Annotated in this window: 96 protein-coding genes and 3 pseudogenes (2 of these 99 cut by a window edge); 73 read left to right on the top strand and 26 right to left on the bottom strand. The window is 72.1% G+C overall.

Going from position 1 to position 115,343, the window contains the following annotated elements:
* Positions 1 to 530 carry the 3' portion of an ABC transporter ATP-binding protein gene (locus ACQP2P_RS36185; protein ID WP_433608676.1) on the top strand. 469 nt of this gene lie to the left of the window's left edge, so 530 of the gene's 999 nt are visible here — the last part of the coding sequence; its start codon lies beyond the left edge, outside the window; its stop codon occupies positions 528 to 530.
* A complete protein-coding gene (locus tag ACQP2P_RS36180) occupies positions 527 to 1,372 on the top strand; it encodes an ABC transporter ATP-binding protein (RefSeq protein ID WP_433608674.1) in 846 nt (281 codons plus the stop codon). The genes ACQP2P_RS36185 and ACQP2P_RS36180 overlap by 4 nt, the downstream gene beginning before the upstream one ends.
* 431 nt (positions 1,373 to 1,803) lie before the next feature.
* Here the strand turns inward: ACQP2P_RS36180 and ACQP2P_RS36175 are convergent, their stop codons facing one another.
* A complete protein-coding gene (locus tag ACQP2P_RS36175) occupies positions 1,804 to 3,066 on the bottom strand; it encodes an ABC transporter substrate-binding protein (RefSeq protein ID WP_433608672.1) in 1,263 nt (420 codons plus the stop codon).
* Positions 3,067 to 3,375: 309 nt separating this feature from the next.
* Here ACQP2P_RS36175 and polA point away from each other — a divergent pair, with 309 nt between their 5' ends.
* On the top strand, positions 3,376 to 6,069 hold the full coding sequence (gene polA / locus ACQP2P_RS36170) for a DNA polymerase I (protein WP_433608670.1): 2,694 nt from the start codon (positions 3,376 to 3,378) through the stop codon (positions 6,067 to 6,069).
* A 793-nt stretch (positions 6,070 to 6,862) separates the two neighbouring features.
* Here polA and ACQP2P_RS36165 read toward each other — a convergent pair.
* Complete coding sequence (locus ACQP2P_RS36165; protein WP_433608668.1) at positions 6,863 to 7,678, bottom strand: class I SAM-dependent methyltransferase; 816 nt, start codon at positions 7,676 to 7,678, stop codon at positions 6,863 to 6,865.
* 260 nt (positions 7,679 to 7,938) lie between these two features.
* Here ACQP2P_RS36165 and rpsA point away from each other — a divergent pair, with 260 nt between their 5' ends.
* Positions 7,939 to 9,435, top strand: a complete 1,497-nt coding sequence (gene rpsA / locus ACQP2P_RS36160; protein WP_433608666.1) for a 30S ribosomal protein S1 — start codon at positions 7,939 to 7,941, stop codon at positions 9,433 to 9,435.
* A gap of 1,631 nt (positions 9,436 to 11,066) precedes the next feature.
* Here rpsA and uvrB read toward each other — a convergent pair.
* Together uvrB and coaE are read right to left on the bottom strand one after the other, a co-directional pair.
* Positions 11,067 to 13,232 (bottom strand): excinuclease ABC subunit UvrB, encoded by a 2,166-nt coding sequence (gene uvrB / locus ACQP2P_RS36155; RefSeq protein WP_433608664.1) that lies wholly within the window; start codon positions 13,230 to 13,232, stop codon positions 11,067 to 11,069.
* A 400-nt stretch (positions 13,233 to 13,632) separates the two neighbouring features.
* Positions 13,633 to 14,214, bottom strand: a pseudogene (coaE, locus tag ACQP2P_RS36150) (dephospho-CoA kinase); the annotation flags it as partial.
* 123 nt (positions 14,215 to 14,337) lie between these two features.
* On the opposite strand from coaE, the gene ACQP2P_RS36145 reads away from it, so the two are divergent.
* Together ACQP2P_RS36145 and ACQP2P_RS36140 are read left to right on the top strand one after the other, a co-directional pair.
* The gene (locus tag ACQP2P_RS36145) at positions 14,338 to 14,601 is read left to right on the top strand and encodes a hypothetical protein (RefSeq protein ID WP_433608662.1); all 264 of its coding nucleotides are present in this window, start codon (positions 14,338 to 14,340) and stop codon (positions 14,599 to 14,601) included.
* 92 nt (positions 14,602 to 14,693) lie between these two features.
* Positions 14,694 to 15,617: a hypothetical protein gene (locus ACQP2P_RS36140; RefSeq protein WP_433608660.1), complete on the top strand. Its 924-nt coding sequence runs from the start codon at positions 14,694 to 14,696 to the stop codon at positions 15,615 to 15,617.
* Between the two features lie 3 nt (positions 15,618 to 15,620).
* On the opposite strand, the gene ACQP2P_RS36135 is transcribed toward ACQP2P_RS36140, so the two are convergent.
* Positions 15,621 to 15,914: an antibiotic biosynthesis monooxygenase family protein gene (locus ACQP2P_RS36135; protein ID WP_433608658.1), complete on the bottom strand. Its 294-nt coding sequence runs from the start codon at positions 15,912 to 15,914 to the stop codon at positions 15,621 to 15,623.
* Between the two features lie 16 nt (positions 15,915 to 15,930).
* Between ACQP2P_RS36135 and pnuC the strand changes: the two genes are divergently transcribed.
* The 8 genes from pnuC to ACQP2P_RS36095 are packed head-to-tail and all read left to right on the top strand — an operon-like array spanning position 15,931 to position 22,882.
* Entirely contained in the window at positions 15,931 to 16,560 is a 630-nt protein-coding gene (gene pnuC, locus ACQP2P_RS36130; protein WP_433608656.1) for a nicotinamide riboside transporter PnuC, read from the top strand.
* On the top strand, positions 16,545 to 17,639 hold the full coding sequence (locus ACQP2P_RS36125; RefSeq protein WP_433608654.1) for an AAA family ATPase: 1,095 nt from the start codon (positions 16,545 to 16,547) through the stop codon (positions 17,637 to 17,639). Before pnuC ends, ACQP2P_RS36125 begins: the two co-directional genes overlap by 16 nt.
* A gap of 10 nt (positions 17,640 to 17,649) precedes the next feature.
* The gene (locus ACQP2P_RS36120; RefSeq protein ID WP_433608652.1) at positions 17,650 to 18,573 is read left to right on the top strand and encodes an STM4015 family protein; all 924 of its coding nucleotides are present in this window, start codon (positions 17,650 to 17,652) and stop codon (positions 18,571 to 18,573) included.
* A complete protein-coding gene (locus tag ACQP2P_RS36115) occupies positions 18,570 to 19,604 on the top strand; it encodes an STM4014 family protein (RefSeq protein ID WP_433608650.1) in 1,035 nt (344 codons plus the stop codon). Before ACQP2P_RS36120 ends, ACQP2P_RS36115 begins: the two co-directional genes overlap by 4 nt.
* A complete protein-coding gene (locus tag ACQP2P_RS36110; protein WP_433608648.1) occupies positions 19,601 to 20,395 on the top strand; it encodes an STM4013/SEN3800 family hydrolase in 795 nt (264 codons plus the stop codon). The genes ACQP2P_RS36115 and ACQP2P_RS36110 overlap by 4 nt, the downstream gene beginning before the upstream one ends.
* Entirely contained in the window at positions 20,389 to 21,687 is a 1,299-nt protein-coding gene (locus ACQP2P_RS36105; RefSeq protein WP_433608646.1) for an STM4012 family radical SAM protein, read from the top strand. Before ACQP2P_RS36110 ends, ACQP2P_RS36105 begins: the two co-directional genes overlap by 7 nt.
* On the top strand, positions 21,684 to 22,529 hold the full coding sequence (locus ACQP2P_RS36100) for an STM4011 family radical SAM protein (protein WP_433608644.1): 846 nt from the start codon (positions 21,684 to 21,686) through the stop codon (positions 22,527 to 22,529). Before ACQP2P_RS36105 ends, ACQP2P_RS36100 begins: the two co-directional genes overlap by 4 nt.
* Positions 22,530 to 22,546: 17 nt before the next feature.
* Positions 22,547 to 22,882 (top strand): hypothetical protein, encoded by a 336-nt coding sequence (locus ACQP2P_RS36095; protein ID WP_433608642.1) that lies wholly within the window; start codon positions 22,547 to 22,549, stop codon positions 22,880 to 22,882.
* Between the two features lies 1 nt (position 22,883).
* On the opposite strand, the gene ACQP2P_RS36090 is transcribed toward ACQP2P_RS36095, so the two are convergent.
* Positions 22,884 to 23,753, bottom strand: a complete 870-nt coding sequence (locus tag ACQP2P_RS36090) for a transglycosylase SLT domain-containing protein (protein WP_433608640.1) — start codon at positions 23,751 to 23,753, stop codon at positions 22,884 to 22,886.
* A gap of 100 nt (positions 23,754 to 23,853) precedes the next feature.
* Here ACQP2P_RS36090 and typA point away from each other — a divergent pair, with 100 nt between their 5' ends.
* Positions 23,854 to 25,719 (top strand): translational GTPase TypA, encoded by a 1,866-nt coding sequence (gene typA / locus ACQP2P_RS36085; RefSeq protein ID WP_433608638.1) that lies wholly within the window; start codon positions 23,854 to 23,856, stop codon positions 25,717 to 25,719.
* Positions 25,720 to 25,817: 98 nt separating this feature from the next.
* Here typA and ACQP2P_RS36080 read toward each other — a convergent pair whose 3' ends face one another.
* Complete coding sequence (locus ACQP2P_RS36080) at positions 25,818 to 26,810, bottom strand: terpene synthase family protein (RefSeq protein WP_433608636.1); 993 nt, start codon at positions 26,808 to 26,810, stop codon at positions 25,818 to 25,820.
* Positions 26,811 to 26,892: 82 nt separating this feature from the next.
* The gene (locus ACQP2P_RS36075; RefSeq protein WP_433608634.1) at positions 26,893 to 27,909 is read right to left on the bottom strand and encodes a TerC family protein; all 1,017 of its coding nucleotides are present in this window, start codon (positions 27,907 to 27,909) and stop codon (positions 26,893 to 26,895) included.
* A 376-nt stretch (positions 27,910 to 28,285) separates the two neighbouring features.
* Here ACQP2P_RS36075 and ACQP2P_RS36070 point away from each other — a divergent pair, with 376 nt between their 5' ends.
* Both ACQP2P_RS36070 and ACQP2P_RS36065 read left to right on the top strand, forming a co-directional pair.
* Positions 28,286 to 28,588, top strand: a complete 303-nt coding sequence (locus ACQP2P_RS36070) for a hypothetical protein (protein ID WP_433608632.1) — start codon at positions 28,286 to 28,288, stop codon at positions 28,586 to 28,588.
* A gap of 52 nt (positions 28,589 to 28,640) precedes the next feature.
* The gene (locus ACQP2P_RS36065) at positions 28,641 to 30,083 is read left to right on the top strand and encodes a DUF6745 domain-containing protein (RefSeq protein WP_433608630.1); all 1,443 of its coding nucleotides are present in this window, start codon (positions 28,641 to 28,643) and stop codon (positions 30,081 to 30,083) included.
* Positions 30,084 to 30,225: 142 nt separating this feature from the next.
* Here ACQP2P_RS36065 and ACQP2P_RS36060 read toward each other — a convergent pair whose 3' ends face one another.
* Positions 30,226 to 32,145, bottom strand: a complete 1,920-nt coding sequence (locus tag ACQP2P_RS36060; protein ID WP_433608628.1) for a CocE/NonD family hydrolase — start codon at positions 32,143 to 32,145, stop codon at positions 30,226 to 30,228.
* A 236-nt stretch (positions 32,146 to 32,381) separates the two neighbouring features.
* On the opposite strand from ACQP2P_RS36060, the gene ACQP2P_RS36055 reads away from it, so the two are divergent.
* The gene (locus ACQP2P_RS36055; protein ID WP_433608626.1) at positions 32,382 to 32,564 is read left to right on the top strand and encodes a hypothetical protein; all 183 of its coding nucleotides are present in this window, start codon (positions 32,382 to 32,384) and stop codon (positions 32,562 to 32,564) included.
* Positions 32,565 to 32,584: 20 nt separating this feature from the next.
* Here ACQP2P_RS36055 and ACQP2P_RS36050 read toward each other — a convergent pair whose 3' ends face one another.
* Positions 32,585 to 32,788 carry a hypothetical protein gene (locus ACQP2P_RS36050; RefSeq protein ID WP_433608624.1) on the bottom strand — a complete coding sequence of 68 codons (204 nt, stop codon included), beginning with the start codon at positions 32,786 to 32,788 and terminating at the stop codon, positions 32,585 to 32,587.
* An 86-nt stretch (positions 32,789 to 32,874) separates the two neighbouring features.
* Here ACQP2P_RS36050 and ACQP2P_RS36045 point away from each other — a divergent pair, with 86 nt between their 5' ends.
* Positions 32,875 to 33,735, top strand: coding sequence for an MHYT domain-containing protein (locus tag ACQP2P_RS36045; RefSeq protein WP_433608622.1), 861 nt, complete (start codon positions 32,875 to 32,877; stop codon positions 33,733 to 33,735).
* A 3-nt stretch (positions 33,736 to 33,738) separates the two neighbouring features.
* Here ACQP2P_RS36045 and ACQP2P_RS36040 read toward each other — a convergent pair whose 3' ends face one another.
* A complete protein-coding gene (locus tag ACQP2P_RS36040) occupies positions 33,739 to 34,779 on the bottom strand; it encodes a LolA family protein (RefSeq protein WP_433608620.1) in 1,041 nt (346 codons plus the stop codon).
* 176 nt (positions 34,780 to 34,955) lie between these two features.
* Between ACQP2P_RS36040 and ACQP2P_RS36035 the strand changes: the two genes are divergently transcribed.
* Both ACQP2P_RS36035 and ACQP2P_RS36030 read left to right on the top strand, forming a co-directional pair.
* A complete protein-coding gene (locus tag ACQP2P_RS36035; protein ID WP_433608618.1) occupies positions 34,956 to 35,612 on the top strand; it encodes a response regulator transcription factor in 657 nt (218 codons plus the stop codon).
* Entirely contained in the window at positions 35,609 to 36,958 is a 1,350-nt protein-coding gene (locus tag ACQP2P_RS36030) for a sensor histidine kinase (protein ID WP_433608616.1), read from the top strand. Before ACQP2P_RS36035 ends, ACQP2P_RS36030 begins: the two co-directional genes overlap by 4 nt.
* 886 nt (positions 36,959 to 37,844) lie before the next feature.
* Here ACQP2P_RS36030 and ACQP2P_RS36025 read toward each other — a convergent pair.
* Positions 37,845 to 38,399 carry a cysteine hydrolase family protein gene (locus tag ACQP2P_RS36025; RefSeq protein ID WP_433608614.1) on the bottom strand — a complete coding sequence of 185 codons (555 nt, stop codon included), beginning with the start codon at positions 38,397 to 38,399 and terminating at the stop codon, positions 37,845 to 37,847.
* Between the two features lie 60 nt (positions 38,400 to 38,459).
* Here ACQP2P_RS36025 and ACQP2P_RS36020 point away from each other — a divergent pair, with 60 nt between their 5' ends.
* The 4 genes from ACQP2P_RS36020 to ACQP2P_RS36005 all read left to right on the top strand — a co-directional run bounded on the left by ACQP2P_RS36020 (position 38,460) and on the right by ACQP2P_RS36005 (position 44,456).
* Positions 38,460 to 39,524: a MerR family transcriptional regulator gene (locus ACQP2P_RS36020; RefSeq protein WP_433608612.1), complete on the top strand. Its 1,065-nt coding sequence runs from the start codon at positions 38,460 to 38,462 to the stop codon at positions 39,522 to 39,524.
* On the top strand, positions 39,521 to 41,938 hold the full coding sequence (locus tag ACQP2P_RS36015) for a VIT domain-containing protein (RefSeq protein WP_433608610.1): 2,418 nt from the start codon (positions 39,521 to 39,523) through the stop codon (positions 41,936 to 41,938). The genes ACQP2P_RS36020 and ACQP2P_RS36015 overlap by 4 nt, the downstream gene beginning before the upstream one ends.
* Before the next feature lie 817 nt (positions 41,939 to 42,755).
* Complete coding sequence (locus ACQP2P_RS36010) at positions 42,756 to 43,013, top strand: hypothetical protein (RefSeq protein WP_433608608.1); 258 nt, start codon at positions 42,756 to 42,758, stop codon at positions 43,011 to 43,013.
* A gap of 78 nt (positions 43,014 to 43,091) precedes the next feature.
* The gene (locus tag ACQP2P_RS36005) at positions 43,092 to 44,456 is read left to right on the top strand and encodes a glutamine synthetase (RefSeq protein WP_433608606.1); all 1,365 of its coding nucleotides are present in this window, start codon (positions 43,092 to 43,094) and stop codon (positions 44,454 to 44,456) included.
* Between the two features lie 296 nt (positions 44,457 to 44,752).
* Here ACQP2P_RS36005 and ACQP2P_RS36000 read toward each other — a convergent pair whose 3' ends face one another.
* The 3 genes and pseudogenes from ACQP2P_RS36000 to ACQP2P_RS35990 form a co-directional block, all read right to left on the bottom strand.
* Positions 44,753 to 45,226 (bottom strand): HIT family protein, encoded by a 474-nt coding sequence (locus ACQP2P_RS36000; protein ID WP_433619410.1) that lies wholly within the window; start codon positions 45,224 to 45,226, stop codon positions 44,753 to 44,755.
* A 197-nt stretch (positions 45,227 to 45,423) separates the two neighbouring features.
* A pseudogene (gene thrS / locus ACQP2P_RS35995) lies at positions 45,424 to 47,421 on the bottom strand (threonine--tRNA ligase); the annotation flags it as partial.
* 63 nt (positions 47,422 to 47,484) lie between these two features.
* Positions 47,485 to 48,066, bottom strand: coding sequence for a phosphoesterase PA-phosphatase (locus tag ACQP2P_RS35990; protein ID WP_433608604.1), 582 nt, complete (start codon positions 48,064 to 48,066; stop codon positions 47,485 to 47,487).
* A 127-nt stretch (positions 48,067 to 48,193) separates the two neighbouring features.
* Here ACQP2P_RS35990 and ACQP2P_RS35985 point away from each other — a divergent pair, with 127 nt between their 5' ends.
* Positions 48,194 to 50,275, top strand: coding sequence for an acyltransferase family protein (locus tag ACQP2P_RS35985; protein ID WP_433608602.1), 2,082 nt, complete (start codon positions 48,194 to 48,196; stop codon positions 50,273 to 50,275).
* Between the two features lie 9 nt (positions 50,276 to 50,284).
* Here ACQP2P_RS35985 and ACQP2P_RS35980 read toward each other — a convergent pair whose 3' ends face one another.
* Positions 50,285 to 51,319 carry a DUF695 domain-containing protein gene (locus tag ACQP2P_RS35980; protein WP_433608600.1) on the bottom strand — a complete coding sequence of 345 codons (1,035 nt, stop codon included), beginning with the start codon at positions 51,317 to 51,319 and terminating at the stop codon, positions 50,285 to 50,287.
* A gap of 53 nt (positions 51,320 to 51,372) precedes the next feature.
* Positions 51,373 to 53,535 carry an elongation factor G-like protein EF-G2 gene (locus ACQP2P_RS35975; protein ID WP_433608598.1) on the bottom strand — a complete coding sequence of 721 codons (2,163 nt, stop codon included), beginning with the start codon at positions 53,533 to 53,535 and terminating at the stop codon, positions 51,373 to 51,375.
* A 191-nt stretch (positions 53,536 to 53,726) separates the two neighbouring features.
* Between ACQP2P_RS35975 and pgsA the strand changes: the two genes are divergently transcribed.
* The 7 genes from pgsA to ACQP2P_RS35940 all read left to right on the top strand — a co-directional run bounded on the left by pgsA (position 53,727) and on the right by ACQP2P_RS35940 (position 59,304).
* Positions 53,727 to 54,356 carry a phosphatidylinositol phosphate synthase gene (gene pgsA / locus ACQP2P_RS35970; protein ID WP_433608596.1) on the top strand — a complete coding sequence of 210 codons (630 nt, stop codon included), beginning with the start codon at positions 53,727 to 53,729 and terminating at the stop codon, positions 54,354 to 54,356.
* Positions 54,353 to 55,273 (top strand): phosphatidylinositol mannoside acyltransferase, encoded by a 921-nt coding sequence (locus tag ACQP2P_RS35965; protein ID WP_433608594.1) that lies wholly within the window; start codon positions 54,353 to 54,355, stop codon positions 55,271 to 55,273. The genes pgsA and ACQP2P_RS35965 overlap by 4 nt, the downstream gene beginning before the upstream one ends.
* 10 nt (positions 55,274 to 55,283) lie before the next feature.
* The gene (locus ACQP2P_RS35960; protein WP_433608592.1) at positions 55,284 to 56,453 is read left to right on the top strand and encodes a glycosyltransferase family 4 protein; all 1,170 of its coding nucleotides are present in this window, start codon (positions 55,284 to 55,286) and stop codon (positions 56,451 to 56,453) included.
* A 10-nt stretch (positions 56,454 to 56,463) separates the two neighbouring features.
* Positions 56,464 to 56,928, top strand: a complete 465-nt coding sequence (locus ACQP2P_RS35955; RefSeq protein ID WP_350612666.1) for a hypothetical protein — start codon at positions 56,464 to 56,466, stop codon at positions 56,926 to 56,928.
* 149 nt (positions 56,929 to 57,077) lie between these two features.
* Complete coding sequence (gene pdxS / locus ACQP2P_RS35950) at positions 57,078 to 57,926, top strand: pyridoxal 5'-phosphate synthase lyase subunit PdxS (RefSeq protein WP_433090263.1); 849 nt, start codon at positions 57,078 to 57,080, stop codon at positions 57,924 to 57,926.
* On the top strand, positions 57,923 to 58,546 hold the full coding sequence (gene pdxT / locus ACQP2P_RS35945) for a pyridoxal 5'-phosphate synthase glutaminase subunit PdxT (protein WP_433608590.1): 624 nt from the start codon (positions 57,923 to 57,925) through the stop codon (positions 58,544 to 58,546). The genes pdxS and pdxT overlap by 4 nt, the downstream gene beginning before the upstream one ends.
* 2 nt (positions 58,547 to 58,548) lie before the next feature.
* Positions 58,549 to 59,304 carry a YebC/PmpR family DNA-binding transcriptional regulator gene (locus ACQP2P_RS35940; RefSeq protein ID WP_350612661.1) on the top strand — a complete coding sequence of 252 codons (756 nt, stop codon included), beginning with the start codon at positions 58,549 to 58,551 and terminating at the stop codon, positions 59,302 to 59,304.
* A gap of 73 nt (positions 59,305 to 59,377) precedes the next feature.
* Here ACQP2P_RS35940 and ACQP2P_RS35935 read toward each other — a convergent pair whose 3' ends face one another.
* The 5 genes from ACQP2P_RS35935 to ACQP2P_RS35915 all read right to left on the bottom strand — a co-directional run bounded on the left by ACQP2P_RS35935 (position 59,378) and on the right by ACQP2P_RS35915 (position 65,137).
* Positions 59,378 to 59,596 (bottom strand): DivIVA domain-containing protein, encoded by a 219-nt coding sequence (locus tag ACQP2P_RS35935; protein WP_433608587.1) that lies wholly within the window; start codon positions 59,594 to 59,596, stop codon positions 59,378 to 59,380.
* Positions 59,597 to 60,837: 1,241 nt separating this feature from the next.
* On the bottom strand, positions 60,838 to 62,052 hold the full coding sequence (locus ACQP2P_RS35930; RefSeq protein WP_433608585.1) for a cytochrome P450: 1,215 nt from the start codon (positions 62,050 to 62,052) through the stop codon (positions 60,838 to 60,840).
* A gap of 28 nt (positions 62,053 to 62,080) precedes the next feature.
* The gene (locus ACQP2P_RS35925) at positions 62,081 to 63,634 is read right to left on the bottom strand and encodes an FAD-dependent oxidoreductase (RefSeq protein WP_433608583.1); all 1,554 of its coding nucleotides are present in this window, start codon (positions 63,632 to 63,634) and stop codon (positions 62,081 to 62,083) included.
* Between the two features lie 34 nt (positions 63,635 to 63,668).
* On the bottom strand, positions 63,669 to 64,493 hold the full coding sequence (locus tag ACQP2P_RS35920) for a sensor histidine kinase (protein WP_433608581.1): 825 nt from the start codon (positions 64,491 to 64,493) through the stop codon (positions 63,669 to 63,671).
* Positions 64,490 to 65,137, bottom strand: coding sequence for a response regulator (locus tag ACQP2P_RS35915; RefSeq protein WP_433608579.1), 648 nt, complete (start codon positions 65,135 to 65,137; stop codon positions 64,490 to 64,492). The genes ACQP2P_RS35920 and ACQP2P_RS35915 overlap by 4 nt, the downstream gene beginning before the upstream one ends.
* Positions 65,138 to 65,262: 125 nt before the next feature.
* Between ACQP2P_RS35915 and ACQP2P_RS35910 the strand changes: the two are divergent.
* From ACQP2P_RS35910 to ACQP2P_RS35815, 20 genes and pseudogenes are all read left to right on the top strand, one after another.
* Positions 65,263 to 65,571: pseudogene (locus ACQP2P_RS35910) on the top strand (GtrA family protein); the annotation flags it as partial.
* An 85-nt stretch (positions 65,572 to 65,656) separates the two neighbouring features.
* A complete protein-coding gene (locus tag ACQP2P_RS35905) occupies positions 65,657 to 66,934 on the top strand; it encodes a glycosyltransferase (RefSeq protein ID WP_433608577.1) in 1,278 nt (425 codons plus the stop codon).
* Positions 66,924 to 68,531, top strand: coding sequence for an ArnT family glycosyltransferase (locus tag ACQP2P_RS35900; RefSeq protein ID WP_433608575.1), 1,608 nt, complete (start codon positions 66,924 to 66,926; stop codon positions 68,529 to 68,531). Before ACQP2P_RS35905 ends, ACQP2P_RS35900 begins: the two co-directional genes overlap by 11 nt.
* A gap of 13 nt (positions 68,532 to 68,544) precedes the next feature.
* Complete coding sequence (locus ACQP2P_RS35895; protein ID WP_433608573.1) at positions 68,545 to 70,002, top strand: hypothetical protein; 1,458 nt, start codon at positions 68,545 to 68,547, stop codon at positions 70,000 to 70,002.
* Between the two features lie 5 nt (positions 70,003 to 70,007).
* Positions 70,008 to 71,027, top strand: a complete 1,020-nt coding sequence (locus ACQP2P_RS35890) for an ATP-binding protein (RefSeq protein WP_433608571.1) — start codon at positions 70,008 to 70,010, stop codon at positions 71,025 to 71,027.
* On the top strand, positions 71,024 to 71,695 hold the full coding sequence (locus ACQP2P_RS35885; RefSeq protein WP_433078274.1) for a response regulator: 672 nt from the start codon (positions 71,024 to 71,026) through the stop codon (positions 71,693 to 71,695). Before ACQP2P_RS35890 ends, ACQP2P_RS35885 begins: the two co-directional genes overlap by 4 nt.
* 171 nt (positions 71,696 to 71,866) lie before the next feature.
* A complete protein-coding gene (locus ACQP2P_RS35880) occupies positions 71,867 to 73,096 on the top strand; it encodes a glycoside hydrolase family 5 protein (protein ID WP_433608569.1) in 1,230 nt (409 codons plus the stop codon).
* 55 nt (positions 73,097 to 73,151) lie between these two features.
* The gene (locus ACQP2P_RS35875; protein WP_433608567.1) at positions 73,152 to 74,075 is read left to right on the top strand and encodes an alpha/beta hydrolase family protein; all 924 of its coding nucleotides are present in this window, start codon (positions 73,152 to 73,154) and stop codon (positions 74,073 to 74,075) included.
* A 148-nt stretch (positions 74,076 to 74,223) separates the two neighbouring features.
* Positions 74,224 to 75,405 (top strand): substrate-binding domain-containing protein, encoded by a 1,182-nt coding sequence (locus ACQP2P_RS35870; protein ID WP_433619409.1) that lies wholly within the window; start codon positions 74,224 to 74,226, stop codon positions 75,403 to 75,405.
* A gap of 64 nt (positions 75,406 to 75,469) precedes the next feature.
* On the top strand, positions 75,470 to 76,213 hold the full coding sequence (locus ACQP2P_RS35865; protein WP_433619407.1) for an ABC transporter ATP-binding protein: 744 nt from the start codon (positions 75,470 to 75,472) through the stop codon (positions 76,211 to 76,213).
* Positions 76,210 to 76,929, top strand: a complete 720-nt coding sequence (locus tag ACQP2P_RS35860; protein WP_433608565.1) for an ABC transporter ATP-binding protein — start codon at positions 76,210 to 76,212, stop codon at positions 76,927 to 76,929. The genes ACQP2P_RS35865 and ACQP2P_RS35860 overlap by 4 nt, the downstream gene beginning before the upstream one ends.
* A 263-nt stretch (positions 76,930 to 77,192) precedes the next feature.
* Entirely contained in the window at positions 77,193 to 78,080 is an 888-nt protein-coding gene (locus ACQP2P_RS35855; protein ID WP_433078266.1) for a branched-chain amino acid ABC transporter permease, read from the top strand.
* A complete protein-coding gene (locus ACQP2P_RS35850) occupies positions 78,077 to 79,180 on the top strand; it encodes a branched-chain amino acid ABC transporter permease (RefSeq protein WP_433608562.1) in 1,104 nt (367 codons plus the stop codon). The genes ACQP2P_RS35855 and ACQP2P_RS35850 overlap by 4 nt, the downstream gene beginning before the upstream one ends.
* Positions 79,181 to 79,283: 103 nt before the next feature.
* The gene (locus tag ACQP2P_RS35845; RefSeq protein ID WP_433608560.1) at positions 79,284 to 80,042 is read left to right on the top strand and encodes an ABC transporter ATP-binding protein; all 759 of its coding nucleotides are present in this window, start codon (positions 79,284 to 79,286) and stop codon (positions 80,040 to 80,042) included.
* A complete protein-coding gene (locus ACQP2P_RS35840) occupies positions 80,029 to 80,721 on the top strand; it encodes an ABC transporter ATP-binding protein (protein WP_433608558.1) in 693 nt (230 codons plus the stop codon). The genes ACQP2P_RS35845 and ACQP2P_RS35840 overlap by 14 nt, the downstream gene beginning before the upstream one ends.
* A gap of 14 nt (positions 80,722 to 80,735) precedes the next feature.
* Complete coding sequence (locus ACQP2P_RS35835) at positions 80,736 to 81,977, top strand: ABC transporter substrate-binding protein (protein ID WP_433608556.1); 1,242 nt, start codon at positions 80,736 to 80,738, stop codon at positions 81,975 to 81,977.
* Between the two features lie 6 nt (positions 81,978 to 81,983).
* A complete protein-coding gene (locus tag ACQP2P_RS35830) occupies positions 81,984 to 82,856 on the top strand; it encodes a branched-chain amino acid ABC transporter permease (protein ID WP_433608554.1) in 873 nt (290 codons plus the stop codon).
* The gene (locus ACQP2P_RS35825) at positions 82,853 to 83,785 is read left to right on the top strand and encodes a branched-chain amino acid ABC transporter permease (RefSeq protein WP_433608552.1); all 933 of its coding nucleotides are present in this window, start codon (positions 82,853 to 82,855) and stop codon (positions 83,783 to 83,785) included. Before ACQP2P_RS35830 ends, ACQP2P_RS35825 begins: the two co-directional genes overlap by 4 nt.
* Before the next feature lie 148 nt (positions 83,786 to 83,933).
* Positions 83,934 to 85,520: an MFS transporter gene (locus ACQP2P_RS35820; RefSeq protein WP_433619405.1), complete on the top strand. Its 1,587-nt coding sequence runs from the start codon at positions 83,934 to 83,936 to the stop codon at positions 85,518 to 85,520.
* A 58-nt stretch (positions 85,521 to 85,578) separates the two neighbouring features.
* The gene (locus ACQP2P_RS35815; protein ID WP_433608550.1) at positions 85,579 to 86,214 is read left to right on the top strand and encodes a TetR/AcrR family transcriptional regulator; all 636 of its coding nucleotides are present in this window, start codon (positions 85,579 to 85,581) and stop codon (positions 86,212 to 86,214) included.
* Positions 86,215 to 86,284: 70 nt separating this feature from the next.
* Here ACQP2P_RS35815 and ACQP2P_RS35810 read toward each other — a convergent pair whose 3' ends face one another.
* Together ACQP2P_RS35810 and ACQP2P_RS35805 are read right to left on the bottom strand one after the other, a co-directional pair.
* Entirely contained in the window at positions 86,285 to 88,177 is a 1,893-nt protein-coding gene (locus tag ACQP2P_RS35810) for a helix-turn-helix domain-containing protein (RefSeq protein WP_433619403.1), read from the bottom strand.
* 10 nt (positions 88,178 to 88,187) lie between these two features.
* Entirely contained in the window at positions 88,188 to 88,955 is a 768-nt protein-coding gene (locus tag ACQP2P_RS35805; protein ID WP_433608548.1) for a 3-hydroxybutyrate dehydrogenase, read from the bottom strand.
* Between the two features lie 141 nt (positions 88,956 to 89,096).
* Here ACQP2P_RS35805 and ruvC point away from each other — a divergent pair, with 141 nt between their 5' ends.
* The 8 genes from ruvC to ACQP2P_RS35765 all read left to right on the top strand — a co-directional run bounded on the left by ruvC (position 89,097) and on the right by ACQP2P_RS35765 (position 98,136).
* On the top strand, positions 89,097 to 89,609 hold the full coding sequence (gene ruvC / locus ACQP2P_RS35800) for a crossover junction endodeoxyribonuclease RuvC (protein ID WP_433608546.1): 513 nt from the start codon (positions 89,097 to 89,099) through the stop codon (positions 89,607 to 89,609).
* Entirely contained in the window at positions 89,606 to 90,208 is a 603-nt protein-coding gene (gene ruvA / locus ACQP2P_RS35795; protein WP_433608544.1) for a Holliday junction branch migration protein RuvA, read from the top strand. The genes ruvC and ruvA overlap by 4 nt, the downstream gene beginning before the upstream one ends.
* Positions 90,209 to 90,287: 79 nt before the next feature.
* Positions 90,288 to 91,346 carry a Holliday junction branch migration DNA helicase RuvB gene (gene ruvB, locus ACQP2P_RS35790; RefSeq protein ID WP_433608542.1) on the top strand — a complete coding sequence of 353 codons (1,059 nt, stop codon included), beginning with the start codon at positions 90,288 to 90,290 and terminating at the stop codon, positions 91,344 to 91,346.
* Positions 91,347 to 91,452: 106 nt separating this feature from the next.
* Positions 91,453 to 91,800 carry a preprotein translocase subunit YajC gene (yajC, locus tag ACQP2P_RS35785; RefSeq protein WP_433608540.1) on the top strand — a complete coding sequence of 116 codons (348 nt, stop codon included), beginning with the start codon at positions 91,453 to 91,455 and terminating at the stop codon, positions 91,798 to 91,800.
* A gap of 80 nt (positions 91,801 to 91,880) precedes the next feature.
* The gene (gene secD / locus ACQP2P_RS35780) at positions 91,881 to 93,731 is read left to right on the top strand and encodes a protein translocase subunit SecD (RefSeq protein WP_433608538.1); all 1,851 of its coding nucleotides are present in this window, start codon (positions 91,881 to 91,883) and stop codon (positions 93,729 to 93,731) included.
* Between the two features lie 2 nt (positions 93,732 to 93,733).
* Positions 93,734 to 94,900: a protein translocase subunit SecF gene (secF, locus tag ACQP2P_RS35775; protein ID WP_433608536.1), complete on the top strand. Its 1,167-nt coding sequence runs from the start codon at positions 93,734 to 93,736 to the stop codon at positions 94,898 to 94,900.
* Positions 94,901 to 94,962: 62 nt separating this feature from the next.
* The gene (locus tag ACQP2P_RS35770) at positions 94,963 to 95,499 is read left to right on the top strand and encodes an adenine phosphoribosyltransferase (RefSeq protein WP_433608534.1); all 537 of its coding nucleotides are present in this window, start codon (positions 94,963 to 94,965) and stop codon (positions 95,497 to 95,499) included.
* Between the two features lie 159 nt (positions 95,500 to 95,658).
* Positions 95,659 to 98,136: a RelA/SpoT family protein gene (locus ACQP2P_RS35765; protein ID WP_433608532.1), complete on the top strand. Its 2,478-nt coding sequence runs from the start codon at positions 95,659 to 95,661 to the stop codon at positions 98,134 to 98,136.
* 64 nt (positions 98,137 to 98,200) lie between these two features.
* On the opposite strand, the gene ACQP2P_RS35760 is transcribed toward ACQP2P_RS35765, so the two are convergent.
* Positions 98,201 to 99,082 carry a peptidylprolyl isomerase gene (locus tag ACQP2P_RS35760; protein WP_433608530.1) on the bottom strand — a complete coding sequence of 294 codons (882 nt, stop codon included), beginning with the start codon at positions 99,080 to 99,082 and terminating at the stop codon, positions 98,201 to 98,203.
* A gap of 44 nt (positions 99,083 to 99,126) precedes the next feature.
* Positions 99,127 to 100,032 (bottom strand): peptidylprolyl isomerase, encoded by a 906-nt coding sequence (locus ACQP2P_RS35755; RefSeq protein ID WP_433608528.1) that lies wholly within the window; start codon positions 100,030 to 100,032, stop codon positions 99,127 to 99,129.
* 169 nt (positions 100,033 to 100,201) lie between these two features.
* Here ACQP2P_RS35755 and ACQP2P_RS35750 point away from each other — a divergent pair, with 169 nt between their 5' ends.
* The 12 genes from ACQP2P_RS35750 to aroC form a co-directional block, all read left to right on the top strand.
* Positions 100,202 to 100,885 (top strand): MBL fold metallo-hydrolase, encoded by a 684-nt coding sequence (locus tag ACQP2P_RS35750; protein WP_433608526.1) that lies wholly within the window; start codon positions 100,202 to 100,204, stop codon positions 100,883 to 100,885.
* Positions 100,886 to 100,891: 6 nt separating this feature from the next.
* The gene (gene hisS / locus ACQP2P_RS35745) at positions 100,892 to 102,217 is read left to right on the top strand and encodes a histidine--tRNA ligase (protein ID WP_433608524.1); all 1,326 of its coding nucleotides are present in this window, start codon (positions 100,892 to 100,894) and stop codon (positions 102,215 to 102,217) included.
* Positions 102,218 to 102,259: 42 nt separating this feature from the next.
* Positions 102,260 to 104,098, top strand: coding sequence for an aspartate--tRNA ligase (aspS, locus tag ACQP2P_RS35740; RefSeq protein ID WP_433608522.1), 1,839 nt, complete (start codon positions 102,260 to 102,262; stop codon positions 104,096 to 104,098).
* A 34-nt stretch (positions 104,099 to 104,132) separates the two neighbouring features.
* Positions 104,133 to 105,566: a replication-associated recombination protein A gene (locus tag ACQP2P_RS35735; protein ID WP_433619401.1), complete on the top strand. Its 1,434-nt coding sequence runs from the start codon at positions 104,133 to 104,135 to the stop codon at positions 105,564 to 105,566.
* Between the two features lie 1,052 nt (positions 105,567 to 106,618).
* The gene (locus tag ACQP2P_RS35730; protein WP_433608520.1) at positions 106,619 to 108,373 is read left to right on the top strand and encodes a hypothetical protein; all 1,755 of its coding nucleotides are present in this window, start codon (positions 106,619 to 106,621) and stop codon (positions 108,371 to 108,373) included.
* 119 nt (positions 108,374 to 108,492) lie between these two features.
* Positions 108,493 to 108,939 (top strand): DUF948 domain-containing protein, encoded by a 447-nt coding sequence (locus ACQP2P_RS35725; protein WP_433619399.1) that lies wholly within the window; start codon positions 108,493 to 108,495, stop codon positions 108,937 to 108,939.
* A 52-nt stretch (positions 108,940 to 108,991) separates the two neighbouring features.
* The gene (locus ACQP2P_RS35720) at positions 108,992 to 109,258 is read left to right on the top strand and encodes a hypothetical protein (protein ID WP_433608518.1); all 267 of its coding nucleotides are present in this window, start codon (positions 108,992 to 108,994) and stop codon (positions 109,256 to 109,258) included.
* Positions 109,255 to 111,915: an alanine--tRNA ligase gene (gene alaS, locus ACQP2P_RS35715; protein ID WP_433608516.1), complete on the top strand. Its 2,661-nt coding sequence runs from the start codon at positions 109,255 to 109,257 to the stop codon at positions 111,913 to 111,915. The genes ACQP2P_RS35720 and alaS overlap by 4 nt, the downstream gene beginning before the upstream one ends.
* A gap of 280 nt (positions 111,916 to 112,195) precedes the next feature.
* Positions 112,196 to 112,663, top strand: a complete 468-nt coding sequence (gene ruvX / locus ACQP2P_RS35710) for a Holliday junction resolvase RuvX (protein ID WP_433608514.1) — start codon at positions 112,196 to 112,198, stop codon at positions 112,661 to 112,663.
* Between the two features lie 22 nt (positions 112,664 to 112,685).
* Entirely contained in the window at positions 112,686 to 113,882 is a 1,197-nt protein-coding gene (gene mltG / locus ACQP2P_RS35705; protein WP_433608512.1) for an endolytic transglycosylase MltG, read from the top strand.
* Positions 113,883 to 113,896: 14 nt separating this feature from the next.
* A complete protein-coding gene (locus ACQP2P_RS35700) occupies positions 113,897 to 114,682 on the top strand; it encodes a shikimate dehydrogenase (protein WP_433619397.1) in 786 nt (261 codons plus the stop codon).
* 55 nt (positions 114,683 to 114,737) lie between these two features.
* Positions 114,738 to 115,343, top strand: the 5' portion of a protein-coding gene (gene aroC, locus ACQP2P_RS35695; protein ID WP_433608510.1) for a chorismate synthase. Its footprint extends 573 nt past the window's final position; 606 of the gene's 1,179 nt are visible here — the first part of the coding sequence; the start codon lies at positions 114,738 to 114,740; the stop codon falls past the right edge of the window.

Genomic DNA, 115,343 nt, shown 5'->3' with positions numbered 1-115,343 from the left:
AGGAGATCACCGCCCGCGCGGAGGATCTGCTCACCCGCTTCAAGCTCATCGCCAAGAAGGACGACTTCGCCGGCAGCCTCTCCGGTGGCCAGCGCAAGCTGCTGGAGATGGCGCGGGCCCTCATGGTGCAGCCCGACATGGTCATGCTCGACGAGCCGATGGCCGGCGTGAACCCGGCCCTGACGCAGTCGCTGCTCGGCCACGTCAAGCAGCTGCGCGAGGACGGCATGACGGTGCTGTTCGTCGAGCACGACATGGACATGGTCCACGACATCAGCGACTGGATCATCGTCATGGGGCAGGGCGGCGTGATCGCCGAGGGCACCCCGGACAAGGTCATGGCCGACCCGCGGGTGATCGACGCCTACCTGGGCGCCCACCACGACGGCGCGGTCAAGACCGTCGGCGGCGAGGAGGTCGACGCCGGCGAGCTCGCCGAGGGCGGCGACGTGGCCCTGATCCCGGCCGCCGACGAGCTCGAGCGGGAGCAGTCGCAGGCCGACGGCTCCGACGGAAAGGACCGATCGTGACCGTCTCTCCCGAACTGCCCGACGACACCGCGCTGCCCGACGACACGGAGTTGCCCGACGAGACCGCGGCGGCGGCCAGCAACGAGATCGTCGACCGTTCCGAGCACCTGAGCAAGGCCGAGGGCGCGATCCTGCGGGCCGACGACGTCGTCGCCGGATACCTGCCCGGCGTCAACATCCTCAACGGCGCCGACCTCTACGTGCACGACGGCGAGCTCGTGGGCATCATCGGCCCGAACGGCGCCGGCAAGTCCACGCTGCTCAAGGCGATGTTCGGGCTGGTGAACATCCGCTCCGGCGCGGTCACGCTGCGCGGGGAGAACATCACCAACTTCAAGGCGCACGCGCTGGTCGAGCGGGGCATCGGCTTCGTGCCGCAGACGAACAACGTCTTCGCGGCGCTGACCATCGAGGAGAACCTGCAGATGGGCACGTTCCTGCGCCCCAAGCGGTTCAAGGAGCGCTTCGAGTTCGTCACCCAGCTCTTCCCGACCCTGGCCGAGCGGCGCAAGCAGCGGGCCGGCCTCATGTCGGGCGGCGAGCGGCAGATGGTGGCGATGGCCCGGGCGCTCATGATGGAGCCCAGCGTGCTGCTGCTGGACGAGCCGTCGGCCGGTCTGTCGCCGGCGCTGCAGGACGAGGTGTTCTTCCGGACCAAGCAGATCAACTCGACCGGCGTGACGGTCGTGATGGTCGAGCAGAACGCGCGGCGGTGCCTGCAGATCTGCGACCGCGGCTACGTGCTCGACCAGGGCCGCAACGCCTACACCGCGTCGGGACAGGGCCTGATCAACGACCCGCGGGTCATCGAGCTGTACCTCGGGACGCTCGCCCGGGCCTGAACCGTCGTTTTCGCACCGCGGAAATCCCGCGCCTCCCACGGGGGCGCGGGATTTTTTCGGCCCCGCATCCGGCTCGCTTTCGTTCCCGATTTCACGACGTTTTTACCGGCGCCCGCTTGCGTAATGCGATATTTACGATGACCTTGATAAGCCGGTTATTGTTCCGCCCGCGGAACGGTGATTTTCCGTGGTCATATCGGGGCCGTCGGGCCCGGCGTTCCGTCCTTGGCCCCCGGACCTGGCTAGGGCGGTCCCCCTCGGCCGAAGGCCCTCCGGGACCGCCCTTTTGTCTGGCGGGAGCAACGGTCTGTGACTGACGCGGCCCGAGCCATACGCTTTTGTGGCTTTTCGCTGGTTTATCGGGAACTGCGCGCGGGCGCACGAAAAGGCCCCCGCCGCTCGCGCGACGGGGGCCTTCGGAGCCGTCAGACTCAGATCTTGCCGGTCTGGTACTTCACGTCCGGGAGGAGCTTGTTGTCCGGGCCGTAGGTGTAGACACCGATGGTGGCCTCGGCCGGGTCACCGGCGTCGTTGAAGGAGATCGGGCCGGAGAGGCCGTCGTAGTCGATGTCCTTCTTGGCCTTGATCAGGTCGACGCACTGCTTGTAGGTGGTGCACTTCTCGCCGCCCTTGGAGACGGTGGTGAGGTGCTTGGCGATCTCGGCCGGGCTGTCGCTGCCGGCCTCCTCGGCGGCCAGGGCCGCGAGGATGGTCGCGTCGTAGGACTCAACGGCGTAGTTGAAGTCCTTCAGGTCCTTGTTCGCGGCGAGGAGGCGCTGCTTGAAGTCGGCCTTGGCCTCGGCGCCGGGCTGGGTGCCCTTGTAGCCGGTCAGCGTGCCGGCCGGGAAGTCCTTCGAGTAGTCGGCGACGTTGCCGTCCACGAAGTACCACTTCTTGCTCTTCAGGCCCTGCTCGACCAGCTTGGGGACGATCTTCTTGGTCTCGTCGAAGCCGATGATCGCGATCGCGTCCGGGTTGGCCGCCTTGATCTGGCTGACCTCACCGCTGAAGTCCGCGGCCTTCGGGTCGTAGGTCACCGACGCGACGACCTTGCCGCCGCCGCCCTCGATCTGCTTCTTGGCGTTCTCGGCGAGGCCGGTGCCGTAGGAGTCGTTGAGGACCAGCATGCCGACGTTCGCGTTGCCGTCCTGGAGGATCAGGTCGCCCAGCACGCGGCCCTGGAGGGTGTCCGGGGGCGCGGTGCGGAAGTAGAGGCCGTGGTCGTTGTAGGTGGTGAACGCCGTCGAGGTGTTCGCCGGCGAGATCTCCACGACCCCGGCGCCCGTGATCTTGTCGATGACGGACAGCGAGACGGAGGACGACGCGGCGCCGATGATGACGTCGGTCTTGTCCGTGAGCAGCTTGTTCACCGACTGAGTGGCGATGTCCGTGGAGGTGTCGCCCGAGTCCATGTGGGTGATCTGCACCGGCTTGCCGAGCACGCCGCCGTTGTCGTTGATCTCCTTGATGGCCACGTCGACGCCGGCGAACTCCGGCGGGCCGAGGAAGGCCAGAGAGCCGGTCTGCGGCAGGATCGTGCCGATCTTGAGCACACCGTCACCGGCCGCGGCGGCGCCGCCGCTGGTGGCGCCCGTCGAGGGACTGTCGGCCTTGTTGTCACCACACGCGCTGAGCGCCAGGCAGGCGGCGCTCAGCACGGCGACGGAGCGCCATCCGAGATTGGGGCGGATCATCACCTGTCTCCTTTTTAACAGCGCGGTAGGCGTGGTTGCGCCTAGATGCCAAGACGCTGATGAGGGCTCAACCTAATGACAGTGCCCCCGCCGCACTAGGCCTTCGGCCCAACACGCCCAAGGAAGTTGCGCAGTCGTAATCTTCCTGTTCGCAACCGCAACGCGAATCGCTTTGTCCGGGGTTTTCGTTCCGGCGTTCCGGCAAGGCTTCCCGGCAAGCGCGCCCGGCGGGTGAATCGGACATTCGGCGTGAAACGCCCCGAGGGGCTGGGCGGTTTTTTGTCATACCCCACGACTAGGCTCGGTGGTGTGACGGGTTCGACTGACTCCAGGCTGTTGCTGCTCGACGGGCACTCGCTCGCCTACCGGGCGTTCTTCGCCCTGCCCGCGGAGAACTTCTCCACGGCGACGGGCCAGGTGACCAACGCCGTCTTCGGCTTCACGTCGATGCTGATCAACATGCTGCGGGACGAGCAGCCCACGCACATCGCGGTGGCGTTCGACGTGTCGCGCCAGACGTTCCGGCTGGAGAAATACGCGGAGTACAAGGCCAACCGCTCAGCGTCCAAGCCCGAGTTCTCCGGCCAGGTGAACCTCATCAAGGAGGTCCTCAACGCGCTGCGCATCCCGTTCGTGGAGAAGCCGGGCTACGAGGCCGACGACGTGATCGCCACGCTCGCCCGGCAGGCCAGCGAGCAGGGCCTGCCGACCTCGATCATCACCGGCGACCGCGACGCGTTCCAGCTCGTCAGCGACAACGTCACCGTGCTCTACCTCAAGCGCGGCGTCACCGAGATGGACCGCATGACCCCGGCGCGGGTCGAGGAGAAATACGGGATCCCGCCGTCGCAGTACCGGGACAAGGCCGCGCTCGTGGGCGAGGACAGCGACAACCTCTCCGGGGTGCCCGGGGTCGGCGACAAGACCGCGGCCAAGTGGATCGTGCAGTTCGGCGGCCTCGACGGGATCATCGCGCGGGTCGACGAGATCAAGGGCAAGGCCGGCGAGAACGTGCGGGCCCACCTCGCCGACGTCATGCGCAACTACGAGCTCAACCACCTCGTCGACCACTTGGAGCTGCCGCTGGCGCCCGAGGACCTGCGCTGGCGGGGCTGGGACCGCGAGGCCGTGCACCAGATCTTCGACTCGCTGGAGTTCCGGGTGCTGCGGGACCGGCTGTATCAGTACCTCGACGCGGTCGAGCCCGAGGCCGAGTCCGGCTTCGACCTCGAGGGCGAGGTGCTGCGCGGCGGCGTCGGCGCCTGGCTCGAGCGGCACGCCCCGGCCGGGGTGCGCACCGGCGTCGCCGTCGCCGGCAAGTTCGGCCGCGGCACCGGCTCGCTCACCGGCATCGGGCTCGCCGTCGCCGGCGGCCCCGCGGCCTGGTTCGACCCGACCGAGCTCGACGCGGCCGACGACGCCGCGGTCGGCGCGTGGCTCGCCGCCGCCGACCGGCCCAAGGTCGTGCACGACGTGAAGCCCGCCCGCCTCGCGTTGCAGGCCCGCGGCTGGGGCGAGCTGGCCGGCGTGGTGAGCGACACCGCGCTCGAGGCCTACCTCGCCCGGCCGGACCAGCGCTCCTACGACCTCAACGACCTCGCCCTGCGCTATCTCAAGCGCGAGCTGCGCGTCGACGCCCCCGAGAGCGGGCAGCTGACCCTGGAGGGCCTCGGCGGCAACACCGGCGAGGCCGAGGAGAATCTCATGCTCCGGGCCCGGGCCACCCTCGACCTCGCCGAGGCGATCGGCGAGGAGCTGCGCCGCGACGGCGGCTCCTCGGCCCGCCTGCTGGCCGAGGTCGAGCTGCCGCTCGTCTACGTGCTCGCCGAGATGGAGCGGGCCGGGATCGCGGCCGACACCGAATACCTCAGCGAGCTCGAGGCGCAGTTCGCCGGCGGGGTGAAGGGCGCCGCCCAGGCCGCCTACGGCGTGATCGGGCGGGAGTTCAACCTGGGCTCGCCCAAGCAGCTGCAGGAGATCCTGTTCAACGAGCTCGGGCTGCCCAAGACGAAGAAGATCAAGACGGGGTATACGACCGACGCCGACGCGCTGCAGAGCCTGTTCGCCCAGACCGAGCACCCGCTCCTGGAGCACCTGCTGCGCCACCGCGACGTCGCCAAGCTCAAGACCACCGTCGACGGGCTGCTCAAGTCGATCAGCGACGACGGTCGCATCCACACGACCTACTACCAGACCGTCGCGGCCACCGGTCGCCTCTCCAGCACCGACCCCAACCTGCAGAACATCCCGATCCGCACCGAGGAGGGCCGGCGCATCCGCCGCGCCTTCGTCGTGGGCGAGGGCTTCGAGACGCTGCTGACCGCGGACTACAGCCAGATCGAGATGCGCATCATGGCGCACCTGTCCAAGGACGCCGCGCTCATCGAGGCGTTCAACTCCGGCTTCGACTTCCACGCCGCGACCGCGTCCTCGGTCTTCTCCGTGCCCGTCGCCGAGGTCGTGCCCGACCAGCGCCGCAAGATCAAGGCGATGAACTACGGCCTCGCCTACGGCCTGTCCTCCTACGGGCTCGGCACCCAGCTCGGCATCACGCCGGCCGAGGCGACGGTGCTCATGGAGGAATACTTCGCCACGTTCGGCGGGGTCCGCGACTACCTGCGCTCGATCGTCGCGCAGGCCCGCCGGGACGGATACACGGAGACGGTGCTGGGCCGCCGCCGCTACCTGCCCGATCTCAACAGCGACAACCGCCAGCGCCGCGAGATGGCCGAGCGCATGGCGCTCAACGCCCCGATTCAGGGCTCGGCCGCGGACATCATCAAGGTCGCGATGCTGCGCGTGGACGAGGCCCTGCGCACGTCCGGCCTGCGCTCGAGGATGCTCCTGCAGGTCCACGACGAGCTGGTGTTCGAGGTGGCCGCGGGGGAGCGCGAGCCGCTGGAGGCCCTCGTGCGCGAGGCGATGGGCGGCGCCTATCCGCTCGACGTGCCACTCGGCGTCTCGGTCGGCATCGGCTCCGACTGGAACGCCGCCGACCACTGAGTCCGAGCCTTGCTGCGCTCCTGGGTGCCGGGCCGCCTTGCCCCTCGGCCCGCCTCCCAGCCGCAGGGCCGCGCGGTCCGTCTCTGTACGCCGCAGTGTCCGTCCGACACTGCGGCGCACTCGGCTGCGTGTGGTTCATGTGCGCCGTCCGAACGCTCCGGCGCCGCCTCACTCCGTTGTGATCGGGCCGCGGCGTTCGTCTGACGCTGCGGTGCACTCGGCTGCGTGGTTCGGTGTGCGCCGCCCGCAACGCTCCGGCGCCGCCGCCCGCACTCCGCTGTGATCGGACCGGGGCGTTCGTCTGACGCTGCGGTGCACTCGGCTGCGTGGTTCGGTGTGCGCCGCCCGCAACGCTCCGGCGCCGCCGCTCGCACTCCGCTGTGATCGGACCGGGGCGTTCGTCTGGCACTGCGGCGTGATCGGCCGGGCGCGGTTGCTATGCGCCCTCCGACCGAGCCGGGGGTTCGCCGTTGCCGCGGCCCATCTGCGCCTGAAATCCTTTTGCGGAGGCTTTCCTATGCTGAGGGTTTTGCCGGGGCTGCGCGACTTGCGTGGCTTGCGAGGTTAGCCGGAGTTGCGGGGTTCCCGGGGCTGTAAAGCTTGCTTCGGGCCGTAAAGCTTGCTCCGGGCGCAGGGCTTGTCGCGGGTCGCGAAATTTGCCCCCGACTGGCGGGGTTGGCCCGAATCGCGGGGTTTGCCGCGGATCGTGGGTTTGCTCCGGGTCGTGAGGTTGTCCCGGGTCGTGGGGTTTGCCGAAAAGTCGGGCGCTTCGCGCCGCGACTTTTCGGACATTTCATGATTTCGTGGGCTTCGTCGCTATGAAGATCGCCGTGCCGGGGAAGATCCGTCCCCGCAGCGGGCTCCACTGGCCCCAGGTCTTGTCGTGGTCGTGCGGCCATTCCGGTTCGATCAGGTCATTCAGGACGAACCCGGCGGTCACCAGTTCCCGGATGCGGTCGCCCAGGGTCCGGTGCTGCTCCACATAGGTCGGGACGTGTCGTTCGTCCTCCTCAACGTACGCGCGGCGGTCGAAGTACGAGTGCACGGCGACCAGGCCGCCCTCACCCGGGTCGTCTAGGAAGACCCAGCGCATCGGGTGGGTGATCGAGAAGGCCCAGCGGCCGCCGGGGCGCAGGACGCGGTACACCTCGCGCATCACGCGGGACGAGTCCGCCACGAAGGGGACGGCGCCGAAGGCCGTGCACACGATGTCGAATGCGCCCTCGGCGAACGGCAGCGCGGTGGCGTCGGCCTGCAGGAGTGGGACGTGTACGCCCGATCGGGTGGCTCCGGCGGCCGCGTGGCGAAGCATGCCGGCGGAGAGGTCGGACGCGACGACCTCGGCCCCCTGGGTCTTCAGCCAGCGCGAGCAGGAGGCCGCTCCGCAGCCGATCTCGAGGACTTTCCGGCCCCTGACGTCGCCGAGCAGGCGCGCGTCGGCCTCGCGCAGGCCCTCGGGGCACCACACGAAGTCGGCGTCGCCCAGGAAGGAACCATGTTCCGCCTGGTAGTCGTCGGCGTCGGCGTCCCACCAGCGCCGGCTCGCCCTCCGGCTCTCGGCGGGGCTCACGGCGCGTCGTGTGACGCCTGCGTCAGGTGACGATTCCATGGGGAGCAACGGTAGGCCCTGCGAAACTCGGCAGATCGGGTATGGGGGAGGGTTGGACCATGTGGTATGGCGCAGGGTAGGCTGATCGGTGCACTCGTGGGTTTGTGCGCCTCGGCATGGAGCAGGCTCACGGTCGCCGAACACATCCTGAGCTTCCAATGCACTGATCCTGCACTGCGACAGGCCGGTTGTGCCCGACGACGGGTCCGCGGGAGCGCGCAGGTTCACCAGGTAATCCACCGACCGGAGCAACAGCCCACATGACGAGCAGCATCGAGGCCACCTCGAGCGCCAGCAGCAACAAGGTCACCATCGACGACCTCGGTTCCGAGGAGGCGTTCCTCGCCGCGATCGATGAGACCATCAAGTACTTCAATGACGGCGACATCGTCGAAGGCACCGTCGTCAAGGTCGACCGGGACGAGGTCCTGCTCGACATCGGCTACAAGACCGAGGGTGTCATCCCCTCGCGCGAGCTGTCGATCAAGCACGATGTCGACCCTGCTGAGGTCGTGTCGGTCGGTGACCACATCGAGGCCCTCGTTCTCCAGAAGGAGGACAAGGAAGGCCGTCTGATCCTGTCGAAGAAGCGTGCGCAGTACGAGCGCGCTTGGGGCACGATCGAGAAGATCAAGGAGGACGACGGCGTCGTCCGCGGCTCCGTCATCGAGGTCGTCAAGGGTGGTCTCATCCTCGACATCGGCCTGCGCGGCTTCCTGCCGGCCTCCCTCGTCGAGATGCGCCGGGTGCGCGACCTGCAGCCGTATGTCGGCCGGGAGCTCGAGGCCAAGATCATCGAGCTGGACAAGAACCGCAACAACGTGGTGCTGTCCCGCCGGGCCTACCTCGAGCAGACCCAGTCCGAGGTCCGGACCGAGTTCCTGCACAAGCTGCAGAAGGGCCAGGTCCGCAAGGGCGTCGTGTCCTCGATCGTCAACTTCGGTGCCTTCGTCGACCTCGGTGGTGTCGACGGTCTGGTCCACGTCTCCGAGCTGTCCTGGAAGCACATCGATCACCCGTCCGAGGTGGTCGAGGTCGGCCAGGAGGTGGAGGTCGAGGTCCTCGACGTCGATCTGGACCGCGAGCGCGTCTCCCTGTCGCTGAAGGCGACCCAGGAGGACCCGTGGCGTCAGTTCGCCCGCACCCACGCGATCCAGCAGATTGTGCCGGGTAAGGTCACCAAGCTCGTCCCGTTCGGTGCGTTCGTCCGCGTGGACGACGGCATCGAGGGCCTGGTGCACATCTCCGAGCTGGCCGAGCGCCACGTGGAGATCCCGGAGCAGGTCGTGCAGGTCGGCTCGGACGTCATGGTCAAGGTCATCGACATCGACCTCGAGCGTCGCCGGATCTCGCTGTCGCTCAAGCAGGCCAACGAGGGCTTCGTCGAGGGCGAGGAGCACTTCGACCCGACCCTCTACGGCATGTCGGCGACCTACGACGAGCAGGGCAACTACATCTACCCGGAGGGCTTCGACCCGGAGACCGCCGAGTGGATGCCGGGCTTCGAGAAGCAGCGCGAGGCGTGGGAGCAGCAGTACGCCGAGGCGCGTCAGCGCTGGGAGGCCCACACCAAGCAGGTCCAGACGGCCCGCCAGGCCGACGCGACCGCCGAGCCGGCCGCGGCCGCCCCGCAGGGTGGCTCGGTCTCCTCGTCGACGCCGACCGCGACCCGCGCGCCGGAGGAGCCCTCGGGCACCCTGGCCACGGACGAGGCCCTGGCCGCCCTGCGCGAGAAGCTCGCCGGCGGCAAGAGCTGACCCGCAGCAAGCCCTAGCAACACCGAGAAGCCCCGGCTCCTGCAGAGGAGCCGGGGCTTTCCCGTTTCCAGCGCTACGAATACCTCGATGTCGGCCTTATCGCCCGACGGGGCATAAATCCGAAAAGTCGCGGCGCGAAGCGCCCGACTTTTCGCTGCACACGTCGCCCGGGACTCAGAGAGACATGGGCTCGGCCGTGGACCGTCAAGGGCGACCTGAGCGCCGCTCGGATCGTCGCCGGGCGGTGTTGTTGCACACGTTGCCCGGGGATCCAGAGGGACGCGGGCTCGGCCGTGGACCGTCGAGGGCGGCCTGAGCGGCGCTCGGATCGTGCTGTTTCGATCCGCGTGTGCGCAGTCGGTCGCCGGGCGGTGTCGTTGCACACGTCGCCCGGGGACTCGGAGGGACGCGGGCTCGGCCGTGGACCGTCGAGGGCGGCCTGAGCGGCGCTCGGATCGTGCTGTTTCGATCCGCGTGTGCGCAGTCGGCCGCCGGACGGCGTCGCTGAGCCTGAGGCGTTGCCGCGGCGTGCGCGGGCGCGGGATGAGCGTCGCACAACCGTTGGCGACGCGTCAGTCACAGAGGGTTCTGGCCGGTGGTTGTGGGGCCCATGTTCGTGTTCGCGGCGGTGCCCTGGGCTGCGAGCGAGATGTGGTCGTGCGGTCTGCCGACGGTGAGTTGTGAGCGGGGACGGCAAGGAGCGGCGTGGATCGGGCCCGGGGCCGGGCGCGCTGGAGGCGCCTGCGGCGGCCTGCCGACGGTGAGTTGTGAGCAGGGCGGCAAGAAGCGGCGCGGTCGGCGGATCGGGCGCGCTGGGATACCTCAGCGAGCGGCGTTGGAGATCATCGGTGGCCGGTTGCTGAGGGTCACGCGGGCCTGCCGGCGGTCGCGTTGTCCCGTGCCCCATGCGAGACGTGGCGATGATGTGCTTCGAGCGGGGACGGCAGGGAGCGCCGCGGCGGCGGATCGGGCGCGCAGGAAGGCGCCTGAGACACGCGCGAAGCGCGGTGGGCGGCCTGCGACCGGTGAGATGCGACCAAGAATCGCCTGGAGCGCCGGGGCGGCGGATCGGGCGCGCCGGAAGGCGTCTGGGGGCGGCCTGCGGGCGGTGAGGTGCGAGCGAGAAGCCGCCTGGAGCGCCGGGGCGGCGGATCGGGCGCGCCGGAAGGCGTCTGGGGGCGGCCTGCGGGCGGTGAGGTGCGAGCGAGAAGCCGCCTGGAGCGCCGGGGCGGCGGATCGGGCGCGCCGGAAGGCGTCTGGGGGCGGCCTGCGGGCGGTGAGGTGCGAGCGAGAAGCCGCCTGGAGCGCCGGGGCGGCGGATCGGGCGCGCACGAAGGCGTCTGGGGGCGGCCTGCGAGCGGTGAGGTGCGAGCGAGAAGCCGCCTGGAGTGCCGCCGTGCCGGATCGGGGACGGGCGCTGCTGCGCGCCAGCGGGTCGCGCTCCGGCGACCCGTGGCCGGGCGGCCAGGCCGCTGGCCGGCGCCGGCGGTCGGTGGGCGCGCGCTGGGAGGCGCGGGGTTGCAGGGTGGCCGGAGCCGGGCGGCCCGCGCACGTGGCGCTGCGCGGGCGGCCCGGCGATCGATCGGCGGACAGCCGGGCCGGTGGTAGACGACGTCGTCGGTGCTCAGTGGCTACTTCACGCCGGCCACGTCCATGGCGCGTAGCTCCTTCTTCAGTTCGGCGACCTCGTCGCGCAGGCGTGCCGCGAGCTCGAACTGCAGCTCGCGCGCCGCGCCCAGCATCTGGTCGTTCAGGTCCTGGATGAGGGTCGCGAGCTCGGCGCGGGCCATGCCGGCGCGGGCCGGAGCGGCGGGAGCGCCGGACGCCGCCGCCGTGCCCTTCGTGCCGCCGCCCTTCTGGCGGGCGCGGGTGTTCTCCGGGGACTTGCCGCGGCTCATCTGGCGGCCGCCGCCGATGACCACCGCGCCGCCCGGGCCGTGGCCGGAGACGGCGCCGGCGGTGTCCTCGGCCTCGCGGTAGATGTCGTCGAGGATGTCGCCGAGCTTCTTGCGCAGCGGCTGCGGGTCGATGCCGTTGGCCTTGTTGTACGCCTGCTGCTTCTCCCGCCGCCGGTTGGTCTCGTCGATCGCGAGGGCCATCGACGGCGTCATCTTGTCGGCATACATGTGCACCTGCCCGGACACGTTGCGCGCCGCGCGGCCGATGGTCTGGATGAGGCTCGTGCCCGAGCGCAGGAACCCCTCCTTGTCGGCGTCGAGGATCGCGACCAGGCTCACCTCGGGCAGGTCGAGCCCCTCGCGGAGCAGGTTGATGCCGACCAGCACGTCGAACTCGCCGCGGCGCAGCTCGCGCAGCAGCTCGACCCGGCGCAGCGTGTCGACCTCGGAGTGCAGGTAGCGCACCCGGATGCCGTGTTCGAGCAGGTAGTCCGTGAGGTCCTCGGCCATCTTCTTCGTCAGCGTCGTGACCAGCACCCGCTCGTCGCGCTCGGTGCGCAGCTTGATCTCGTGCATGAGGTCGTCGATCTGGCCCTTGGTCGGCTTGAGCACCACCTCGGGGTCGATCAGGCCGGTCGGGCGGATCACCTGCTCGACGAACTCGCCCTGGGTCTTGCCCAGCTCCCACGGCCCCGGGGTCGCCGACAGGTAGACCGTCTGCCCCACCCGCTCCTCGAACTCGTCGAAGCGCAGCGGCCGGTTGTCCTGGGCGCTGGGCAGCCGGAACCCGTGCTCGACGAGGGTCCGCTTGCGGGAGGCGTCGCCCTCATACATGCCGCCGATCTGCGGAACCGTCGCGTGCGACTCGTCGATGACGGTCAGGAAGTCGTCCGGGAAGTAGTCGAGCAGGCAGTGCGGCGGGCTGCCGGCCTCGCGCCCGTCGATGTGCCGGGAGTAGTTCTCGATGCCGTTGCAGAACCCGACCTGCCGCATCATCTCGATGTCGTAGGTCGTGCGCATCCGCAGCCGCTGGGCCTCGAGCAGCTTGCCCTCCCGGTCGAGCTCGGCGAGGCGCTCCTCGAGCTCCACCTCGATGGCGGCGATCGCCCGCTCCATGCGCTCCGGCCCGGCCGCGTAGTGCGTCGCCGGGAAGATCAGCAGCTGGTCGGTCTGGCGGATCTCGTCGCCGGTCAGCGGGTGCAGGTAGGAGAGGCGCTCGATCTCGTCGCCGAAGAACTCGATGCGGATCGCGAGCTCCTCGTAGGCCGGGATGATCTCCAGCGTGTCGCCCCGCACCCGGAAGGTGCCGCGGTTGAACGCCAGGTCGTTGCGCGTGTACTGAATATCGACGAGCCGCCGCAGCAGCTTGTCCCGGTCGATCTCCTCGCCGACGCTGACCTTCGCCGCGCGGTCGAGGTATTCCTCCGGCGTGCCAAGGCCGTAGATCGCCGACACGGTCGCGACCACGATGACGTCGCGCCGGGTCAGCAGGCTCATCGTGGCCGAGTGCCGCAGCCGCTCGACCTCCTCGTTGATCGAGGAGTCCTTCTCGATGTAGGTGTCGGTCTGCGGGATGTAGGCCTCGGGCTGGTAGTAGTCGTAGTAGCTGACGAAGTATTCGACCGCGTTGTGCGGCATCAGGTCGCGGAACTCCTTGGCCAGCTGCGCGGCCAGGGTCTTGTTGTGCGCGAGCACCAGCGTCGGGCGCTGCAGCCGCTCCACGAGCCAGGCCGTCGTCGCGCTCTTGCCGGTGCCGGTCGCGCCGAGCAGCACCGTGTGCCGGTCGCCGCCCCGCACCCGCTTGGCGAGGGCGTCGATCGCCGCGGGCTGGTCGCCGGAGGGTTTATATTCGCTGACCACCTCGAAACGGCGGTCCAAGCGTGGGATGTCGAGCGCCATGCCCCCAACCGTACGCGGGGGGTATGACACTTTCCGGGTCCTCGCCCTCGGTGGCCGGACGTATTCAACCCGGCGATTGTGTGGGGAACATCACCGGTCTACCGTAGATGCCGTAGGCCGCTCGCGGCGGCCGACCGGAGAGCCGGCCCGCCCATCACGCAGGCCCTCCCGGCGCCCGGTTGCAGCCCTGGCCCGTCACGGCCGGCGAGCGCACCGAGGTGGGATCGCGCCACGCGCGACCGGCCGCCGCGAGCGCCTGGACGTCCCGGGTCCATGCCCGGGCGAGCCCAGCCGCGGGCGCCTGGACGTCCCGGGTCCATGCCCGGGCGAGCCCAGCCGCGGGCGCCTGGACGTCCCGGGTCCATGCCCGGGCGAGCCTAGCCGCGGGCGCCTAGGCGGCCAGAATCCGTTCCCAGGCCGCGGCCACGGCCCGGTCCAGGTCCGCGACGGAGCCGTCGTTCTCGATGGCGATGTCCGCCACCGCCCGCCGCTGCTCGTCGGTGGCCTGCGCCGCGATCCGCGCCATGGCCTCGTCGCGCGCCATGCCCCGGATGCGCACGAGCCGGTCGAGGCGCGTGTCCAGCGACGCGAAGACGATCACGACAAGGGAGTACAACCCGGTCATGCCCTTCTCGACGAGCAGCGGCACGTCGTTGACGACGATCGAGCCCGCGGGTGCCGCCGCCACCAGCTCGGCCGACCGTTGCCGCACGAGCGGATGGGTGATCTCCTCGAGCCGCCGCCGCGCCGATGGGTCCGCGAAGACGATGCGGCCCAGCGCCGGGCGGTCCAGCGCCCCGGACGCGTCCAGCACCCCGGCCCCGAACGCCTCGACGACCGCGGCGAGGCCCGGCGTCCCCGGCTCGAGCACCTCGCGGGCCAGCCGGTCGGAGTCGATGATCACCGCGCCGAGCGCCGCCAGCCGCGACGCCACCGCGCTCTTGCCGCTGCCGATGCCGCCCGTCAGCCCGATCATCTTCATGACGCCATCACACCCGAAGGTGAATCGCGGCGCCCCGCCGGGGTCCGGACGGCGTGTGCTGCACGCATTGTGAGGATTGTCAAGATACCTTCCGACTCAAGCGGAAGATCATGGGGGAAGATCATGACAGTGGGGCGACACAGCCTGGGCCGGCCGGGCCTCGCGCACCGCGATTGGGCTGGTTTCATCACGCAGGGTAACGGTACGGCGCCGTCGGGTCGCCGGCCCGCGCGCCGCCCGCGCCATCGCCGCGTCAACCCACGCTGGCGCACGACCTCCGACGGCTGGGCGTTCCTGGTCGCGGCCGCGGTGCTGGGCATGCTGGCCGTGAGCGGCTGGTATACGGCCAGCGGCGCCACCGCGGTCGCGCAGATGATGGCTCGTTAGTCGGTCCGTTCCGCCGTGGCGCGCGCCGTGGCCGTTCAGCGATACTCTCCCGGGCAACCGCACAATTGCCAGGGACCAGAAGGACGCGCCGCATGCAGCCGGAGAACGGCCAGGACCAGGTCAACGGGTCGCCACCGCCGCCCAAGCCGAAGAGCCGGCGCGGCTGGATGTCGGACTCGCCGCTGGACGGCGGCTCGGGCTGGCCCACGTCGGCCTACGCGATCGTGCCGCGGCAGCCCGCGCCGCCGAAGGCCGAGGAGACGGCGGCGGAGACGGCGGCGGAGCCGGCGACGCAGCTCGCACCCGAGCCGGCGCCGGTGCCGGAGGCGGAGCCGCAACCCTCGCGCGCGGGGCGGATCGGCGTGCTGATCATCGGCCTCGTCGTGCTGGTGATCGCGGCCGTCGGGGGCGTCCTGGCCACGCGTGAGACGAAACCCGACAACAAGGACCTGACCGAGACCGTCGCCGCGCCGGGTCCCACGACCGAGCCGGCGCTGCCCGTCGTCGTCGGCAGCGGCAGCTCGCGGCCGAGCGCCGCCACGACGGCGAGCGCGCAGACGAGCGCCGGGCCGAGCCTGGCCGGGAGCGCGGGCGCGAGCGCGGAGACGACGGTCCCGGCCGCGCCGCCCAGCACGGCGATCCTCCGGGCGGGCACGGCCCAGTTCGTGGTCCTGGCCGGCCAGGCCGACGAGGCGTACGACTTCGACAGCGGCATCAAGCAGGCCGCCGGCGCCGATGCCACCGCGGGCGCGATCGGCGTCAGCGCCGCCAACGGCGCCAAGTTCGCGCTGCTGCTCAGCGCCGACACCCCGTCGCTGGCCGCGTGCACCGCGCTGCCCGAGGACCGCTGGGTCAGCCAGGTCGTGATCGGCAGCCTCGTGCCGGGGGCGCGGGTGTGCGTGCGCACCAGCGAGGGACGCTACGCCTGGTTCATGACCCGGGCGGGCGCGCTCGTCACCGGTGCGCTCTACACGTCGAACCTGGACTTCGTGGTCTACAAGAAGAGCGGCGACTGAGCGCTACACCGTGACGTCGGTGAAGTGCTCCACACGGGGGGCTCCGTCGAAGAACGGCCCGATGAGCCCCCGCCACTGCGTGAACCGGTCGGTGGCCCGGAAGTTGTCCAGGTGCGCCTCCACCGAGTCCCACTCCACGAGCAGCACGAACCGCGACGCGCTCTCGATCCCGCGGGTCATGCGCACCGAGCGGCACCCCGGCGTCGTGGCCAGCACCTCATGGGCCTTGCGATAGGCGGCGGCGAACTCGTCCTCGCGGCCTTCGAGCACGTCGATCAGTGCGACTTCCAGAACCATCCAGCTAGGGTAGACCGTGCTCGACTGGCTGGCCTCGCCGGCGTTGCAGGCGTTCGGTGCCCCAACCACCTGGGCTGAGCTGCTCGGATTCGCCAGCGGCCTGCTCTGCGTCGCTCTCGTCGTGCGCCAGCACATCGCGAACTGGCCGGTCGGGATCGCCAACAACCTGCTGTTCATCGTCGCCTTCTGGCACGCCGGGCTCTTCGGTGACGCCTGGCTGCAGGTCGTCTACGTCGCCCTCGGCGCCTACGGCTGGTGGTGCTGGAGCACCGGGCGGCTGCAGCAGCGGGTGCGCACCACGACACGGGCCGAGTGGTGGTGGCTCGCGGCCGCGGGCGTGCTGCTGAGCGTGGCGCTGTGGTGGTACCTCGAGCGCTTCACCGAATCCACGGTCCCCTGGCCGGACGCGCTCACGACCGCCGTGTCACTGCTCGCGACCTACGGCCAGACCAGGCGCCTGGTGGAGAGCTGGTGGCTGTGGATCTCCGTCGACGTCGTCTACATCCCGCTGTACGGCTACAAGGACCTCTGGCTCACCGCGCTGCTGTACCTCGTCTTCCTGACGCTGTGCGTCTTCGGCCTGCGGGCCTGGCGGTCCGAGCTGCGCCGTGTGCCGGAGGGGAGCCCCGCGTGGTCCACGGACTAGTCGTCGGCAAGTTCTACCCGCCGCACGCGGGCCACCATCACCTCATCGACACCGCCGCCCGCGCCTGCGACGAGGTGACCGTCGTCGTCGCGCCCTCGACGGTGGAGTCGATCCCGCTCGAGGACCGGGTCGCGTGGCTGCGCGAGGTGCACGCCGCGTCGCCGCACGTGCGTTTCGTCGGCATCTACGACGACACCCCGATCGACTACGGCTCCGAGGCCGCCTGGGACGCCCATGCGGCCACGTTCCGCCGGGCCGTCGGCGGGCGGAAGGTCGACCGGGTCTTCTCCTCGGAGGCGTACGGCGAGGAGCTGGCCCGCCGCTTCGGCGCCCGCCACGTCCCGGTCGACCCGGCCCGCGGCACGGTGCCCGTCTCCGGCACCGCCGTGCGCGCCGACCCCGTCGCCCACTGGGACAAGCTCGCGCCGCCGGTGCGCGCGTGGTTCGCGAAGCGGGTCGTGGTCGTCGGCGCGGAGTCGACGGGCACGACCACCCTGGCCCGGGCCCTGGCCGCGCACCTGCGCCTGCGCGGCGGGGCGTTCGCCGGCACGGCCTGGGTCGAGGAGTACGGCCGCACCCTGACCGCGCTCAAGCTGGCGCGGCTGCGGCCGGGCGAGACGATGGCCGACCTGGTGTGGACGCGCGACGACTTCGTGACCGTCGTGCGGGAGCAGAACGCCGCCGAGGACGCCGCGGCGCGGGCCGGCGGCCCGGTGCTCGTCTGCGACACCGACAGCTTCGCGACCGCGATCTGGGAGGAGCGCTACCTCGGCCACACCTGCGAGCCGGTCCGCGCCGCCGCCCGCCGGCCGGACCTGTACCTGCTCACCAGCGACGAGGGCGTCCCGTTCGAGGACGACGGCATGCGCGACGGCGAGCACCTGCGCGCCTGGATGACGGGCCGGTTCCGCGACGAGCTCGCCGCGTGCGGGGTGCCCTGGATCGAGCTCACCGGGCCGTACCGCCGCCGCCTCACCACCGCCGTCGCGGCGGTCGACGACGTGCTCGCCGCGGGCTGGAATCTGGCATCGCCGCTGCTCCCGGCCGACTCGAACAGTATTGTCGGAGGGTCCTGCTAACGTCCCGCCCATGACGATCGGCAGCAACCTCACCACCTTCGCGGGCCTGCCCGTCCGGCCGTTCGAGCCCGGCACCCGGGTGCAGCGGCGCGGTGAGCGGGTCGCCTGGCGGATCAGCGTCGGCTACGACGACGGTGAGCGGGAGGTCGCCGACGCCCTCGAGGCGCTCATGAGCACGGTCGGCGCGCACCACATCACCGCGCTGGTGATCGGCTCGTGGGGCGAGCCGCACGCCTTCGGCCCGCCGCTGCACCTGCTCACCGCCGCCCGCGACCGGCTCACCGAGCTGCGCGCGCTGTTCATCGGCGAGATGACCTACGAGGAGTGCGAGATCTCCTGGATCAACCAGGGGGAGTATGCGCCGCTGCTGGGCGCCTTCCCGGCCCTGGAGGTGCTGCACATCCGCGGCGCCGACGGGCTGCGGCTCTCCCCGGTGCGCCACCGCCGGCTGCGGGAGCTGTGCGTGCAGAGCGGCGGGCTGCCGGCCTCGTTCATCCGCGGCTTCAACGACTCCTCGTTCCCCGCCCTCACGGACCTGGAGCTGTGGCTGGGCACCCGGGAATACGGCGGTGACGCGGTCGTCGACGACCTCACCCCGATCATGACCGGCACCGAGCTGCCCGCGCTCAAGCGGCTGGCCCTGTGCAACGCGGAGATCGCCGACGACGTCGCCACGGCCCTGGCCGCCGCGCCCGTCGTGGCCCGGCTGGAGAGCCTCGACCTGTCGATGGGCGCGCTGTCCGACGCCGGCGCCGAGGCGCTGCTGCTCGGCCAGCCGCTGACCCACCTGCGCTCGCTCGACCTGTCGCACCACTTCATGTCGCAGGAGATGGCCGCCCGGTTCGCCGAGGAGCTGCCCGGCGTCCGCGTCGACGTCTCCGACGAGCAGGAGACCGACGAGGACGGCTTCAGATACGTCTCGGTCGCGGAATGATCACCATCGTCGGCATCCCGGGGCACCGGCGGGTGGAGCTGTTCCGCGCCGCCGCCGTGGCCGCGGGGTGGCCCGCGCCCGCGGTCGTGGGCTGGCGGGACGTGTGCGCCGGCGACTTCGCGCTCGCCCCCGGATCCATGGTGCGGCTGGAGTCGCCGGGGGAGGACGCGGAGGTCGACCGGCTGCTGCGCGGCGCCGACCGGCCCGCCGGGCACGGCGAGATCGTGGGCCTCGCCGCCTGGTATGCGGGGTTCGTCGCCGCCGCCCGCAGGGTCGAGCGCGCCGCCACCGGACCGCTCACGACGCCGGTGGACGAGCTGGCCGTCATGTTCGACAAGCGCCGCTGCCACCGGCTGCTGCGGGAGCACGGCGTGCCGGTCCCGGCCGGGTTCGCGGCCACGAGCTACGCGGAGGTCCGCGCCGCCGGCTGGCCGCGGGTCTTCGTCAAGCCCGCGCACGGCAGCTCCGCGTCGGGTGTCGTCGCGCTGGCCTTCAACCGGAGCAGGGTCAGCGCCCGCACCTCGGTCGGCGTCGAGGACGGGCGGCTCTACAACGAGCTGCGCGTGCACCACTACACCGACGAGCGCACGGTCGCCGCGATCATCGACCGGCTCGGCGCGGACGGCCTGCACGTCGAGCGCTGGTTCCCGAAGGCCACCCACGCCGGCACGGTCTTCGACCTGCGGGTCGTGGTCATCGCCGGCCGGGCGAGCCACGTCGTCGCCCGCACCAGCCGCACCCCGCTGACCAACCTGCACCTGGGCAACGCCCGCGGCGACCTGGCCGCGATCCGGGCCGCGGCGGGACAGCAGCGCTGGACGGCCGCCCTGCGGACGTGCGAGCGGGCCGCCGCGTGCTTCCCGGGCAGCCTGCACGCCGGCGTCGACCTGATGTTCGCGCCCGGCTTCGCCGAGCACGCCGTCGCCGAGGTCAACGCGTTCGGCGACCTGCTGCCGAACCTGCTCGTCGACGGGCGCGACACCTACGCGGCCGAGGTCGCGGCCCTGCCGAGCTGGGCGGTGCCGGTGTGAAGTCGCTCCTGGGCACCCACGACCTGCTCTTCGTCACGCTCGACACGCTGCGCTACGACGTCGCCGCCGGCCTGCTCGCCGCCGGCCGCACGCCCAACCTGGCCCGGGTCCTGCCCGGCGGCGCGTGGCAGCGGCGGCAGTCGCCGGCCTCGTTCACCTACGCGGCCCACCACGCGTTCTTCGCCGGGTTCCTGCCCACGCCGCCGACGCCCGGCCCGCACGAGCGCCCGTTCGCGGCCCGGTTCGCCGGCAGCACCACCGTCGGCGCCGACACCTGGGAGTTCGACGCGCCGGACGTGGTGACCGCGCTGCGCGCCGAGGGCTACCACACGATCTGCCTCGGCGGCGTCGGGTTCTTCGCGATGACCTCCCCGCTCGGCAGTGTCCTGCCGGGCCTGTTCGACGAGGCGCACTGGTCGCGCGCGTCGGGCGTCACCAACCCGGCGTGCTTCGAGGTCCAGCTCGAGACCCTGCGAGCCGTGCTCCCCGGCGCCGGGCCGTTGTTCACCTTCGTCAACGTCGCCGCGCTGCACCAGCCCAACAAGCATTACCTGCCCGGCGCCGAGGAGGACTCCGTCGAGTCGCACGGGGCGGCGCTGGAATACGTCGACCGCCACCTGCCGCGGCTGCTGCGCCTGGTGACCTCGCGCGGCCGCCCCTGCCACGTCATCCTGTGCAGCGACCACGGCACCGCCTACGGCGAGGACGGGCACACCGGCCACCGGGTCGCGCACGAGGTCGTGTGGACCGTGCCCTACGCCGAGCTGACGCTGGAGGCGGGCGCATGGTGAACCTCGGCTCGCCGTACCAGGGCTACCTGTACGCGTACCCGCACAAGACCGCCTATCGCCCCCTCGACCCCCGCCCCCGCCTCGAGGACGTCTGGGCCGGCGAGGACCCGGCGAAGCTGTTCCTCTACGTGCACGTGCCCTACTGCGAGATGCGCTGCGGCTTCTGCAACCTCTTCACCCGCGCCAACCCGCCGCACGAGCAGGTCACCGCCTACCTCGCCCAGCTGCGCCGGCAGACGGCCCGCACGATGGCCGCGATCCCCGGCGCCCGGTTCGCGCGGGCCGCGATCGGCGGCGGCACCCCGACCTATCTCACCGCGCCCGAGCTGACCGAGCTGTTCGACCTGATCGAGGACGGCACCGGGTTCGAGCGGGGGCCGATGTCGGTCGAGACCTCCCCGGCGACGGCCACCCCCGACCGGCTCAAGGTGCTCAACGAGCGCGGCGCGACCCGGATCAGCATCGGCGTGCAGAGCTTCCTCGACGCCGAGGCCCACGCCGCCGGTCGGCCGCAGCACCGCCCCGAGGTCGACCGGGCCCTCGACGCGATCCGCGCCGCCGGGCCGGCCGGGCTCAACATCGACCTCATCTACGGCATCCCCGGCCAGACCCGCGCCACCTGGGACGAGTCGCTGAGCACGGCGCTGCGCTGGGCCCCCGAGGAGCTGTACCTCTACCCGCTCTACGTCCGCCCGATGACCGGCCTCGGGCGGCGCGGCAAGGGCGCCGACCCGCAGTGGGACGCGCAGCGCCTGGAGCTCTATCGCCACGCCGTGGCCCGGCTCACCGCCGAGGGCTACGAGCAGCGCTCGATGCGCCAGTTCCGCCGGCCGGACGGCCGCCCGGACACGCCCGACGAGTACTGCTGCCAGGACGACGGCATGCTCGGCCTCGGCTGCGGCGCCCGCTCCTACACGCGGGCGCTGCACTACTCGTTCGACTACGCGGTCGGCGTCGCGCACGTGCGGGGCATCCTCGCCGACTACCTCGCGCGGCCCGCGGCCGACTTCGACGTCGCCGAGGTCGGGTTCGCCCTCGACGCGGCCGAGCAGCGGCGCCGCTGGCTGCTCAAGTCGCTGCTGCGGGCCGAGGGCGTGGACCCGGCGGGGTATTCGGCGCGCTTCGGCACCTCGGTCGACGACGACTTCCCGGCCCTGGCCGGGCTCCGCGACGCCGGCTACGCCGAGGGCCACCGGCTCACCGCCGAGGGTCTCGCCCACTCCGACGCCATCGGGCCCTGGCTCATCTCGGCCGGTGTCCGCGAGGCCATGGCCGGGCACGTGACGCGATGAGGATCCTCTACCGCGGTCCGCTGGCCAGCTGCAACTACGACTGCCCGTACTGCCCCTTCGCCAAGCGCCGCGACCCGCCCGAGCTGCTGCGCGCCGACCGGGCCGCGCTGGAGCGGTTCGTCGGGTGGGTCCGCGCCGCCGACGAGCCGGTGGAGGTGCTGTTCACGCCCTGGGGCGAGGGGCTCACCCGCAGCTGGTACCGAAGCGCCCTGATCGAGCTGTCCCACCTGCCGCACGTGGGCCGCGCCGCGATCCAGACGAACCTGTCGGCCCGGCTCCGCTGGGTCGCGGACGCGGACCCCGCGAAGCTGGCGCTGTGGTGCACGTACCACCCGGGTCAGACGACGCAGGAACGCTTCCTGGCCGCCAGCGCCACGCTGCGGGAGCACGGCATCCGGCACTCCGTCGGCATCGTCGGCCTCCCCGGGCACCTCGAGGCCGCCGGGCGGCTCAAGGAACGGCTCGGCCCGGGCGTGTACCTGTGGGTGAACGCCGCCGACGGCCACGTCTACGGCGCCGAGGAGGAGGCGGCCTGGACGGCGATCGACCCGCTGTTCGGCTACAGCGTCCGGCCGCACCTGTCGCTGGGGATGCCGTGCCGAACCGGCGACGAGGTCGTCTCGGTGTCCGGCGACGGCACCGTGCGCCGCTGCCACTTCGTGCCCGAGGTGCTGGGCAACCTCTACGACGGCTCGTGGACGGCCCGGCGCGGCGAGCGGCCCTGCCCGAACGCGACCTGCGACTGCCACATCGGCTACGTGCACCTCAGGACGCTGCCGCTGTACGACGTCTTCGCGGGCGGTGTGCTGGAGCGCATCCCTGGCGGGGGCCCCGGGTGGTAGCCGCCATACTGGACCGCATGGACAACCTGATCGCGTTCGCGTCGCGACGGCTGGTGGAGGACGAGTCGCTGACCCCGGGATACGTGTACCACGACCCGGAGGACGCCACCCTGCCGCCCGGCCCCGGCGGACGCACGGCCAGCGGCTGGAACCTGCTCGTCGGCGACGAGACCGACGAGCAGCTGGCCGACGCGGGCGAGCTGCTCATGCCGGAGCTGGAGTGGCTGATCGAGCGGTATCCGGCGTTCGGCAAGATCGTCGCCGCGGGCTCGGAGGGCCGGCAGTTCGAGTGGGACGCCGACGCCGGCCGTTACACCGACGTCGGCCCCTCGACCGGGTTCCCGGAGGACTGAGCTAGTAGTTCCCGGCGCGGCTGGCTGTCATGAGGGCGCGTACGTTCTGCACGTACTGCGGGTTCGGATACACCCCGCCCGCGTAGTCGACCCCGCCGGGACCCCAGTTGTACGCGGAGATGACCGCGTTGAGCAGTTTCGTGTCGGTCATGTCGTAGGTGCCGAGCTTGGGCCCGAAGTACGCGATGAGCCAGGCGAGGTAGTTCGCGCCGAGCATCACGTTCTGGTCGGGCTTGGTGCGGTCCCAGCTCGTGCCGAAGCGGGTGTTCACGAAGGTCTGGGTGCTCGGCATGATCTGCATCACCCCGAGGCCGCCGTCACACGCCGTGATGTCCGTCTGCCACCCGCTCTCCTGCTCGGCCACGGCGTAGAGCAGCCGCTGCGGCACCACGATCTGCTCGTAGTCCGGATCGGTCTTAGTGCCCCAGAAGTGCGTGGTCGCCGCCTTGTCGAGGTACCCCTTCACGGTCGCCTTGGGCAGCTGGTTCGTCCCGCGGACCGGCGTGCACGTGGTGTGCGGCGGGGCCGGGGGCAGGACCGTCTCGGTGACCTTCGGCGACGGCTTCCTGGTCGGCTTCTTCGTCTGCGTGGGGGCCTTCGACGTCGGCGGGGCCGAGGTCGTCTCCGCGATCTCGACGGGCGCCTCGGTGCTCGGCGGTGCCGCCGAGACCGGTGCGATCGGCACGGACCCGTCGTGCCGCTCCTGCGCGGCGGGCTTGCTGGGGCCGGTGCCCTTGACCAGGGTGGCCCCGATCACCCCGCAGCCGACCAGCACCACGGCCACCGCGACCGTGACCGCGATCCATCCGAGGTTGCGCTTCGGCCGACGCCGCTCTTCGTAAGCTTCGAACTCCGCAGTGTCATCGTCCATCGACGTGTGTTCTCCTCCCCGTGCACGTCAGGCTAGCCCCAATCACCAGACGCGCGGGACCCCCGATTTCTATGTCACGGCGCCTGGAACAATGGAGGACATGCAGACCCGTTCAGACCTCCGCAATGTGGCCATCGTCGCCCACGTCGACCACGGCAAGACCACCCTCGTCGACGCGATGTTGCGGCAGTCCGGCGCGTTCCACGCCCGCGCCGAGCTCACCGACCGGGTCATGGACTCGATGGACCTCGAGCGCGAGAAGGGCATCACCATTCTCGCCAAGAACACCGCGGTGCGCTATGTCCCCCAGGACGGCGGCGACCCGGTCACGATCAACATCATCGACACGCCGGGCCACGCCGACTTCGGCGGCGAGGTCGAGCGCGGCCTGACCATGGTCGACGGCGTCGTGCTGCTGGTCGATGCGAGCGAGGGCCCGCTGCCGCAGACCCGGTTCGTGCTGCGCAAGGCGCTCAAGGCGCGCCTGCCGATCATCCTGGTGATCAACAAGGTGGACCGCCCCGACGCGCGGATCAAGGAGGTCGTCGACGAGACCTACGAGCTCTTCCTCGACCTCGACGCCGACGAGGAGCAGATCGACTTCCCGATCGTCTACGCCTGCGCCCGCGACGGCATCGCCTCGCTGACCCAGCCCAAGGACGGCACGGTCCCCGAGGACAGCGACAACCTGCAGCCGCTGTTCCGCACGCTGCTCGACACGATTCCGGCGCCCGCCTACGACGAGGACGCCCCGCTGCAGGCCCACGTCACCAACCTCGACGCGTCGCCGTTCCTCGGCCGCCTGGCCCTGTGCCGGGTCCGCCAGGGCCGCATCCGCAAGGGCCAGACGGTGGCCTGGTGCCGCGAGGACGGCACCCAGACCAACGTGCGCATCTCCGAGCTGCTCATGACCGAGGCGCTGGAGCGCAAGCCGGCGGAGGAGGCCGGGCCGGGCGACATCATCGCCGTGGCCGGCATCGGCGAGATCATGATCGGCGACACGCTCGCCGACGCCGAGAACCCTGTGCCGCTGCCGCGCATCACCGTGGACGAGCCGGCCATCTCGATGACCATCGGCACCAACACCTCGCCGCTGGCCGGCAAGGTCAAGGGGGCCAAGGTCACCGCCCGCCTGGTGCGCGACCGCCTCGAGCGCGAGCTCGTCGGCAACGTGTCGCTGCGGGTGCTGCCGACCGAGCGCCCGGACGCGTGGGAGGTCCAGGGCCGCGGCGAGCTGGCGCTGGCGATCCTGGTGGAGCAGATGCGCCGTGAGGGCTACGAGCTCACCGTGGGCAAGCCGCAGGTGGTGACCCGGGAGATCGACGGCAAGGTCTACGAGCCGACCGAGCGGCTCACGATCGACGCGCCGGAGGAGTACCTGGGCGCGATCACCCAGCTGCTGGCGACCCGCAAGGGCCGCATGGAGCAGATGGTCAACCACGGCACCGGCTGGATCCGCATGGAGTGGCTGGTCCCGGCCCGCGGCCTGATCGGCTTCCGGACCGAGTTCCTCACCGACACCCGCGGCACGGGCATCCTGCACCACGTGTTCGAGTCCTACGAGCCGTGGTACGGCGAGCTGCGCACCCGCGCCACCGGCTCGCTGGTCGCCGACCGCTCGGGCGTGGCGACGCCGTTCGCGATGATGAACCTGCAGGAGCGCGGCTCGATGTTCGTGGAGCCGACCACCGAGGTGTACGAGGGCATGATCGTCGGCGAGAACTCCCGCGCCGACGACATGGACGTCAACATCACCAAGGAGAAGAAGCTCACGAACATGCGCTCGTCGGCCGCGGACGAGACCGAGAAGCTGATCCCGCCGCGCAAGCTGTCGCTGGAGCAGGCCCTCGAGTTCTGCCGCGAGGACGAGTGCGTGGAGATCACGCCGGAGGCGATCCGCATCCGCAAGGTCATGCTCGACCAGAAGGACCGCGAGCGCGTGGCCCGCAAGCGGGCGCACTCCTAAGGGCAGAAGCCAAGAGCGATCATTGCTCGGGTCCGCGTCACCTGCGGACCGTTGCTCCCGCCAGGAATCCCGGCGTCCGTCGTGGCAAGAGCGGCGTCCTACTCCGTAGGGCGCCGCTGCGCCGGGACCTCCTCGGGCGTGTAGCGGCCCGACTCCAGCGACCAGTCCACGTTGCCGCGAATCCAGTGGACCAGGTCGCCGACGCCGATGACGCTGCTCGGGTCGCCCCACCAGCGCGCCTCGAGCCGGTCCCGGGCGACCTGGAACTCCAGCACCCGGGCGTCGTGCTCGGCCACCGCCGCGAGCACGGCCTCGTCCAGCTCCAGCCGGTGCTCGCGCTGGAACGAGAACACGATGTTGTGGTGGTCGCCGACCGCCGCCTCCTTCGGCCACGAGATCAGGTCGTTGAAGATCCCGATCACCGTGCCGGCGGTGCGCCGGGCGGTCGCGAAGTCCGGGTCCTCGACCAGCCCCGCCGGCAGCTCCACGCCGTGCATCGGCTCGATGAGGTCGAAGAACATGTCGGTCGCGGCGCTGTGGTGGCGCATGCGGCGGTACTCGTCCAGCAGCGGCGGCCGGTCCGCGATCCGGTTGCCGGCCTCCCAGAGCGTGCCGGCCAGGTAGTCCGCCACGTGCCCGACGAACCGTTCCCGCCAGGCCGGGCTGACCCGCGGCTCGGTGCGCCGCCACACCTCGCCCAGCGCCGAGGCGAGGGGCCGGCCCAGCGCCGCGTCCAGGACCGGCGCCGGCTGCTGGTCACGCAGCAGCCGCACGACCTCGTTCACCGCCGCGCGGGCGGGTTCCGGGTCGCGTACGAGCGCCCGCTCCAGCAGGTCGTCGAGCACGAAGATGCTGATCAGCCACGCGGTGGCCAGGCGCAGCTCGGGCTCGGCGGCGTCCGGGTGGGCGCGGCACATGAGGTTGGCGAACCGGGCCTTCGCGAAGGTCGCGCGGGCGCCGGGCCGCTCGAGCAGCCCGTGCCGCGTCGCCCAGTGCAGCGACCACCGCTGGACGGCGTCGGCGTGCGGGGAGATCCGCGGCGTGAACGGGCACAGCACTGAGGGGGCCGACAGTTGGCCCCGGTACGTCATTTCGTGCAAGATGCATCACCTGCCCGCCGTGGTACCCCATCCTCGCGCCGATTGACCCGCAACGCGAGGGCTGTCGCGGTATTCATACGTTTTTGTGAGCCTTGTCCGGTTGTGCGGCTGCTGCACGCTCGTCACGCCGCGCCTTGACCAGCGATGCGACGGTCGTGATGGCCAGGGTCCCGATGATCACCGCGAGTGACGTCTGGATGCCGATGTGCGGGGCCCAGGAGACGTGCTGGCCGTCATTGATGAACGGCAGGTTGTTGTCCGCGAGCGCCTCCAGGAACAGCTTCACGCCGATGAAGCCGAGCACGACGCTGAGGCCGATCGAGAGGTACACGAGCCGGTCGAGCAGGCCGCCGATCAGGAAGTACAGCTGCCGCAGCCCCATCAGGGCGAACACGTTGGCGGTGAAGACCAGGTAGGGCTCGGCGGTGAGGCCGAAGATCGCGGGGATCGAGTCGAGCGCGAAGATAAGGTCCGTCGTGCCGATCGCGATGAGCACCACGACCATCGGCGTCATGTGCAGGCGGCCGCGCTCGTCACGCGCCGTGAGCCGCGACTCCTGATACTTCGGGGTCATCGGCAACACGCGCCGTGACCAGCGGATCAGCGCGTTCTCCTTGAAGTCCTCCGCCTCGGTCTCGCCCTGCGTCGCGAGCTTGACCGCCGTGTAGATGAGGAACGCGGCGAAGATGTAGAAGACCCACGAGAACCGGCTGATCGCGGCCGACCCGACCGCGATGAACCCGCCGCGCATCACCAGCGCGAGCACGATCCCGATCAGCAGCACCTTCTGCTGATACTGCCGAGGCACCTTGAACCGCGACAGGATGATCACGAAGACGAACAGGTTGTCGACGGAGAGGCTGTACTCGGTCAGCCAGCCCGCGTAGAACTCGCCGGCGTAGTTCCCGCCCCACTTGGCCAGCACGAACAGGCCGAAGAGGAGGGCGAGCCCGACATACACCGTGACCCAGATCGTCGATTCCTTGATCGACGGCTCGTGGGGCCGTCGGGCGACGATCGCGAGATCGAACAGCAGAATCGCGCCCAGCCCGACGAGTGTCGCGGTCCAGACCCAGCCGGCAACGTCCACGTGAAATTCCTCCGGTAGACACACCACAGGCCACGCCGGCCCAGGAGGGCCGCGCGGGCTGTGTAGTTGACACCGGAGGTCTCTTCCGCCACCCGCCGAAGCCGGATGACCGACGGCGCCGGGTGTGACCCCCACGTCACCGTGGGGCACCGTGCTGACGACGACCGCCGCGGGGGAATACTCCCCTCCTGTTGCTCGTCAACCATTGTCCACCAGGCCGCCACGTCCGGACGCGCAGGGGGCGAAAAATGTCGTACCCCCCGTCTATCGTGCGGTGCGTCGGTCAGGGCGCGGGGCAGGGCGTCTCAACGTTCACTCATGTCCGCGCCGTCCGCGCAGGTGGAGGGGGAGTGCGATCGTGTATCGGCAAGGTGACGTGCTGTTGGTGCCAGTCCCGGCCGCGGAGGTTCCCGCGACCGCCGTCGCAGCACCCCGCGACCGCGCGGGCCGCATGGTCCTGGCCCGCGGCGAGGCCACGGGCCACGCCCACGTGATCGTCGGCCCCGACACCCTGCTCCTGGCCGACCGCGACGACATCGACCGCCTCTTCGTGAGGATCGTCACCAAGGCGCGGGTCGTCCACGAGGAGCACGGCACCATCACCATCCCCGCGGGCGACTACCGCATCGTCCGCCAGCGCGAATACGTCCCCGGCGCCTACCGCTACGTGGCCGACTGATGACCGCGCCGCTGCCGCCGCCCCCGTCCCGCGACCGTTGGATGGCCGACCGATGACCTCCACCCTGACCACCGCCGAGTCCCGGGCCGCCGCGCTCGGCGCCGTCTCCGCCAAATGGCTGGCCGCGGGCCTGTCCACCCAGCCGGCCGACCGCCCGGCCGCCGAGGAGGCCGTCCGCCTGGCCTACCGCTCGGCCGGGCTCCCGGCGCCCCGCCACATCGTCTGGTTCGCCTCCCCGCTGGCCGGCGCGCGGGCCGCGGCCCTGCTGACCGGCCGCCGGGGCCTGCCCGGCACCCCGGCCGACCCCGCCGACCACGCCATCGAGGCCGAGCTGCGCGCCCAGGGCTGCCCGCCCGTCCACGGCTCGGCCGGCACCTCGGTGCGCGCCGCCATCCGCACCAACCCCTGGGCCGCCGCCCGGGCCGAGGCCCACGACCTGCTGGGCCCCGACGGCTGGGCGGCCCTGTGGTCGGCCTGCGGCGCCGACGTCTGGCGCCTGATCAACGACCGCATCGCGACCCCGCTGCGCACCCACCTGCGCGGCGAGCTGCCGGTCCACGCCCGGGCGGTGCTGCTGGACGCGGTCGGCGGCCAGCACGACGCAGGCTGGCTGGCCGCCTTCGACGCCTCGGCCGCCCCCGCCCCGCCCGCTCCGGCTTCGGTCACCCCGCCCGCTCCGGCTCCCGCCGCCGCGCCCGCTCCGGCTCCCGCCACCCCGCCCACTCCGGCTTCCGCCGCCGCGCCCACTCCGGCTCCCGCCGCCACGCCCACTCCGGCTTCCGCCGCCCCGCCCGCTGCGGAGCCCGCGTTCAGCGCCGGCCCGGTCGGCGCGGCGGCCTGGGCCGCGACCCGCGCCGCCACGCCCGCGGGGCCGGTCTTCAGCGCCGGCCCGGTCGGCGCCGTCTGGGCCACGGCTGGCACCGGCACCGGCGAGGCCGCCCTCCACACCGTCCAGCGCCTCGCCGGCCTGGCGGGGGTGGCCCGCTCGGCCGGCTGGTGGTGGCCCTACGCGAACGTCGCCATCCTGACGGACCGCCCGGACGCCGTGCACCGCGACAACATCGGCCGCCTCCACGCCGCCGACGCCCCCGCCCTGCACTACACCGACGGCTACGCCCTGCACGCCTGGCGCGGCATGCCCATCCCGTCCGAGCTGGTCGACCGCCTGGGCCGGCTGACCCACCGCCAGATCGCCGACGAACGCAACGCCGAGCTGCGCCGCGTGATGCTGGAGCACTTCGGCTACGAGCGCTACCTGCGCGCGGCTGGCGCCCATCGCGTGTCGCAGGACGAGACCGGCACCCTGTGGCGCCTCACCTTCAGCGACGACGAGCCCCTGGCCATGGTCGAGGTCGTGAACAGCACCCCGGAGCCGGACGGCACGAGCCGCGTCTACTGGCTGCGCGTGCCCCCGGCGACGCGAACCGCCCGCGAGGGCGTCGCGTGGACCTTCGGCCTGACCGAGGCCGAATACCGCCCCCTGATCCAGACCTGACGCCCCTGCTCTTTCCCGGCACCGGTCCTTCCCGGCACCGGTCCTTCCCGGCACCGGTCCTTCCCGGCACCGGTCGTTCTAGGCACCGGTCGTTCTAGCTAGGCACCGGTCGCGCTCGCCGGTGCCGAGGCCGCTGCTGGGGTCAGCGGGCGAGGGGGAGCGTGACGTATGACGGGGCCAGCACCTCCTGGCGCACCTTGCGCAGCTCGAGCTCGTGCCCGAACGGCGCCCCGGTGCCCGGGTTGCGGCTGAACCGCGGATGGGCCCCGCCGCTGACCTGGATGCGGATGCGGCGACCGGCGGCGAACCGGTGCGCCGTCGGCCACAGCTCCACGTGGACCGGCGCGCTGGGGTCCCGGCCGGCTGCCGCCCGCGCCAGCCCGTCGCAGATGTTCCAGGAGCGGCCCTGCTCGTCGACCTCGCAGAGCCGGACGAACACGTCGAAGTAGGGCGCCGGCACGTCACCGTCGCGCTCCGCCGTCGTCGCGCGCACCATGATGTCCGCCGAGACCGGCCCGACCACGTCGAGCGGCTCGGCCAGCGGCGCCGACGTGAACGTGAGCACATCGGGCCGCGCCTCGAGCGGCCGGTTGTCCCGCCGCCCGGCGATCTTGCCGACGAGCCGGGGCCCGCCGAGCGCCGGCGTGGGGTCCTTCGGGTCGTACACGAACGAGTCGAGCACGTCACCCGAGGGCCCGCGCCCGGCCCTGCCCTCGGGCGCGGCCGTCGGGGTCGGCCAGCCGAGACCGTCGTCGAGCCCTTCCTCGATCCCGTCCTCGATCCCGGATTCGGTCCCGGCCTTGGTCTCGGTCGCGAGCGAGGCGGTCGGCGTCGGCCAGCCCAGGTCGTCCGCGATCTCCGCGCCGTTCCGGCCCCCGTCGCCGTGCTCGCTGCGGGGCTCGGCGGCCGCGGCGGCGACCGGGGTCGGCCAGCCGAGCTCGTCCGGGTCGAGCCGGTCGGGGCCGCCGGCCGGGAGCGCGCCGGGGTGCTCGGGCGCGAGGGTGGCGGAGGCGCCGAGGTACCAGCGCTGCGGCGTGCTCGACGGCGGCGGCCAGTCCGCGAGCTCGAGCCAGCCGTCGGCCCCGCCCACGTGCACGCGCACCGGGCGGTCGCGGATCTGCTCGAGGCCGCCCGTGTGCGCGCGGAACCAGGCGACGGCCTCGGCGGCGGACTGCTGGAACAGGCCCGCGCTGCCGTGGTGCCAGGGGCCGACGGTGAGGTACGGCTGCTGCCCGGCCGCGCGCAGCGCCGTGTAGTCGGCGAGCTGCCAGGGCAGGAAGATGTCGTGCCAGCCGCCGATCATGAGCACCGGCGCGTTGACCCGCGGGAGCCGGTGCGTGTGGCCGCGCTGCGTCCAGTACGGCGCGGCCGGGTCGGCCTCGGCCAGCCACCGCTGGAAGAACTCGATCTCGGCCCCGACGGTCACCCGGTCGGCCTCGGCCATCGGCACCCGGGCGAGCCCGCGCTGCAGGCGGGGCTGGCCGCGCAGCAGCTCGACCGCGTTCTCCAGCCGCGGACCCCGCTGGGCCTCGAGCAGCGCCGACCACGTCAGCACGGTGTCGAGCGAGAACGCCCCGCCGGCATACGTCGGCGGCCCGAAGTCCGAGGCGGTCACGATGGTCGCCATCGCCTTGAGCTCGTCGCCGGCCTCGGCCGCGAGGGCCCACTGCACGAACCCGACGTAGCTCGGCCCGTAGGTGAGCAGCCGCCCGTCGTACCACGGCTGAAGCCGCAGCCAGTCCAGCGTGTCGAGGCCGTCCTCACGCTCCTGCAGCAGCGGCTCGAACCGGCCGCTGGAGTCCGCCGTCCCCCGGCACGACTGGATGAGCACGTTGAACCCGCGCTGGGCCACGGCCCGGCAGAGAACGCTGACCGGCGCCCCGCGGCCGTACGGCGTGCGCACGAGCACCGTCGGCACCTCGGCGTCGATCGCGGGCGCGTAGAGGTCGGCGCGCAGGTTGGCCCCGTCGCGCATCCGGATCGGAAGGGCCTTCGTCACCCGGACGTGCCGGGTCACGGCGGGCGGCAACTTGAGCAGACGACCAACCGGATCCAGCCTCATGCGTCCCGAGCGTAGCGTCCGCCCCACGCCCCGCCGGGAGGCCGCCCGCCGCCGTCGATGCGCGGCTCGGGCCCGGGCTGTTCCGCGTGGGGCTTTTCGTTCGCCGGACGACCCCGTGCGGCACGCCCGCTGCGGCCCTGGCTCACGCGTCCCGCCGGGCAGCCGGCCGGGTTCGCGCGCCCTCTTCACGGGCCCGGGCGCGATGCGCGGAACCGTTCGCGACGTACGATTGCCACGTGCCGGACGATCGCTTCACGGACGCCGAGCTGAGCTTCCTGCGGCACGCGCGCTTCGGGGAACTGCCCGCGCCCGTGCGGCCCGAGGACCGGGTCGAGCTCGAGGAGACCGACCCGCCGCGGGCATGGCCCGACCTCGGCCCGAGCCGGGAGCAGCAGGACGTCCAGCGGGCCGGGGCCTAGAGCTCAGAGCGGCGTAGGGCTCAGAGCCGGTGGTGCGATCCGTCGGGGTCGGGCATCTCCGGGTTGTCGGGCACGTCCGGCGGGGTCGTCGCGGCCGACGGCGGCGTGGCGTCGGGCGACACCCACTCCGACTCGCGCTCCTCGGCCAGGGTCTCGTCGGCCTCGCCCTGCGTGGCGCGCCCGGCGGCGCCGGAGCCCACGAGCGAGTGGTCGGATTCGGTCATACATATCGGCTACCCGTGCCACGAACGGGCAAACCGCGCACATCCTGTCCGATCGGCCGTACGGCACGCCTGGCTCAATCGACCGGGTGACCTCGGTTGAGCAATTCGCGTACGGCTGGATCACGCCGGCGCTCGCCCTCGCGATGTCGATGCTGGGCTGCCTGCTCGGCACGTTCCTGACCAGCCGCTCCCGGGCCTCCACCGGCGGCAGCCGGGCCCGCTGGCTGACCCTGTCGGCGCTGGCGATCGGCGGTACGGGCAGCTGGGTGCCCCATTTCATGGCGATGCTCGGCGTCGATGTGCCGGGTACTGACGTGCGGTACGACATCCCGATCACGGTCCTCGGGTTCGGCATCGCCGTCGTCGTCTACTGTCTCGGGCTCTACATCGTGGGCTGGGGCCGTCCGAGCGCCTGGAAGGTGCTGCCGGCCGGGGTGCTGACGGGCATCGGGCTGACCGCGGTGTACGCGACCGGGCCGATGTCCATGCGCATCGCCGGGATCATCGCGTACGACGCCCCGACGCTGCTCGTCGCCGCCGTCGCCGCCATCGTCGGGGCGACCGTGACGCTCTGGTGCGCGAGCGTCGTGCGGGGTACGACCGCCATGTTCTGCGCCTCGGTGATCATGGCGCTCGCCGTGTGCAGCACCCACTACATGGTCATGGCCGCGCTGCGGGTGCAGCCCGCGCCCGGCGGGGCCGAGGTCACGGGCGGCACGCTGTTCACCCTCCTGGCGCCCGTGTGCGTCGCGGCCACCCTGGTGCTGGCCGGTCTCGCGTACAGCACCGTCGGCTTCACCGTCCGCCAGGACACCGCGCGCGAGGAGGCGCTGCTGCGCCGGGCCCGCGACATGTACTCGGTCGCGACCCTCCGGCGCGCGGCCGAGCACCGGCGCCAGGAACGCGAAGGGGACCGCGGCCGGGCCGCGGTCCCCTCGCATCGCTGAGCGCTACTGCAGCGCGGCGGCCGGGTCGGCGGCCACCTGGGCCAGCCGCTCCGGCGTGACCGAGCCGATGAGCACCCGGCCGTCGTCGGTGAACAGCACGTTCACCAGCTTGCTGTTGAACGTGCGGCCACCGTTGCCGGCGGGCAGCTGGGCGATGGCGTCCTGCGCCTTCTTCTGCTCGTCGGCGGAAGCGCCCTTGGTCCCGTCGGAGGACCGCAGCACCAGGACGGACGCCCAGCCGGTGCCGATGACCGCGGTCTTCGGCTTGTCACCGGCGTTGCCGTGCTGCTGCTTCTGCCGCTCGGCCTGCGCCGCCTTCTCCTGCGGGTTCGCCTCGGTGACCTTGGTCCCCGCGGGCGGGTTGAACGTGAACTCGGCGTCGTCCGGGCGGGCGAAGTTCACCGAGGTGAACGCCACCTCGAACGCCGGGTTGGCCGTGCCCCGGGGCAGGACCTGCACCCGCAGCGGCAGCTTCTTCTCGGCGTCGATCGCCAGGCGAACCTCCCCGACCAGCGACGACGTGTCGCGGGGCCGGAGCACCAGCTCGTAGGCGTTGCGGCCGGCGATCTTCGCCGACGTGCCCGTGGAGACCTGGGTGGTCGGGTCGATCGCCTTGAGCGCCAGGTCGGCGGCCTCCTGCGGCGACTTCGGCAGGTCGGTCGGCGACGGCTTCGCACCCTCCTCGCCCTTCCCCGGCTGCCCGGTGAAGTGCTGCGCCTCCTTGGCCTGCGAGTCCCAGACCCAGGTGTCGTTGCCGTTGTGGACGATGTCGCTCTGCCCCTGCGTGCCGAGCAGTGAGACGCGGGCCTTGTCGGGGCCCGAGTACCACACGCGCAGGGTGTGCTTGCCGGAGAGGAGCGACGTGAGCTTGGCGCTCTGGTCACCCGTCAGGAGCGGGATCGCCGGCAGGCCGAGGTCGGCGCGCTCGACGACCGTGCCGGACAGTCCGTCCAGCGTGGCGGTTTGCAGATCGACGAGCAGCTGCGCAGCGGTGCGCGGCGCCAGGTCGGGCTCGGCGGCGACGGCGAGGGTCTTCGCGGCCACGCCCGCACCGACCACAGCGACCGCAGCTGCCGCGGGCACCGCCCACCGAAGGACGGGTCGTGACGTGAAAGTGGACATTGGTTGCACCTCCTGCCAACCATGGTGCGGTGCCACGGCTGTGACATCGCTGAGACCGTCTGTGCCGGGCCACAGGCGAGCATGCCACGCTGTACCGCGTGCGGCTGCTGGTGGTAGAGGACGAGATGCGCATGGCCAACGCGCTGCAGCGTGGCCTGCAGGCGGAGGGTTTCGCCGTCGACGTGGCCGTCGACGGCCCGAACGGGCTCGAGATGGCCCGCCACGGCGGGTACGACGCGGTGATCCTGGACATCATGCTGCCCGGTCTGTCCGGGTACCGCGTGGTGCAGACCCTGCGCGCCGAGAAGAACTGGGTGCCGGTGCTCATGCTCTCGGCCAAGGACGGCGAGTACGACCAGGCCGACGGCCTCGACTGCGGCGCCGACGACTACCTCACGAAGCCGTTCTCGTACGTCGTGCTCGTGGCCCGGCTGCGCGCCCTGCTGCGCCGCGGCGCGCCCGAGCGGCCGAGCGTGCTCACCGTCGGGGAGCTGACCCTCGACCCCGCCCGGCGCCGCGTGACCAGCGCGGGGGAGGAGATCGTGCTCACCGCGCGGGAGTACGCGCTGCTGGAGTACCTCATGCGCCGGCCCGGCCAGGTGGTGTCGAAGACGGAGCTGCTCGACCACGTGTGGGACGCCAGCGTCGACACCGCGCCCAACGCCGTCGAGGTCTACGTGGGGTACCTGCGGCGCAAGCTCGGCCGCGACCTCCTCGAGACCGTCCGCGGCGCCGGCTACCGGCTGCGCACATGAGGTGGTGGGCGTCACTCTCGCTGCGCGGCCGGCTCGTCCTGCTCGGCACCACGGGTCTCGTGGTCGGCCTGAGCTTCGCGGGGGCGGCGATGGCGTTCGCGATGACGTACAGCTTCCGGGGCTCCCTCGACCGCTCCGCGGACTCCACGGTCGCCGAGATGTCCTCGCTGCTCGACGAGGGGGGGAAGCTGCCCGAGACCCTGCCGGCCCCCGCCAACCAGGTCGTGCAGATCCTCGCCCCGGACCGCACCAGCGTGCTGGCCGGCGATCGAAGTGCCGATTTACTGGTACCGATCCTGCGCGGAGCGGAAATCGACCGCGCCCTGCACGGCCAACGCGTCGAGGTGCCCGGCGACCGCGCCGTCCAGCCCGACATGCTCCGGGTCACCGCCCACCGAGCCGCCGACGGCCGGATCATCCTCGTAGCCGTCCCGCTCGCGGACTACCACCGCAGCCTCGACCTGCTGCGCAACGCCCTCTGGGTCACCTACCCCGCGCTCATAGCCGTGCTGGTAGCCATAGCCTGGCGCGTGGTCGGCGCCGCCCTCTCCCCGGTGGACCGCCTCCGCCTCGGCGCCGAGCGCATCACGGGCGCCGCGACCGACGAGCGCCTGCCCGTACCACCCTCCAGCGACGAGATCCAGCGCCTGGCGATCACCCTGAACCACATGCTCGACCGGCTCGCCGTCTCCCGCGCCCGCCAGCGCTCGTTCATCGCCGACGCCGCCCACGAGCTGCGCAGCCCCTTGGCCTCGATCCGCATCCAGATCGAGGTGGCCCAGAAACTCGGCGACTGGGCCGCCGTCTCCGACGACGTGATCGCCGACCTGGACCGCCTGACCCGCCTGGTGGACGACCTGCTCCTCCTGGCGCGCGCCGACGCCTCGGACCACCGCCGCGCCGCCGTGGAGCCGGTCGAGCTGCGCACCCTGCTCACCACGCTCGCGAAGCGATACGACACTGTCACCGTCACACCGGGCGAGTCCCTCTGGACCGAGGGCGACCCGGACGCGCTGCACCGCATCGTCCTGAACCTCGTGGACAACGCCGTACGCCACGCCCGCTCACGCGTCACGCTGGCCGTCGTCCCCGAGGGCACCTCGGAGGTCCTCGTAACCGTCACCGACGACGGCGAGGGCATCCCCGCCCCACTACGCGAACGCGTCTTCGACCGCTTCGCCCGCTTGGACGACGGCCGCGCGCGGGACGCCGGCGGCAGCGGCCTGGGCCTGGCCATCGTCCGCGAGCTGACCCGCCGCCACGGCGGCACAGCACGCCTGGCGGACGCGCGCCCGGGCATCCGAGCCGAGATCCGCCTCCCTCGCCTACCGGACAGCACCATGTAACCAACCCACCCGCTGCTCTTGCTGTCCTGTCTCGCCCTCGTCCCACTGACACCGCTCGCCCAGCTCCCGGCCTCGGTTCTGCACTGCCTCGTTCACCCCCAGCCGCTGCTGGGCGTGGCGGCGCTGTGCCGGTTCTTTCGTCCGTGCCCCGCCTCGGTAACTGCTGCGACGCTCTGCACCGCCAGGCACCACGGTCCCGTCTTGGCCTCGTCCGGTCCCGTCGGTCCCGTCGGTCGCGTCCTGACCTGACCTGACCTGACCTGACCTGACCTGACCTGACCTGACCTGACCTGTGCTCAGCCCGGCGCGTCCTGGCCTGGCCCGGCGTGGCGCGCCGCGCCTGGCGGGTGCGGCCCCTCGCGGCCTGGCCAGGCCCGGCCCGACCTTGCGCCCGCGGCCTGGCTAGGCCCGACCTGGCGTCCGCGGCCTGGCGTCCGCGGCCCGGTCTTGGGCCTGGGACCCGGCGTCCCCGGCTCGACCTTGCGCCTGCGGCCCGGCCTTGCGCGGCCCGGCGTCCCCGGCCCGACCTTGCGCCCGCGGCTCGGCCTTGCACGGCCTGGCGGGCGCGGCCCGGTCCTGGGCCTGCGGCCCGGCACGGCCCGGCCCGACCTGGCGGGCGCGGCCCGCGTGGCCCGGCCCGGCTGGCGTGGCCTGCCCTGCCCCGGCCGGCGCGGCCCGGCACTACGGTGCCAGCAGCCGATGGCCCAGTGGAACCGCCCGGACCACGAATGCCGACGGCTGCGGCCGTAAGGTCGCCGACCATCGCCCCCTCACGCCTGTCCCTCACCGCTCTGCGCTTCTGGCGACGGCGGCAGGATCACCCACACTCGTCCAGCGGCTGCACTCGCGAATGCAGCACGCCCAAGTTCCGACGCCGCGCCTTCGATCAGTCGAAGGTGACCTCCTTGGTCGCCACGGTCCCGCCGCGTCGGCCCGGGGCATGCTCGTCCGCCCAGTACAGGTTGGTGTGGGCGATGACCTGCTCCGGTGCCGGCGCACCCCACTCCGTCAGGTCCTCCGTCGTGTGCGCATCTGCGACCAGCGTCGCGTCATAGCCGCGGACCATCGCCCCGTGAAGCGTGGCGCGGATGCACATGTCGGTCTGCGCCCCAGTGACCACCAGCCGTCCGACGCCCAGCTCGGCCAGTCGCTGTTCCAGGTCCGTGCTCTCGAACGAGTCCGAGTATCGCTTGTGCACCAGCGGCTCCGACTCCCGCGGATCGAGCTCGGGCACGATCTGCCAGTCCTCAGTGTCGCGGAGGAGGTGCTCGTCGTCGGAGTGCTGCACCCAGACGACCGGCACACGCTCGGCCCGGGCCTTGTCGAGCAGGGTGTTGATGTTGGCGATGACACCGTTCCGGTTGTGTGCGCGGCTGACGCTACCGTTCTGGACATCGACGATTAGCAGGGCGGTGTGCGGGCGGCCGGTCAATGTCGTCATGCCAAGCAATCTAAACCCAGACCTTGACACTGTCAAGGTGACAGTGTCAGTATTGCTGGCATGACCGCACAGGAGTGGACGCTCGAAGAGCTGATCGGCAAGGTTGCCGACCAGCTTGACGACACCGCCTACGCGGGCGCGCCGAACGGCAGGGTGCGAGACGTGCCCGATGCTCGCGCCGTCCGGTGGTACACCACGATTGGCCTCGTCGATCGGCCCGTCATGCGCGGGCGGACGGCGTGGTACGGGCCTCGGCATCTAGCCCAACTGGTGGCGATCAAGCGGCGGCAGTCGCAGGGTTTCAAGATCGCCGAGATTCAGGCGGAGCTTGCCGAGGTGCCGGATGAGGTGCTCCAGCGCATCGCGGAACTGACCGACACCACGACCAACGCCAAGTCCACGGTGGCGCCGCGCCGATTTTGGGTCCAGCGGCCGGCCGAGTATGTGGCACAGGAGCCGGACTCCGCGGAGGCGGACGGGTCCGAACGGGCGCGGCGAAAGCCTGCGGATGCTGCGCGACGGGGGCAACGCCGGCCCGAGCAGGGAGGCGTGCGCCCCGCACTGGACCAGATGCGACCCGGAGGGCTCGGGCGCGTGCGGCCGGAAATTGAACGAGTGCGGCCGGAGGCCGGGTCGACCGGGCCGGCGTTCGAGCACACGGGGCCGGATCCGGCGCCGATCGAGCCCGCACTGTCGGAGGCCGGGACGGTCCGGCCGGAGTCTGTGCACGCCACGCCGGGTCCGGGCCCGGTTGACCGCACGTGGTCCGAGTCGGCGACGGGCAAGCATGCGCCAGCGGGCAAGCATGCGCCAGCGGGCGAGCGGGCGTCAGGGGGCGAGCGGGCGTCAGGGGGCGAGCGGGCGTCAGCGGGAGCGCATGCGCCAGCGGGCGAGCATGTGGCAACGGGATGGGTAGTGCCCGACCGGCGATCGGCGCCGGTCGGAACGGGGCTGCTCAGCGGGGTGCCGTTGGGCGGGGGAGCGGTACTGCTGCTGAACGCGACACCGAACGAGGACGACCTCGAAGCCATCCGGGGCGCGGCCCGCGAGCTCATGGATCTGCTCGCGACCCGGGGACTGGTCCCAGCGGACGAGACGACGATGAGGAGAGGGAGCGCCACATGAGACTCGCGACGATGACCGAGGACGAGGCGCGCACGGCCGCCGCGCCCGCGGACGAGGCTGGGCTGGGTGCGCTGCGCACCGAGCGCGGCAACCTCCCGCTCGACCGGCTCGAGGTGCGGGCCGCGATCACCGGCCTGGTCGCCCGCACCGATCTCACGCAGGAATTCGTCAACGTCCACCGGGAGCCGCTCGAGGCGACGTACATCTTCCCGCTGCCCGATCGCGCCGCCGTGGTCAGCATGGCGATGACCGCGGACGGCCGGACGATCGAGGCCGATTTGCAGGAGCGCGGCGCGGCCCGCGAGGCCTACGACAACGCTATCGCCGCCGGGCAGCGCGCCTCGATCGCCGAGGAGGAGCGGCCCGACGTGTTCACCATGCGGGTCGGCAACATCCTGCCCGGAGAGCGGGTCAGCGTGCAGCTGTCCCTGATCGGGCCGCTCGCGTTCGAGGACGGCGAGGCGACGTTCCGCTTCCCGCTCGTGGTCGCGCCGCGGTACATCCCCGGGGCGCCGCTCGACGGTGACAGTGTTGGCGACGGGTACGCGCTGGACACCGACGCGGTCCCCGACGCCTCGCGAATCAGCCCGCCGGTGCTGCTGCCCGGCTTCCCCAATCCGCTGCGGTTGTCGATCGACGTCGACATCGACCCGGCGGGCCTGCCGCTCGGCGACGTGAGGTCCAGCCTGCACGCGGTTGAGAAGGCGGAGAACCAGGTTTCGGTACACCCTGGCGAACGGGCCAACCGCGATTTCGTGCTCCGCTTGGCGTATGGGGCCGGCGCACAGAGCCTCGCGCTGGCACCCGATGCCGACGGCGAGGAAGGCACGTACCGCCTGACGGTGCTGCCGCCCGAGGCCGATGGGCCGCCGCGCCCGCGGGACGTGGTGCTGCTGCTGGACCGGTCGGGCAGCATGGGCGGCTGGAAGATGGTGGCGGCCCGACGCGCCGCGGCCCGGATCGTCGACACGCTCGGCTCTCAGGACCGATTCGCCGTGCTGGCCTTCGACGACCGGATCGAGACGCCGGAGTCGCTGGGGGCGGGGCTTGCGGGCGGTACCGATCGGAATCGCTATCGTGCCGTGGAACACCTGGCGCGCGTCGACGCCCGCGGCGGCACGGAGCTGCTGGAACCGCTCCTTGAGGGCCTGCGCCTGCTCGGCCCCGACGGCGCTCGCGACCGGGTGCTGGTCCTGGTCACTGACGGGCAGGTCGGCAACGAGGAGCAGATCCTGCGGACGGTGTCGTCGTCGGTGCACGGTGTGCGCATCCACACGGTCGGCATCGACCAGGCCGTCAACGCCGGCTTCCTCGGACGCCTCGCCATCGCCGGCGGGGGCCGCTGCGAGCTGGTCGAGAGCGAGGATCGGCTCGACGAGGCGATGGACAGCATTCACCGGCGCATCGGGGCTCCGGTCGTCAGCGGCGTAACGATCGCCGCCGAGGGGCTGACACTGCTCGACGACACCCGCACGCCGGCTCGGTTGGCGGATGTGTTCCCGGGGGTGCCGTATGTGGTGAGTGGGCGCTACCGCGGCCCGGTCGCGGGTGCTCTGACGATCCGCGGCACCACCCGCGACGGCAGCCCGTGGTCGGCCACGGTCCCCGCGGAGCGGCACGACTTCACGGCGCTGACGGCGGTCTGGGCGCGGTCGCTGCTGCGGGATCTCGAGGACCAGTACGTCACCGGTGCGCCGCTGGAGCAGCGCATCACCGAAACGTCGCTGCGCTTCGGGGTCCTGTGCCGGTTCACGGCCTTCGTGGCGGTGGACAGCCGGGTCGTCACCGAGGGCAGCGAGCCGCGGAAGGTGACGCAGCCTGTAGAGAGCCCCGCGGGGTGGGAGATGCCGCGCTCGGCGCCGCCTCCGCCGCTTCGGCCGACGCTGGCGTCGATGCCGGTCGGGTACGCCGCGGCCGCGGGAGCGGGAGCGGGAGCGGCATCGTTCGCGGCTCCGGCCTCGGCGGCGCCCCGGTACGCAGCGGCGCCGCCGCCGATGGCCCCGGCCGGGATGGCTCCGCCGGCTCCAGGTGGGGGCGGTCCCGTCCAGCGCAAGGCGGCACCTCAGCGCGGCTACGGCCGACGCATGGTCCTGCCGGACATGGACAAGGAGGACGACGGCATCGCAGGCGGTGGCATGGATGTGCGCACCCTGGCGGCCCAGGAGGCGGCGCGGTTGCGGGAGGCGGAGGGGCGGCCGGAGTACGAGCGGCGGGAGCTGCTGGAGGACCTCGGATCGCGCCTGGCCGCGCTGGCTCTGCCCGAGCTCCGCGCGCTGGCCGACGCGCTGACCGCACAGGCCATCGTGACCCGGCCGCTGGCGGAGCTGTGGGAGTTCGCCCTCGGCGAGTTGGACCGCGTTGCCGGCGGGGGCGGGAACGCGGAGCCGCAGCGCAAGGCGTTCTGGAAGCGGTGAATGCGCTAGGCGTTGAGGACGCGGTGAATGCGCAAGGCGTTGAGGACGCGGTGAATGCGCAAGGCGTTGAGGAAGCGGTGAATGCGTAAGGCGTTCTGGAAGCGGTGAGTTGGTTGGTCGCCGCGCCACCGCGGAGGGGCGGTGGCGCGGCGGTCTGGCCGAGTTAGGCCGCGTTCGCGGTGCGGCGACCGGGGAGCGCCGCGCGGCGCGGCGAGACGCTCGCCGAGCAGATGGCGGCCGAGGTCGTGCGTTGGCATGACCGCTACTGCGGCCGGGACGTACAGCTGATCGTCGAACCGGCCACCGCACCGACTACAGCGGCCCACGAGGTCCGCGATGTCGCGCAGGGCCGATGCATGTTCACGATGCCGAGCGGCAGGCTCACGGTGCGGTGGACTGGTGCCGCGACCTGACACCGGCCGCCGGGGCGTGGCCGGCGTCCACGCCGCGGCGAGGGCGGGCGCGGACCGGGCGGGACGATCGGTGGCCACGGCGGCGCGAGCGGGAGCGCGCCGGGGTGGCCACCGGAGAAACGTCAGCGGGAAGGCGGGGCGGGGGCCGCGCGGCTCGGGCGGGTCCGGCCCAGGAGTCGAGCTGGATGGGGATGTCCCGGCCCACCTCGCCGGAGTAGAAGACGCCGGTGGGTTCTGCGGGAGGAACTCTCCGTTGTGCTCGCCGACGAACCTGCCGTCGTCGTGGAGCTGGCGGTGGTACCCGACGTGCGGCTGACCACCCCGCGCGCCAGGACCCCGGCGAGTGGATCGCGTTCGGCTTTGCCGAGAGCGTCGACGAGGCCGCGTACGGCGCGCGGGGCGACATGACCACGCTGGTGCAGGACCTGTTCGGCTTCGAGCGCAAGGAGGCGCTGAACCTCTGCAGCCAGACGGCCTGCGGGGTCACCCAGGTCGTCAACGGCGTCGTGGGGGTGCACGCGGCGCTCCCGCACGGCGCGATCCGCCCCAGGGTCGCGGTAGACCCCGCGGCGTGGTGGTCGCGCGTGCCGGCGGCGACCGGCCGCCGCGACGCGCGATCGTCGGCACCGACGGGACCGACGGGACCGCGGCCGGGAGCGTAGCGCGCCGGCGGCTGAGAAGGCGGGTGAAGCGGGCGCGGACCCGGGCGGCGCCCGCCGCGGCCCGGCGAGAATCGCGGCATGAACCGGCGGGCGACGGCGGAGCAGGACCACGCACAGGCGCGCGACGCGGCCGGGGTGCTCGCCGCCGCGGGGGTCCAGGCGGTCGCGCTGACGTGGGTGGACAACGCGGGCATCACCAGGGTCAAGTCCGTGCCGGTGAGCCGGCTGCCCGACGCCGCCGTCGAGGGGGTCGGGATGTCGCCGGTGTTCGACGTGTTCCTCGTCGATGACTCGGTGACCACCAGCGCACACATCGGCGGCCCCACCGGCGACCTGCGGCTCGTCCCCGACCTGGAGCGCCTGACCGTGCTGGCCGCCCAGCCGGGGTGGGCGTGGGCGCCGGTCGAGCGCTTCACCCAGGACGGCGAGCCGTACCGCCCGTGCCAGCGGCGGTTCGCGCGGGCGATGGCCGGGCGGGCCGCCGCGGCGGGGCTGACGCTGCGCATGGCGTTCGAGGTGGAGTGGTTCGCCGGCGCCGACGACCCGGCACCGCGACCGGCGTCCACCGGCCCGGCGTACGGCATGACCCGCGTCGTGGAGCTGTCGTCGTACGCCGCCGACGTGCTCGGTGCGCTCGCCGCCCAGGGCGTCGCGGTGGAGCAGTTCCATCCGGAGTACGCCCCCGGCCAGCTGGAGGTCTCGGTCGCCGCCGCGGACCCGGTGGCCGCCGCCGACCTCAACGTCCTGGTGCGCCAGACGATCCGCGCCGTCTCGGCCCGCCACGGGCTGCGGGTCTCGTTCGCCCCGGTCGTCTCCGCCGGGCAGGTCGGCAACGGCTCGCACCTGCACTTCTCGGTCCGCGACGGGCAGGGCAATCTGTTCGCGGGCGGCCCCGGCCCCTACGGCATGACGCAGCGCGGCGAGTCGGTCCTGGCCGGGGTGCTCGATCGGCTGCCGGCGTTGTGCGCCCTCGGCGCCCCGAGCGTGGCCAGCTACCTGCGGCTGGTGCCGCAGCGCTGGGCCGGGGCGTTCCAGTGCTGGGGTCACGAGAACCGCGAGGCCGCGCTGCGGTTCGTCGCCGGCCCGCCGGGCGCCGGGCAGCGGTGCGCCAACGCCGAGCTCAAGGCCTGCGACGGCGCCGCCAACCCCTACCTCGTGGCCGGCGCGGTCTGCGCGATCGTCACGGACTCGGCCGGGGCCGGCCTGCGGCTGCCGCCCGAGGTGCGTGGCGACCCGGCGGCGCTCGGCCCCGGCGACCAGCCGCCCCGCCTGCCGGCGACGCTGCCGGAGGCGATCGAGCGGCTTCGCGCCGACGCCGGGCTGCGCGACGTCATGGGCGACGCGCTGTTCGAGGCGTTGCTCGCGGTACGCCGTGGCGAGGCCGAGCTGTTCGCCGGCCGCGAGCCGGACGACGTCGTCGCCGCGACCCGCTGGCGGTACTGAGTGGACGGCGCGCGGCGCTGTTCGTGGACACTGGCATCCGCGCGGCCCGGGTTCCCCGGATCGGGGTGTTCTTCCTGCGACGAGGGCGGTTGAGGTGCAGCGGATCGCCATCGTCGGGGCTCGCGGCGCCGGGAAGACGGTCCTGGCCAACCAGCTCGGCGCCCGGCTTGGCCTGCCGGTCACACACCTGGAGGCCCTGCGCTACGACTCGTCGTGGCCACCGAGCGGTGGATCATCGACTGGAACTCGACAGAAGATCCGGGCAGCCATCGTTGCCCGGACTTCGGTGGTGCGGGTCAGGAGGCCGGCCAGACCTCGGCGAACAGCTTGCGCGTGTCGGTCAGCAGTTGCGGCAGGACCTTCGTGCGGCCCACCACCGGCATGAAGTTCGTGTCGCCGCCCCACCTCGGGACGATGTGTTGGTGCAAGTGGGCGGCTATCCCGGCGCCCGCCACGGAGCCCTGGTTCATGCCCAGGTTGAAGCCGTGGGCGCCGCTCACCCGGCGGACCACTCGCATCGCCGACTGGGTGAACGACGCTACCTCGGCGGTTTCGGCTTCGGTCAGGTCGGTGTAGTCGGCCACGTGCCGGTACGGGACGACCATGAGGTGGCCGGGGTTGTACGGGTAGAGGTTCAGGATCGCGTACACGACCTCGCCGCGCGCCACGACCAGGCTCTCGTCCGGCGGCAGGCCGGGGGCCCGGCAGAACGGGCACCCGGCCGGCTCGTCGTGGTCGTCGGCTCGATCCTCGCCCTTGATGTACGCCATGCGATGTGGCGTCCACAAGCGCTCCAGCTCGTCCGGCTCACCCGGGTTGGTCACTCGGGCGACCCGGAAACCGAGGATGCCGAATCAGAGCCCGACGAGGCCGACGGCGAAGGCGCCGAGCCGGAGCCTGACGGAGCGGAGCCCGACGAGGCCGAGGGCGAAGGCGCCGGAGCGGAGTCGGCATCCGAGGGAGCGGGAGCGGACGGGCCGACGTTGGTGCGCGAGCGGACCACGTCCACGACGTGGGCCACGGCCTCGGCGAGCGGCACGCCGTTGCGCTGCGAGCCGTCGCGGTAGCGGAAGCTCACCGTCCCGCCCGTGACGTCGTCGTCGCCGGCGATGGCCATGAAGGGGATCTTCTGCTGCTGCGCGTTGCGGATCTTCTTCTGCATGCGCTCGTCGGAGTGGTCGACCTCGACGCGGATGCCCTCCTTGCGCAGCATGTCGGCGAAGTCGAAGAGGTAGTCGGCGTGGTCGGAGCGGATCGGGATGCCGACCACCTGCACCGGGGCGAGCCAGGCCGGGAAGGCGCCGGCGTAGTGCTCGGTGAGGACGCCGAAGAAGCGCTCGATCGAGCCGAACAGCGCGCGGTGGATCATGACGGGCTGCTGGCGGGTGCCGTCCGAGGCCTGGTACTCCAGGCCGAAGCGCTTCGGCTGGTTGAAGTCCACCTGGATGGTCGACAGCTGCCAGGTGCGGCCGATCGCGTCCTTGGCCTGGACGGAGATCTTCGGGCCGTAGAAGGCGGCGCCGCCCGGGTCCGGGACGAGCTCCAGGCCGGACGCCTCGGCCGCGGCGCGGAGGGCCTCGGTGGCCTCCTCCCAGTCCGCGTCGTCGCCGATGAACTTGGGGGAGTCGTCGCGGGTCGACAGCTCGAGGTAGAAGTCGGGCAGGCCGTAGTCGCGCAGCAGGTCGAGGACGAACTGGAGCAGGGAGGTCAGCTCGCCCGCCATCTGCTCCTTGGTGCAGTAGATGTGCGAGTCGTCCTGCGTCATGGCGCGCACGCGGGTGAGGCCGTGCACCACGCCCGACTTCTCGTAGCGGTACACGCTGCCGAACTCGAAGAGCCGCAGGGGCAGCTCGCGGTAGGAGCGGCCGCGGGCCCGGAAGATCAGGTTGTGCATCGGGCAGTTCATGGCCTTGAGGTAGTACTCCGCGCCCTCCATCTCCATGGGCGGGAACATGGTGTCGGCGTAGTACGGCAGGTGCCCCGAGGTCTGGAACAGGTTCGACTTGCTGATGTGCGGGGTGTTCACGAACTCGTAGCCGGCCTCCTGGTGGCGCTGGCGCGAGTACTGCTCCATCTCCCGCCGGATGATCCCGCCCTTGGGGTGGAACACGGCGAGGCCGGAGCCGAGCTCGTCCGGGAAGCTGAACAGGTCCAGGTCGGCGCCGAGCTTGCGGTGGTCGCGCCGGGCGGCCTCCTCGAGCAGCTTCTGGTAGTCCTTCAGCGCGTCGCGGGTCGGCCAGGCCGTGCCGTAGATGCGCTGCAGCTGCGGGTTCTTCTCGGAGCCGCGCCAGTAGGCGGCCGCGCTGCGCATGAGCTTGAACGCGGGGATGAACCGGGTCGAGGGCAGGTGCGGGCCCCGGCACAGGTCGGACCAGCAGACCTTCTCCGACTGCGGGTCGAGGTTGTCGTAGATGGTCAGCTCGCCGCCGCCGACCTCCATCACCTCGGAGGTGTCGAGCGCCTGGCCACCGTCCGACTTGACGTCGACGAGCTCGAGCTTGAACGGCTCGTCGGCGAGCTCGGCCTTGGCCTGCTCGATCGAGTCGAAGCGCCGCCGGCGGAAGCGCTGGCCGGCCTTGATGATCTCCTGCATGCGCTTCTCGAGCTTGGTGAGGTCCTCGGGGTGGAACGGCTTGGCGACCATGAAGTCGTAGTAGAAGCCGTTCTCGATCGGCGGGCCGATGCCGAGCTTGGCCTCCGGGAACACGTCCTGCACGGCCTGGGCGAGCACGTGCGCGGTCGAGTGGCGCAGCACGTTGAGCCCGTCGGGGCTGGACATGTCGACGGCCTCGACCTCGGTGTCGGCGGCCGGCGTCCAGTCGAGGTCGCGCAGCCGGTCGCCCTCGCGGACCACGACGATCGCCTTCGGGCCGCTGGTCGGCAGCCCGGCCGCGGCGACCGCGGCGGCCGCCGTCGTGCCCGCCGGGACCACGATGCGCGGTGGGGCTTCGGTATTCGAGCGCATTGCGGACACGGGCTGCTCCCAAGCATCAAGAGGTCGGTTTGCCCTCCGATGCTATCGAGGACGTCACCGAAGGGCCGCGAACACCCCACCGGCGACGAGGGCGCCCACCACGGTGCCGACCGCGACCTGCGCCGCCGTGTGGTCCTTGAGGGCCACGCGGGACCAGCCCACGGCGCCGACGAGCGGGGCGGTGACGAGCATGATCCAGCCGTACACCATGCAGAGGATGACCACCGACCCCGCCGCCACCGCCGCGTGGATCGACATCTTCCACCAGTGGTTGACCAGCGCGGCGACGACCAGCCCGACCCCTCCGGCCCCGACCGCGGCGAGCAGCTCGCGGTGTGCCCCGGCGAGCACCAGCGCCACGATCCCGGCCAGCACCGACCCCATCCCGACCAGCAGCGGGACGAGCCGCTGCCGGCGGTCGCCGACGTGGTGATCGGTGATCCGCCCGCTGCGCACGCCGCGCAGGATGTAGAGGAACGGCAGCACGCTCTCGAACAGCGCCGCGACGGCTCCGAGCGCCAGCCCGCGCGCGAGGCCCGGCTCCGAGTGCGCGCCGAGCAGCACGAGCAGCACCGACACGAGCACCGCGGGCGCGAACGCCTCCGTCAGGATCCGGGCGACCCGCTGCTTGATCACGCCAGGCACCCTACCGGCGCGGGCCCGGCCGGGTCGTCCCCGGGAATGGGAGGAAATCTCCGGAAAGTGCGGTAAATGCCCGAATTCGCTACCGTGTCGCGGTGCGCAGGCGACTCGGCGGCAACCCGTGACCGTCACCCGGTCCCGGCCTCGCCCCCCCGGCCAGCGGCGACCCGGCCCACGTCCACGTCCCCGGCCCGCCCGGGTCGCGGCCCGCGAGCGGCCCGCGTTCCGGGGCGACATCGAGGGCCTGCGCGCCGTCGCCGTGGTGAGCGTGGTGCTCGGGCACGCCGGGGTGCCGGGCCTCGCCGGCGGGTACGTCGGCGTCGACGTCTTCTTCGTGATCTCCGGCTTCCTCATCACCCGGCACCTCCACGCCGAGCGCCGTGCCACCGGCCGCATCCGCCTCGCCGCGTTCTACGGCCGGCGGATGGTGCGCCTGCTGCCCGCCGCGGCGCTGGCCGTCGCCGCGACCGTCGCCGCCGCGTGGGCGTGGCTGTCGCCGCCGGCCGCGCGGGCGGTCAGCCTCGACGCGATCACGGCCGCGGTCTACGGCGTCAACGTCCGCCTCGCCGCCCAGGGCACCGACTACCTGGACGCCGCCCGGGAGCCGTCGCCGCTGCAGCACTGCTGGTCCCTCGCGGTCGAGGAGCAGTTCTACCTCGTGTGGCCGCTGCTGCTGCTGATCGCCGGGGCCACCCGCCGGCGCGCTGTGACCGCCCTCGCCACCCTGGCCGCGGTCTCGCTGGCGATCTGCGTGTGGCAGACGACCGCCGCGCAGCCGTGGGCGTACTTCGGCCTCCAGGCCCGAGCCTGGGAGCTGGCCGCCGGCGGCCTCATCGCCCTGCTCGCGCCGCGGCTGCCCGGCTTCGCGACCTGGCCCGGGCTGGCGATGATCGTCGCGGCCGCGCTGTGGTTCGACGACCGGACCCTGTTCCCGGGCTACGCGGCCGTGCTGCCCGTCGCCGGCGCCGCGCTCGTCGTCGCGGCCGGCCGCACGAGCCCGAACCCGCTGCTCGGCGCCGCGCCGCTGCGCTGGATCGGGCGCCTCTCCTACGGCTGGTACCTGTGGCACTGGCCCGCCCTCGTCATCGCCGCCCACCTGCACGACGGCCCGCTGGTGCAGCCGGCGGCCGCGATCGCCGCGCTGCTGCCGGCCTGGCTCTCGCTGCACCTCGTCGAGAACCCGATCCGCTTCGGCCGCCTCAAGCGGCACGGCCTGGTGCTGGGCGCCGCCGTCACCGCGCTCACCGCCGGCGCCGCCACGATCCTGCTCGGCCTGCCGACGCGGGTGCCCGGGGCCGGTACCGCCGGCGACACCGCCGCGGCCGTGACCGCCCCGGACACCGTCGGCGAGGCCCGGACCCGGCTCGAGGGCCTCATCGCGGCGGGCGCCACGCAGGCCGTGCTGCCGCGGAACCTCACCCCGCCGGTCGCCGCCGCGGCCCGCGACTCCGCGCCCGGCGACCGCGGCTGCCTCGCCTCGCTCGACGACACCTCGACGAGGGCGGCGCTCGCGAAGGGCTGCGACCGCCACGGCGACCCGGACGGCACCGCGACCATGGTGCTGTTCGGCGACTCGCACACCGAGCAGTGGTTCGAGGCCGCCGACCGGATCGCCCGGCGGCGCCACTGGCGGCTCGTCGTGCTGGCCAAGAGCGGGTGCACGCCCGCGGACGCGCTCACGATCAAGCTGGGGACCCGGCGGGTGTACCGGGAGTGCTCCGCCTGGCGCGAGGACGCCCTCGCGGTGATCGCCCGGCTCCGCCCGGCCCTGGTCGTGCTGTCCACGCGCACGTACACCGACCCGCCCACCGGTGCGCCGCCCCCCGCGGACACCGCCTGGGCCGCGGCGCTGACGACGACCGCCCAGCGCGTCGCGGCGTCGGCGGCACGGGTGGTACTGCTGCAGGACACCCCGGATCCGCGTGGGACGAGCGTTCCCGACTGCGTCGCGGCGCACCCGGCGGCGATCACGCGCTGCGCCCTGCCCGCCCCCGCCGCCCTCCATCCGGCCCGGCGCGCCGCGATCGAGCGGGCGGCCCGGGCCGCGGGCGTGACCGTCACCGACCCGGCGCCCTGGTTCTGCACCGCGGCGGTGTGCCCGGCCGTCGTCGGCAACACGCTGGTGTACCGCGACGGCAGCCACGTCACGTCGACCTACGTCAGGCTGCTGACCCCGCTGCTGGAGGCGGCGCTACCCGGCTGAGTCGCGGGTTCAGCGAAAGCGGCCGATGCGCTCCAGCGACGGGTCGAAGTGCCGCTCGACCCGGGCCCGGCCGTCCTTCCACCACCCGGCCGCCTCGGCCAGGTCGTCGGCGGCGGGGGAGTCCGCGTCGACGTAGTAGTGCAGCGTCCGGGCCCCGTCGCTGGTCTCGTGGGCGAGCAGCGCGCCGTCGGCGCCGGCCGCGGTCGTCAGCGCGCTGTCCTCGAAGTCCCGCAGCGCCGCCAGCGACTCGGCCTCGGGCAGGCCCGCGTCGGTGCGGTGCCGGTAGGGCAGCGTGATCGCCACGTGCGTGTCGAACCGGGGCCAGCGGACCGCGCGCAGCGGCCGCTGGACCGCGACGATGACCGGGCCGCCGCCGGGCGTCTCGCCGCGCAGCAGCACCCACTGCGAGGTGCGGAACTCCTCCCGCAGCGCCTCCACGGCCGCGGCGAGCTCGCGCGGGTCGGCGGCGCCGTCGGGCTGCGTGGTCTGCCAGGTGATGTCGCCGATCCACTCCTCGACGCCGTCCTCGCCGAGCAGCCAGTCCAGGGTCAGGAACGTGACCCGGCCGCGGAACTCGTCGCCGAGCATCCGGAAGCCGGGGTGGAAGGCGACCACGTCGATCTCGGGGGAGCGCTCGTCGCGCTGGAACGCGAACCGCAGCTGGGTCAGGTCCAGCTGCACGCCCTCGCCGAGCCCGATCGTCTGCTCCAGCACGTGCGGATCGGGCTGCCGGGCGGTGTGATACTCCCAGGTCGCGTCGGCCTCGGGAGCCAGGGCGCCCCAGCGTGCGGCTACCGGGCGCAGGTCCGCGGCGCCGCCGGCCGACACGACGAGGGCGTGTCTGGCAGCGGTACCGCGGCAGAACTCCCACTCCAGCTCGGGATGGATCGCCTCGATCCGGCGGGACATCTGCGGGGTGAGCGTGGCCCAGTTCCCGGAGCCGATCGCGGCCTCGACGTCGGCCCGCACGGTCGGCCACCACGTCCAGAAATCCACGATCGCGCCGGGGTCACCGGCCTTCCGCTTCGACCGCCCGAAGATCACGGCTCACCCTAACGGTGATCCCGCCGCGACGGGATCACCGTGGGTGAAATTCGTCAGCGAGCGGCGGCGTGCTCCTTCTTGACCGCCTCGGCCAGGTGCGCCGGCATCGGGTCGTGCCGGACGAACACGCGCGTGAACGTGCCCGAGCCGGAGGTCATCGCCCGCAGCTCGACGGCGTAGCGGACCAGCTCCGTCGCCGGCACCTCGGCCCTGACCAGGGTGCGCTCGTGGCCGTCGGGGTCCGGCTCGTTGCCCAGCACCCGCCCGCGCCGACCCGACAGGTCGCTCATCACCGCGCCGACGAAGTCGTCCGGCACGCGGATCGTCACCTCGTCGATCGGCTCCAGCAGCGTCGTGTGGCCCTGCTCGGCCGCCTCCCGCAGGGCCAGCGCCCCGGCGGTCTGGAACGCGGCGTCGGAGGAGTCGACGGAGTGCGCCTTGCCGTCGTAGAGCGTCACGCGCACGTCGACCACCGGGTATCCGGCGACCATCCCGCGCTCCATCTGGCTGCGCACGCCCTTCTCGACCGAGGGGATGTAGTTGTGCGGCACCACCCCGCCGACGATCTTGTCGACGAACTCGAAGCCCGCCCCGCGCGGCAGCGGCTCGACCCGGATGTCGCAGACGGCGTACTGCCCGTGCCCGCCCGACTGCTTCACGTGCCGCCCGTGGCCCTGGCTCGGCGCGGCGAACGTCTCGCGCAGCGCGACCTTCACCGGCTCGGTGTCCAGCTCCACGCCGCCGGCCCGGAGCCGGTCGAGCACCACGTCGGCGTGCGCCTCGCCCATGCACCACAGCACGAGCTGGTGCGTCTCGGCGTTGCGCTCCAGCCGCAGCGTCGGGTCCCCGGCCACGAGCCGGCCCAGGTTCTTCGCGAGGGCGTCCTCGTCGGAGCGGGTGCGGGCGGTGATCGCGATCGGCAGCAGCGGCTCCGGCATCTCCCAGGGGGCCATGAGCAGCGGGGAGTCCTTGGCCGAGATCGTGTCGCCGGTCTCGGCGGTGCCCGACTTCGTCACCGCCACCAGGTCCCCGGCCACGGCCAGCGGCACCTCGCGCAGATTCGCGCCGAGCGGGGAGAACAGGTGCGCGAAGCGCTCGTCGGCGTCGTGGTCGGGGTGGCCGCGCTCGGCCAGGCCGTGCCCGCAGATGTGCACCGGCATCTCCGGGCGCAGCGTGCCCGAGAAGACCCGGACCAGGGAGACCCGCCCGACGTACGGGTCGATCGTGGTCTTCACGACCTCGGCCACCAGCGGGCCGTCGGGGTCGCAGGCGAGCGGCTCGCGGGGGTGGCCCTCGACGTCGGTGACCGGCGGCACCTCGTGCTCCAGCGGCGACGGGAACCCGCTGACCAGCACCTCCAGGAGCGCGTCGAGCCCGACGCGGGTCTCGGCACAGACCGGTACGACCGGGTAGAAGGTGCCGCGCGCCACGGCCTTCTCGAGGTCGTCGATGATCACGGAGGTCTCGATCGCCTCGCCGCCGAGGTAGCGGTCCATGAGCGTCTCGTCCTCGCTCTCGGCGATGATCCCCTCGAGCAGCGCGTTGTGGGACTCCTCGATCGCCGGCAGGTGCTCGGGGTCGGGGTCGCGGACCTCGGGCGGGAACCCGGCCGAGTAGTCGAAGACGCGGTGGGTGATCAGGCCGATGAGGCCCGCCGTGCTCGTCCCGTCGTCGCCCAGCATCGGCAGGTACAACGGCAGCACGTTGTCGCCGAAGACCTCCTGGCACATCTGCAGCGTCTCGTCGAAGTCGGCCCGGTGGTGGTCCAGGCGGGTGATCGCCACCGCCCGGGGCATCCCGACGTGGGCGCACTCCTCCCACAGCGCCGCGGTGGCCGCGTCCATGCCGTCGACCGCCGAGACCACGAACAGGGCGGCGTCGGCGGCGCGCAGCCCGGCGCGCAGCTCGCCGACGAAGTCCGCGTAGCCGGGCGTGTCGAGCAGGTTGACCTTCACGCCGTCGTACATCACCGGAGCGCAGGACAGCGTCACGGAACGCTGCTGCTTCTGCGCCGCCGGGTCGTGGTCGGTGACCGTGGTGCCCTCGGTGACCGAACCGGGCCGGGGGATCGTGCCGGTCGCCGCGAGCAGCGCCTCGACCAGCGTCGTCTTCCCCGAGCCGGAGTGCCCGACGACCACCACGTTGCGTACCCTGCCGGGATCATCAACCACCGGCGCGGTGCCGGTGACACCCTTCTCCTGGACCTTCTGCGCCATCACGCGCCTCCCGAAAGTCTCGCGCCAGCTGTGAGCAGTCTCACAGTCACAACCTGTTCACCGATCCCACACCCGAAACTTCACCGACACAAGGGCCGTGCGACCCTCGCGCCTCCGCTTTACTCAAGCACCGTGAGCAGTCCCACGTGCCGGTATCCGCCGAGCGCCGCCCCCGTTATCGTGAGAGCGCCATGGCGAAGATCCTCAGCGTAGTCAGCCGGGCCGGACTCGCCCGCGTCCTGGACCCCGTCGCCGCCGCCCTCCTGCGTGCCGGGATCACCCCGAACGCGGTCACGGTGATCGGCACCCTCGGCGTGCTCGTCGGCGCCCTCGGCTTCGCCACGCGCGGCCACCTGTTCATCGCGCTCGTCATCATCACCGTGAGCTGCTTCACGGACCTCATCGACGGCTCGATGGCCCGCCAGCGCGGGATCACGAACAAGTTCGGCGCCCTGCTGGACTCGTCGATGGACCGCATCGCCGACGGCGCGATCTTCGGGGCCGTCGCGTACTGGTACGCCACGCAGCACGAGCCGCGCGTGGTCGCCGCCGCCCTGCTGTGCCTGGTCACCGGGCAGGTGGTGTCGTACGTCAAGGCGCGGGCCGAGGGCCTGGGCTTCACGTGCAACGTGGGCCTCATCGAGCGGCCCGAACGCCTGGTCGGCATCGGCATCGGCGGGCTGCTGTGGACCTTCGGCGTGCCGCTCGGCCTGGAGATCGTCATGTGGCTGCTGGGCGCCCTGTCGATCGTGACCATCGGGCAGCGCATCGCCACCGTCTACCGGCAGGCGTACGCGCCCGAGCGGGTCGAGACCCGGTGAACCTGACCGAGCTCGGCTACGGCACGGCGTTCAACCTGCTGCCGAAGCTGCCCCGGGGCGCCGTCTGGCCCCTGTTCGCGGCCGCGGCGTCGACCGGTCACCGAGGGTACCGCCGCGGAAAACCGGGTAAGGGGACGGCCACACTCGCCAAGAACCTGCGACGTGTGGTCGGACCCGACATGCCCGAGGACGAGTTCCAGCGGCTTCTGCACCGCGCCCTGCGCTCCTACGCGCGCTACTACCTGGAGGCGTTCCAGCTCCCGGGGCGTTCCAAGGCGCAGATCCTGGCCGGCTTCCGCCTGGAGAACGGCGAGCTGCTCGGGCAGAACCACCACGCCGGCATCGGCTCCGTGGTCGCCCTGCCGCACGCCGGCAACTGGGACGCGGCCGGCGCCTGGGTGGCCGCCAAGGGCTGGCCGATCACCACCGTGGCCGAACGCCTCAAACCCGAGAGCGTGTACCTCAAGTTCCTGGCCTTCCGCCGCTCCCTCGGCATGGAGATCCTGCCGCTGACCGGCGGCGACCGACCCGTCTTCGACGTGCTCGAGGAGCGCATCAAGCGCGACGCGGCCGTCGTGCCGCTGCTCGCCGACCGCGACCTGACCCCGCGCGGCGTCGAGGTCGAGTTCTTCGGCGGGCGCACCCGCATGCCCGCCGGCCCGGCGCTGCTCGCCCTGCGCACCGGCGCCCCGCTCTATGTGGTCGACATGTGGTTCGATGCGGATGCGGCCGCCGGGCACCTCGCCGGCCCGATTCCGATGCCCGGCGTGGACGAGGGCTCCCTCGACGCCCGGGTCCGGATCGTCACGCAGCGGGTCGCCGACACGTTCGCCGAGGGCATCGCGCGGCACCCGGAGGACTGGCACATGCTCCAGCGGTTCTGGCTCGACGAGCCGGCCGTCAGCACCGTGGCCTAGGGGAGGGGCGTTGCGCATCGGGATCGTCTGCCCGTACTCGTTCGACGTGCCCGGCGGGGTCCAGAACCACGTCCGCGACCTCGCCGAGACGCTCATCGCGCTCGGTCATCACGTCAGCGTCCTGGCCCCCGGCGACGAGGAGAGCATGACCCTGCCCTACGTCGTGCCGGCCGGGCGGACCGTGCCGGTGCCGTACAACGGCTCGGTCGCCCGCGTCTCGTTCGGCCTGATCTCCGCGACCCGGGTCCGCCGCTGGCTCGCCGCGGGGCGCTTCGACGTGCTGCACGTGCACGAACCGCTGATCCCGAGCCTGTCGATGCTCGCGGTGCTCTCCGCGCGCGGCCCGGTCGTGGCGACCTTCCACACCGCGATGACCCGCTCGCGGGCCCTCGCCGCCGCGCAGGGCGTGCTCCAGCTCGTGCTCGAGAAGATCACCGGGCGGATCGCGGTCTCCGAACTGGCCCGCAAGGTGCAGGTCGAGCACCTGGGCGGGTCGGCCTGGGAGATCCCGAACGGGGTGCAGGCGTCGAAGTACCGTGACGCGATCCCGCTGGACGGCTGGCCGGGCGACGGCGGCGCGCTCGGGTTCATCGGCCGGTTCACCGAGCCGCGGAAGGGGTTCCGGTATCTGCTGGACGGTTTCGCCGCCCTGGCCGACGATCGCCCCGGGCTCCGGCTGCTCGTCGCCGGGCCGGGCGACCCGCAGGACGTCATGGCCGACTTCCCCCACCGTGATCGCCTCGGAGACCGGGTCGTCTTCCTCGGCAAGGTGTCGGAGCCGGACAAGGCCCGGATGCTGCGCAGCGTCGACCTCTACGTCGCCCCCAACACCGGCGGCGAGTCCTTCGGCATGATCCTCACCGAGGCGATGGCGGCCGGCACCGCCGTGCTGGCCAGCGATCTCGACGCGTTCCGGCGCGTCCTGGACGGCGGCGCCGCCGGGGCGCTGTTCCCGGTCGGTGACGCCGCGGCCCTGGCCCGCACGGCCGCGGCCCTGCTCGACGACCCCGCCCGCCGGGCCGCGCTGGCCGCCCGGGGCGCCGAGGTGGTGGCCGCCTACGACTGGCCGGTCGTCGCCGAGCGAGTGCTCGAGGTGTACTCCACCGCCATCGAGGTGAGCGCAGCGGCGGCTGAGGGCGCGCCCGGTGGCGGAGCCACCGTGCAAGAGTCGGTCACGTAGGCTGCGCCGCATGTGGTGGGTGATCGCCGTGGTGGCCGTGGTGGTCGCGGTGGCCACCTACCTGACGTGGCTCGCGGCCCGCGTCGACCGGCTCCACGCGCGGGCGGCCGCCGCCTACGCGACCCTCGACGCGCACCTGGTGCGCCGGGCCGCCGCCGCGGTGGCCCTGGCCGAGGCGGCCCAGCTGCCCACGCTCATGTACGCGGCCAAGATCGCCCTCGACGCCCAGCCGGACGACCGCGAGGTCGCCGAGAACGACCTCACCCGCCACCTGCGCCTGGACTTCGGCGCCACCCCGGTCGACGACACGCTGGTGCAGGTCAGCCGGCGGGTGGCCCTGGCTCGTCAGGTGCACAACGACGTCGTGCGCGACGCCCTCGCCGTGCGCCGGCGCGGCCTGGTGCGGGTGTTCCGGCTGGCCCGGAAACACCCCGTTCCGGCCTACTTCGACGTCGACGACCCCTCCCTGTCGTGATTCGTGGGCCACAGGGTTGCCGTTGGCCGTCGGGGTGAGGGGTGACGGAAGCGTAAACTTGCGGGTGAATTCAGCTTCCCTGTTAGGAGTGCGTCGTCGTGTCCTCACCCACTTCGCCGGTCACCGGCACGGCCCGCGTCAAGCGCGGCATGGCCGAGATGCTCAAGGGCGGCGTCATCATGGACGTTGTCACGCCCGAGCAGGCCAAGATCGCGGAGGACGCCGGCGCCGTCGCGGTGATGGCGCTCGAGCGGGTCCCCGCCGACATTCGCGCCCAGGGCGGCGTGTCGCGCATGAGCGACCCCGACATGATCGACGGCATCATCAACGCCGTCTCCATCCCGGTCATGGCCAAGGCCCGCATCGGGCACTTCGTCGAGGCCCAGGTGCTGCAGGCGCTCGGCGTCGACTACGTCGACGAGTCCGAGGTCCTCACCCCCGCCGACTACGCCAACCACATCGACAAGTGGGCCTTCACGGTGCCGTTCGTCTGCGGCGCCACCAACCTCGGCGAGGCGCTGCGGCGCATCAACGAGGGCGCGGCCATGATCCGCTCCAAGGGCGAGGCCGGCACCGGCGACGTCTCCAACGCCACCACCCACATGCGCAGGATCCGCGGCGAGATCCGCCGGCTGACCTCGCTGCCCGAGGACGAGCTGTTCGTCGCGGCCAAGGAGCTCCAGGCGCCGTACGAGCTGGTCAAGGAGGTCGCCGAGAACGGCAAGCTGCCCGTCGTGCTGTTCACCGCCGGCGGCATCGCGACCCCGGCCGACGCCGCGATGATGATGCAGCTCGGCGCCGAGGGCGTCTTCGTCGGCTCCGGCATCTTCAAGTCCGGCAACCCGCAGCAGCGCGCCGCCGCGATCGTCAAGGCCACCACCTTCCACGACGACCCCGACGTGCTGGCCAAGGTCTCCCGCGGCCTGGGCGAGGCCATGGTCGGCATCAACGTGGACGAGATCCCGCAGCCGCACCGCCTCGCCGAGCGGGGCTGGTGACCGCCCCCGTGATCATCGGCGTGCTCGCCCTGCAGGGCGATACCCGTGAACACCTGCACGCGGTGGCCGATCTCGACGCGATCGGCCGCCCCGTGCGCCGGGCCGACGAGCTCGACTCCGTCGACGGCCTGATCATCCCCGGCGGCGAGTCGACCACGATGAGCAAGCTCGCCGCCGAGTTCGGCCTGCTCGAGCCGCTGCGCAAGCGGATCGCCGCCGGCCTGCCCGTCTACGGCTCCTGCGCCGGCATGATCATGCTGGCCTCGACGATCCTGGACGGCCGCGCCGACCAGGTGCCCTTCGGCGGCATCGACATGACCGTCCGCCGCAACGCGTTCGGCCGCCAGGTCGATTCGTTCGAAGGCACCGTGGACATTTCGGGCATCGACGGCGGCCCCTTCCATGCCGTGTTCATCCGCGCGCCCTGGGTCGAGAGTGTGGAAGACTCCGTCGAGGTGCTGGGCCGCGTGAAGGATGGCCCGGCCGCCGGTAGGATTGTCGCGGTTCGGCAGCGGCACCTGCTCGCGACGTCCTTCCACCCCGAGCTCACCGGCGACCTACGCGTCCATCGGTACTTCGTGGAGATGGTGCGCGAGGCGGGTAAGACGACGGAGGGTTAGGCATGTCGGGGCACTCTAAATGGGCGACCACCAAGCACAAGAAGGCGGTCATCGACGCCAAGCGTGGGAAGCTCTTCGCCCGCCTGATCAAGAACGTCGAGGTGGCTGCCCGCACGGGTGGCGGTGACCCGGCCGGCAACCCGACCCTCTTCGACGCCATCCAGAAGGCGAAGAAGAACTCGGTCCCCAACGACAACATCAACAACGCGGTCAAGCGCGGCTCGGGCCTCATCGGCGGCGGCGCGGACTGGCAGACGGCCATGTACGAGGGCTACGGCCCGAACGGCGTCGCCATCCTCATCGAGTGCCTGACGGACAACCGCAACCGCGCCTCGACGGAGGTGCGGGTCGCCCTCACGCGCAACGGCGGCTCGCTGGCCGACGCGGGCAGCGTGTCGTACATGTTCACCCGCAAGGGTGTCGTGATCGTCCCGAAGGCCGGCGAGCTGACCGAGGACGACCTGCTCATGGCCGTCCTCGACGCGGGCGCCGAGGAGGTCAACGACCTCGGCGAGGCCTTCGAGATCATCTCCGAGGCCTCGGACCTGGTCCCCGTGCGCACGGCCCTGCAGGACGCGGGGATCGACTACGAGAGCGCGGAGTCGTCCTTCGTCCCGAGCGTGACCGTCCCCCTGGACGAGGAGGGCGCGCGCAAGGTCTTCAAGGTGATCGACGCCCTGGAGGACTGCGACGACGTGCAGAACGTCTACGCGAACTTCGACGTGAGCGACGAGGTCATGGCCCTGGTCGAGGCCTGAGTCCCCGTTCTGGGTTTCTGTTGCGCAGACGGCGCCCCGGTGCATTCCGGCGGCGCCGTCTGCGTTGTGCCGCTCAACCGCCGAGCTCCCGCCTGACCTGGGCTAAGTATTGATCGACTTGAGCCCGGTCATACCCGCGCAGCACGACGCCGATCTTCGCTTCGCGGATCGCGGCGAGCGCCTGGGCTCGCTGCGCGGGATCACGACCGGCGAGCGCCGACTCGGCCCGCCCGACCAGCTCCTGAACCGCATTGACGTCGTACCCGCGCAGCGAAACCTCGAATTCCGGCATGCCCGCGATCATGTCGGACGCTCGCAACCTTGATATTGTCCTGAGTAATCGCGTCACCACTCTGGGCATTGGCAAGCATGATCAGTTAGGTCGCATGTGGTAGGGTTTTTCTTAAGCAGCGCCGGAACCCTCCTGGAGCCCTTGCGTCGCGGTGTGGGGGTCGCAGCGAGTCGCCGGTTGGCAGCGAGGTTGGTGTTTCGAACGTAGCGGTTGCGTCGGCCTGGATGCGAGCCAGGCGCACCGCGCGGGTGCGGACGCGCGAAGCCCGCACGCTCGCGGCGGCCGCGGCGACCGCGGTGGCTGCGTGGACCGCGGCGGCCGTGGGGCGTTCGGCCGGCTTGCGGAGCCCTTCGGGTGCGTGATCCGATCGCGCGGCGCTCGACCAGCTGCGTCCCGCCGTTCGTTGCGTCGACCGCAGTGCGGCAACCGCGATCCGGCCGGATCGCCTTTCCGACCGGATCGATCGCCGGTCCGCCGGGGCGCCGGGGCACCGGTCCGGGCTCCGGGAGGTCCGGCGCCGGCCTGGTTGTCGTTGCGGCAGGCCACCCATTTGTGCTGGACCGCGCTGCTCTTGCGGACCTGCGTCGACCTCTGCGGATTTCGCTGGCCCGGCGAGTGCTTCAACCGTCGCGCACAAGGAATTGGGGCTTCCCGGGCGAAATGGAACGAATTGCTCAAATGGCGCGCAATCGGCGCGAGGGTGAGTGGTTGCTTTCCCGGGGCGCCGTGAATGGGCCCAGCGCCGGCCGCCGTTCGGTGTCGCGCCGCAGCCGAGAAGTGTTCGGAGCGCGCTTCGGGTGAGTGGCGTGATCTTGCGGTGCTCGATCGGTTGTGGCGTACGGCGTGTCGACCGCAGCAGCACCCTCGGTGCAAGCGGCGCGGCAACCGCCGGCCCGGGGCCGCGTTGTTCTTGCGTCAGCAAGATTCCCCGGCGCCGTCGCAGGAGGCCCGCGCCGGCCTGCGCGGATCGCCGAGTCCTTCACTTTGCGCCCGACGCTCACCAACGCCGAGAATGCGCGCACGAGCTCACCCAGCCCGGGTGGGCGGTGCCGGCGGACGACACGCTGCCAGGCGTGACCGGTCTCCACGTCGGTGGGCGCGAGATAGGATTTTTCCGGCTATGCGCGGATAAGTCGGCGTAAATCGGGCTAAATCGGTGGACGGGTGAGTGTGCGCCAGGGGTGGTTTTCCGGAGCGCTGCGAACCAGACGTGGGCAGGGACAGCCGAGGGGTAGCAGCGATCAGTCGAGTGCCACGCGCAGGTGGCGAGGACCGCGCAGGACGGCGCTGAGCCGATACTCCGGCGGATCCTCCAGCAGCCGGGCCCGAGCCAGCACCGGAGCCAAAGCCGTCAGCGCGACCTGCGCCTCCAGCCGAGCCAGCGGCGCCCCGAAGCAGTAGTGGATGCCGTCGCCGAACCCGAGATGCGGAGCCTGCCGTCGATCCGGGTCGAAGCGGTCCGGGTCCGGGAACTGCTCCGGGTCCCGGTTGCCCGCGGCCAGCACCAGCGTGATCGACGCCCCCGCCGGGATCGTCGTGCCCGCGATCGGGATGTCGTCGAGCGCCGTACGCCACGGCAGCATCTGCACCGGCGGGTCGTAGCGCAGCACCTCCTCGACGAAGGGCACCACGATGTCCGGCTCGGCGAGCAGGCGCTCCAGCCACACCCGCTGGCGCAGCAGGACCAGAGCGCTGTTGGCGATCAGGTTCACCGTCGTCTCGTGGCCGGCGATGAGCAGCAGCATCGCGGTGCTGACGAGCTCGGAGCGGGACATGCGCCCGTCGGGGCCGTCGTCGGTGGCCAGGCCCGTGAGCAGGTCCCCGCCGCGGGCGGCCGCGCCGTCCGGGGTGGCCAGGTCGGCCAGGCGGCCGTCGACCAGCTCGCCCAGGTACTTCGCCAGGTCGCCCAGGGCGGCCCGGTTCGGCTCGACCGAGATCAGGGCGGCGTCGATCCAGGCGCGGAACCGCGGCTCGTCGGCCATGGGGACGCCGAGCAGGGAGCAGATGACCTGGACCGGCAGCGGGTACGCGAAGTGGTCGACCAGGTCCACCGTGGACGGTGGGAAGGCCGCCACCAGGGATCGCGCCAGGGAGCTCAGCGTCGGTTCCAGGTCGGCCACCCGGTGCGGGGTGTGCGGGGGGCCGAACGGGCGGGTGGCGAGGCGGCGCAGGCGGTCGTGGGCCGGCGGGTCCTGGCGCAGGAAGCTCGGCGGCAGTCCGACCAGGTCCGCCGTCGCGCCGGACGACGACTTCTCCGCCAGGTCGGGGATGTCGCCGGAGCTCACTCGGGGATCGTGCAGGAGCGCGGCGATCGCGTCGAAGGTGCTCACCACGTAGGTGCCGTCCTGCGTCACCGCGACCGGGGTCCGGCGCAGCGAGGCGAGCAGGGGGTAGGGGTCGTGGCGGTTCACGGGATCCAGGACCGCGCCGAATGCGGAGGCCATCGTTGTCGTCATCGAAGAGTCCGATCAAAGGCGAAAAGGGTCAGGAGATCCGGGCCAGGTCCGGGCGGTGGCCGGTGGCCATCACGGTGGCGTCCCGGGCCCGGGTGGCCGGGTCCGGGACGCCCGCCGGGACCGGCAGCGCGTCGTCCGGCCGGTCGGGCGAGTCGAACGACGGCGGAAAGGGCGCCGCCTGTTCGATCTGGCGCGCGTAGAACGGCAGCCACTTGGCGTGGTTGAAGGTCACCGCGGCGGTGACGCGGCCCCGGTAGCCGTAGGCCGCGGCGAACCGGCGTTGCGCCACCGAGCCCTGGACGATCATCACCTCGTCGGAGAAGGTCGGTACACCGACGGATTTGATGTTGATCCCGAACTGGACGGACCAGAACCGCGGCAGGTGCAGGTGCGGCCACCGGTCCGACTCGTCGCTCACCATGTTGTGCGCGGCCACCTCCGCCTGGGCCACGGCGTTGGCCCAGTGCTCCAGGGCCAGGAACTGGTAGCCGAACAGCGCGTTCGGTGCCCGCGCCACGTCGCCGGCCACGAAGACGTCGTCCGTCACCACGCCGTTGACGTCGAAGGCGCGGCAGCCCGCGTCGCAGGCCACGCCCCACGGGCCGGCGGCGAGCCCGGAGTGCGCGAGCCATTCGACGTTGCGCACGCCGCCCAGCGCGGCCACGACCACGTCGACGTCGAGCACGTCGCCGTCCGACAGCACCGCCCGCCGCACCCGCTCGTCGCCCTCGAGGCGGGTCACGGTCACGCCGCAGCGCAGGTCGACGCCGTGCGCGCGGTGCAGGTCGGCGGCGAGCGCGCCGATGGTGGAGCCGAGCGCGCCCTCCAGCGGCGTGCTCGCGGCCTCGGCCACGGTCACGTCCAGGCCCAGCGAGCGGCACGTCGAGGCCACCTCCGAGCCGGTGAACCCGGCGCCGACGACGAGCACGCGGCCGGGGCGGGAGCCGTCGGCGGGCAGCAGGCGGTGCTGCAGCGCGATCGCGTCGTCGCGGGTGCGCAGGACGAACACGCCGTCGAAGGCCGGGCCGGGCCACGGGCGGGCGCGCACGCCGGTGGCGATCAGCAGGCGGTCGAACGGGACCGAGGAGCCGTCGCTGAGCTGCACCCGGCGGCCGGGCAGGTCCAGGGCGAGCGCGCGGACGCCGAGGCGCCAGCGGGCGTCCAGGTCCGGCCGGCGCGGCAGGGCGGTCGCGTCGGGGGGGATGCGGCCGCCGAGGGCCTGTTTGGACAGGGGCGGGCGGTCGTACGGGCCGTAGGGCTCGTCGTCGATCAGCGTCAGCGAGCCCGAGAAGCCCTCCTCCCGCAGCGCCTCGGCCGCCCGCAGCCCGGCGAGGGAGGCGCCGACGATCACGATGCGCCCGACGGAGGGGCCCGACGTCGCCGGCATGTCGGCGGAGCTGACCCGGTCGAGCTGGATCGCCTGCACCGGGCACGCGGCCGCCGCCCGGCGCACGGCGATGCCGTCGGCCGGCGAGGGGTCGTAGAGCAGGGCCTCGTCACCCTGCATCTGAAAGGCCGAGGGAGCGAGGAAGGCGCACTGCGCGTACCCCTCGCATTTGGTGAGGTCGACCACCACACGCATGCGTCAAGCCTGGCAACACCCGCGGCGCGAGGACTCACCCCACGGGAAGGGCCGCCCGGATCACGGTCCCGGAGCCGGGCGCGCTGTGGATGTCGAGGGTGCCGCCCAGCAGCTGGGCCCGCTCGCGCATCGACTGCAGCCCGAGCCGCCCCGGGAACGACGCCGACGGCGTGAAGCCCACGCCGTCGTCGGACACTTCCAGCACCACACGGCTGTCGTCGCCGGCCAGCCGCACGGTGACCTGCGAGGCCTCGGCGTGCCGGGCGGCATTGCCGAGGGCTTCGAGCGCGATGCGGTACAACGCCTCCTCCACCTGCGGGCTGACCGGCGGGTCGGCGTCGAGCTGCAGCCCCCACCCGGTCCGCCCGGGCGTGGCGTGCAGGGTGTCGAAGACGCTGCGCAGGGCCGCGGCGAGCCCGGCGCCGCCGAGGGTCTCGGGCCGCAGCCGCAGGATGATGCCGCGCAGGTCGGTCAGGCCCGCCGTGGCCGTCTCCTTGATCCAGGCGAGCGAGGCCTCGGCGTGCGCCGGGTTGCCGTACAGCAGCTCCGCGGCCGTGCCCGCGCCGAGGCTGATGCCGTACAGGGTCTGCACCACCGAGTCGTGCAGATCCCGGGCCAGCCGGGCCGGCGCGGCCAGCAGCTGCTCGGCGAGGGGCACGAACGGTGCCAGGCTGGACGGGCGCGGGGCCCGGCGCCCGGCAACGGCCAGCACCCCGCCGGCCACCGGCAGGTAGGTGGCGCGCCGGGTGCGGATCGGCCGCCGGGCCGACAGGGCATCGGTGACGACGGACGTGTCGAAGCCGGTCGCCGACCCGGACACGACGACCCCGCGCGCGTCGAAGACGACGACCGACGTCACGAGGGGGCCGCCGCGTGCACCGGGACGAGCCCGACCCGCATCGCGTAGAGCGCGGCCTGCGTGCGGCTCGACATGCCGAGCTTCTGCAGGATGTTGCTGACGTGCGTCTTGACCGTCTGCGGCGCGATGTGCAGCTCCCGGGCGATCTGCCCGTTGGCGCGCCCGCGGGCCAGCAGCGTCAGGACCTCCTCCTCCCGGCGGGTCAGCTGCACCGGGTTGGCCGGCACGTGCACGTCGCGCACCAGCCGGGCCGCGACGGCGGGGGAGAGCTGCACCTGGCCGGCGGCCGCGGCGCGCACGGCCCGGTGCAGCTCCTCGGCGTCGGTGTCCTTCAGCAGGTACCCCACCGCGCCCGCGTGCAGCGCGTCGGCGATGAGCTGCGGCTCGAGGTACCCGCTGAGCGCCACCACCTCCACGTCCGGCAGCTCCCGGCGGATCACACCGATCGCGCTGATCCCGTCGAGGACCGGCATCAGCAGGTCCATCAGCACGAGGTCGGGCCGCAGCTCGTGGGCCATCGAGACGGCCTGCTGCCCGTCGGCCGCGGCGCCGACCGGCTCCAGGTCGCCGCTGAGCGACAGGAAGCGATACAGCCCCTCGCGCACCATGGCGTGGTCGTCGGCGATCAAGATCCTGGTACTCATCACCGTGCGGACTACCCACAAAACGTCCAAGCGGTCTACGCCAAATGGGGGAGGCCGAAGGTGTGGGGCCCGGCAGCACCCCGGCGTGATGCCCCCAAGGGCCGTGCGTCGGCACGGTTGGGAGCGTGACGCACTCCTTGCACCGGCTGAGCCGGTTCTCCCTGGTGGGAGTCAGCGGTGTCGTCGTCAACAACGTCGCCCTGCTCACGCTGCACGGGCTGCTCGGGCTCGCGCTGCTGCCCGCGACCGTGGCCGCGGTCGAGCTCGCCCTCGTGTCCAACTACGTGCTGCACGAAATCTGGACCTTCCGACGCAGGCGGCTGTCGCTGACGCGTTTTGCCTACTTCAGTCTCGCCGGGCTGGCTGCCCTGCCCGTCAACGTGATCGTCGTCCAGCTGCTGGTCGCACTCGGCCTGCACTACCTCCCCGCCAACCTGGTCGGTATCGCGGCCGGCTTCGGGGTCAACTTCGCCGTCAGCTCGAAGTGGATTTGGAGTGAACGCACCGATGGAGCAGCTGGTGTTGGCCGTCCTCACGCTGATCTCGCTGGTGCTGACGGTGCAGGCGGCGCACGCCCTGTATCTCATGATCTACACGTGGGACCAGCCCGAGGCGGACGCCAAGGCCAGGGTGCCCGATCAACGTGCTACGCCGGAACTCTCCTTCACCGCCATCCTCCCGGCGCGTCACGAGGAGGAGGTCATCCAAGCCACCATCGCCCGCGCCGCGTCCGCTGACTACCCGCCGCACCTGGTGCAGATCCTCGTCGTGTGCTCGGCGGACGACGTGGGCACCATCGAGCAGGCCCGGGCTCAGGTGAGCGCCCTGCGGGCGGTCGGGCGCAGCAACGTCGACGTGGTCGTGTTCGACGACGGGCCGATCAACAAGCCGCACGGGCTCAACACCGCGCTGCGCCACGCCACCAGCGACGTGGTGTCCATCTTCGACGCCGAGGACGAGGTCCAGCCGGAGCTGTTCGACATCGTCAACACCATCATGCTGTCCGACGACGTCAGCGTCGTGCAGGCCGGGGTGCAGCTGATGAACTTCGACTCCAACTGGTACTCGACGTTCAACGTCCTGGAGTACTTCTTCTGGTTCCGCAGCCGCCTGCACTACCACGCCAAGAACGGCGCGATCACGCTCGGCGGCAACACGGTCTTCTTCAAGAAGGACCTCATCGAGCGCCTCGGCGGCTGGGACGAGACGAACCTGACCGAGGACGCGGACATCGGCCTGCGCGTCTCCAGCATGGGGGAGAAGGTCCGGGTGGTCTATGACGACCGGTACGTCACCAAGGAGGAGACCCCGCCGACCCTGCAGAGCTTCATCAAGCAGCGCACCCGCTGGTGCCAGGGGTTCATGCAGACGCTCGGCAAAGGCACCTGGAAGCTGATGCCCAACCGGCGGCAGCGGTTCCTGGCCTGGTACACCCTGGCCTTCCCGCACGTGCAGGCGATGCTCGGCTTCTACCTGCCGGTCGCGATGCTGTCCGCGTTCGTGCTCAGCGTGCCGGTGCCGGTCGCGATGCTGTCGTGGCTGCCGGTCCTGCTGCTCGGCGCGCACTTCGTGATGTCCGTCGTCGGGCTGTACGAGTTCACCGGCGCACACGGGCTCAAGGCCGGCCCCGGCACCGTGCTGAAGATGGCGCTGACCTGGTTCCCGTACCAGATGGTGCTGTCCTACGCGGCCGGCCGGGCGCTCTACCGCCAGCTCAAGGGCACGACGAACTGGGAGAAGACGGCCCACGTCGGCGCCCACCGTACCGAGGCACCGGAGCTGACCAATGTCGGCTGACGTTCTCACCAGACCGGGCAAGAAGCCGTCGTCCCGCAGCGTCAAGGTCTCCCCGAAGGCCCCGAAGCTGCTCATCGCCGTGTCGCTGCTGATCGGGCTCGTGAGCCACGGCTGGAACATGTTCCGCTACCCGCTGTACCTCACCGACGAGGGCATCTACATGGAGCAGGCCTGGTCGGTGCTGAAGGAGGCCAAGCTCTCGCCGTACACCTACTTCTACGACCACGCCCCGATGGGCTGGCTGGCCCTGGCCGGCTGGGTCGGCGTCCTGCCGGGTGGCTTCCAGGCCTTCGGCAACGCCATCAACACCGGCCGGGCGCTCATGCTCATCGTGCACCTGGCGTCGGTGTTCCTGATGTTCGAGACGGTGCGCCGGTTCACCGCCTCCCCGCCCGCGGCGTTCCTGGCCGTGTTCGTGTTCAACCTCTCCCCGCTCGGGGTGTACTACCAGCGCCAGGTCCTGCTCGACAACATCATGATGTTCTGGATCCTGCTCGGGCTCTACCTGCTCGCCCGCCGCGACGGGCGGATCGTCACCGCGATGGGCGCCGGCGCCTGCTTCGGCCTGGCGCTGGTGACGAAGGAGAACGCGCTGTTCCTGCTGCCCGGCTGCGCGTATCTGCTGCACAAGACCGTCCGGGAGCAGTCCAACCGGCGCTTCGGGCTCAGCTTCTGGTGGTTCGCCGTGCTGGCGCCGGTCACCGCGTATCTGCTGTTCGCCCAGATCAAGAACGAGCTGTTCCCCGAGGGCCTGCAGTTCAGCCCGGACAACAACCAGCTCAAGGGCCACGTGTCGCTGCTCAACACCATCTGGTGGCAGCTGCACCGCAACTCCAACAGCTCCAACGGCCTGTCGTTCACCTACCTGCTGCAGCAGAGCTGGCTGTTCAAGGACCGGTACATCCTCATCGGCGGCGCCATCGCCACGGTGCTCACGCTCATCTCGGGCCGGCGCAACCGGCGGCTGCGCACGCCGATGCTCGGCTGCGCCCTGATGGCGCTCGGATACGTGTTCTACCTGAGCCGCAGCGCCCTGCTCGACTTCTACATCGCGCCGATGGTGCCGCTGTTCGCGCTGAACCTGGGCATGTTCTTCGGCTGGCTGACCCGGCGCACCAACCAGGGCGGGGCGGCCGTGCTCGTCGCCTGCCTGCTGGTGCCGGTGCTGGTGATGCCGGGCGGGTTCCTGGTGAAGTACAACGCCCGGGGCCAGCTGGAGTTCAGCGACGCCTACCGGCTGCCGCTGACCCAGCTGCAGGAGCAGCAGGTCGCCTGGATCAAGGCGAACATCCCGACCAATGCGCGGCTCATCATCGACGACGACGTGTGGGTGGCGCTGCACGACAGCCACCCGCCGTACAAGAACGCGCACCCGCACTACAAGGCCACGTCCGACCCGGACGTGCGGGACAAGGTCTTCCACTCCAGCTGGGAGAACGTCGACTACGTCGTGATGTCGAACAAGATGCGCGACGCACTCCAGCGCGGCGGCGAGACCTGGATCATCGAGGCGATCGACCAGCACGGGCAGACCGTCTGGCAGGCCACCCGGGGCGACGTCTCCCTGTCAATCGTCAAGATCGGCAACACGTCCTAGCTGGAGTGGAACCATGCAGACGCTCAAGCCCCGGCCGGCGGCCGGGCGGAACCGGAAGCGGAAACGACCGAAGATCTCACGCAAGCGGCTGCTGCTGGCGGGCGTGGCGGTGGTGCTGCTCGTGACCGCGGGGCGCTCGCTGCTGCCCGCCATGGGCATCTCGGCCCCCGGCCTCGGCGGCTCGTCCGAGCAGACCCCGAGCACGGTGGTGACCAAGGCCCCGCCGGCGCCGACGATCGACCTGAACGGGGTCATGGTGCAGGGCGGCGGCTCGCCGATGATCACCCTGAACCCGGGCCTGGTGCGGCTCGGCGGCGGCGTGACCGTCCAGGGGTCGGGCTTCGACCAGGGCTCGATGGTCGACGTGTACCTCGGGCCGTCCTCGGCGCCGGGGCAGAAGGCCCCGCCGAGCGGCGCACCCGGCTCCAAGCCGCACCTGGTGGCCACCGCGAAGGCCGGCAAGTGGGGCGTGTTCACGGCCAACTTCACGATGCCCAACAAGATGACGGTGCCCGTGCAGGAGGTCACCGCGCAGGCGCGCGGCAGCGACAAGGTGGCGAAGGCCGACGCGTCGGTGGCCCAGGGCGCCGGCCAGGCGACGCTCTCGGCGATCGTCGGCAAGCCCGGTGACACGATCAACCTGACGGTCAAGGGGTTCTCCCCGGGCGAGCAGCTCAACGTCTACTGGGGCCGGATCAACGGCGACCCGAACCTCACCCTCAAGGCCGACGAGGGTGGCGCGGTGGGTAAGACGCCCATCAGAGTTGGCGTCACGGCGGTCGGCACGACAAGTCTGGTGGTCGTGGGCAAGACCAGTGGGGCGGCGGCGAGCGCACCGTTCCAGGTGCTGCGGCTGTACCCGTCCATCAAGCTGGCGCCGTACGCCGTCAAGGCCACCCAGAAGATCACCTTCTCCGGCTCCGGCTTCGCCCCGGGGGAGCGGGTGCTGGTGCGCCTCAACGCGGCCGGGGGCCGGCCGGTCATGGCGATCCCGACCGACGACGCCGGCGTGTTCAAGGGCGCCGGGCTGGTGATGCCGTTCCAGCTCAAGGGCGCCCAGTCGCTGGTCTTCACCGGCGAGCAGAGCCGGGCGGCGGTCTCCACCGGCTTCACCATCCTGCCGTTCACCCCGCAGGCGCGCACGAACGCCTACGGCGGCCTGCCCGGCACCGTGGTGAACTTCTACGCCACCCAGTTCGCGCCGAACGAGGCCGTGCACGTGACCGTGCGGACCGCCAAGGGTGCCACGCCGCAGCTGGTGGCCGCGTTCCGGGTCGACGCGAAGGGCACGGCGCGGGCGGTCGGGCAGTACACGATCCCGGGCAACACCGAGGACACCGTGGTCTTCCAGCTGCACGGCCAGCGCAGCGACGCGACCGCGACGGTGAACTTCAAGGTCGACAAGTCCGGCGGCCCGGTCGACATCCCGTCCGCGAAGCCCTACGTGGTGCCCAAGGATCTGGAGAACTGATTCCGGTGTACTGGCAGGCGTTCCGCGCCGCCCCGGAGGCGTTGGTCGTGCTCGACGCCGCCGGGGTGGTGCGCCTGGCCAGCACCGCCGCGGAGACCCTGTTCCGCCGCGACGCCGCCGACCTGATCGGGCGCGGGACGGGCGAGCTGTTCGTCGGCTCGCCCGAGTTCACGGCCGAGACGCCGACCGCGGCCGTGGTCCGGCTGCCCGACGGCGGCGAGCTGGACGTCGAGGTGCGGGTGCGCACGCTGCGGGGCGACCCGAGCGGGATGCTCTCCCTGCAGGTGGAGGAGCGCGCGGCGGACGTGCGCCGCCGGACGGCCCTGGAGCAGCGCATCGCCCGGCTCACGCTCACCGGCCAGGAGCAGGGCGAGCTGCTCGGCGACGTGATCGTCACCCAGGAGCGGGAGCGGGCCCGCATCGCCGCCGGGGTGCACGACGACAGCCTCCAGGTGATCACGGCGGCCACCCTGCGCCTGCAGCAGCTGCGCCACCGGCTGTCGGACCCGCAGGACCTGGCGATCCTCGACCGGCTCGAGGCGTCGCTGGTGCAGGCGGCGGAGCGGCTGCGGCGGCTCATCTTCGACTTCCGCCCGCCGCGGCTGGCCGACGACGGGCTCGCCGCGGCCGTCGAGGACCTGCTCGACGACCTCGCGGAGCAGCACGGCATCGGCGTGCGGGTCGACTCGCTGCTCGCCGCCGAGCCCGCGCTGCCGACCCGGGTGCTGCTGTTCCGGATGCTGCAGGAGGCGGTCGCCAACGTCGGCAAGCACGCCGGGGCGGACCGGTGCACGGTCATCCTCGGCGAGGAGGACGGCGGGTATCTGGTCCGGGTCGTCGACGACGGCGTCGGCGCCGAGAACCTGCACACCGACCCGGGCCACCTCGGGCTGCTGCTCATGCGGGAGCGGGCGGCGCTGGCCGGCGGGTGGTTCCGGATCAGCAGCCTGCCGGGGCGCGGAACCACCGTCACGTTCTGGGTGCCGCGCGGCGCCGACCTCGAATCCAAGGGAGCCGTACCGTGACTCGTCCGCCCTACCGGGTGCTCATCGTCGAGGACCACCAGGTGGTCGCCGAGGGGCTCGCGGCGCTGCTCAACGAGCACCCGGAGCTGCGTGTGGTGGCCCTGGCCGGCCGGGTCGGCGAGGTCGAGCACCTGGCCGACGTGGAGCGGGTCGACGTCGTGCTGTGCGACTTCTGGCTGCCCGACGGCACCGGCGCCGAGGCCGTCGCGGCGCTGCGGGCCCACCAGCCCGACGTCGCCGTGGTGTTCCTCAGCGCCGATCAGAGCGACCGGGTCATCCTCACCGCGCTGGAGGCGGGGGCGGCCGGCTACCTGGTCAAGAGCGCCGGCGGGGCCGACGTGGCCGAGGCCGTGCGCCGGGCCGTCGACGGGGAGATCCTCGTTCCGGCCCGCCAGCTGGCCAAGCTCCTGGCCCGCCGCCGCGAGCAGGCCCAGCGCTCCGAGGAGCACGCCCGGCGGCTGGACAGCCTCACGCCCCGGGAGCGGGAGATTCTCGCGCTCATGACCGAGGGCATGGACAACCGGGACATCGCGCGGGAGCTCAGCATCAGCTACACCACCGTGCGCAGCCACGTGCGGCATCTGCTGAGCAAGATGGGGGCCCGCTCGAAGCTCGAGGCGGTCGTGCGGGCCGCGGAGTGGGACCCCTCACCGTCGGTGGGCACCTGACCGTCGCACGACCACACTGAAGGGCGCGACCTGCGGTTGTCGCCGCGGCGCGGTCCGTCCTCCCTCAATTGGTGTACGCACATTTCCGGCATTTGTACGCTGACCGCATATGTCCGAAATCCGTAACGTGTTGACCTGCCCCGCCGTCAAAAGTGAGGACAGGTCAGCTCTATGGGTCGCACGCGCCTCTACTGGATTTCCGCACTGGTCGCGCTCGCCGTTGCCGCCGTCGCACTGGTGCCGATGCTCGTCAGCAAGAAGGACGACAAGAATGTCCACCCCGCTCGGGCGGACTCCGCCCAGCGGCTGCAGATGCCGTTGCACGCCGAAGGCTCGAAGATCGTGGACGCCCGCGGCGTGACCGTGCAGTTCACCGGCGTCAACTGGTTCGGTCTGGAGACCAACACCTTCGCCCCGCACGGGCTGTGGTCGCGCAACCTCGGCGACATGCTCGACCAGATGGTCGCGCAGGGCTTCAACTCGATGCGCCTGCCGTTCAGCAACGAGCTGTTCGACCCGGCGTCGAAGCCCAACGGCGTCGACTACGCGCTCAACCCGGACCTCAAGGGCCTGACCGGCCCGCAGCTCATGGACAAGGTTGTCGAGGGCGCGACGAAGCGCGGCATGATGGTCATCCTCGACCGCCACCGCCCGACCTCCCAGGGCCAGAGCAACCTCTGGTACACCGACAAGATCAGCGAGGACCGCTGGATCTCGGACTGGGTGAAGCTCGCCAAGCAGTACAAGAACAACCCGCTCGTGGTCGGCGCCGACCTGCACAACGAGCCGCACGGCGAGGCCACCTGGGGCGACGGCAACGAGAAGACCGACTGGCAGGCCGCAGCGCAGCGGGCCGGCGACGCGGTGCTCAAGGCCAACCCCAACTGGCTCATCGTGGTCGAGGGCATCGAGAACTACAAGAAGGCCGACGGCCAGAGCGACGGCTACTGGTGGGGCGGCAACCTGCAGGGCGCCAAGGAGCACCCGGTCAAGCTCTCCGACCAGTCGAAGCTCGTCTACTCCGCGCACGACTACAGCCCGAAGGTCTGGTCGCAGCAGTGGTTCACCGACCCGGCGTTCCCGGCCAACATGCCGGCGCTGTGGGACAAGCAGTTCGGCTACCTCGTGAAGAACAACACCGCCCCGGTGCTGATGGGTGAGTTCGGCGGCCGCTCGGTGGCCGAGAAGGACGCCCAGGGCAACAAGGACCTGGAAGGCATCTGGCAGCGCAACCTCGTCAAGTACCTCAAGGACAACGGGCTCAGCTACACGTACTGGGCCTGGAACCCGAACTCCGGTGACACCGGCGGGGTCCTCAAGGACGACTGGAAGACGGTCGACGCCGACAAGGCCGCGCTCCTGAAGACCTACCAGGCGCCGCTGGCCGCCGCGGCGCAGTAGTACCCGGCAAGGCCCTCCCTCCGCTGCTAGATTGCGCGGGGGGAGGGCCTTGCGCATGCCTGAGTCAGATACGGTCGTCGATTCCGCCGCCGGGCCGCTCAACGCGGTCCTCAGCATCCCCGACGGCCCGGCCCGCGGAGGGCTCGTGCTGTCCGACGGCTCCGGCCCGGCCGACCGCCACGCCTGGCAGGGGGTGCCCGGCTGGCTCGCCGAGCGGGGGATCGCCACCCTGCGCCACGACAAGCCCGGCTGCGGCGGCTCGCCCGGCGACTGGCGCACCCAGACCCTCGCCGACCGCGCCGCCGAGGGCCTCGCGGCGCTGACGGTGCTGCGCAAGCGGGCCGGGGTCGAGCGGGCCGGCCTGATCGGCTACAGCCAGGGCGGCTGGGTCTCGCTGCTGGCCGCCGTCACCGTCCCGGACCAGGTCGACTTCGTGGTCACCCTCGGCGGGCCGTACGTCGGGGTCGAGGAGCAGGAGCGCACCCTGCTCGCCCGGGTCATGCGCCGCAAGGGCGTGCCCGAGGAGCACATCGCGGCCGGGCTGGCCTGGGCCGACGAGCGCGCCGCCCGGCTGGCCGCCGGCGAGGACCCGGCCCAGGTGCACGCCGACCAGGCCCGCAACGCCGGCGACGACTGGGCCGCGACCGTCTGCGGCCGGCCCTACGACACCCCGGAGGAGCTCGGGTTCTTCGCCCGGATGCTGGCCTTCGACCCCGCCGCCGTGCTGCCGTTCCTGCCCTGCCCGCTGCTGGCCCTCTTCGGCGCCGACGACGAGCACGTCCCGGTCGAGCGCAGCCTGCAGGTGCTGGGGGAGCGGCTGCCGTCGCGGCACCGGGGCACGAACGCGGTCGGGGTGTTCCCGGGGGTCGGCCACATGCTGCACCCGGTGCCGCCGAGGGGTGATGTCGCCCTGTTCGAGCAGCTTTCTGCGGGGTTCCTGCCGCTGCTCGGGGCGTTCCTGGATCGGGTTGCACCATAGGGTTCCGCCGATTCTATGTGGTACGACCACATAGCGACGTGCCCGACGCCACTCCTAGCGTGTGCGAACACCCGCCAGCAGGCGCTGGCCTTAACAAGGCGTTCACACGGAGGAAGCGTTGATCAGGCAATCAGGCGCGCCGAGGCGGCTGTTGGTCGCGGCGCTGGGTCTCACGCTCGCCGCGACATTCGCGTCCGCGTGCAGCAGCCCGCAGGAGGCCGCCCAGGAGCCGGCCGGCGACGGCGCGCCCATCAAGGTGGGGCTCGTGTACTCGCAGACCGGCCCGCTCGCGTCCTACGGCAAGCAGTACATCGAGGGCTGGAAGGCCGGGCTCGCCTTCGCGACCAAGGGCACCGGCAAGGTCGGCAACCGCCCGATCGAGGTCAAGGAGGCCGACGACGCCGGCGACGCGGCCAAGGCCGTCTCGGCCGCCAAGGACCTCATCGGCCAGGGCTACAAGATCCTCGCCGGCAGCACCTCGTCCGGCGTCGCGAGCCAGATGGCCCCGCTGGCCGCGCAGAACAAGGTCCTGTTCATCTCCGGACCCGCGGCCACCGACGCGGTGACCGGCATCAACAAGTACACCTTCCGCTCCGGTCGCCAGTCCTACCAGGACGTCCTGGCGGCCAAGTCCTACCTGGCCGCCCCCTCGGGCAAGAAGGTCCTCGTGTTCACGCAGGAGGGCGCCTTTGGCAAGTCGAACGCGGACGCCGTGAAGGCCGTCATCGGCGGGGCGGGCGCCACCGTCGAGGCGATCTCGGTGCCGGCCAACGCCACCGACTTCACCGGCTTCGCGGTGCAGGCCAAGAACGCCAAGGCCGACATGATCTTCGTCGCGTGGGCGGGCACCACCGCCACCGCGATGTGGCAGGCCCTCGACCAGCAGGGCGTGCTCGGCTCGACGCTCGTCGTCACCGGCATCGACCAGCGCGCGTCCTGGCCGACGTTCGGCGCCGCCGGCTCGAAGATCTCGCTGCTGGCCCACTACTTCGACGGCGCCAGCGACAACGAGGCCACCGCGGCGCTGCGCAAGGGCGTGGACGGCGGCAAGGTCGACCTGTTCCACCCGGACGGCTTCACCGCCGCGCAGATGGTGGTCCGGTCCGCGCAGGAGGGCGGCGACGACGTCGACAAGATGGTCACCGCGCTCGAGGGCTGGTCCTTCGACGGCGTCAAGGGCAAGCTCACGGTCCGCAAGGAGGACCACGCCCTGCTCCAGCCGATGTTCCAGGGCAAGTTCAGCGGCTCGGGCGCCGACCTCAAGCCGGAGCTGGTGAAGGCGATCGACCCGGCCGACGCCGCGCCGCCGGTCGCGCAGATGAAGGGCTGAGCCGGTGGCCGAAGCCCCGGTGCCGGCGGCCGGCGGTGTCCTCACGGACGCCCCGGCCACCGGCCTGCTCAGCACCCGGCGCCTGACCTGGCGGGTGGGCGGGGTCGCCATCGTCGACGCGGTCAGCCTCGACCTCGCCGAGGGCGAGTTCCTGGCCGTCATCGGCCCCAACGGTGCCGGCAAGACCTCGCTGTTCAACCTCATCTCGGGGCTGCGCAAGCCGTCGGACGGCTCGGTGTCGCTCGACGGCCGGGACGTGACCCGGCTGGCGCCGCACCGCCGGGCCCGGCTCGGCCTCGGGCGCACGTTCCAGTCGTCGTCGGTCTTCGCCTCGCTCAGCGTCGCGGCCAACGTGCGCCTGGCCGTGCAGGCCCGCCGCGGCGGCTCGATCCGCCCCTTCCCGCTGCCGGGCCGCGACCGCGAGGTCGCCGAGCGCGCCGAGCGGGTGCTGTGGCGGGTCGGGCTCGACCACCGCGCCGACGCGAACGCCGGCACCCTGGCCCACGGCGAGAAGCGCAAGCTCGAGATCGCGCTGCTGCTCGCGGGCGAGCCGCGGGTGCTGCTGCTCGACGAGCCGATGGCCGGGGTCAGCGCCGAGGACGTGCCCGGCCTGGTGGCGCTGATCCGCACCCTGACCCGCGAGGAGCGGCGCAGCGTGCTCATGGTCGAGCACCACATGGACGTCGTGCTCGACCTGGCCGACCGGGTCGCCGTCATGCACCACGGGGCGCTGCTGGTCTGCGACACCCCGGACGTGGTCATGGCCGACCGCACGGTCCAGGAGGCGTACCTGGGGGAGAAACTGTGACCATCCTCGACATCACGGGACTGGATGTCCGCATCGCCGGCTCGCACATCCTGCAGGGCGTCTCGTTCGGGGTCGCGCCGCAGGGCGTCACCGCGCTGCTCGGGCGCAACGGCGTCGGCAAGACCACGACCCTCAAGGCGGTGCTCGGCCTGCTGCCGCGCGGCGCCGACCTGGCCGGCGAGGTGCGCTTCGGCGGGCAGCGGGTGACCCGGCAGCAGACCTTCCGGCTGGTGCGCGACGGGCTCGGCTACGTGCCCGAGGACCGCGGCGTCTTCGGCGGCCTGACCGTGGCCGAGAACCTCCGCCTCGCCGAGCGCCCCGGTGCCGCCCCGGACTACGAGCGCGTCTACGGCCTCTTTCCCGAGCTGCAGCGCCGCGGCCGGCAGCGGGCCGGCACGCTCTCGGGCGGGCAGCAGCAGATGCTCGCGATCGGGCGGGTGCTGCTCAACCCCAACCGGCTGCTGCTCATCGACGAGCCGACCAAGGGCCTCGCGCCGAAGGTCGTCGGCGAGGTCGCGGCCGCCCTGCGCGCCGTCGCCGAGGTGGTGCCGATGCTGCTGGTCGAGCAGAACCTCGCCGTCGTGCGGCGCCTGGCCCAGGACGCGGTCGTCATCGCGGCGGGCAAGGTCGCTTACACCGGACCGGCGCCCGAGCTGCTCGACTACACCGAGAAGACCAAGTCGCTGCTTGGGGTCGGAAAGGCAGGCCACGCATGAGCGGTACGGAGCGAAGCGGAGTGGCCGCTCATCAGGGGCGCAGTTCTGGCTCAGGCCGGCGCCGGAGCGAAGCGGAGGTGTCGGCATGAGCGGTACGGAGCGAAGCGGAGTGGCCGCTCATCAGGGGCGCAGTTCTGGCTCAGGCCGTCGCCGGAGCGAAGCGGAGGTGTCGGCATGAGCGGTACGGAGCGAAGCGGAGTGGCCGCTCATCAGGGGCGCAGTTTTGGCTCAGGCCGTCGCCGGAGCGAAGCGGAGGTGTCGGCATGAGCACCATCGTGCTGCTGACGCTCACCGGACTCGGGCTCGCCGCGCTGTATTTCCTGGTCGCCTCGGGCCTGGCGCTCGTCTTCGGCCTCGCGGACGTGCTCAACTTCGCGCACGGGCTGTTCCTCTCCGTCGGGGCCTACGCCACCTGGTGGGCGGCCGGGCACCTGCCCGGGGCCGGGCCGAGCGGCTGGGGCTTCGCGCTCGCCGTGCTCTTCGGCGTCGTGTGCGGGACGGTCGTCGCCGCGCTGGTCGAGCTGGTGCTCATCCGGCCGCTGTACCGCCGCACGATCGAACAGGTCCTCGTGACCGTCGGCCTCTCGCTGGCCGGCGTGGCGCTGCTGCAGGCGTCGTGGGGCAGTGACCCCCGGCCCTATCCGCGTCCACAGTGGACACAACAGCTGACCACGATCGCGGGGGCGCGCGTGCCCAACGACCGGTTCCTGCTCATCGGGGCCGCGGTCGTCGTGCTGCTCGGGCTGCTGGCCTTCCTGAAGTACACCCGGATCGGTCTGGTCATCCGCGCGGGCGTCGAGGACCGCTCGATGGTCACCGCGCTCGGCATCGACGTGCGGCGCGCGTTCACCCTCGTGTTCGCGATCGGGGGCGCGGCCGCGGCCCTGGCCGGCGCGCTCGGCGGCGTGTTCACCGGCGCGATCTCGCCGACCGGCGGCAGCTCCCTGCTCATCTTCGGGTTCATCGTCGTCGTCATCGGCGGCATGGGCTCGGTCACGGGCGCCGCCTACGCCGCGGTCGCGGTCGGGCTGCTGCAGCAGTTCGTCAACTACACCTCGTCGGGCCTGGGCGACATCTGCGTCGTCGCCCTGCTCGCGGTCGTGCTCCTCGTCCGTCCCCAAGGGATCACCGGGAAGGTCGCCACCTCATGACGACACAGACCGCCCAGTCCGCCCGCAGCGCACCGGCCCCCGCGCCGCGCCGGGGCCGGGTCCCGCTCGCCCGCTTCGGCCCGCTCGTGGCCCTCGTGGTCCTCGCCGTGCTGCCGTACTGCGGCCTGCGGCTCCCCGGCGTCTTCGACTCGGCCGTCAACGCCCCCGGCACCCTGCAGCTGCTGGCGCTGTGCCTGGTCTTCGGCGCCCTGGCGATGGGCTACGACCTGCTCTTCGGCCGCACGGGGATGCTCTCGTTCGGCCACGCGCTCTACTTCGCGGCCGGGGTCTACGGCACCGACATGCTCGTCACCAAGGCCGGCTACGGGCTGTGGACCGCGATCCTGCTGGCCGTGGTCGGCACCGCGGTGCTGGCCGCGCTGCTCGGCGCGATCGCGCTGCGCACCGGCGGGATCGCGTTCGCGATGGTGACGCTCGCCTTCGCGCAGGTCGCCGCGATCACCATCGGGCGCAACCCGGGCGGGGCCACCGGCGGTGAGGAGGGCCTGCCGATGGACTCCTCGAAGGTGCCGGACTTCCTCGTCGGCGTGGCCAACACGGTGAACCTGTACTGGCTCGCCCTCGCCGCGCTCGTCGTCACCGTGCTCGTCGTGCACGCGATCGGCGACTCCCCGGCCGGGCGCGTGCTGGCCGCGATCCGCGACGACGAGCGCCGGGTCGGGGTGCTCGGCCTCGACCCGTACCGCTACCGCCTCTTCGCCTTCACCGTCGCCGGCGGCCTCGCCGGGCTCGCGGGGGCCATGTACGCGCTGCTCATCGGCGGCGCGACCCCGCACATCGCGGCCTCCGACCAGACCCTGACGCTGCTGGTGATGGTGGTGCTCGGCGGGCCGGGCACGCGCTGGGGGCCGCTCATCGGCGGGTTCCTGTTCACCTACCTCGACTACCGGCTCGTGGCCCTGGGCGACTCGGACGCGGTGGCCGGGCTGCCCGGGGTCCTGCGGGGGCCGCTGTCGCAGCCGCTGTTCATCCTCGGCACCGTGTTCATCCTGGCGGTGTACTTCTTCCCCGGTGGCCTGGCCGGCCTGCGCACGCGACTGGGCCCGTTGGCCAAGTGGATCCCCGAGCGCCGCACATAGCTTTATATGTAAATATGTGGATTGCCTCCGTGGTGACCTGAGGAGTGGCGGCCGTAGCTTGTGACGGCCGTCACTTCTCGTTGTCCAAGGGGGTGTGTCCCGCATGGATGGTTCCGCGCTCGTCGCGCGCGGCCTCACCCGCGACTTCCGGGGCTTCCGGGCCGTCGACGGGGTCGATCTCGATGTCGCGGCCGGTGCCGTGCACGCGCTCGTCGGGCCCAACGGGGCCGGCAAGACGACCCTGTTCAACCTGCTGACCGGGTTCCTCGCGCCGACCGCCGGGCGCATCGAGCTCGCCGGCCGGGACATCACCGGGCTCGCGCCGGAGCGGGTCGCCCGCCTCGGCCTGGCCCGCTCGTTCCAGATCGCGAGCCTCTTCCCGCAGCAGACCGTGCAGGCCCACGTCGAGCTGGCGCTGCAGGGCGGCACCTCCCTCGGCTGGGCCTTCTGGCGCTCCGAGCGGCCGCTGCGGCGCTTCCGCGACGGCGCCCTGCACCTGCTGGAGCGCGTCGGGCTCGCCGCGTGCGCGCAGGAGCCCGCGGGCCGCCTGCCGTACGGGCGCAAGCGGGCCCTGGAGCTGGCGATCGCGCTCGCCCTCGACCCGACGGTGCTGCTGCTGGACGAGCCGACCGCCGGCATGGGGGTCGAGGACGTCGAGCGGACCGTCGAGCTCATCGCGGCGGTCCGCGACGGGCGCACCGTCGTGCTGGTCGAGCACAACATGCGTGTCGTGGGCCGGCTCGCCGACCGGGTCACGGTCCTGCAGGCCGGCCGGGTTCTCGCCGAGGGACCGTACGAGCGGGTGCGCGCCGACGAGCGCGTGGTCGAGGCCTACCTGGGCAGCGCCGATGCTGCGCATTGAGGGGCTGTCCGCCTGGTACGGCGAGGCGCGCGTGCTGCGCGACGTCGGCCTGCACGTGGCCGAGGGCGAGGTCGTGACCCTCTGCGGGCGCAACGGCGCCGGCAAGACCACGCTCCTGCGCTGCGTCATGGGCCTGCACGCCGGCCAGTCCGGCACGGTCGAACTGGCCGGGCGGGACATCACGAGACGTCCGCCGCACGCCCGGGCGCGGGCCGGCCTCGGCTGGGTGCCGGACGACCGGGGCGCCTACGCCACGCTCAGCGTCGCCGAGCACCTGGCGCTGCCGCCGGTGGTCGGGCCCCGCCCGTGGAGCCTGGCGGCGATCCACGAGGCGTTCCCGAACCTCCACGAGCGCCGTCGCAGCGCGGCGACCACGCTGTCCGGCGGCGAGCAGCAGATGCTCGCGCTGGCCCGGGTCCTGCGGATGGGCGCCACCGTCCTGCTCTGCGACGAGCCCACCGAGGGGCTCTCGCCGCTGCTCGTGCGGCGGGTCGGCGAGATCCTGCGCCGGGCCCGCGACCACGGCGTCACGGTCCTGCTGGTCGAGCAGAACCTGCGCTTCGCCACCACCGTCGCCGACCGCCACTACCTGCTCGCCGAGGGCCGTATCGCCGGCGAGTTCGACAACGCCGACGTGCGTTCCCGCGAGGACGAGCTCCTCACCCACCTGGGCATCTGACCGGAGGTACACCTATGCAGCGTTTGGTTGTTCTCGGCACCGCCGCGGTCCTGCTGCTCGCCGGGTGCGGCGGCGGTGGCCCCCGCTCCTCGGGCGGCGGCGGGCTCACCGGCGGCAAGATCGTGCTGGGCGTGCTCAACGACCAGTCCGGCGTCTACGCGCAGCTGTCGGGCAAGAACTCCGTCGTGGCCGTGCAGATGGCCATCGACGACTTCAAGGCCAGGTACGGCGACAAGGCGATCACCACGAACATCACCGTGGAGACCGCGGACCACCAGAACAAGCCCGACGTCGCCAACACCCGGGCGAGCGAGATGTACGACCGGCTCGGCGTCGACGCGATCCTCGACGTGCCGACGTCGTCGGCCGCGCTGAAGGTCGCCGACGTCGCCAAGCAGGCCAGGAAGCTGTACTTCAACATCTCCGGCGCCACCACGGACCTGACCGGCAAGTCCTGCAACAAGTACACGTTCCACTACGCCTACGACACCGCGATGCTCGCCAATGGCACCGGCACCGCGGCCACCCAGGCCGGGGCCAGGAACTGGTACATCGTCTACCCCGACTACGCCTTCGGCCAGGACATGCAGAAGTCCTTCACCGCGGCGGTCGCCAAGGGCGGCGGCACGGTGGTGGCCAGCGACCCGACGCCGTTTCCCAACGACAACTTCTCCACGTTCCTGCTCAAGGCGCCGACGCTGAACCCGAAGCCGGACGTGCTGGGCACCATGCAGGCGGGCGCCGACCTGGTGAACCTCGTCAAGCAGTACAACGAGTTCAAGCTCAAGGACAAGGGCATCGGGCTGGCCGTGGGCCTCATGTTCCTGACCGACATCCACTCGCTGACCCCCGACGCGCTGGCCGGCACCACCTTCACCGACGCGTGGTACTGGAACTTCGACGAGCGCAACCGCGCCTGGGCCGACAAGTTCGCCGCGCGCACCGGCGGGCAGCGCCCCACGTTCGCCCACGCGGCCAACTACTCCGCCGCGACGCAGTACCTCGAGGCGGTCCAGGCCGCCGGCACCGACGACGCCGACGCGGTGGTCAAGCAGCTCGAGGGCAAGAAGGTGGACGACTTCTTCCTGCGCGGCGGCGAGTTCCGGGCCGCCGACCACCGGGTGCTGCACGACGCGTACCTGGCGAAGGTCAAGCCGGGCGCCGAGGTCAAGGAGGCGTGGGACTACGAGCAGATCGTCAGGACCATCCCGGCCCAGGAGGCCTTCCGCGCCCCGTCGCCGGACTGCCGGCTCTGATCCGCGATGGGCCTGCTCACCCACACGGTGAACGGACTGGTCGGGGGCGGCTTCTACGCGCTGCTCGCCCTCGGCCTGGCCGTCATCTTCGGCCTGCTCCGCGTGGTCAACTTCGCGCACGGGGCGTTCTACATGCTCGGCGCGGTCGGGGCCTTCTTCCTGCTGGACTCGCTCGGGCTGTCCTTCTGGGTCGCGCTGGCGGTCGTGCCGGTCGTGCTCGGCCTGCTGGGCGTGGCGCTGGAGCGCACGGTCGTGCGCCGGCTGGCCGCCCTCGACCCGCTCTACAACTTCCTGCTCACGTTCGGCCTGACGCTGATCCTGCAGGACGCGGTGAAGTCGCGGTACGGCACGCAGTCCAAGCCGTACGGGGCGCCGGCCGGGCTCGGCGGGACGGTGGACCTCGGGGCGTTCGACTTCCCGGCGTACCGCGTGTTCGTCCTGGCCGTCGCGGTCGCGCTGTGCGCCGTCGTCTGGTGGGTGCTGGCGCGCACCCGGGTCGGCATGGTCGTGCGGGCCGGGATCGAGCGGCCCGAGCTGACCCGGGCGCTCGGCATCGACGTGGGGCGGTGGATCGCGCCGGTGTTCGGCTTCGGCGTGGCGCTCGCGGCGCTGGCGGGGGTCCTGGCCGCGCCGGTGCGGGCGGTCAACCCGCTCATGGGCGGCGACCTCATCATCGGCGTCTTCGCCGTCGTCGTCATCGGCGGCCTGGGCTCGGTCTTCGGCTCGGTGGCGGCCGGGTTCGCCATCGGGCTGCTGCAGGCCTGGAGCGAGGCGTACGCGCCGCCGCTGCTGGCCCAGACACTCATCTTCCTGGTCATGGCGCTGGTCCTGCTGGTGCGCCCGGCCGGGTTGTTCGGTCGCGAGGAGGGCACGGCATGAGGCGGGCACCGCGGTTGATGCTGGTGACTGCCGGGGCGGCGGTCGCGCTCTGGCTGCCCAACGGGCTCTATCCGGCGGTGGCGGTGGACATGCTCTGCTGGGCGCTGTTCGCCGTCGCGATCGACCTGCTGCTCGGCTACGGCGGGCTGCTGTCCTTCGGGCACGCGGCCTTCTGGGGCACGTCGGCGTACACGGCCGGGCTGATCGCGGCCCGGCTCGGGGCGCCGTTCCCGGTCGCCGTGCTCGGCGGGGCGCTGACGGCGGCCGCGCTGGCGGTGCCGATCGGCTGGCTCGGGGTGCGCCGCAGCGGGATCTACTTCGCGATGGTCACCCTCGCGTTCGCCCAGATGATCTACTACCTGGCCAACGCGTGGTCCTCGGTCACCGGCGGCGAGAACGGGCTGCAGAGCGTGCCGCGCGAGCTGTTCGGGCTCGACCTGTCCGACCCGTACTACTTCTATTACGCGGCCCTGCCCATCGTGGCGCTCGGCCTGCTGCTGGCCTGGCGGATCGTGCACTCGCCGTTCGGGCGGGTGCTCGTCGCGGTCCGGGACAACGCGAGCCGGGCGCGGGCGCTGGGGTTCGCGGCGGCGCGGTACAAGCTGCTGGCCTTCGTGCTGTCGGCCTTCCTCGCGGGGCTCGGCGGCGGCCTGTTCGCGGTCGCGCACGGCTTCGTCGCCCTCGACGTCCTGCACTGGACGACCTCGGGTCAGGGCGTGGTGCTGGTCGTGCTCGGCGGGATCGGCACGCTGTGGGGCGGCGTGCTCGGCGCCGGCCTCGTCGTGAACCTCACCGACCAGCTCTCCCAGGCCGGCTTCGACCTGGTCGGCCTGGTCACCGGCGGCATCTTCGTGCTGGTGGTGCTGCTGTTCCGGCGGGGGCTGTGGGGCACGGTCGCCGGTGTGTTGCGCAGGTGGCGCCGCGTGTGACGGGACGCACTTTTCAATACGAGACGGTTCCGTATCGCGGCTGGGAGGGCTACGTTGATACGGAACTGTTCCGTATCGTTATCGCGTTCCGACCAGGGGGAGCAACACCGTGAGCGCACCTACCGCAAGCGCGGCGCCGGGCAATGCCGTGGCGCCGGCCAACACCGGGCATCCCCGCCGCTGGGCCATCCTCGGCGTGCTCGTCATCAGCCTGCTCGTGGTCGTCCTGGACAACACCGTCCTCAACGTGGCCATGCGCACCATCGCCGACCCGCAGAAGGGCCTGGGCGCGACCCAGAGCCAGCTCGAGTGGGCGATCAACTCCTACACGCTGGTCTTCGCCGGCCTGCTCTTCACCGCCGGCATCCTGGCCGACCGCCTCGGGCGCCGCGTCACGCTGACCGTCGGCCTCTCGCTCTTCGGCATCGCCTCGCTGGTGTCGGCCTACGCCGGCTCGGCCGACCAGCTCATCTGGGCCCGCGCCCTCATGGGCCTCGGCGCCGCGGCGGTCATGCCCTCGACCCTGTCGATCATCGCCAACGTCTTCGACCCGCGCGAGCGCGGCCGCGCCATCGGGGTGTGGGCCGGTGCCGTGGGCCTCGGCGTGGCCATCGGCCCGATCGTCGGCGGCCTGCTGCTCGAGCACTTCTGGTGGGGCTCGGTCTTCCTGATCAACGTGCCGATCGTCATCGTCGGCCTGGTCCTGGTCAACGTGCTCATCCCCGAGTCGCGCGACCCGAAGCCGGGCCGCATCGACTTCGTCGGCGTGCTGCTGTCCATCGTCGGGCTCACCCTGCTGACGTACGGCGTGATCGAGGGCGGCGACCACGGCTTCGGCAAGATCGAGTCCTGGGGCACCCTGGCCGCGTCGGTGGTCGTCCTCGCCGCGTTCGCCCTCTACGAGCGGCGCATCGAGTTCCCGTCGCTGGACGTGAAGCTGTTCGCCAACCGGGCCTTCAGCACCTCGACCGCGATGATCGGCCTGGTCTTCTTCGCGGCCATGGGCATCATGTTCATCAGCGCCTTCTACCTGCAGCTGGTCCGCGACTACGGCCCGCTCGCCTCCGGCGCCCTGTTCGTGCCCTTCGCGGTGGCCCAGATGATCTTCGCCCCGCGCAGTGCCGCCATGGTCAAGCGCTTCGGCCCGAAGGCCGTCGGCACCACCGGTCTGCTGCTGGTCGCGGCCGGCCTGTCCGCGTGGATGTTCATCCAGGCCGACACGCCGATCTGGATCGTCGGCGCGCTGTTTTTCCTGATGGGCGTCGGCATGGCCAATGTGATGCCGCCCGCGACGGAGGCGATCATGTCCGCGCTTCCCCGTGAGAAGGCCGGCGTCGGATCGGCCGTCAGCAACACCATTCGTCAGGTCGGCGGGGCCCTCGGCGTGGCCGCGCTCGGCGCCGTCATCTCCTCGATCTACCGCGACCACATGGCGTCGGCCACCGGCAACCTGCCGGCCGCGGCGCGCAACGCCGCCAACGAGTCGATCTCGGGGGCGTACGGGGTCGCCGAGCACGCGGGTGCCGCGGCGCCGGCGCTGATCCAGCACGCCAACGACGCCTTCATCACCTCCATGCACTACGCGGCCATCGGCTCGGCGGTCTTCGCGCTGCTCGGCGCGGTCGTCGCCCTGCTCGGCCTGCCCGGCAAGCGCCCGGCCGACGCGCCCGCGCCCACCACCGCCGAGGGCCTGGCGGAGGAGCAGGGCGTGGAGCTCGTGGGCGTAGGCGACTGACGGCCGGGAGGAAACCGGTGAGTAGCTTCGGTGTGAAAACTCGGTAACAATGGAAACCATGACGCTCAGCGTGGACGCGGTGGCTGACCAGGACCGGAAAGGTCCCGGCCGGCCCCGCAGCGCCCGGGTCGACGAGGCGATCGTCGAGGCGGTGTTCGAGCTGCTCAGCTCCGGCCAGAGCGCGGACGCCATCTCGATCGAGGCGGTCGCCGCGAAGGCCGGCGTCGGCAAGGCGACGATCTACCGCCGCTGGGCCAACAAGGAGGCGCTGCTGATCGACGCCGTCCTGGCGATGAAGGGCCCCATGCCCGAGCTGAAGGGCGAGTCGGTCCGGGGCGACCTGATCGTGCTGATCGCGGCGATGCGCAACAAGCGCATGGCGCAGTACGGCAAGGTCACGGCCTGTCTCATGCCGGAGCTGTTCAAGAACTCCGAGATGACCCGGGTCTACCAGGGCGTCGTGGAGCCCCGCCGCGAGCTGATGCGCGGTGTGCTGCGCCGCGGCATCGCCTCGGGGGAGCTGCGCGCGGACCTCGACGTGGAGCTGGCGCTGCTCGTCCTGTCCGGCCCGACGCTGGCCCAGAACATGCTGCGCTGGAACCCGAACGTGCCGGACGAGGGCTTCGCCGAGAACCTGGTGGACTTCGTGCTGCGCGGTGCGCTCGCGGTGCCCTCGCCCGACGGTCTCGCCTGACGCGTCACCCGTTCTCCGGCAACGGCCCGGTCGTGCCTCTCCTGGCGCGGCCGGGCCGTGCTGCCGCGCGTCAGGACGACTGGAGGCGGTGCAGGCGCAGCGCCAGCTGGACCTCCAGGGCCCGCTCCGGCTTCTGCCAGTCGGGGCCGAGCAGCTGGGCGATGCGCTCCAGGCGCTGCGTCACCGTGTTGACGTGGACGTGCAGCAGCTCGGCGGCCCGGGCCAGGCTGCCGCCGACGCCGAAGTACGCCTCCAGCGTCTTCACCAGCGCCGTCCCGCGCCGCATGTCGTAGTCGACCACCGGCCCGATCGTCGCGGCCAGGAACGACTGGACGTCGCGGTCGCGCCCGTCCGGGGCCGAGCCCAGCAGCAGCCCGACGAAGCCGAGCTCCGCGGTGCTCGCGCCGGTGCCGGTGCGGCCCAGGGCGGTCAGCGCCGTCACGCAGCGGTCGGCGTCGCGGTACGCCGCGGAGACGGCCTCCGGGCGCACGGCCGGGCCGCCGGCGCCCGCCGTGATCGGGCGGCCCAGCACCTTGCCCAGGTCCCGGGCGACCGCCCGGGCCGCGTCGCCCGGCGCGTCGCCGGGCAGCAGGAGCACCACGTGGCCGTCGCGGGCCGCGGCGAGGCCGGAGCGGCTGTGGGCATACGTCTGCGCCCACGACACCGCCCGCTGGCGGATCGAGCCGCCGGCGAGCGCATCGGCGCCGATGGCCACCACGACGTTCGGGGCGTCCAGGTCCACGCCGAGGCGCTTGGCCCGGGTCCGCAGCGCGTCGGCGTCGCGCACGGGGCGGGTGATGACGTCGTCGAGCAGCTCGCCGCGCACGCGGCCCTCGGCCTCGGCGACGGTGCGCCGGAACAGCTGCAGCAGCGCGGTCACCACCGCGGCCCGCTCGAGGATGCGCTGGTCGGCGTCGACCAGCGGGCGGTCCGGGCGCATGACCAGGGCGCCGAGGTTCTCCGCGCCGGCCACGACCGCGGCCACCCACAGCTCGCCGCGGCGCACGCTGCGCCCCTCGGTGCGGGAGGCGGCCAGGGCCTCGGCGATGGCGCTCGGCTCGGGCCGCTCCAGCTCGCCGACCAGCGCCACGGTCCGGCCCTCGGCGTCGAGCACGAGCAGCGAGCCGCCCAGCACCTCGACCACCACCGCGGCCACGTCCTCGACCCCGGCGCCGCGCAGCACGAGGGCGGTCATGCGGTCGTGGGCCGCGGCCGCGCGCTCAACCGAGTCGCTGTGCGCGCGGATCACCTCGTTGGCGGTGGAGAGCTCGGCGAGGGCCTCCTGCGTCTCGCCGAGCAGGCGGGCGGTGTCGATCGCGACGGCGGCGTTGGCCGCGAGCGAGACGAGCAGCGACACCTCCTCGCGCGCGAACGGGCGGGCGGAGCGGTTCGCGGCGTACAGCACGCCGATGATCCGCGCCCCGAGCCGCAGCGGCACGCCCAGGATCGCGATCAGGCCCTCCTCGCCCACGCCGGTGTCGATGTCGCCGGTGTGCCGGAAGCGCGCGTCGCGGGGGTAGTCGGCGGTGACGTACGGGCTGCCCGTCTGCGCCACCAGCCCGCCGAGCCCGGCCCCCATCGGCAGCCGCAGCGCCTGGAAGTGGGCCGAGATGGAGCCGTCGGTGACGCGCATGTAGGTGTCGCCGCGGGCCTCGTCGTTGAGCGTCATGTACGCCACGTCGGCCCCGAGCAGCGTGCGCGCCCGGTGCACGATGGCGGCGAGCACGGCGTCGACGTCGCGCAGCCCGGCGAGGTCGCTGGCGGTGTCGAAGAGCCCCGACAGCTCCTCCTCGCGGCGCCGGCGGCGCTCGATCAGGGCCCGCACCCGCAGGGCGACGACCTTGCCCTGCTCCAGCTCCGCGATGCGCTCCGCGGGCAGCCCGGCGCCCCGGGCGGCGACCAGCGGGCCCTCGAACTCGACGGCCGCGGCCTCGCGGGCCAGTAGCTCGAGGTACTCCAGCATCGTCACGTGCCTAGTGTGCGGTCCAGCCGCCGTCGATCGACAGCGAAGTGCCCGTGATGAACCCGGCGACATCCGTGCAGAGGTACGCGACCAGCTCCGCCACCTCCGCGGGCTCGATGAGCCGCTTGATCGCCGCGCTCGTGAGCATGATCTTCTCGACGACCTCGGACTCGGGGATGCCGTGCGTGCGGGCCTGGTCGGCGATCTGCCCCTCGACGAGCGGGGTGCGCACGTAGGCGGGGTTGATGCAGTTCGAGGTCACCCCGTGCGGGGCACCCTCGAGCGCCACGGTCTTCGACAGGCCCTCGAGGGCGTGCTTGGCGGTGACGTAGGCGGCCTTGAACGGCGACGCGCGCAGCCCGTGCACGGAGGAGAGGTTGACGATCCGGCCCCAGTTCCCGGCGTACATGTGCGGCAGCACGCCGCGCACCAGGCGGAAGGGCGCCGTGACCATGACCGCCTGGATGTAGGCGAAGCGGTCCGGCGGGAACTCCTCGAGCGCGGCCACGTGCTGCAGCCCGGCGTTGTTGACCAGGACGTCCACGTCCGAGCAGTCGCGCAGGACCGCGTCCAGACCGGCCGGGTCCGACAGGTCGGCCACCACCGGTACCACACCGTCGAGGGTCTTGAGGTGGTCCTCGTCGCGGTCGACGGCCACGACCCGGGCCCCGGCGGCCACCAGCCGCTCGGCGACGCTGCGGCCGATGCCGCTGCCGGCCCCCGTGACCATCGCGGTGCGGCCCCGCAGGTCCAGCGCGACCACATGCTCCGTCGTCATGGCCGGAAACGTACGAGGCTTCGCTCCGCCGTCCCATGGGGGAGGACCACATACCTTTACCCCACTCGGTGTGTGTGTCGTGCGATCGGCGCGCCGCGATCGTCCGATAGGGTGTCGAACACACGTTTGAGGGGAGCGGCGGTGCGCGTGCTGGGGGTCGACCCGGGCCTGACCCGATGCGGCGTCGGGGTGGTCGAGGGCCGCCCGGGCAGCCCGTGCCGGATGGTGCACTACGAGGTCGTCCGCAGCGACGCCGACCTGGACCTGTCCCTGCGCCTGCTCAACCTCGACCGGCGCCTCACGCAGCTGCTCGCCGAGCACAAGCCCGAGAGCGTCGCCGTGGAGCGGGTGTTCGCCCAGCACAACGTGCGCACGGTGATGGGCACCGCCCAGGCCGGCGCGGTGGCGATCCTCGCCGCGGCCCGCGCCGGGCTGCCCGTGCAGACGTACACCCCGAGCGAGGTCAAGGCCGCCGTGAGCGGCAACGGGCAGGCGGACAAGGCCCAGGTGACCGCGATGGTGACCCGGCTGCTGCGGCTCGAGGTCGCGCCTCGCCCGGCCGACGCCGCCGACGCCTTAGCCTTGGCCATCTGTCATGTGTGGCGGGGCGGTGCGCGGGAGCGCATCAGCGCGGCGGTGAGGAGGACACGGTGATCGCGAGCGTGCGCGGCAAGGTGGCGGCGGTGTCGCCCGACGGCGCGGTGATCGAGGTCGGCGGGGTCGGGCTGGCGGTCCAGTGCTCCCCGCACACCCTCGCCGAGCTGCGGGTCGGCCAGGAGGCCCGGCTGGCCACCTCGCTGGTGGTGCGCGAGGACTCGCTGACCCTCTACGGCTTCGCCGACGACGAGGCCAAGCAGCTGTTCGAGCTGCTGCAGACCGCGACCGGGGTCGGGCCGCGGCTGGCCCAGGCGGTGCTGGCCGTGCACACGCCGGAGGTCGTGCGCCGCGCGATCTCGGCCTCCGACACCTCGACCCTCACCCAGGTGCCGGGCATCGGCAAGAAGGGCGCCGAGCGGCTGGTGCTCGAGCTGCGGGACAAGATCGGCGCGCTGCCGGGCACCGGGGCGGCCCTGGTCGCCGGCGGCGCGGTGTGGCCCGAGCAGGTCCGCCAGGCCCTCGTCGGGCTCGGCTGGAACGACAAGCAGGCCGACCAGGCCGTGGCCGCGGTCGCCGAGCAGCTCGACGGGCAGACCGTGCCGCCCGTGCCCGTGCTGCTCAAGCAGGCGATCCGGATGCTGGGCACCATCCGATGAGCGGTCCGCAGCGAAGCGGAGGGGCCGCTCATCCAGGAGCTTCGTCACAGGCACGGCGCCGCAGCGAAGCGGGGGCGTCATGACCGATCCTTTGGTCAGCGCGTTCGCCTCCGACGAGGACCTCGCGGCCGACCAGAGCGTGCGGCCCAAGCGCCTCGGGGAGCTGATCGGCCAGCACCGGGTCCGCGAGCAGCTCGAACTGCTGCTGCAGAGCGCACTGCGCCGCGGCAGCCCGCCCGACCACATCCTGCTCTCCGGCCCGCCCGGCCTCGGCAAGACCACGATGGCCATGATCGTCGCCGCCGAGCTGGGGGCCGGGCTGCGCATGACCAGCGGCCCGGCCATCGAGCGGGCCGGCGACCTCGCCGCCGTGCTGACCAGCCTCAGCCGGGGTGACGTGCTGTTCATCGACGAGATCCACCGCATCGCGCGGCCGGCGGAGGAGCTGCTCTACAGCGCGATGGAGGACTTCCGCGTCGACGTCGTGGTCGGCAAGGGCCCGGGCGCGACCGCCATCCCGCTCGACGTGGAGCCCTTCACGCTGGTCGGCGCCACGACCCGCAGCGGACTGCTCACCGGCCCGATGCGGGACCGCTTCGGCTTCGTCGGCCAGCTGGACTTCTACGACCCGGAGGAGCTCGAGCAGATCATCTCGCGCTCGGCCCGCATCCTCGACGTGCCGATCACCCAGGACGGGGCGGTCGAGATCGGGCGGCGCTCCCGGGGGACGCCCCGCATCGCCAACCGCCTCCTGCGGCGGGTCCGCGACTATGCCGAGGTGCGGGCGGACGGGATCGTGGACATCGCCGCGGCCCGGGCGGCGCTGCGGGTGTACGACGTCGACGAGCTGGGCCTGGACCGGCTCGACCGGTCGGTGCTGCTGGCCCTGCTGCGCCACGGCGGCGGGCCGGTGGGGCTGTCCACCCTCGCGGTGGCCGTCGGTGAGCAGCCGGACACGGTGGAGGAGGTGTGCGAGCCGTTCCTGCTACGCTCGGGGCTCATGGCGCGCACGCCCCGTGGCCGGATCGCCACGGCGAGCGCCTGGCAGCATCTTGGCATCCCAGGGCCCGCTGGTACCGTCGAGGGCGGAAAATCCGCGGGCGGCTTGTCCCAAACGCCCGGTCTATTCGATTTGTGATCGGACCGTGACGGACGCCGGTCATCGTGGTTTCCGACACACCGACTAGACTCGCCGCGATCCGCTGCGCGGACATCAGACACCTTGATCGGGAAGGCCATAAATCGTGGATTACGCCGCGGAGTCCTCGGGCGGCAGCTCGGCGCTCCCGCTTCTGGTCGTCGTTGCCTTCGCCGCCTTCGTGTATTTCCTCATGATCCGCCCGCAGCAGAAGCGCCGCCGCGAGGTCGAGAGCATGCAGTCCACGATGGGCATCGGCGACGAGGTGGTGACGGTCGGCGGCCTCTACGGCATCGTCACCGAGGTCGATGCCGACACCGTCATGCTCGAGATCGCCCCGGGTGTCACCGCCAAGTACGCCCGGGCCGCGATCGGCAAGGTGAACCGGAAGGCGGCGACGGAGGACGAGCCCCCCGCCGACGAGGAGTCCGCGCCTCCGTCGGACACCGACTGAAAGCCCCGCTCGCTGCCCGCTATGTGAAACATTCACGCCGCGCGACCTCCGCCGGCGTCGTGTAGGGAGACCCGACAGCCGTGGCACAACCTCAGGCACCGATGCGCCCGAGCCGCCAGCTCGCCGTGCTTGCCGCCATCTTCATCATCCTCGCCGCCATCGTATGGTTCGGCGGCAAGGGTGGCTGGCGCGACCGGCTCGAGCCCAAGCTCGGCCTTGATCTGATCGGCGGGACCACGGTCACGCTGCAGGCCCAGAACCTGGAGGGCAACAAGCCGCCCACCCAGGATCAGATGGAGACCGCCCGCCGCATCATCGACCAGCGGGTCAACGGCCTGGGTGTCGCCGAGGCCGAGGTCGTCGTCGAGGGCAGCAACAACATCGTCGTCTCCCTGCCGGGCAAGAGCGACGACCGGCTCAAGCAGATCGGCCAGACCGCCGAGCTGCGCTTCCGCATGGTGACCGGGCAGACCGGCGACACGGGCGCGACCAACCCCTCGGCCTCGCCCTCGGCGCCGGCGTCGGCGCCCGCCTCCACGGGCGCGTCGGCCCCGGCGTCGGCGAACGCCTCGGCGACCGGGAAGCCTTCCGCCACCCCGACGGCGACGAGCGCCGCGCCGAGCGCGAAGCCGTCGGAGTCCGCGGCCGCCGGTGCGGGCGCGTCGGCCTCGGCGTCGGAGTCCCTCGCGCCGGACATCGCCACGCAGCGCGCCGCGGTGCAGAAGAAGCTGGGCGCGAGTGTCTGGGCCGCGGCCATGGCCGAGCAGGCGCCGGTCGACTTCTCCCAGGACGCCGCCAAGGCCGAGACCTACAAGGGCTTCAAGGACCTGTCGCCGGCCGAGGTCGCGGTGCTGCCGGCGTCGATGCAGTACAACATCCCGTACGTCACCTGCGACAAGCTCAACCACCGGCCGGTCGGCTCGATCAGCAAGGCCGACGAGCCCGCGGTCGCGTGCGGGCCGGGCGTGAAATACCAGCTCGACGCCGCGAAGGTGCTCGGCACCGACGTGTCGAGCGCGAGCTCGGGCATCAACTCGCAGAACGGCAAGTGGACGGTCAACCTGTCCTTCCACAGCGACGGGCAGAACCGCTGGACCGACCTGACCCGCGTGGCCTACAACAACGGCCAGGACAGCAAGCAGGTCGCCGTGGTGCTCGACAACGAGGTCGTGTCGGCCCCGACGATCCAGAACGTCATCCCGGGTGACGCCGAGATCAGCGGCACCTTCACGAAGACCGAGGCCCAGCTGCTGGCCAGCCAGCTGCAGTACGGCGCGCTGCCCCTGTCGTTCACCTCGCAGGACGCGCAGAGCATCTCCGCCACGCTGGGCAGCTCGCACCTGGAGGCCGGCCTGCTCGCCGCCGGCATCGGCCTGCTGCTGGTCGTGCTCTACTCGTTCTTCTACTACCGGCTCCTCGGCGGCGTCATCATGCTGAGCCTGGTGCTCTCCGGCGTGCTGGTCTTCATGTCGCTGATCATCCTGGGCCGCTGGATCGGCTTCACGCTGAGCCTCGCCGGCTTCGCCGGATTCATCGTCTCGCTCGGCGTGGCGGCGGACTCCTTCGTCATCTACTTCGAGCGGCTCAAGGACGAGATCCGCGACGGGAGGAGTCCGCGCAGCGCCGTACCGCGCGCCTGGGTGCGGGCCCGCCGCACGATCATCTCGGCCAACACGATCACGCTGCTGGCCGCCGCGATCCTGTACTTCGTCTCGATCGGCTCGGTGAAGGGCTTCGCCTTCGCGCTGGGCGTCGCGACGATCCTCGACCTCGTGGTCGTGTTCCTCTTCCGTCACCCGATCATGACGCTCTTCGCCCGCAGCAAGGCGTTCTTGTCGCCGCGGGTCAGCGGTCTCGGCCGCGTGCTCGAACAGCGATCCACCACCGACGCGGCGCCCACCACCCGTCGTAACCGCCCGAAGGAGGCCTGACGATGAGCGCCAGTGGCATCGCAGCCCGGCTCTACCGCGGTGAGGCCGGCGTCGACATCGTCGGCCGCCGCAAGCTGTGGTTCACCGTCGCCGCCGTCGCGATCATCATCGCGATCGCGAGCATGCTCATCCGCGGTTTCACCCTCGGCATCGAGTTCGAGGGCGGCAACCAGTACAACGTGCCGGTCAAGGTGGGCACGCTGGACCAGGTCGAGAAGGCGTTCGGCAATGCCGGGGTCGAGGTCAAGACCGGCCAGACCGTCGGCGACAGCCAGTACATCATCAAGACCGAGCTGGTCAACGACGCCCAGCGCCAGACCGAGATCAAGGACTCGGTCGCGAAGGCCTTCGGGATCGACGCGAGCCAGATCTCCGACAGCGCGGTGAGCACCTCGTGGGGCGGCCAGGTCACCAACAAGGCCGCGCTGAGCCTCGCGATCTTCCTCGCCGCGGTGCTGGTCTACCTCGTCGCGCGCTTCGAGTGGCGGATGGCCGTCGCCGCGATCGCCTCGCTGCTGCTGGACCTGATCCTCACCGGCGGCGTGTACTCGCTCGTCGGCTTCGAGGTCACCCCGTCCACGGTCATCGGCTTCCTGACGATCCTCGGTTTCGCGCTCTACGACGTCGTCGTGGTGTTCGACAAGGTGCAGGAGAACACCCGCGGCATCACGGGCTCGAGCACGTCGACCTACTCCGAGGCGGCCAACCTCGCGGTCAACCAGACCCTGATGCGCTCCATCAACACCGGTCTGGTCGCGCTGCTGCCCGTCGGCGGCCTGCTCTTCATCGGCGCCGGTCTGCTGGGCGCCGGCACGCTGAAGGACCTCGGTCTCGTGCTCTTCATCGGCATGGGCGTCGCGGTGTACTCGTCGATCTTCTTCGCCACCCCGGTGCTGGCCGAGCTCAAGAGCCGCGAGCCGCGGCTGCAGCAGCACGCCAACCGGGTCAAGGCCAAGCGCGCCGCGCAGGCCAAGGAGGCGGCGACCCGCGTGGCCGGCCCGGCCCGCGACAGCGACGGGGTGCCGATCGGCGGCCCGGCGAAGGCGGTCGAGCGCTCCGAGCTCGCCGGTGCGGCCCCTCGTCCGGGGGCTCGCCCGGCGGCGCGGCCCGGCCAGGGCAAGCGCCCGCGCGCGGGCGGCCGTCCCGCAGGGGGCGGCGGTCGGCGGTAGCCGGTCAACTGCCAAAATCAACGGGCGCCGCGGTCCTCGCGGCGCCCGTTGACGTTTTCTGGGTGAGGAGCGCCGTGGACATCGCCGAGCTGGTCGCGAGCAAGGTCCTCGACGTGCCGGACTTCCCGAAGCCGGGGATCGTGTTCAAGGACCTCATGCCGCTGTTCGCCGACGGTCCGGCGTTCGCGGCCGCCGTCGACGCGATCATCGCCGAGCACGGCGAGGAGAGCTTCGACGTCGTGGCCGGCATCGAGGCGCGCGGGTTCGTCATCGCCGCGGCGATCGCCTACGCGACGGGCAAGGGTGTCGTACCCGTCCGCAAGGCCGGCAAGCTGCCCCGCGCCACCGTCTCGGCGTCCTACGCGCTGGAGTACGGCGAGGCGGCCCTGGAGGTGCACGCCGACGCGTTCATCGCGGGGGAGCGGGTGCTCGTCGTCGACGACGTGCTCGCCACCGGCGGCACCGCCGCGGCCACCCTCGGGCTGGTCGAGCGCGCCGGCGGGGCGGTCAGCGGCTTCAGCGTCCTGCTGGAGCTGTCGTTCCTGGAGGGGCGGCAGAGACTCGCGCCACGTCCGGTTCATGCCCTGTTGACCGTCTGAGGGCCGCTCACGGGGGCTGGTGCTCCGTTTTCCCGGCCCTTCCGCTGACGGGAAATGTCGGCCCGGACGGGTAAGCTTGCGGTTCGGAACGTTGTCGGCGATGAGGAGCGGCCGGTGACCGGCGACATCGCACCCCCCATTGAGGGTACGGTCGACCACGTGCAGGATGAACCGCAGGACGTCCGCGAGTCGACCCCGCCGGAGACGGCGGAGGCCGGCGGCGTGGTGCTGCAGTTCCCGACGCCGCCCGGTGCGCCCCAGCGCCGCGCAACCGACCAGCAGCCCCCGCGCCGCACGCCCGAGGAGATCCTCAACGAGGACACCGAGGACCTGACCGACGCCGCCAGCGGGGTCACAGGCGCCATGGCCGGCCTCGTCGGGTCCGCGCCCACGGGCCGCCGCGTGCGGGCCCGCCTGGCCCGCTTCAACGCGCCGTGGCAGAGCCCCTCCGTCAGCGAGGTGCTGGAGCCGCTCATCGCCCAGCACAAGGCCAGCCACCCGAAGGCCGACGTGCGGCTGCTCCAGCGCGCCTACGACATGGCGGAGCACTTCCACAAGGGGCAGTACCGCAAGTCCGGCGACCCCTACATCACGCACCCGCTCGCGGTCGCCACCATCCTCGCCGACCTGGGCATGGACACCACCACGCTGGTGGCCGCCCTGCTGCACGACACGATCGAGGACACCGAATACACGATCGAGCGCATGCAGGTCGACTTCGGCGGCGAGGTCACGCTGCTCGTCGACGGCGTGACGAAGCTCGACAAGGTGAAGCTCGGCGACGCGGCCAAGGCCGAGACCATCCGCAAGATGGTCGTCGCGATGGCCAAGGACCCGCGGGTGCTGGTGATCAAGCTCGCCGACCGGCTGCACAACATGCGCACCCTGACCTTCCTGCCGCGGCCCAAGCAGGAGCAGAAGGCCAAGGAGACGCTGGAGATCCTGGCCCCGCTCGCGCACCGGCTGGGCATGAACACGATCAAGTGGGAGCTGGAGGACCTGGCGTTCCGCACGCTGTTCCCCAAGCGCTTCGACGAGATCAGCCGGCTCATCGCCGAGCACACCCCGCAGCGCGACTCGCTGCTGCGCACCGTGACCCAGAAGGTCGCCAACGACCTCAAGGCCGCCAAGATCAAGTCGGAGACGACCGGGCGGCCGAAGCACCTGTACTCCGTCTACCAGAAGATGATCGTCCGCGGCCGCGACTTCGGCGACATCTACGACCTGGTCGGCGTGCGCATCCTGGTCGACACCGTGCGCGACTGCTACGCGGCCCTCGGCGTGATCCACGCGAACTGGCAGCCCGTCCCGGGCCGGTTCAAGGACTACATCGCCATGCCGAAGTTCAACATGTACCAGTCGCTGCACACGACGGTCATCGGACCCACCGGCAAGCCCGTCGAGCTGCAGATCCGCACCTACGCGATGCACCGCACGGCCGAATACGGCATCGCCGCGCACTGGCGCTACAAGGAGACCAAGAACGCCACGATCGCCGGCCCGCCCGCGCACATCGACGAGATGACCTGGCTGCGGCAGCTGCTGGACTGGCAGCGCGAGGCGAGCGACCCGAGCGAGTTCCTCGACGCGCTGCGGTTCGACCTGTCGAGCCAGGAGGTCTACGTCTTCACGCCGAAGGGCGACGTGATCGCGCTGCCCACCGGCTCGACGCCCGTCGACTTCGCCTACGCCGTGCACACCGAGGTCGGCCACAAGTGCATCGGCGCCCGCGTCAACGGCAAGCTCGTGCCGCTGGAGAGCACGCTGTCCAACGGCGACGTCATCGAGATCTTCACCTCGAAGTCCGAGACGGCCGGCCCGACCCAGGACTGGCTCGGCTTCGTCAAGAGCCCGCGGGCCCGGACCAAGATCCGGCAGTACTTCAACAAGGAGCGCCGCGAGGAGGCGATCGAGGCCGGCAAGGAGGCGATCGTCAAGGCCATGCGCAAGCAGGGTCTGCCGCTGCAGCGCCTGCTCACGTCCGAGTCGCTGATGACGATCGCCCGGGAGCTGCACCTCGCCGACGTGGCCGCCCTCTACGCCGCCGTCGGCGACGGGCAGGCCTCGGCCCAGTCGATCGTGCAGCGCCTCGTGCAGGGCTACGGCGGCGAGGAGGGCGCGGTCGAGGACATCGCCGAGACCGCCATCCCGACCCGGCCGGCCCGCGCCCGGACCGCCGCCACCGACCCCGGCGTCGAGGTCCTCGGCGTCGACGACGTGTGGATCAAGCTGGCGCGCTGCTGCACCCCGGTGCCGGGCGACGCCGTCTTCGGCTTCGTCACCCGCTCCGGCGGCGTCTCCGTCCACCGCGACGACTGCGCGAACGCGGCGGACCTCAAGGAGCAGCCGGAGCGGGTCCTGGAGGTCAGCTGGAAGCCCACGAGCGCCTCGACGTTCCTCGTGGCCATCCAGGTGGAGGCGCTCGACCGCCACAAGCTCCTGGCCGACGTGACCCGGGTCCTGTCCGACGAGAAGGTCAACATCCTCTCGGCCACGGTCACGACCACGCGGGACCGGGTGGCCATCAGCCGCTTCAGCTTCGAGATGGCCGACCCCAAGCACCTCAACCACCTGCTGGCGGCCGTCCGGCGCATCGACGGCGTCTACGACGCCTACCGCGTCACGTCCGGCGCCTGACGCACGGCGGATACGACGAGGGCCGCCCACCGGATTCGGTGGGCGGCCCTGTCGCTTGCGGAACTTACGGGGTCGGGGCGCTCATCGTCAGGCTCTTGATGCGCACCTCGGTCTTCGGCTTGCCCTCGCTCGGCCCCGCGGACGGGTCCGCGGCCGGCGCCGACGGGTCCGGCACCACGCCGGCCTCCGCGACCTTCTTGACCAGGTCCAGGCCCTCGGTCACCTTGCCGACGACCGTGTAGTTCGCGTCGAGCTGGGCGATGTCCTTGTAGACGATGAAGAACTGGCTGCCGGTCGAGGCCGGCTGGCCGTTGTTCGCCATCGCCACGACGCCCTCGCCGTAGGCCGGGCGCTTGCCGGTCGGCAGGTTCTCCTCGGCGTAGCGGTAGGAGGGGCCGCCGTAGCCGGTGCCGAACGGGTCGCCGCACTGCAGCACGTAGATGCTCTGCAGCACCAGGCGGTGGCAGGTGGTGTTGTCGAAGAACTTCTTGCTGGCCAGGTAGGTGAAACTTTCCGCCGTGCACGGGGCGTGGGCGGTGTCGACCTCGATCTTGATCGTGCCGACGCTCGTGTCCAGCGTCATCGTCTGGGTGCCGGTGCGCGCCTCACCCGTGGTCGGGGGCTTGCCCACGTCCTTGGTGTTCTTCGCCAGCTCCGGGTCCGGCGCCGCGCTCGCGCTCGGGTTGACCAGCGGCTGCCAGGCACAGGCTCCCGGTGCGCCCGCCGAGCCCGACGGGTTCGCCGAGGCCGCGTCCTTCTTCTCGTCGCCGCCGGTCAGCGCGACCACCAACCAGGCCGCGATGAGCACCACGACCAGGGCACCCGCCCCGGCGGCGATCGTCGTGTTCCTACGGCGCCGGAGTCGGGACTGCTCGGCCCGGTCGGCCATCTCCCGTTCCAGCCGCGAACGCGCCGCGGCGCGCTGACGGTCCCGGTTGGTGCTCACGGTTGGTACTCCTTGCTCAACAGGGATGGGGTGGACTTCACGCTTCAGGAGCTGCTGGAGGCGCCGGCCGACGGCGCGGCGGAGGCGGGGGTCGAGGCCGCCCCGCTCGTGGAGGGGACGGGCTCGGGCTCCGGCGGCGCCTGGTCGGTGACGGTCAGCGAGCTGATCTTCACTTCCTGGTTGGGCTTGCCGCCGCCGGCCTGGATCGAGCCGTCGTTGCCGGCCGCGCCGATCTTCTGCAGCACGTCGAGGCCGCCCACGATCGTGCCGAAGACCGTGTAGTTCGGCGGGAACTGCTGGTCCTTGAAGACCAGGAAGAACTGGCTGCTGTTGGTGTTCGCGCCGGAGTTGGCCATCGCCAGCGTGCCGGCCGGGTACAGCGCGGTGTTCGCCGCGGGGGCGGAGGCGTCGCCGGGCGTGCTCGGGTCGGCCGACGGGGCGCTCGGCGACGGGAGGTTCTCGTCCGGGAACCGGTACGCCGGGCCGCCGCTGCCGGTGCCGGACGGGTCGCCGCACTGCAGGATGGTGTCCGTCGAACGGTGGCAGGTCGTGTTGTCGAAGAACTTCTTGCCCGCCAGGTACCGGAAGCTGTTCACGGTGCACGGCGCCTTGCTCGGGTCGAGCTTGGCGGTCACCGTGCCCTGGCCGAGCGTGATCGTCATCGTCTCGACGCCGTTCTTCACGACGTCCTTCACCGGCGGCTTGCCGACGTCGACGATGCCTGCGGCCGGGTCGACGGACGTGTACGCACAGTCCGCGGCCACGGCCGGGGCGGGAGAGAAGCCGCCGGTCTTCCAGATCACGACCACGACCAGCAACACGAGCACCACGGCCGTGCCGATGCCCGCCTGCCACTGACGGCGGCGCCGCGCCGCGGCCGCCCTCCGGGCAATCTGCCGCTCGGTCTTGGCCCGCGCCAGAGCGCGCTGCCGGCTCTTACTGGAAGCCACCTGTGCTCCCCTCCAGGAAAATACATTTGGGTGCCACGTCACACGCCCGCCAGAGTGTACGGGTAGAACCAGCAATGCGGGTCGCCGCCCGGTCACGGTTCGCTGGGCCTGACCTCCGGATAGGGTTTACCTGCGCGTGAACGGGACATCGACAGTGAGGAGCGCCGCCGTGCTGGTTGCCGGGTTCCCGGCCGAGGCGTTCGGGACCAACTGCTTCGTGGTGGCCCCCGGGCCGGGCGAGCAGTGCGTGGTCATCGACCCGGGCATCGGGGTGACGGACCGCCTCGACGAGGTGCTGGCCGAGCATCGTCTCCAGCCCGCCGCGGTGCTGCTCACCCATGGCCACCTCGACCACACGTTCTCCGTGACGCCGGTCTGCGGCGCGCGCGGGATCACCGCGTACATCCACCCCGACGACGCCGAGATGCTCGCCGACCCCACCAAGGGCCTGAGCACGGACCTCACGGCGCTGTTCGGCGGCCGGCTGACGTGGACCGAGCCCGAGGACGTGGCGCCGCTGGAGGACGGCCTGGTGCTCAAGATCGCCGGGCTGGAGCTGACGGTCGACCACGCGCCGGGGCACACCCGCGGCTCGGTGATGTTCCGCGGCGGCGACGGCGACGACCGGCTGTGCTTCTCCGGCGACGTGCTCTTCCGCGACTCGATCGGCCGCACCGACCTGCCCGGCGGGAGCATGCGGCAGATGATGGCGAGCCTGCGGGACAAGGTGCTGACGCTGCCCGACGAGACCGTCGTGCTGCCCGGGCACGGCCCCGAGACGACCATCGGCCGCGAGCGGGCCCGCAACCCCTATCTCCGTGAGGCGCTCGAGGCGCCGCGTAAAGGCTGGTAGACACCGATGACCCGACCCACGCCGCTGTCCGGCTTCCCGGAGTGGCTCCCCGCGCAGCGCATCGCCGAGCAGCAGGTGCTCGACCGGCTGCGCCGCACCTTCGAGCTCTACGGCTTCTCCTCGCTGGAGACCCGGGCCGTCGAGCCGCTCGACCAGCTGCTGCGCAAGGGCGAGACCTCCAAGGAGGTATACACCCTCCGCCGCCTCCAGGCCGCCGAGGGCGAGGACGAGGTGAGCCTGGGGTTGCACTTCGATCTGACCGTTCCGTTCGCCCGCTATGTGCTTGAAAATGCCGGAAAGCTGCAGTTCCCGTTCCGGCGCTACCAGATCCAGAAGGTGTGGCGGGGCGAGAAGCCACAGGCCGGACGCTACCGCGAGTTCCTGCAGGCCGACATCGACATCGTCGACCGCGACACCCTCCCGCCCCACTATGAGGCCGAAATCCCGCTGGTCATCGGCGACGCGCTGCGCTCGCTGCCGATTCCTCCAGTCAAGATCATGGTGAACAACCGCAAGCTGTGCGAGGGCTTCTACCGCGGCCTCGGACTGCGCGACCCCGAGGAAATCCTCAGAATAGTCGACAAGCTGGACAAGATCGGCCCGAACGCCGTCGCCCAGCTCATCGTCGCGGCCGGCGGCACCGAGGCGCAGGCCAAGGCGTGCCTCGCGCTGGCCGAGATCCGGGCCCAGGACGACTCCTTCGCCGACGCCGTGCGCGCGCTCGGCGTCGAGCACCCGCTGCTCGACGAGGGCGTCGGCGAGCTCGCCGCGGTCGTGCAGACGGCCCGGGAGCACAGTCCCGGCCTGGTCGAGGCCACCCTGAAGATCGCCCGCGGGCTCGACTACTACACCGGGACCGTCTACGAGACGGAGCTGGTCGGCTACGAGCAGTACGGCTCCATCTGCTCCGGCGGCCGGTACGACAACCTGGCCAGCGCGGGCAAGGACGTCTTCCCGGGCGTGGGCATCTCCATCGGCGTGTCGCGCCTGCTCGGCCTGCTCTTCGACGCCGGCGGGCTGGCCGTCAGCCGCCCCACCCCGACCGCGGTGCTCGTCGCGCTGTGGAGCGAGCAGGAGCGGGCGACCAGCAACCGCATCGCCGCCGAGCTGCGCGCCCGGGGGATCGCCACCGAGGTCGCCCCCGTCCCCGCGAAGCTCGGCAAGCAGATCCGCTACGCCGAGCGCCGGGGCATCCCGTTCGTGTGGTTCCCGGCCAGCGCCTCGGCCGAGGGCGGCGATCAGGTCAAGGACATCCGCTCCGGCGAGCAGGTGCCCGCCACGAGCGCGGAGTGGAACCCCCCGGCCGAGGACATGGCGCCGAGACTGCAGTGAAAGAATGAGGGTGACTTTGCGTAGTTCGCCGAAGGAGACCTCGTGATCCGATCCCATGAGTCCGGCACCCTGCGTGGCGCCGACGCCGGAACGACCGTGACGCTGGCCGGCTGGGTGGCCCGCCGCCGCGACCACGGCGGGGTCATCTTCGTCGACCTGCGCGACGCCTCGGGCGTGGTCCAGGTCGTCTTCCGCGAGGAGATGCAGGCCGCGCACGCGCTGCGCAACGAGTACTGCGTGCTCGTCACCGGCGAGGTGCGGCTGCGCCCCGAGGGCAACGAGAACCCCGACCTGCCCACCGGCGCGGTCGAGGTCGTCGCCACCGGCCTCGAGGTGCTCTCGGAGGCCGCGCCGCTGCCCCTGCCGATCGACGACGGGGAATCGCAGGGGAAGAGCTCCGTCAGTGACGACGTCCGTTACCGGTACCGCTACCTCGACCTGCGCCGCTCCGGGCCGCACAAGGCCATGAAGCTGCGCAGCCGGGCCAACCAGATCGCGCGCAACCTGCTCGCCGACCGGGACTTCGTCGAGGTCGAGACCCCGACGCTGACCCGCTCCACGCCCGAGGGGGCCCGCGACTTCCTGGTGCCGGTCCGGCTGCAGCCCGGCACCTGGTATGCGCTGCCCCAGTCGCCGCAGCTGTTCAAGCAGCTGCTCATGGTCGGCGGCCTGGAGCGGTACTACCAGATCGCCCGCTGCTACCGCGACGAGGGCTTCCGGGCCGACCGCCAGCCCGAGTTCACCCAGCTCGACATCGAGATGTCGTTCGTGACCCAGGACGACATCATCGAGCTCGGCGAGTCGATCGTCCGGGCGCTGTGGTCCGACCTCGCCGGGCACGAGATCAGCGGCGAGATTCCGCGCCTGACCTGGCACGACGCCCTGGCGCGCTACGGCTCCGACAAGCCTGACCTGCGCTACTCGGTGGAGCTGACGGAGCTCACGCAGTACCTGCGCGGCACCGAGTTCCGCGTCTTCGCCGGCGCGATCGACGCGGGCGGCTACGTGGGCGCGGTCGTGATGCCCGGTGGCGCCGCGCAGACCCGCAAGGAGCTCGACGGCTGGCAGGACTGGGCCAAGGCGCGCGGCGCGAAGGGCCTGGCCTACGTGGTGCTCGACGCCGAGACCGGCGAGGCCCGCGGCCCGGTCGCCAAGAACCTCTCCGCCGAGCACCTGGGCGGCCTGGCCGACGCGGTCGGCGCCAAGCCGGGCGACGCGGTCTTCTTCGCCGCCTCGACCGAGCGGCGCGAGGCGCAGGAGCTGCTGGGCGCGGCCCGCGTCGAGATCGCCAAGCGCGCCAAGCTCGTGGACGAGAGCGCGTGGGCGTTCTGCTGGATCGTAGACGCGCCGATGTTCGAGCCCACCGACCCGGAGGCCGGCGGCACCGGCGGCGGGGCCAAGGGCTGGACGGCCGTGCACCACCCGTTCACCTCGCCGAACCGGGAGTGGATCGACCGGTTCGAGGAGTCGCCCGGCGAGGCGCTCGCCTACGCGTACGACATCGTCTGCAACGGCAACGAGATCGGCGGCGGATCGGTCCGTATCCACCGCGGCGACGTGCAGCGGCGCGTGTTCGACATCCTCGGCATCACCGCCGAGGACGCGGCGGACAAGTTCGGCTTCCTGCTCGAGGCGTTCAAGTACGGCCCGCCGCCGCACGCCGGCATCGCCTTCGGCTGGGACCGCATCTGCATGCTGCTCTCCGGCGCGGAGTCGATCCGCGAGGTCATCGCGTTCCCGAAGACCGGCGGCGGCTTCGACCCGCTGACCGGCGCGCCGACCCCCATCACCAAGGAGCAGCGGGCCGAGGCCGGCGTCGACGCCAAGCCCAAGGCCCCGGTCCCCGCCGACGTGAAGGTCCCGGTCGAGCGCTCGAACTGAGCTCCGGACTGTAGGGTCGGGGGCCGTGGACGGCTTGTTCGAGGTTCAACCAGCTGGTGGCGGCCCGGAATCCCCGATCGGGGACCCGGCCGCCACCGGCGGCTTCACCGACGTCGCGGCCGACGCGCCGCTCGCGGTCCGGATGCGCCCGGCCAGCCTCGACGAGCTCGTCGGCCAGCAGCACCTGCTGGCCCCCGGCGCGCCGCTGCGCCAGCTCGTCGGCGGCGCGTCGCCGATGTCGGTGATCCTCTGGGGGCCGCCCGGCTCCGGCAAGACCACCATCGCGCACCTCGTCGCCGGGGCCACCGACCGGAACTTCGTCGCGCTGTCGGCGCTCTCGGCCGGGGTCAAGGACGTGCGCGCGGTCATCGACACCGCCCGCAAGGAGCGCCGCCGCGGCGGGCCGCCCACGGTGCTGTTCATCGACGAGGTGCACCGCTTCAGCAAGACCCAGCAGGACTCGTTGCTGGCCGCGGTGGAGGACCGCACCGTGACGCTGCTCGCGGCCACCACCGAGAACCCGTACTTCTCCGTCATCTCCCCGCTGCTGTCCCGCTGCGTGCTGCTGACCCTGCAGCCGCTCACCGACGACGACGTGCGCGCGCTGCTGAACCGCGCGGTCACCGACGCCCGCGGGCTGGACGGCGCCGTGACGCTCGACGCCGACGCGGAGGCGCATCTGGTACGGCTGGCCCGCGGCGACGTCCGCAAGGCGCTCACGGCCCTCGAGGCGGCCGCGGGGGCGGCGATCGCGCAGGGCATGGCCACCGTCGACCTCGCGACCGCCGAGCGGGCCGTGGACGTGGCGGCGCTGCGCTACGACCGCGACGGCGACGAGCACTACGACGTGGTCAGCGCCTTCATCAAGAGCATCCGCGGCTCCGACGTCGACGCGGCCCTGCACTACCTGGCCCGTATGATCACCGCGGGGGAGGACGCCCGGTTCATCGCCCGGCGCATGGTCATCTCGGCCAGCGAGGACATCGGCATGGCCGACCCGACCGCGCTGCCGATCGCGACGGCCGCCGCGCACGCCGTCGAATACGTCGGGCTGCCCGAGGTCCAGATCGTCCTCGCCCAGGCCGTGATCCACCTCGCGCTCGCGCCGAAGTCCAACGCGGTGGTCGCGGCCATCGGCGCGGCCATGGCCGACGTCCGCTCCGGGCACGGCGGTGCGGTTCCCGCGCATTTACGCGATTCGCACTACAAGGGGGCGAGCCGGGTCGGGCACGGGAAGGGGTACAAATACCCTCACGACGATCCGCGTGGCGTGGTGCAGCAGGAGTACGCCCCGGAAGGGATTCGCGACCGGGAGTACTACCGCCCGAAGGGCCATGGCGCAGAGCGCGCCGTGGCGGAACGATTGCCCAAACTGCGGCGTATCGTGCGGGGGACCGCAGCGACCGGAGCCTCCGGGGCAGGTGACGCTTCGGAGCCGAACAGCAGCGTGGAGGAGCGACACCGGTGAGTTCGGGTCGAGACGAGGCCAAGAAGCGGCGCGGCCGCGGCAAGGCCGACCCAGGCTCGAGCGAGGACGAACTCGGCTGGCTGGCCGAGCTGCGCAGCGTGGGCAACGACCCGGCGGACGACTTCGGCGCCCAGGCCCCCGGCTACGGCGCGCCGGCCGCGGCGGACGTGCTCGACGGGGTGAATCCGCGCCGCGCGGTGCCGCCGCAGTCGCGCGGCGACGCCCCGGCGAACGCCGGCCCCGGCCCCGGCGGTTTCCCTCCCGGCAACCCCGGCGGTTTCCCTCCCGGCGCTCCTGGCGGCCCCGGCGGTCCTGGCTCCAGTGGTCTCGGTCGCGGCGGTCCCGGTGGCGGCGCTCCTGGCAGCGGTGGTCCTGGCAGCGGTGGTCCGGGCGGTCCTGGTGGCGGCGGTCCCGGTGGTGGTGCCGGCGCGCCTGATGCCGAGCCTTTGTCGGGCCGGTCGGGCGGGCGCTCACGTTCGTCCCGGTCGCGTGCCGAGGTCCCCGCGCCGCCGGCCGAGCCGACGCAGGCCTGGCGCGTGCCGCGCGACGCCGCGCCCGCCGCCGGGCCGGTCACGGAGGCGATGCCGACCTGGCGTCCCCCGCGCGATGTGCTGCGCGAGTCCACCGAGGCCGCCCCGCCGCCGCCTCCGGCCGTCGCCGCCCCGCCTGCGGCTGCGGCTGCGGCGAACCCGGACGCGACGCAGGCCTGGCGCGCGCCCCGGGGAGCCGCGCGCGAGTCCACGTCCGGCTCCCGGCCGGCCGATCCGCGGCGGGAGTCGACGTCCGGGTCTCGTCCGGCGCATCCGTCGGAGCCCTGGCGTGAGCCGGCCGTGGATTCCCGTCGTGAGGCCGTCACGGATCCGCGGCGGGAGTCGACGTCCGGGTCTCGTCCCGCGCACCCGTCGGAGCCTTTGCCTGCATCGCGAGCGGAGCCGCGGCATGAGTCCACATCGGACTCGCGGGAGCCGTGGCGGGAGCCGCGGGCCGTCGGTGGTGCCGAGGGAGAGTCGCGCCGGGACGGCGGGGCCCGCGGGCGCCGTACGGCTCGTGAGATGGCCGCTGCCTGGGAAGCGACCGCCGCGGCCACGCTGGCTCCGTCCGACTCGGCGCCGTCCGGGCCGCCCGCTGCGCCGCCGGCCGGTGGTGGGCGCCGGCGTGCGCCCGAGACCGAGGCCGAGCCGCCGGCCGGGCGCCGGGCCGCCCACGCGCTGCCCGAGCCGCGGCGGGGCGAGACCGAGCCGCCGGCCGGGCGCCGTTCGGCCGGTCCCGCCGGTGGCGGTGGCCGTCGGCACGCGGCCGAACCCGACGAGCCCGCCGCCTTCCACCCCGGCCCAGCCCCCGACCAGCGCACCGGCGATGTGCGCGGCGGCGACGTCCGTGGCGGCGGCCCCCGGACCGGCGAGGTGCGCGGCCCCGACCAGCGCGCCGGCGATGTGCGCGGCCCGGACCAGCGCGGCGGTGACGTGCGCGGCCCGGACCAGCGCGCCGGTGACGTGCGCGGCCCCGACCAGCGCACCGGCGCCCTGCGCGGAGCCGATCAGCGCGGCTCCGACCAGCGGGGAGCCGACCAGCGCGGCGGCGACTCCCGAGGCGGCGATGGGCGCGGCCGTGACCAGCGCACCGGCGAGATCCGTGGCGGCGACGCACGCTCCGGTGAGGTGCGCGCCGGTATGCCCGCCGAGGCTCCGAGCCGCCGCGGCCCCGACGCTCCTGGCAACGGCCAGGGCAACCCAGGCACCGCGGGGAAGCAGGGCAACCCAGGCAACCCAGGCAGCCAGGGCAGCCAGGGCAGCCAGGACGGGCCCGGCGGTCGCGGCACCCGCCCCGGCGACGACCAGCGTGGCCCCGGCGCTCGTGGTGGCCGTGGCGGTCCCGGCGCGGGTCAGGGCGGCTCGGGCGGGCCCCGTGGCCGCGGCGGGCAAGGTGGCCAAGGCGGTCAGGGTGGCCCGGGCGGACCCGGCGGCCGTGGCGGTGCCGGCGGCGGTCAGGGTGGCGGCCAGTTCGGCAACGGGAGGGCCCCCGGTGGCCGGACCCAGCCCGACGGCCCGCCGCCGAAGCCGTTCGTCGATCTCGCGCGCTTCGATCCCAACCCGGTCACGTACCGGGGAACAGCCAGCTCGCCGGCCGCGTTCGACTGGGAGTCCACGACGCAGATCGCGCCGTTCGGGCTGCTCCAGCGGGCTCAGGTCAAGCGGGTCCGGCAGTTGCGATACTTCACGATCATTTTCCTGGTGCTCGCCGTCGTCAGCGCCCCGGCCGCGTTCTTCGTCATCCGCGAGCTCTCGCGCGACCCCGTGTTCGCGGAGCTCGATGATCTTGATCTGCCCGAGTGGGCCGCTCGCAACCCCACCGACGGGGCGGTCGGCAGCCGCTGGTGCATCAACGAGTGCCGGTCCCGGCAGCGTACGTGGGAGTCCGCGCGCGGGCCCGAGGAGACCAACCGCGCCTTCGTGGGCAAGCTGCGCGACGCCGGCTGGGTGGAGTGGAGCATTCCAGATTGCCAGGCCGAGGGCGTGGACGGCATCGAGACGTGCTGGCAGCGCGACGAGTACGTGCTCGACCTGTGGGTCCGCGCCGCCGTGTGCGACGTGAAGGGCGCCCGGCCGACGATCAGCGCCGCGCCGCCCCCGAGCGCGGGCGCGAAGCCGCCGACCGCGAAGCCGTCGGCGAAGGCGTCCGAGGCCGCGCCGGGCGAGGCCGACCCCGGTCCGGCACCCACGGCGATCTGCCCGCTGGCCGTCACGACGATCAAAGTTTTCAACCGCATCAGTTACGACCCCGGCGGTGGTGGGCAACCCGGCCCGTGAACCGCGCGAAGTGAAAGCGCACATCCTGCGCCGGTCGAAGCGCGGCAATGCATCACGGAGGGTAGGGTTCCTCCGTTGGAATCACGCATTCATGCGGGTTGAGGAGGAACGGCGTGACCGTGTCCCTGGGCGGTATCGCGGCGCTGGTGGCGTCGGGTGGCTTCTTTGTGCTCGTCCTCGTGCTGGCCGTGCCCATCCTGCGCGCGCGGCACACGATCGACGCGGCCACCGGTGCGCTGCGCGACGCCGCCAACCAGACCACGCCGATGCTGGAGCGGGTCAATACCACGATCGACAACGTGAACACCGCGCTGACGCAGGTGCACACGACGCTCGACGGGGTCAACATGCAGCTCGCGCGAATCGACACCATCACCGAAAACGTGTCGCACGTCAGCGCGAATGTTGCGAACCTGTCCACGGTGGTCAGTGCGGCCGCGGCCAACCCGCTGGTGAAGGTCGCCGCGTTCGGCTACGGCGTGCGCAAGGCCGCGGCCAACCGGCGCCGTGACGCCGACGAGGCCGAGGTCCGCGAGCAGATCAAGCAGCGGCGCCAGCGCGGCTGAGTACCGTGGCCGACTGAAGGTACGACCAACACAACAAGGGAAGGGTTGAGCCATGCGGCGTCTGCTGTGGCTCGGAATCGGACTCGCCGTCGGGGCGCTGGTGGTCCGGGCGGTCACCAAGAAGGCCCAGGCCTTCACCCCGCAGGGCATCGCGGCGTCGGCGCGGGACGGTGCCATGGGCATCGCCGCCGGAGTGCGCAGCTTCGTGGACGACGTGCGCGACGGCATGGCCGAGCGTGAGGCCGAGATCCAGGCCGCGTTCGCCGAAGGCCTGACCCTCGACGACGACCTTTACCCGGAAGGCCCGCAGTACCGATGAGAACCGCCGAGATCAAGCGACGCTTCCTGGCCCACTTCGAGAACAACGGGCACACGGTGGTGCCGTCGGCGCCGCTACCGGCGATCGCGGACCCCAACCTGCTGTTCATCAACGCGGGCATGGTCCAGTTCGTGCCGTTCTTCCTGGGTCAGCGCACCCCGCCCTACAGCCGGGCCACGAGCGTGCAGAAGTGCATCCGCACGCCCGACATCGACGAGGTCGGCAAGACCAGCCGGCACGGCACGTTCTTCCAGATGAACGGCAACTTCAGCTTCGGCGACTACTTCAAGGAAGGCGCCATCAAGCTGGCCTGGGAGCTGTCGACGAACTCCGTCGCCGACGGCGGCTTCGGGCTGGACCCGGAGCGCATCTGGGCCACCGTCTACCTGGACGACGACGAGGCCATCGACATCTGGCGGCGCACCGGCCTGCCCGCCGAGCGCATCGTGCGGCGCGGCAAGAAGGACAACTTCTGGTCGATGGGCATCCCGGGCCCGGCCGGCCCCTGCTCGGAGCTGTACTACGACCGCGGCGCCGCCTACGGCAAGGCCGGCGGCCCCGAGGTCGACGAGGACCGCTACCTGGAGTACTGGAACCTCGTCTTCATGCAGCACGAGATCACCAACGTGAAGTCGAAGGAGATCTTCGACATCGTCGGTGACCTGCCCAACAAGAACATCGACACCGGCATGGGCCTGGAGCGCATCGCCTCCATCCTGCAGGGCGTCGACAACCTGTACGAGATCGACGAGGTCCAGCCGATCCTGGCCAAGGCCGCGGAGCTGACCGGCAAGCGCTACGGCCAGGCCGTGTCCCAGGTCGCCGCCGAGAGCCACCCCGACGACGTGCGCCTGCGCGTCATCGCCGACCACGTGCGCACCGCGCTGATGGTCATCTCCGACGGCGTCATCCCGAGCAACGAGGGCCGCGGCTACGTGCTGCGCCGGATCCTGCGCCGCGCGATCCGCTCGATGCGCCTGCTCGGCTGGCAGGAGGGCCCGTCGCTGCCGCTGCTGCTGCCGATCGCCCGCGACTGCATGGCCCCGTCCTACCCCGAGGTCGCCGCGGAGTACGACCGGATCTCGCAGTACGCGTACGGCGAGGAGGAGCGCTTCCTGCAGACCCTCAACGCCGGCACCACCATCCTCGACCTGGCCGTCACCGAGACGAAGGCCAAGGGCGGCTCGCTGCTGGCCGGCGACAAGGCGTTCCAGCTGCACGACACCTACGGCTTCCCGATCGACCTGACCCTGGAGATCGCGGCCGAGCAGGGCCTGGCCGTGGACGAGGACGGCTTCCGCCGGCTCATGGCCGAGCAGAAGGCCAACGCCAAGGCCGACGCCCAGGCGCGCAAGACCGGCCACGCCGACCTGTCCGCCTACCGCGCGGCGCTGGAGCAGGGCGGCCCGGTCGAGTTCACCGGCTACCGCGAGGCCGCCCGCGAGTCCCGGGTCCGCACCCTGCTCGGCGCGAAGGCGGCGGGGGAGGGCGAGGAGGTCTCGCTGGTCCTCGACGCGACCCCGTTCTACGCCGAGAGCGGCGGCCAGCTCGCCGACTCCGGGTTCATCACGCTCGGCGGCGGCAAGGTCGAGGTGCTCGACGTCCAGTCGCCGCTGCCCGGCCTCATCGTGCACCGCGCGCGCGTGGTGGCCGGCGAGGTCCACCCCGGCGACACCGCGTTCGCCGAGATCGACGTCGACCGGCGCCGGGCCGTGTCCCGCGCGCACACCGCGACGCACCTGATCCACCAGACGATGCGCAACTTCCTCGGCGAGTCGGCGACCCAGGCGGGCTCGCTCAACGCCCCGGGCCGGCTGCGCTTCGACTTCAACACACCCGGGGCCGTGCCCGCGAGCGTCCTGCACGACGTGGAGCAGCAGGTCAACGAGGTGCTCCTGCGCGACCTGCAGGTGAACGCCTTCATCACCTCGCAGGAGGAGGCGCGCAAGATCGGCGCCATGGCGCTGTTCGGCGAGAAGTACGGCGACGAGGTCCGGGTCGTCGAGGTCGGCGACTACGCCCGCGAGCTGTGCGGCGGCACCCACGTCGAGCGCTCCTCGCAGCTGGGCCTGGTGAAGATCCTCTCCGAGGCGTCGGTCGGCTCCGGCGTGCGCCGCGTCGAGGCGCTGGTCGGCCTGGACGCGTTCAGTCACCTGGCCCGCGAGCACGTGCTCGTGTCCCGGCTGGCCGAGCTGTTCCGGGTCCCCGGCGACCAGGTGGCCGATCGCGTCGAGCAGACGGTCGCCCAGCTGCGTGACGCCGAGCGCGAGCTGGAGAAGCTGCGCACGCAGGTCGTGCTGGCCGGGGCCGGCGCGCTGGCCGAGGGGGCCCGCGACGTGCGCGGCGTCGCGTTCGTCGGCACCGAGGCGCCCGAGGGCACGTCGGCCAACGAGGTGCGCACGCTGGTGCAGGAGATCCGCGGCCGCATCCCGGCGGACCGCCCGGCCGTCGTGGCCGTGACCTCGCGGGCGGGCGGCAAGGCGTCGCTGGTCGTGGCCGTCAACGCGGCCGGCAAGGACCGCGGCCTCAAGGCGGGCGACCTGGTCAAGGGCGCCCTGTCCGGCCGCGGCGGCGGCAACGCCGACCTCGCGCAGGGCGGCGGCGTCCCGGCCGCCGAGGCGCCGAACCTGCTCGCCGCGGTGGAGAGGGCCCTGTAAAAAGCCCTGCAAGCAGCTCGATGGGGCGGTCCCGCACAGGGGCCGCCCTTTTGCTGTCCGCGCCGATTTGCCGAAATCCGAAATACCGGATGTATCCCCCGAGTGGGGGACAGTCCACGCAACCGGCGTGTCGGACGGTGACGCGGCGCGCACGGGCCGCGTCACCGGCCGGAAACCCTGTCCGGCCAATGGTTCAAGCCCGTCTTAAGTCTTCCGTTCCCGGCACCCGGTCGAGCGGGGGGTGGAGCGTAACGGTGCGCGAAACGGTTATCGTGCGCGTGTGGAGCAGTGGACCAGGGGAAGACGCCTCGGCATCGACGTGGGGTCGGTGCGGGTCGGCGTGGCCGTGTGTGACCCCGACGGCATCCTCGCCAGCCCCGTGGCCACCGTCGCGCGAGACCAGAAGACCGAGCCGGACAAGCAGCCGTCCGACATCTCGGAGATTCTCCGGTACGTCGCCGAGTATGAAGCCGTCGAGCTCGTCGTGGGCCTGCCGATCAATCTGGCGGGCCGCGAGGGTCCGGCGGCGACCCTCGTCAGGCAGTATGCGGATCGGCTGGCCGCCGCGGCGGCGCCGGTGCCCGTCGTGCTGACGGACGAGAGGATGTCCACCGCGACGGCAGCACGTAGGCTGTCGGAGCGCGGCGTCCGAGGCAGGAGCCAGCGCGCGGTCGTCGACCAGGCGGCCGCGGTGGAGATCCTGCAGGGTTGGCTCGACGCCAGACGTGCCGGAGCAGTTCGTGGCTGAGCGCCCAGGAGGCAGAGTGCAGATGGACGAGCTGGATCTGGCGTGGGAGGACGAGGAGCGGCCGCGTCACCGGCACCGGTCCAACTCCAACTCCGCCCCGGCCAGGAAACGCAAGAAGGGCCGCGGCGGCAAGACCTTCCTCGCCTTCTTCATCAGCCTGCTGGTCGTCGGCGGCCTCGCTCTCGGTGTGTGGGTCGGCATCGACAAGGTCAAGAACATGTTCAACGCCCCCGACTACAACGGCGGGGGCACCGGTGAGGTGACGGTCGAGGTCGTGCAGGGCCAGCTCGCCGCCGACATCGCCAACACCCTCGTCGAGAAGGACGTCGTCAAGAGCGCCAAGGCGTTCATCGAGGCGGCCAAGAACGACGAGCGCAGCCGCAAGCTCCAGGCGGGCTTCTACAGCCTCCGCAAGCAGATGAAGGCTTCGGCCGCGCTGTCGCTCATGCTCGACCCGCGCAGCCGCGTCGTGAACAAGGTGACCCTGCCCGAGGGCCTGACCTGGCAGGACACGTTCAAGAAGCTGTCGGACGTCACGAAGATCCCCTACTCGGACTTCGAGAACGCGGCCAAGGACCCGAAGGCGCTCGGCGTCGGCGACGTCTGGTACACGCGGCAGGACAAGAAGGAGCGCGACCCGGGCATCGAGGGCTTCCTGTTCCCGGCGACCTACGACCTCCCGCCGAACGTCGACGCGGCCGGCATCCTGAAGATCATCATCGCCCGGTTCAACCAGGAGATCGAGAAGATCGGCTTCATCGACACGGTCCAGAGCGCGCTGCACATCTCGCCCTACGAGGCGCTCGTGGCGTCGTCGATCGCCCAGGTCGAGGGCCTCGACAAGGACCAGGCCGGCATCGTGCGGGTGCTGTACAACCGCGTCTACAGCGGCAAGTTCCCGTGCAACTGCCTGCAGGTCGACAGCACGGTCAACTACTACCTGCGGATCACGAACAAGGGCGCCAAGCCCTCGACCGAGCTGCTCAACAGCGAGATCCACAACAGGAACAATCCCTACAACACGCACGACTTCCCCGGCATGCCGCGCGGCCCGATCAGCAACCCGGGCAACAGCGCGCTGAGTGCGGCCATGAACCCGCCGAAGTCGGACTACTACTACTTCCTCGCCATCAACACGCAGGGCGACACCGCCTACGCCAAGACGTACTCGGAGTTCCAGCAGCTCTGGACCCAGGCGCAGAAGAACGGCGTGAAGTAGTGCCCCGTGCCGCGGTGCTGGGCAAGCCGGTGGGCCACTCGCGCTCACCGGCGATCCACCGTGCCGGGTATGCCGCGGCGGGCCTGGGCGGCTGGACGTACGACGCCATCGAATGCGACGAGAGCGCCCTGGCGGATCTGGTCGGCGGGCTCGGCCCCGAGTGGGCCGGGCTCTCCCTGACCATGCCGCTCAAGGAGGCGGCCCTGCGGGTCGCGAACCTCGTCGACCCGTTCGCGGCGGCGATCGGCGCCGCGAACACGCTCGTGCGCCGTCCGTACGGCTGGCACGCGTACAACACCGACGCCCCCGGCATGGTGCGGGCCCTGCTGGAGGCCGGCGTCTCCCGCACGCCGGCCGTGGCCCTGCTGGGCGCCGGCGGCACCGCGAGGGCGGCGATCGCGGCCGCGGCCAGCCTGGCGGCGGACGTGACGGTCTACACGCGGCGCCCGGAGGCGGCCGAGGAGCTGCGCCCGGTGGCGGAGGCCCTGGACGTGGAGCTGACGGCGTTGCCCTGGGCGGCCGCCGCGGAGGCGGCCGCGGCCCCGGTGCTGATCTCGACGGTCCCGAAGGGCGCGGCCGACCACCTGGCGGTCGCGGACTTCTCCGCGCGGCCGGTGGTCTTCGACGCGATCTACGACCCGTGGCCGACCCCGCTGGCGGCGGCGGCCCAGCGCGCGGGCTGCCCGATCGTCTCGGGCCTGGACCTGCTCCTGTGGCAGGCGGTGGACCAGTTCGAGCTCTTCACCTCGGCCAAGGCGCCCGTCGCCGCGATGCGCGCGGCCCTGTCCGCCACCAGGTGAGATCGGCGCGGCCCAGCGGGCCGGCGGGTAACACGCACGTGACAAACTGGCGAGCGTGCTGCGCTGGTTGACTGCTGGGGAATCCCATGGCCCGGCGCTCGTCGCGATCCTCGAGGGCGTGCCCGCCGGAGTGGAGCTGACGAGTGCGTCCGTGGCGGCTGAGCTCGCCCGTCGACGCCTCGGCTACGGCCGCGGCGCCCGGATGGCCTTCGAGCAGGACGTCGTCGAGTTCATCGGCGGCCTCCGGCACGGGCTGACGCTCGGCAGCCCGGTCGCGATCCGGGTCGCCAACAGCGAGTGGCCCAAGTGGGAGACGGTCATGTCCGCCGACCCGGTCGACGCCGAGGTCCTCGCGGCCCAGGCCCGCAACGCCCCGCTGACCCGGCCCCGGCCCGGCCACGCGGACCTGGCGGGCATGCAGAAGTACGGCCACACCGACGCCCGCCCGATCCTCGAGCGCGCCAGCGCCCGCGAGACCGCGGCCCGGGTCGCCGTGGGCACGGTCGCCAAGGCCCTGCTGCGCCAGGCCCTCGGCATCCAGATCGTCTCGCACGTCATCGAGCTCGGCTCGGTCGCGGCCAAGCCCGGCCTGCTGCCCACCCCCGAGGACTTCGAGCGCATCGACGCCGACCCGCTGCGCTGCCTCGACCCGGACGCGAGC

Source organism: Dactylosporangium sp. CA-139114 (genome assembly GCF_050955725.1).
GTDB lineage: Bacteria > Actinomycetota > Actinomycetes > Mycobacteriales > Micromonosporaceae > Dactylosporangium.
This window is presented reverse-complemented; position numbering and strand designations above follow the sequence as displayed.

Bases quoted from the DNA above. Each gene is read 5' to 3' on its own strand.
- ACQP2P_RS35850 (WP_433608562.1), top strand. From the start codon at position 78,077: ATGACGACACAGACCGCCCAGTCCGCCCGCAGCGCACCGGCCCCCGCG.
- ACQP2P_RS35940 (WP_350612661.1), top strand. From the start codon at position 58,549: ATGTCGGGGCACTCTAAATGGGCGACCACCAAGCACAAGAAGGCGGTC.
- ACQP2P_RS35840 (WP_433608558.1), top strand. From the start codon at position 80,029: ATGCTGCGCATTGAGGGGCTGTCCGCCTGGTACGGCGAGGCGCGCGTG.
- ACQP2P_RS35835 (WP_433608556.1), top strand. From the start codon at position 80,736: ATGCAGCGTTTGGTTGTTCTCGGCACCGCCGCGGTCCTGCTGCTCGCC.
- ACQP2P_RS36005 (WP_433608606.1), top strand. From the start codon at position 43,092: ATGAACCGGCGGGCGACGGCGGAGCAGGACCACGCACAGGCGCGCGAC.
- uvrB (WP_433608664.1), bottom strand. From the start codon at position 13,232: ATGGCGCTCGACATCCCACGCTTGGACCGCCGTTTCGAGGTGGTCAGC.
- ACQP2P_RS35930 (WP_433608585.1), bottom strand. From the start codon at position 62,052: ATGACGACAACGATGGCCTCCGCATTCGGCGCGGTCCTGGATCCCGTG.
- ACQP2P_RS36065 (WP_433608630.1), top strand. From the start codon at position 28,641: ATGACCTCCACCCTGACCACCGCCGAGTCCCGGGCCGCCGCGCTCGGC.
- ACQP2P_RS35730 (WP_433608520.1), top strand. From the start codon at position 106,619: ATGGCCGCTGCCTGGGAAGCGACCGCCGCGGCCACGCTGGCTCCGTCC.
- ACQP2P_RS36030 (WP_433608616.1), top strand. From the start codon at position 35,609: ATGAGGTGGTGGGCGTCACTCTCGCTGCGCGGCCGGCTCGTCCTGCTC.
- ACQP2P_RS35880 (WP_433608569.1), top strand. From the start codon at position 71,867: ATGGGTCGCACGCGCCTCTACTGGATTTCCGCACTGGTCGCGCTCGCC.
- ACQP2P_RS35975 (WP_433608598.1), bottom strand. From the start codon at position 53,535: ATGGCGCAGAAGGTCCAGGAGAAGGGTGTCACCGGCACCGCGCCGGTG.
- ACQP2P_RS36175 (WP_433608672.1), bottom strand. From the start codon at position 3,066: ATGATCCGCCCCAATCTCGGATGGCGCTCCGTCGCCGTGCTGAGCGCC.
- ACQP2P_RS36105 (WP_433608646.1), top strand. From the start codon at position 20,389: ATGGTGAACCTCGGCTCGCCGTACCAGGGCTACCTGTACGCGTACCCG.
- ACQP2P_RS36165 (WP_433608668.1), bottom strand. From the start codon at position 7,678: ATGGAATCGTCACCTGACGCAGGCGTCACACGACGCGCCGTGAGCCCC.
- ruvB (WP_433608542.1), top strand. From the start codon at position 90,288: ATGACCGATCCTTTGGTCAGCGCGTTCGCCTCCGACGAGGACCTCGCG.
- hisS (WP_433608524.1), top strand. From the start codon at position 100,892: ATGACCCGACCCACGCCGCTGTCCGGCTTCCCGGAGTGGCTCCCCGCG.
- rpsA (WP_433608666.1), top strand. From the start codon at position 7,939: ATGACGAGCAGCATCGAGGCCACCTCGAGCGCCAGCAGCAACAAGGTC.
- ACQP2P_RS35955 (WP_350612666.1), top strand. From the start codon at position 56,464: ATGTGGTGGGTGATCGCCGTGGTGGCCGTGGTGGTCGCGGTGGCCACC.
- ACQP2P_RS35815 (WP_433608550.1), top strand. From the start codon at position 85,579: ATGACGCTCAGCGTGGACGCGGTGGCTGACCAGGACCGGAAAGGTCCC.
- ACQP2P_RS36050 (WP_433608624.1), bottom strand. From the start codon at position 32,788: ATGACCGAATCCGACCACTCGCTCGTGGGCTCCGGCGCCGCCGGGCGC.
- typA (WP_433608638.1), top strand. From the start codon at position 23,854: ATGCAGACCCGTTCAGACCTCCGCAATGTGGCCATCGTCGCCCACGTC.
- ACQP2P_RS35845 (WP_433608560.1), top strand. From the start codon at position 79,284: ATGGATGGTTCCGCGCTCGTCGCGCGCGGCCTCACCCGCGACTTCCGG.
- ACQP2P_RS36010 (WP_433608608.1), top strand. From the start codon at position 42,756: ATGACCACGCTGGTGCAGGACCTGTTCGGCTTCGAGCGCAAGGAGGCG.
- ACQP2P_RS36090 (WP_433608640.1), bottom strand. From the start codon at position 23,753: ATGGACGATGACACTGCGGAGTTCGAAGCTTACGAAGAGCGGCGTCGG.
- ACQP2P_RS35935 (WP_433608587.1), bottom strand. From the start codon at position 59,596: ATGCCGGAATTCGAGGTTTCGCTGCGCGGGTACGACGTCAATGCGGTT.
- ACQP2P_RS36020 (WP_433608612.1), top strand. From the start codon at position 38,460: ATGACCGCACAGGAGTGGACGCTCGAAGAGCTGATCGGCAAGGTTGCC.
- ACQP2P_RS36080 (WP_433608636.1), bottom strand. From the start codon at position 26,810: ATGACGTACCGGGGCCAACTGTCGGCCCCCTCAGTGCTGTGCCCGTTC.
- ACQP2P_RS35805 (WP_433608548.1), bottom strand. From the start codon at position 88,955: ATGACGACGGAGCATGTGGTCGCGCTGGACCTGCGGGGCCGCACCGCG.
- ACQP2P_RS36015 (WP_433608610.1), top strand. From the start codon at position 39,521: ATGAGACTCGCGACGATGACCGAGGACGAGGCGCGCACGGCCGCCGCG.
- ACQP2P_RS35915 (WP_433608579.1), bottom strand. From the start codon at position 65,137: ATGAGTACCAGGATCTTGATCGCCGACGACCACGCCATGGTGCGCGAG.
- ACQP2P_RS36115 (WP_433608650.1), top strand. From the start codon at position 18,570: ATGATCACCATCGTCGGCATCCCGGGGCACCGGCGGGTGGAGCTGTTC.
- ACQP2P_RS36120 (WP_433608652.1), top strand. From the start codon at position 17,650: ATGACGATCGGCAGCAACCTCACCACCTTCGCGGGCCTGCCCGTCCGG.
- ACQP2P_RS36060 (WP_433608628.1), bottom strand. From the start codon at position 32,145: ATGAGGCTGGATCCGGTTGGTCGTCTGCTCAAGTTGCCGCCCGCCGTG.
- ACQP2P_RS35825 (WP_433608552.1), top strand. From the start codon at position 82,853: ATGAGGCGGGCACCGCGGTTGATGCTGGTGACTGCCGGGGCGGCGGTC.
- secF (WP_433608536.1), top strand. From the start codon at position 93,734: ATGAGCGCCAGTGGCATCGCAGCCCGGCTCTACCGCGGTGAGGCCGGC.
- ACQP2P_RS35830 (WP_433608554.1), top strand. From the start codon at position 81,984: ATGGGCCTGCTCACCCACACGGTGAACGGACTGGTCGGGGGCGGCTTC.
- ACQP2P_RS35895 (WP_433608573.1), top strand. From the start codon at position 68,545: ATGCAGACGCTCAAGCCCCGGCCGGCGGCCGGGCGGAACCGGAAGCGG.
- ACQP2P_RS35855 (WP_433078266.1), top strand. From the start codon at position 77,193: ATGAGCACCATCGTGCTGCTGACGCTCACCGGACTCGGGCTCGCCGCG.
- mltG (WP_433608512.1), top strand. From the start codon at position 112,686: ATGGACGAGCTGGATCTGGCGTGGGAGGACGAGGAGCGGCCGCGTCAC.
- ACQP2P_RS35900 (WP_433608575.1), top strand. From the start codon at position 66,924: ATGTCGGCTGACGTTCTCACCAGACCGGGCAAGAAGCCGTCGTCCCGC.
- ACQP2P_RS36145 (WP_433608662.1), top strand. From the start codon at position 14,338: ATGACAGTGGGGCGACACAGCCTGGGCCGGCCGGGCCTCGCGCACCGC.
- alaS (WP_433608516.1), top strand. From the start codon at position 109,255: ATGAGAACCGCCGAGATCAAGCGACGCTTCCTGGCCCACTTCGAGAAC.
- ACQP2P_RS36095 (WP_433608642.1), top strand. From the start codon at position 22,547: ATGGACAACCTGATCGCGTTCGCGTCGCGACGGCTGGTGGAGGACGAG.
- pgsA (WP_433608596.1), top strand. From the start codon at position 53,727: ATGGCGAAGATCCTCAGCGTAGTCAGCCGGGCCGGACTCGCCCGCGTC.
- ACQP2P_RS36000 (WP_433619410.1), bottom strand. From the start codon at position 45,226: ATGGCGTACATCAAGGGCGAGGATCGAGCCGACGACCACGACGAGCCG.
- pdxS (WP_433090263.1), top strand. From the start codon at position 57,078: ATGGCCGAGATGCTCAAGGGCGGCGTCATCATGGACGTTGTCACGCCC.
- ACQP2P_RS35810 (WP_433619403.1), bottom strand. From the start codon at position 88,177: ATGCTGGAGTACCTCGAGCTACTGGCCCGCGAGGCCGCGGCCGTCGAG.
- ACQP2P_RS35875 (WP_433608567.1), top strand. From the start codon at position 73,152: ATGCCTGAGTCAGATACGGTCGTCGATTCCGCCGCCGGGCCGCTCAAC.
- ACQP2P_RS35925 (WP_433608583.1), bottom strand. From the start codon at position 63,634: ATGCGTGTGGTGGTCGACCTCACCAAATGCGAGGGGTACGCGCAGTGC.
- ACQP2P_RS36100 (WP_433608644.1), top strand. From the start codon at position 21,684: ATGAGGATCCTCTACCGCGGTCCGCTGGCCAGCTGCAACTACGACTGC.
- ACQP2P_RS36025 (WP_433608614.1), bottom strand. From the start codon at position 38,399: ATGACGACATTGACCGGCCGCCCGCACACCGCCCTGCTAATCGTCGAT.
- ACQP2P_RS35720 (WP_433608518.1), top strand. From the start codon at position 108,992: ATGCGGCGTCTGCTGTGGCTCGGAATCGGACTCGCCGTCGGGGCGCTG.
- ACQP2P_RS36140 (WP_433608660.1), top strand. From the start codon at position 14,694: ATGCAGCCGGAGAACGGCCAGGACCAGGTCAACGGGTCGCCACCGCCG.
- ACQP2P_RS36135 (WP_433608658.1), bottom strand. From the start codon at position 15,914: ATGGTTCTGGAAGTCGCACTGATCGACGTGCTCGAAGGCCGCGAGGAC.